Consider the following 111,110-nt stretch of genomic DNA (forward strand, 5'->3'; position numbering starts at 1 on the left):
CGACCAGCGCCGAGCGGCCCGGGTGCAGCGCCGGATGCTCGGCCTTGGCAAAGCGTATCACACGCGGTGCGAACAGCGCTTCCAGGTCGGCCTTGACGTCGAAGTAGTCGACCGCACGGGAAGGCGCACCCCACTGCTCGTCCAGCGCCGGGCCATAGGCGATCGCGCCGACACGCTTGGGCTGGTCGAAACCGGCCACGGACAGCGGGCCATCGACGGCCGCCTCGTTGCGCTTGAAGATGGCGCCGACCTCGAATACGCGCACCCTGCCCGCCTTGCGGTTCAGGTTATAGCGCACGTTGGCCAGCAGGCCGCCGATCAGGGTCGAACGCATGGTGCTCATCTGGCTGGCGATCGGGTTCTGCAGCTTGATCGGGGCCGTGTTGCCCGCGAAGTCCTGCTCCCAGACGCTTTCCACGAAGCTCATGTTCACCACTTCCTGGTAGCCGAGGTCGGCCAGCTGGTGGCGGATCGCGAACAGCGAGCGGGTGTTTTCCGGCTCGATCAGCATCGCGCTCGGTGCGACCGGCGGGTTGGCCGGAATGTTCTCGAAGCCGTACACGCGTGCGACTTCCTCGATCAGGTCTTCCTCGATCTCGATGTCGAAACGGTAGGACGGCGCGGTGACCGCGAACTCGCCCCCCGATTTTTCGTCAACCCGGTGCGTGAACGGCAGGTGCAGGCGCGTGAAGATGTCGGCAACCATCTCGTCGGTAATCGGCACGCCGATGACCTTTTGCGCGCGCGCCGTGCGCAGCACCACCGGCTGGCGCTCCGGCAGCCTGGCGACCTGGTCGTCGATCGGGCCGACTTTCGTCGCATCGGTGCCGCAGATCTGCACGATCAGCGCCGTGATGCGCTCGATGTGTTCGACGGTCGTCGCATAGTCGACGCCACGCTCGAAACGGTGCGCCGCATCGGTCGAGAAATTGTATTTGCGGGCGCGGCCCTGGATGGCGTTCGGCCACCAGAAGGCCGCTTCCAGGTAGATGTCGGTCGTGTCGAGCGTGACGGCGGTGGAATCGCCGCCCATGATGCCGGCCAGCGATTCGATTTCCTTCTCGTCGGCAATCACGCCGACCCAGTCGTCGACCTCGACCGTGTTGCCGTTCAGGAGCTTCAGGGTTTCGCCCTTGCGGCCCCAGCGCACGTCGATGGAACCGTGAATTTTCGACAGGTCGAAGACGTGCGAGGGACGGCCGACTTCCAGCATCACATAGTTCGAAATATCGACGAGGGCCGAGACCGAACGCTGGCCCGAGCGCTCCAGGCGCTGCTTCATCCAGTCGGGCGTTGCCGCTTTCGCGTTCAGGCCGCGGATGACGCGGCCGGTGAAGCGGCCGCACAGGTCGGGGGCCGAAATCTTCACTGGCAGCACTTCTTCCAACGTGACTGGCACCGGCACCGTCGTCGGCAGGTGCAGCGGCGTGCCGGTCAGGGCCGACACTTCGCGTGCCACGCCCAGCACCGACAGGCAGTCCGCCTTGTTCGGGGTGAGCTTGATCGTGAACTTCAGGTCGTCCAGGCCCAGGTAATCGCGGATGCTGGTGCCCACCGGCGCGTCGGCAGGCAGCTCCATCAGGCCGCTGCTCTCTTCCGAAATCTTCAGTTCCCTGGCCGAGCACATCATGCCCTGCGACTCGACGCCGCGCAGTTTGCCGACCTTGATCTCGAAAGGCTTGCCATCGGCGCCAGGCGGCAGGACCGCACCGGCCTGGGCGCAGATCGCCTTCATGCCCGCACGCACGTTCGGCGCGCCGCAGACGATATTCAACAGCGTGCCGGTGCCGACGTCCACCTGGCAGACGTTCAGGCGGTCGGCGTTCGGATGCCTGGCCACTTCGACCACTTCGGCGACGACGACATGGGTGAACGGCGGCGCGACCGGCTCGACTTCTTCGACCTCGAGGCCGGACATCGTCAACAGGTGGGACAGCTCATCCGAACCCATGTTCGGATTGACCATGGAACGGAGCCAGTTTTCGGAGAATTGCATAATCTTTTGCCTTGTATGTTCGAGCTATCTTCGTGCACCGCAGTCCGGGGTGGACGGCTCGTAACGCGGGCATTCAGCCCGCGCTACTCCACGCGGTGATTGTTAGCGTTCGTTGAACGCGTGGACGGCGGAGCCGTCCACCCTGCACTCAATTAAACTGTTTCAAGAAGCGCAGATCACCCTCGTAAAAGAGGCGCAAATCGTTAATACCGTAGCGCAGCATGGTCAGGCGCTCGAGGCCGGAGCCGAACGCGAAGCCGATGAACTTTTCCGGATCGAGTCCGAAGTTGCGCACCACCGTCGGATGCACCTGGCCGGCGCCCGAGACTTCCAGCCAGCGGCCCTTCAAGGGACCCGAGCCGAAAGCAATGTCGATCTCCGCCGACGGTTCCGTGAACGGGAAATAGGACGGGCGGAAGCGCACCTGCAGGTCGTCGGTCTCGAAGAAGGCCTTGACGAAGTTCAGGTAGACGCCCTTGAGGTCGGCGAAGGAAATGTCTTCGCCAATCCACAGGCCTTCGACCTGGTGGAACATCGGCGAGTGGGTGGCGTCGCTGTCGACGCGGTAGGTGCGGCCCGGTGCGATCACCTTGATCGGCGGTGTGTGGGTGCGCGCGTAACGCACCTGCATCGGGCTGGTGTGGGTACGCAGCAGCAGCGGCTTGCCGGTCGAGTCATTGCCCTCGACATAGAAGGTGTCCTGCATCGAACGCGCCGGGTGGTTTTCCGGGCTGTTCAGGGCGGTGAAGTTGGTCCAGTCGGTTTCGATCTCCGGGCCGTCGGCGACGTCGAAGCCGATCGAGCGGAAGATCTGCTCGACGCGCTCCCAGGTACGCATCACCGGGTGGATACCGCCCTTCGCGCGGCCGCGGCCAGGCAGGGTAACGTCGATCGACTCGGCATTCAGGCGCGCTTCCAGCTGGGCATTCGCCAGCGCGTCGCGACGGGCGGTCAATGCGCTTTCGATTTTTTCTTTTGCGGCATTGATCAGGGCGCCCTGCGCCTTGCGCTGCTCCGGGTCGAGCTTGCCGAGGCCCTTCATCAGTTCGGTGACCTGGCCGGTCTTGCCCAGGTATTTCGCTTTCGCGTTTTCGAGCGCGGCCGCATCAGGGGCGGCGCCAAAATCAGCCTGGGCCGATACGACGAGTTCTTCGAGCGAGTTCATATTTTTCTTGTCCTTGATGATGGCAACGTCTCGGAGCCTCGATGAAGCGTAGCGAGCGGCCGCCATGGTGGTCGAGAAGCGCAGCTGTACTCTTGTACAGCGAGCATCGCAGACCGGCAGGGCAACGCGCAGTAGCTTCGTCGAGGCCCCACCACAATCAAAAACGGGGCATAGGTCTGCACCGATGCCCCGCTCTTTTTGCGCTACGTTGCCGCAGCGCTAACTTGCAAACCGGTTGCCTTAGGCAGCCAGCTTGGCCTGGACGGCAGCGACGATCGCGGCGAAAGCCGGCTTGTCGTGCACGGCCATGTCGGCCAGAACCTTACGGTCCAGTTCAATCGCGGCTTTTTTCAGGCCGTTCATGAACACGCTGTAGGTCATGCCGTGCGAACGCGAAGCCGCGTTGATACGGGTGATCCACAGTGCGCGGAAGACGCGCTTCTTGTTACGACGGTCGCGGTAAGCGTACTGGCCAGCGCGCATGACTGCTTGCTTGGCAATACGGAATACCTTGCTGCGACGGCCGCGGTAGCCTTTGGCAAGCGCAAGAACTTTCTTATGACGGGCACGTGCAGTAACCCCACGTTTTACTCGAGGCATATTCGCTCCTTAGTGTGAGATTAAGCAGATGGCATCATGCGGAGAACGCTGGTCACGTCCGACGCATTGATGTTACGGGTGCCGCGCAGCTGACGCTTGTTCTTGGTGGTCTTCTTGGTCAGGATGTGACGCTTGAACGCCATACCCGATTTCACAGTACCGCCCGGACGCACGCGAAAACGCTTCTTCGCGGAGCTTTTGGTTTTCATTTTTGGCATAGTCATCTGCCCTTGCGGACAGCCTCATATGTGACAGGATTGCAGGTGGCAGCAACGCTGCTCTTGGATGCCTACTTTCACTTGTCTTGCAGCGCGCCGTTACACGTCGTGCCAGCACGCTACAACCTGTTTCGAAAAACAGGAACCGCAGATTCTAACACAGGTTGAGGTGCGTAGGGTGGGCACTTGTGCCCACGCGGTGATACGCGCCCTCAAAACCAACGCGCACGATAGCGGAGCCGATACCGATCACCGCGTGGGCACGGAGTGCCCACCCTACGACACCATGCCGTGCCGGCATGGGCCGCCCAAACAAACAAGGCCGGACCAGTGCGGCAGCACACGCTGCCACACCGGTCCAGCCTCTAAATCCGTACAACGAAACCGAAGAATTACTTCTTCTTTTTCGGTGCAATGATCATGATCATCTGGCGACCTTCCATCTTCGGGAACTGCTCGACCTGGCCATACGGCTCGAGGTCACCCTTCAGGCGTTCAAGCATGCGGAAGCCGATGTCCTGGTGGGCCATTTCGCGGCCGCGGAAGCGCAGCGTGATCTTGGTCTTGTCGCCCTCTTCCAGGAACTTGATGAGGTTGCGCAGCTTGATGCTGTAGTCGCCTTCATCGGTGCCCGGACGGAACTTGACTTCCTTGACCTGGATGATCTTCTGCTTCAGCTTGGCTTCGTGGGCCTTCTTCTGCTCGGAGTACTTGAATTTGCCGTAATCCATGAGGCGGCAGACCGGTGGGACCGCGTTTGGCGCGATCTCGACCAGGTCCACATTCTTTTCCTCGGCCAGACGAAATGCCTCGGCCAGGCTCACGATGCCCAGCGGCTCGTTGTCCACCCCGGACAAACGCATTTCCGGGTGCGTGATTTCGCCATTGATGCGATTCGACTTGTCAGTAGCTATGTTGTTTCCTTTTAATGTCTGAATAACCGGCCGGCTTGATTGGCTGGCGAGGCTTATTTGGCCTTGGAGGCCACCTCGCCCACCAGGCGCTCGATCAGGGCATCGACGGACATGACGCCCAGGTCGACATTGCCTCGTGCGCGCACGGCCACGGTGTTTGCTTCACGTTCCTTATCGCCAACAACTAGAATATATGGCAACTTTTGGACGGAATGTTCCCGTATTTTATAGGTAATCTTCTCGTTCCGCAAATCAGCGTGAACACGCAAACCAGCCGCCTTCAGGCGCGCCTCGACCTCACGGACATAGCTCCCCTGGGCGTCAGAAATGTTGAGCACAGCCACTTGCACCGGTGCCAGCCACAGCGGCAGCGCGCCCGCGTAGTTCTCGATCAGGATGCCGATGAAGCGCTCCATCGAGCCGACGATCGCGCGGTGCAGCATCACCGGCACCTTGCGGGTATTGTCTTCCGCGACATATTCCGCACCGAGGCGGCCAGGCATCGAGAAGTCGACCTGCATGGTGCCGACCTGCCATGGACGGCCAAGGCTATCCTTCAGGTGGTACTCGATCTTCGGGCCGTAGAAGGCGCCCTCGCCCGGCAGCTCCGTCCACTCCACGCCGCAGGCGCGCAGGGCCGAACGCAGGGCTTCTTCCGCTTCGTCCCAGATCTCGTCGCTGCCGATGCGGCTGTCGGGGCGCAGGGCGAGTTTCACGTCGATGTTGTTGAAGCCGAAGTCGTCGTAGACCTGCATCGCCTGCGAATGGAAAGCGGTGACTTCCGACTCGATCTGCTCTTCGGTACAGAAGACGTGGCCGTCATCCTGGGTAAAGCCGCGCACGCGCATGATGCCGTGCAGCGCGCCGGAGGACTCGTTGCGGTGGCACTGGCCGAACTCGCCGTAGCGCAACGGCAAGTCGCGGTAGCTCTTCATGCCCGAGTTATAGATCTGTACGTGGCCCGGGCAGTTCATCGGCTTCAATGCATACGAACGGTTCTCCGACTCGGTCGTGAACATGTTTTCGCGGTAGTTATCCCAGTGACCGGTCTTCTGCCACAGGGTGACGTCCAGGATCTGCGGCGCTTTTACCTCGTCGTAGCCATTGGCCTGGTATTTCTGGCGCATGTACTGCTCGACCTGCTGCCAGATCTTCCAGCCTTTCGGATGCCAGAAGATCAGGCCCGGCGCTTCTTCCTGGAAGTGGAACAGGTCCAGCTGCTTGCCGAGCTTGCGGTGGTCGCGCTTTTCGGCTTCCTCCAGCATGTGCAGGTATTGCTCCTGATCTTCCTTCCTGGTCCAGGCGGTGCCGTACACGCGCTGCAGCATCTCGTTGTTCGAGTCGCCGCGCCAGTAGGCGCCAGCCAGCTTCATCAGCTTGAAGACCTTCAGCTTGCCGGTCGAAGGCACGTGCGGGCCGCGGCAGAGGTCGGTAAACTTGCCTTCCGAGTACAGCGAGACATCCTCGTTCGCCGGAATCGAGGCGATGATCTCGGCCTTGTAGTCTTCGCCGATCGATTTGAAGTACGCAACGGCCTCGTCGCGGGGCAGCACCTTGCGGGTGACCGGCTCATCCTTCTTTGCCAGCTCGACCATCTTCTTCTCGATGGCTTGCAGGTCTTCCGGGGTGAAAGGACGCTTGTACGAGAAGTCGTAGTAGAAGCCGTTTTCGATCACCGGGCCGATGGTCACTTGCGCTTCAGGAAACAGTTCCTTGACAGCATAGGCCAGCAGGTGGGCGGTCGAGTGGCGGACCACGTCAATGCCTTCCGGGTCCTTGTCGGTGACGATGGCCAGGTCCGCGTCCTGCTCGATCAGGAAGGAGGTATCGACCACCTTGCCGTTGACCTTGCCGGCCAGGGCGGCCTTGCCCAGGCTTGGCGCGATGGAACTCGCTACCTGGGCAACCGTCATGGGGCCGTCGAACTGACGGCTGGAGCCATCGGGAAGTCGCACGTTAAGCATAGTGATCTCCTGGGGCGCTCGGCGCCGAAATATGAACAAAATTGAAACTGAAATGCAATGGACGAAAAAAAACGCGCACCAGGCGCGTTATTTTCAGTGTGTCGAGCAAAAGAACACCCTACCGCGTCTAGCGATTCCCCCACAACCAGGTTGTAGTTCGCGGTGTCATAACCGTTTGTGCCTTTCTCGCTCTTACTGACGACAACAGCGGAAAACCGAAGTTCCCCGCGCTGTCCGATGTGTTCTGGTGGGCGGTGCAGAATTCGAATCTGCGACCCCTTGGATGTCGACCAAGTATTCTAACCAGCTGAACTAACCGCCCGATGACCTGCATTATAGAGACAGCACCGGCGCCGCGCAAGGGTTGTTCAACATTCAGCATTGGCGCCTCCCTCGGCAAGGCTGCCCACTGCCCCGCCCGGGTTATCCAGTACACTGCGCACTTGCTCATTTTGATCGCTCCAGCAATGCCTTCCGAACACGCCGCGCCCACCTCCGAACACCTGCACGCCCACCTCGACGGCGACGCCAGCCACGGCCACTGCATCGAGGCGCGCAGCCAGAAGGCGCTTGGGGTCGCGCTCGGCCTGACCCTGCTGTTCGCCCTGATCGAAGTGGTGACCGGTTTCATGTCCAATTCCCTGGCCCTGATATCGGATGCCGGCCACATGGTGACCGACGCCGCCGCCCTCGGCCTGGCCCTGCTGGCCCAGCTGATCGCCAAGCGGCCGCCCTCTTCGCGCCATTCCTTCGGCTTCGTGCGCGCCGAGGCGCTGGCCGCGTTCGTCAACAGCCTGGCGATGCTGGCACTGGTTGCCTGGATTGTCTGGGAGGCGGCGCAGCGCCTGGCCCATCCGCAGGCCGTGCAAGGCGGCGTGGTGCTGGCCGTGGCGGCGATCGGCGCATGCATCAATATCCTGGTGGCCTGGGTGCTGTCACGCGACACCCAATCGATCAACACCCGCGCGGCGCTCGTCAACGTCATGGGCGACCTGCTCGGCTCGGTCGCGGCGATTGCCGCCGGCGCCATCATCTATTTCACCGGCTGGGTACGCATCGACCCGATCCTGTCGATCTTCGTGTCCCTGCTGATCCTGAAATCGACCTGGGGCATCCTGCGCGAGTCCTACCATTTCCTGATGGAAGGCGTGCCGCACGGGATCGATTACCTGGAAGTGGGCGCCGACCTGGCCGAGGTCGAAGGCGTGCTGTCGGTGCACGACCTGCACGTCTGGGACATGTCGCCCGGCCACCCTGCCCTGATCGGCCACCTCGAAATCAATGACCTGCGCGAATGGCCCGCAGTCCTGCGCCGCGTGAAAGCCATGCTGCTGGACAAGCACGGCATCGACCATGTGACGCTGCAGCCAGAGGCGCTGGACGGCAAGTCGCTGTAGGAGGAGTGTAAGCCCGCTCTTACCCGGGCTGGGCACGCGCGCCGATAGGACGCCCGCGCGCGATGCTTGACAATCGGGCCATGAACGACATGATCACGCCCATCCTCGATGGGACCGGGCACCACCTCGAAGACCACGTTTTCGACACCCTCGTCATCGGCGGCGGACCGGGCGGGCTGACGGCTGCCATCTACCTGCGCCGCTTCACCCGCAACATCGTCGTCGTCGACAAGGGCAACAGCCGCCTGTGCCTGATCCCCGTCTCGCACAATTACCCGGGCTTTCCCGAGGGCGTGCCCGGCTCGCAGCTGCTCGTCAACCTGACGAACCAGTTGAAGAACTACGGCGGCAGCGTGCAGCATGGCGAAATCACCGATTTGCGCCTGGTCGACGGGGTCTTCATCGGCGACTATCTCGACGACGCCGGCGCGACGCACCAGATCCGCGCGCAAACCGTGCTGCTGGCCACGGGCGTTGCCGACTGCGGCCTGCCCGTGGAGGACTGGAACGAAGCCGTGCATGCCGGCGCCGTGCGCCTGTGTCCGGTGTGCGACGGCTACGACGTGCGCGACAGGCGCATTGCCGTCGTCACCTCGGCCACCAACCCGGTCGGCCATGCCCTTTTCATGCGCACCTTCAGTGCCGACGTCACCCTGTTCGACCGTGGCAAGGAATCGATGCTGACCGACGAGGAGCGCCACCGGATCGAGGTCGCCGGCGTGCGCTACATCGAATCGCCCCTGCTGGGCGTGACCATGAGCCCGGACATGAAGCCGATCCTCAACACGGCTGACGGCGAAAGCCGCGAGTTCGACGTGTTCTACCCGATGCTGGGCGAATCGGCGCGCTCGAAACTGGCCGCTGCGCTGGGCGCGGAGACGGGGGATTGCGACAAGCTCAAGGTGGATGACCATGGACGCACGAATGTGCCGGGGCTGTATGCGATTGGCGACGTGGTGCAGGGCTTGAACCAGATTGCGGTGGCGGCGGGGCAGGCGGCGATTGCGGCGACGGCCATTCACAATGCGTTGCCGTGGGCGTTGAGGCCGAAGGTGGGGTGAGCGCCGCGGCAATTCGAGGGACGGCTAAGCGGTGCGGCGATTCGAGGGTGGTTTGAACGCGTAGGCGGGGAACCCGCCTACGCGTTCAACTGACCTCCGCGCTGCCCCTAGTTTTCGCCCGAAGCCAGCGCAATCCTGCGCCGCAAGCGCTCGGCCGCGGCCGTGTCCCCCGCCGCCTGCGCGCGTTTCAGTTGCACGCCCAGCCAGGTCAGCAAGGGGCGGCGCCATCCCTGTGTCGACGCCGTCGCCGTCGCCGTCTCGATATCGCCTGGCTTGACGCGCCCCGCCTTGAACAGCGCCCCGGCCGCGACCAGCTGCGCCAGCGGATCGTTCACGCCGGCCAGTGTGCCGCTTGCGAGAACCGGCCGGTGCTGCTCCGGCAGCAGGCCGGCATCGAGCCCTTCCCAGCGGCCGCCGATATAGGCCGCATACGCGCGCTGTTGCGGTGTCGCGTCGCTTGCCAGCGCCGCAAAGCCCGGGCACTCATCGAACTCGAGGCTGGCCGCCAGCGCCGCGCAGCGCACCAGCTCGACTTGCGCCACGAGGTCGGCGCGGCCCGTGCTGGTCGTTTCCAGCCGCGCCCGCGCGAATTCGGCCCTGACCGCAGCCGTGTTACCGCGCAGGTAGTCCTCCGTAAAGCCGTCGAGCGCATCCTTCGCGTTCGGCTGCCAGCTGGGTACGGCGGGCTTGCTGGCGCAGGCGGCGAGCAGCACCGTGCACAAAAGCGCAGACATTCTCATGGCAGCTTGATCTCCTCGGTTTTGCCCGCGAACGGCCACTTGCGGTTGATCTCGTCGACCAGCCGGTTCACCTTGCGCAGGCTGGCGTCGACTTCGCCGCGCAGCGCGCCCAGTCCTCGGTGGCCACGCGCGCGTTCGCCCCCACGGCCTGGGCCTCGACCAGCACCGCGTCGACTTTCCTGAGCGTGCCGCGCGCATCCTGCAGCACCCCCCTGCAGCTCGACCACGGCAGCCTGGGCATCGTCGGCGATCCCCTTCTTGCCGTACAGGCGCCGGTCGGTCTTGGCCAGGAGCGCGTCCAGGCGCTCCAGGGTGCCGACGAACTTGCGCGCCTCGTCGTCGCCGAGCACGCCGCTGAGCAAGCCATACTTGCCGGACATGCGGCCGGTGAGCGTCTGCACGTTCTCCAGGCTGCTGCTCATCGACGAGCCCTCGGCAGTCAGGTTTTCCAGGTTGTTCAGCAGCGAACGCGCCGTGGCCACCAGTCCCGGAATCTCGGCCGTGACGTCGCCGCGCAGGACAGGGCGCTGGGCGCCGTCGGGCAGCGGCGGGTCGTCCAGATGCCGGTAAAGGCGCGCAGGCGCGTCTCGCCCACCACGCTGCGCTCGAGGGTGAACACACTGGAAGAGCGCAGCCAGCGCGCGTCGGACTTCGACACGTCGACCACGATCTGCACCTTGCCGTCCCTGGCCAGGTCGACCAGGCGCACGCGCCCGATCGGAAAGCCGGCAAAGGTGAGGTCCATGCCGGGAATGACGCCTTCCGAGTTCTCCGTCACCAGCACCAGCTTCTGGGTCGGCTCGAACACGCCGCGCGCGTACATCACGTACAGCACGAAAGCGACGATGAGCAGGGCAACGACGCCGAGCAGGATCATCGCCTTGGTTTCGACATGGGCCGGCTCGTTGGATGACTCATTGGATGCGTCAAGCGGTGGGGTATCAGGCATGGGCAAGAGGGTTCAAATGTATTTGAGGGCGAGCGAGGAGCCTTCGATCAGCAGCAGCACGAACAACAGGCGCAGCGCGCCCGGCTGCACGCTCGAGGCCAGCCGGCGCGGATAGCGCTGCAGTTCGAGGATGGCGGCGGTCGGGATCACCGCCACGGACCAGCCCGAACAGCACGGTCTTGAGCACGAAGCCGGTGGTCACCACCGGGTCGAACACGCGGCCGACCGTGCGCGTATAGTCGGGCATGCCCCGGGGCGAGAGGCCGTACACGTTCAGGTAGGCCAGCACCAGCACGATGGTCGAACTCACCATTGCCAGGCTCAGGACCGAGAAGGCATTCGCGAACAGCTGCGGCACCAGGTCGCGGCGCAGTCGGCGCAAGGCTTCGGCATTGACCTCGGCCGTGGGCAGGCCGGCCCGCGCCAGGCCCAGCGCCGTGGCATCGAAGGCCATGCCTGACCTCAGCGCCGCGAACAGCGCGGCCGACAGCGGAATCAGTTCCAGCACCAGCACCCGCACCACCATCTCGAGCGCGTAGCGCGACAGCCCGTAGCTGAGCGCCGTCACCAGCACGATGCGGATGATGACGACGCTGATCAGTGCCGACAGCACCGTGAACCAGGGCAGCACCTGCCAGGTGCTGGCATGGATGTAGCGCGCCGTGACGAGGCGGGTGCCGCGGTTGTAGGTCGAAGGAGAGCAGGCGGTGACGATGGCGATCGCGCCGAGGTGGAACATGTACCACCAGCTGCGCAGGTAGCGCACCAGGGCATAGCCCCAGAGGCTGGGGCGGGTGGCGAGGTGGAGGTGGCGGGACATGGTCATATGATACGGTTTTTGCAAGTATGCATCAGTTTGCGTATCAGGTTCGCGCGGCGGTGCGAAGAGGTATTCCGTAGGGTGGAGTCCCGACGCCACGCTGTGCGGCAGCAGCACACCGCCAACGTACCGCGAGGCCACCACGGCGTGAGCGGCTTTCGGCAATGCCGGCGTTCCGGGATCGCATCTGTACGACCGCGTGGGCACGGAGTGCCCACCCTACGAACGCAACGGTCCCGTAGGGTGGGCACTCCGTGCCCACGCGGTACGGCATCGGCGAATCAAAACAGGTATGCCAAAGCCGCCATGCATGCTCACGAGCCTTTGTAGCGTCCAGGAACGCACACGCACGCCCCCATGGAGTCAGGACTCCACCCTACGCCCGCCTCGCCTCCTGCACGCCCGCCACGTCCCCGATCGCCAGCAAGGCCCGTTGCAACTGGCCCGTCGACCCGATCTCCGCCGTGAACACCATGCGCGCCTGGCCTTTCGTGGTCTGCGTGTTCACGCCGGTGACATTGATCTTCTCGCGCAGGAAAGCGTCGGAGATGTCGCGCAGCAGCCCCTGGCGGTCGCCGGCGAGGATGAAGATGTCGACCGGGTAGACCGTCTCGCTGCCCGCCCTGCCCCATTCGGTCTGGATCACCCGTTCCGGCGCCTTGGCGCGCATCTCGGCGAAGTTCTTGCACGACAGGCGGTGGATCGACACGCCCTTGCCGCGCGTGACGAAGCCGACGATCGGATCGGGTGGCGCCGGCTTGCAGCAGCGCGCCAGCATCGTCATCAGCCCCTCGGTGCCGACCACCAGCACACCGGACTTCGCGCCCTGCTCCACGCTCGACGCGCGGCTCTTGTTGACCACCGCGGTGTCGTCCGGCGGCGGCGCTTCGGTCGTCTCGTGCAGCGCCGCTTCCACGTGGCGCAGGCTGAACTTCTCCTTGCCGACCGCGACGAACAGGTCGTCGACCTTGGCAAAGCCCAGTTTATGCGCCAGCGCCTCCAGGTTGACCGCGGTCTTGCCCTCGCGCTGCAGGGATTTTTCCACCAGCAGCCGGCCCTGGGCCAGGGTCTCGGCCAGCTCCATCGCGTGGAACCAGGCGCGGATCTTCGACCGGGTACGGCTGCTGACCGTATAGCCCGGGCTGAGCCAGTCGCGCGAGGGACCGGCACTGCCGGCCGGCCCCTTGGCCGTGATGATTTCGCAGGTCTGGCCGTTCCTCAAAGGGGTATTCAAAGGCACCATGACGCCGTCGATCTTGGCGCCGCGGCAGCGGTGCCCGACTTCGCTGTGCAGGTGGTAGGCAAAGTCGATCGGCGTCGCGCCGACCGGCAGTTCCAGCACGCGCGCCTGCGGCGTCAAGACGAAAATGCGGTCGTCGAGCGTGGCGGCCTTGAGCTTTTCGACCCACTCCTTCTGGTCCTCTTCGCCCGCCACCACGTCGGTGACATCGCTCTTCCAGGCCAGCAGCTGGCGCAGCCAGGCGATCTTCTCGTCGTATTTCTGGCTCTTGAAGTTCGAACCGCCCTCTTCCTTGTAGCGCCAGTGCGCGGCCACGCCGTACTCGGCGAAGCTGTGCATTTCCTGGGTGCGGATCTGCACTTCGAGCGGACGCCCATCCTCGGCCGTGACGACCGTGTGCAGCGAGCGGTAGCCGTTGGGCTTGGGGCGGGCGATGTAGTCGTCGAATTCGGCCGGGATCGGGGTCCAGATGTTGTGCACCAGGCCCAGCACGGTGTAGCAGGTTTTTTCATCGGCGACGATCACGCGGAAGGCGCGCACGTCGTAGAGCGAGGAAAAGTCGAGGTCCTTGCCGCGCATCTTGTTCCAGATGCTGAAGATGTGCTTCGGCCGTCCGCTCACCTCGGCGCGGATGCCGGCGGCGCGCAACTCGTCCTGCAGGCGCGCGATCGAGGACGCGACAAAGCCTTCGCGTGCCATGCGCTTTTCTTCCAGCATCTTCGCGATGCGCTTGTAGGTGTCCGGCTGCATGAAGCGGAAGGCCAGGTCTTCCAGCTCCCACTTCAGCTGCCAGATCCCCAGCCGGTTCGCCAGCGGCGCGTACAGGTCCATCACCTCGCGCCCGTAGTCGTGGGTGACTTCGTCGAAGCGCTTGCTCTCGGCGAAATAGCGCAGCGTCGTCAGGCAGGAGGCCAGGCGCATCAGCACCACGCGCATGTCCGAGGCCATCGCCAGCAGCATCTTGCGCAGGGTCTCGACGTGGGCGGCGGCCTGGCTGGCCGCGTTCTTGCCGCGGCCGACGACGGGCTGGCCGACCGTCAGGTCGCGCAGCTTGACCAGCTGCTGCACGCCGCGCACCAGGCTGGCCACTTCGGCGCCGAACAGGCGCTCGATCGTCTCGACCAGCGGCGGCTCGACCAGCACCAGCTCGAACAGCAGGCCGGCGATGCGGGTCTCGCAGTCGCTGCGCAGGTAGGCCAGCGTGCCGGCCACACCGAGCGAGAACTCGAAGGCATTCTGGCCGGATGCGCAGGTGCGCTCGCCATAGGCCACCGCGGCATAGTCGAGCGCTTCCTGCACGCGCACGCATTCGTCAGGGGCCAGGCCCTGCAGCAACTGGGTGGTGGCGTCGCCGAGTGCGGCGGTGGAAACCATCGATCAGCGCAGTGCGGCGGTGACGACGATCTCCACCAGGCAGGCCGGATTGGCAAGCTTCGCTTCAACCGTGGCGCGCGGCGGCGTGTGGCCCTGCGCCACCCATTCGTCGTAGACAGCGTTCATGCCGGCGAAATGCGCCATGTCGGCGATATAGATCTGCATCATCAGGATGCAGGTCTTGTCGCTGCCGGCTTCGTTCAGGAGGCGGTCGACGTGGCCCAGCACTTCGCGGGTCTGGCCCTCGATGTCCTGGGTGGTGTCCTCGGCGATCTGGCCGGCCAGGTAGATGGTGCCGTTGTGGACGGCGATTTCCGAGAGGCGTTTGCCGACGTGGTGACGTTTGATTTCCATATTCTCTTTCTTGATTCTTGATTCTTGATTCAAACAGGGCTCAGGAGCCCAATAAAAAGTTGCGTGCCAGCGCGATCTGGTCGGCGTGCACGAAAGTAGGCGCATGGCCGACGCCGGGGATCTCCACCAGGCGCGGACGCGGCCCGCGCCGCGTCATCTCCAGCGCCGTTTCGTGCGAGAGCAGGTCCGACAGTTCCCCGCGTACCAGCAGCGTCGGGCAGCGGATCGCATCGTAGGCGCGCCATGGGGCCGCCTGGTCCTGTTCGGCGCGCTCGCGGCTCATGGACTTGAACGGCTCCGCCAGCGCCAGGTCGTAGTGGCGTACCCATTCGCCATTCGGCTCCTGGCGCAGCACGTCGCGCGCCAGCTTGTCCCATTGCGCCTCGTCGTGCGGGCCGAACGAGTTTGACACCTCGCGCACGAAGCGTGCACCGCTGTCGTAGCTCGGGAAGCGCAGGTCCTGGCCGATATAGTCGGCAATGCGCGCCAGCGCGGCGCCATCCAGGGTCGGGCCGATATCGTTGAGTACCAGCCGGGCCACCGGCGTGCCCTCCAGCGAAGCCAGCACCATGCCGATCAGGCCGCCCATCGAGGTGCCGAACCAGTCGACCCGGTCCTCGAAGCCAGCCGTGACACGCGCGACCAGAGTCACCATGTCAGCCACGTATTGCGGCACGCCATACAGCTGCGGGTCGCGCAGGCGCTCCGAGCGCCCGCGCCCGGCGACGTCCGGGCAGACCACGCGATACGTGTCGGACAGGCTTGCCGCCAGCGCGTCGAAGTCGCTTGCTACGCGCGTGACGCCATGCACGCAGACCAGTACGCGCGGGTTGTCCGGGTCGCCCCACTCCTTGTAAGCCATGCGATGCAGGCCGGCGGGCGAGCTGCACTGCACGCTTTTCCATCTCGCATCAAGCATTCCCGCCTCCTCATGACAATTTCTGCACACCGGGTTCGCACAAACTCCGCATTTTAGCCCGTGTGCGTTTCGCCGGCAGGGAGATTAGAATTCTACCAAGTCCGGGCAAAGCACCCGACCACACCACTACCAGAGGAAACAATGAAATCCAGCATGCTCAGCGGCAAAACGGCACTCGTCACCGGTTCGACTTCGGGCATCGGCCTCGGCATGGCGCGCGCGCTCGCCGAACAGGGCGCCAACATCGTCTTCAACGGCTTCGGCGACGCCCAGCAGATCGAGAAGCTCTACACCGACATCGGCCAGGAGTTCGGCGTGCAAACCGCCTACCACAACGCCGATATGTCCCGGCCCGAACAGATCGAGGCGATGATGGCGTTTGCAAGCGAGAAGTTCGGCGGGGTCGACATCCTCGTCAACAACGCCGGCATCCAGCATGTCTCGCCCATCGAGGAATTCCCGGTCGAGAAATGGGATGCCATCATCGCCATCAACCTCACCTCCGCCTTCCACACCACGCGCCTGGCCCTGCCTGGCATGAAGCAGAAGAACTGGGGCCGCATCATCAACCTGGCCTCGGTGCACGGGCTGGTGGGATCAAGCCAGAAGTCGGCCTATGTCGCGGCCAAGCATGGGCTGGTCGGCTTCACCAAGGTCACCGCGCTCGAGACCGCGCAGACCGGCGTCACCTGCAACGCCATCTGCCCGGGCTGGGTGCTGACCCCGCTGGTGCAGAAGCAGGTCGACGACCGCGCCGCGCGCGAAAACCTGTCGAACGACGAAGCCCGGCGCGCGCTGCTGGCGGAAAAGCAGCCGTCGGGCGAATTCGTCACGCCTGACGAACTGGGTGCGCTGGCCGTGTTCTTCTGCTCGCCGGCCGGGGCGCAGGTGCGCGGCGTCGCGTGGAACATGGATGGTGGCTGGGCCGCGCAGTAAGGGATTGACGCTGCTACGGACGCGGACGACAAACCGTCTATACGTAGGGTGGGCTCCGCCCACGCCGTCTTTCGTGTCCGTGCAGACCAGACGATGTGCGTTATCGGCGCTCATCGCATACCGCATGGGTGGTGCTGGCTTCGCGAATCGAAACCGCTTCCGGCGGACGCATCGGTGCCATACCGCGTGGGGTCAAGACCCCACCCTACGGCGCTCGCCGGCCGGGGGCGTCGCCAAGGCCGCGGGTCTGCACATGCGACAATATTGCCCTTTGTCCCGACGGCACCACACATGCACCATTTTGAACAGCGGCGCGACCGCTTCGACCTCTTCGACCGCATGGACAGCCCCGCGGTCAACCTCTGCTTCACCCTCGACCTGCCAGACTACCGCCCCTGGTGCAAGGAGCAGGGCCTGGCGCCCTTCCACGTGCTGCTCTGCGCGGTGCTGCGCTCGGTCTTGAAAATCGAGAACTTCCGCTACCGTGTCTTCGAGGGCGAGGTCATCGCGATCGACCGCCTGATGCCTTCCTTCACCGTCGTGAACCAGCACAAGGACCTCAATTTCGCCCTGTTCGACTGGTCCGACGACCTGCGCGAATTCGTTGCGCGCGGCCGCGCCGCGGGCATCGCGGCGGCGGGCATGACGGCGCTGAACAACAGCTACGCCAGCTTGTCGCCGCGCGCCGTGAAGGACCAGGTCTTCATCACCTGCATCCCCTGGCTGGACTTCAGCTCGATCCAGCACCCGGCCGCATCGCTCGGTTCACCTGACATTCCCTCGATCGCCTGGGGCCGTTTCCGCGACGGGACCAACGGCCGCCTCCAGCTGCCCTTCTCGGTGCAGGCCCACCACGGTTTCGTCGACGGCTTCCACATCCACCAGCTGGCCCAGCAGATCGCCGCGGAGCTGGACGGTTTCATGGCCGGCGGGGCTGCGTCACCGCCCGACTGAGCGCGGGTTCGACCCCGCCCGGCGTGACCGTGGTCGTCCACGACGAAACTCGCGCCGGGCCTGGGGTGGGATCACTCGTCTTGACCAGCATCGCGACGGCATTGCGGGGCGCTATCCGACTCACCGACTCACGCCAGCGCGCCGGCCGCGCGCAGCACCAGCAGGTGGCCGATGACGCCGCGTCCGTTCTCGCTGCGGACGGCTTCTTCAAGGCTTTCCAGCACCACGAAGCCGTTTTGCGCCGCCAGCCCTTCCAGGTAGCCCAGCGCGTGGGCGTAGCGGTTCGAGGGCTGCAGCGCATACTCGCCACCGCCGCTTGCGTCGCCCAGCTTCTCGGTCGAGAAGGCGAACCATCCACCCGGGCGCAGCGCCGCGCGCACTGGGCGAACAAAGCGGCCAGGTCGCCGAAGTAGACCAGCACGTCGGCCGCCATGACCAGGTCGACGTCGCCGTGGCAGCTGTCGAGATAGGCCTGCAGGTCGGCGCAGGCCAGGCTGTCGTACAGGCCCGTCTCGGCGGCACGCGCGAGCATGCGCTCGGACAGGTCGACCCCGGTCAGCGTGCGCGAACGGGGACGCAGGACGGGGCCGCACAGGCCTGTGCCGCAGCCCAAGTCGAGGGTCGCGAGATCGTTTGCATGTACCTGGCGCGCCAGGCCGCACCCAGCAGGCCCGGGGTGCGGTAGCGCAGCACTTCCGTCAGGTGGCGGTCGAAGTGGCCGGCATAGCCATCGAACAGGGCTTTCACGTAGGCCTGCGGCGCACGCACGGGCACGGCCCCGACGCCGAGCGCGGCCAGTTCGAAGGCGATCTCGCTGGCGCCGCCGTCTGCCCCGGCCGCCAAGGCCGCATCTCTCGCCTCCTCGTAGGCCGCGATCGCATCGACGCGCCGTCCCAGCGCCAGCAAGGCATCGGCGCGCTGGCGCCGGTGCGGCCAGTAGCCCGGCCGGCGCGCCAGTGCGGCGTCAAAGGCGTCCAGCGCTTCGCCGTGGCGGCCCAGCTTCTGCAGCGCCAGGCCACGCCCGGCATGCGCCTCGGCCACGCGCGCGTCCAGCGCGATCGCCCTGTCGTAGCCATGCAAGGCCTCGTCGAAACGGCGCAGCGCGAACAGGGCATTGGCGCGTACGCACAGCGCTTCCGGATAAGCCGGCCGTGCGGACAAGGCCAGGTCCGCGCTCGCCAGCGCCGCATCCGCCGCGTCCAGGTCCAGCAGCGCGATGGCGCGGTTGCAAGCCGCTTCCGGGTAGCCCGGACGCAGCACCAGCGCACGCTCGTAGCTGTCGACGGCGTCGGGCAGGCGGCCGAGCTTGCGCAAGGCATTGCCGCGGTTGGCAAAGGCCAGCGCATAGCCGGGCGACAGGCGCAGCGCGGTCTCGTAGCTGGTCAAGGCTTCCCGGGTGCGTCCAAGGTCCTGCAGGGCCGCGCCCAGGTTGCAATGGGCCGTGGCCTGCGCCGGGTTGATCCGCAGCGCGGCCCCGATCAGTTCGACGGCGCGCGCCGGCTCGCCCTGCTGGCGGTGCACGACCCCGAGCAGGTGCAGCGCATCGAACTGGCCTGGCGCCAGCGCCAGCACGCGCTCGTAGCGCCGGCGCGCTTCGATCAGTTGTCCTGCCTGCTGCAGCGCCACCGCATCTTTCAGCAACGCGCTCACCTGCGCCGAATTATCCTGTCCCATCCCATGCCTCGCCGTCGTCAGGCCGCCAGCATAACCCACGCGCATGCGGCAGAGTCCGTTATCATTCCGGCTCCACCATTTTCGGGAAGTCCGCCATGCGCCGCTTGAGCACTACCTTCACTTCCATTGCGCTCGGCGCCCTCGCCTTTGCCGCCAGCCTGGCCGCCGCGGCCGCCGAGCCGCGCACGCTGCTGCTCACCGCCGACGGCGTCTGGACCGGCGAAGGCAAGCCGCACGCCGGCTGGGCGGTGCTGGTGCAGGACGGGCGCGTGAAGGAAGTGGGCCCCGCCGACAAGGTCGCCGCACCGACCGACGCCGAGCGCGTCAACCTGCCGGGCAAGACCCTGATTCCCGGCCTGATCGACCTGCACTCGCACGTGCTGCTGCATCCCTATAACGAAACCACCGGGACGACCGGGTAATCAAGGAACAGGTCGAATACCGCACCCTGCTGGCAGGCAAGCACGCCGCCGACACGCTGCAGGCGGGATTCACCACCCTGCGCGACCTCGGCACCGAAGGCGCCAACTATGCCGACGTCGGCATCAAGCGCGCCATCGAAGGCGGGGTGGTCGCCGGCCCGCGCCTGCTCATCGCCACGAAAGCCATCGTCGCCAGCTACAGCTACGGCCCGGCCGAGCGCAGCTACCGGCCCGACATGGAGATACCCTACGGCGCCCAGCCCGTCACCGGCGCGGTCGAAGCGGTCAAGGCCGTGCGCGAGCAGCCCCCGCGGCGCCGACTGGATCAAGTTCTATGCCGACTACCGCACCGGCGTCGACGGGACCAGCCGCCCCACCTTCACGCTCGAGGAAATGAAGGCGATGGTCGAGGCCGCGCACGTCACCGGGCGCAGGGTGGCGGCCCACGCCAGCACCGACGACGCCATCCGCCTGGCCGTGCTGGCCGGCGCCGACACGATCGAGCACGGCTACGGCGCCAGCGAAGCCACCTTCAAGCTGATGAAGGAGCGCGGCACCGCCTACATCCCGACGCTCACCGCACCGGAAGCCATCGGCGAATACTTCCAGAAGCACGTGCGCGGCGGCGAGCCAACCCCGGCCATGAAGGGAGGCCGCGCGCGCCTTTGCGCTGGCGCGCCGCATCGGCGTCAAGATCGGCAACGGCAGCGATGTCGGCGTCTTTACCCACGGCACCAATGTGCGCGAACTGGAGTGGATGGTGCGCCTCGGCATGAGCCCGTTGGAGGCGCTGCGCGCCGCGACCGTCGTCGCCGCCGATATTCTCGGCAAGGGCAAGGACCTGGAACCAACTGGTGCCGGGCGCGCTGGCCGACGTCGTCGCCGTCGAGGGCGATCCGACGAGCGACATCGCCGCGCTGCGCAAGGTGGGCTTCGTGATGAAAGGTGGCAAGGTGTATCGCCGGCCGTAGGGTGAGCGGCTCCACCCGGCAACCCGCATACCGGCGACGTGAGCGCCGCCCACGCGTTCAACCCACGCTCGCACCGACGCGCCCATTCACCCTGCCCTTGCGAAGCAACTGCGCACCGGCATTGACATACGACATGGCAAATTTGGACGCGCCGGGCCTGCATCAGCAAACCGCATGACCGTTATTCACGGGGTTGGGGATATCCACAATAGATCGCGTGGCGGCTATTTGTGATGATGTCCACACTATCCACCTTCCCATGAAACGCTGTCATGAAAAAGCCTTTCTATAAAATCCTGTACGTACAGGTGCTGTTCGCCATCGCGATGGGCGTACTGCTCGGCGTGCTGTATCCAAAGCTCGGCACGGACATGAAGCCCCTGGGTGACGGCTTCATCAAGCTGATCAAGATGATCATTGCCCCGGTGATCTTCTGTACCGTGGTGGCCGGTATCGCCGGCATGCAGGACATGAAGAAGGTCGGACGGGTGGGCGGCAAGGCGCTGCTCTACTTCGAAGTGGTGTCGACCTTCGCACTGGTGATCGGCCTGCTGGTGGCGAACATCGCCAAGCCGGGCGCGGGTTTCAACGTCGACGTCGCCCACCTCGACACCAAGGCGATTGCCCAGTACACCGAGAAGGCCTCGCACCAGAGCACGGTGGAGTTCGTCCTGAACATCATCCCGAACACCTTCGTCGATGCGTTCGCCAAGGGCGACATCCTGCAGGTGCTCCTGATCGCGATCCTGTTCGGCGTGGCGCTGTCGATGCTGGGCGAGCGCGGCCGTCCGGTGACGAAGCTCATCGACGAGATCTCGCACGTGATCTTCGGCATGGTGAACATCGTCATGAAGCTCGCGCCCATCGGTGCCTTCGGCGCCATGGCCTTCACGATCGGCAAGTACGGCCTGGCCTCCCTGATCCCGCTGGCAAAACTGATGGGTTCGTTCTACCTGACCTGCGCGCTGTTCGTCTGCGTCGTGCTGGGCATCATCGCCAAACTGACCGGCTTCTCGATCTTCAAGTTCATTGCCTACATCAAGGAAGAACTGCTGATCGTGCTCGGCACCAGCTCGTCCGAGTCCGCCCTGCCGGCCCTGATGCGCAAACTCGAAAAGCTCGGCTGCTCCAAATCCGTCGTCGGCCTGGTCGTGCCGACCGGCTACTCCTTCAACCTGGACGGCACCAACATCTACATGACGATGGCCGCCCTGTTCGTGGCCCAGGCCACCAACACCGAGCTGACCCTGATGCAGGAACTGACCATCCTGGCGGTGGCGATGCTGACCTCGAAAGGTGCCTCGGGCATTACCGGCGCCGGCTTCATCACCCTGGCCGCGACCCTGGCCGTGGTGCCGACCATTCCCGTGGCCGGCATGGCGCTGATCCTGGGCATCGACCGCTTCATGAGCGAATGCCGCGCCCTGACCAATTTCGTCGGCAACGGCGTGGCCTCGGTGGTGGTGTCGAAGTGGGAGAACGAGCTGGACAAGGAGCGCATGAACGCCGTCCTGTCGGGCAACTACGTGGACGAAGACGACAAGGGCCTGCGCAGCGTGCACAAGGCAGCTTGAGCCCCGGCTCCCGCGATGGCCGCGCGCAAAGAGCGCAGCGGCCACAAAAAAAACCGCGCATCGAGCGCGGTTTTTTCATGTCCGGGCGCGGTGGCGCCGCACTCAGATGCGCAGGTCGTCCAGGTTCTTGCCGCCCTTGATGGCCTCGGCCACCCACTTCGGCTGGCGGCCGCGGCCGGTCCAGGTCTGGTTCTCGTCAGCCGGATTGCGGTACTGCGCCGCAACCTTCTTGCCGCTGCCGCCCTTGGCTTTTCCGACCGAGCCAGCCAGCAGTTCTTCGACGCTCACGCCCAGGTCCTGGGCGATCGCCAGGATCCGCTCGCGCGCTTCCTTGACTTCCTGGCGCTGGCGCTCCTTGATTTCCTTCTCGATTTCAAATTGCAAGCCCTTGAGCTCGCTCAGGTTGTAACCCGACAGATCCGTCTTCGCCATGTGGTGGTCCTTGGTAATTGAATGGGGTGCGGCTTTCGCCTGTCACAGGCGGATTTTACACCGACACCCCTTGTCCAAGACATAACTGTTGACTTGCGTGCGCGCAGGCCCGCTTATTCCAGTTTATAGACCACGTCGACCGGTTGAATCAGCTTGAGCGCATCCACATTCAGGAAGTCGCGCGCGCCCACGTTCGACGGCTTGCTCCGGTTGTAGCTGAAGTCGGGCCGCACCAGACCCATCGTGGTGCCGACGTTCTTCACGCCGCCCGGGCTGACCCCTGTCACGGCGCCGAGCTTGCGGCGCGCGCCCCTGGCGATGATCTCGGCGCGGCGGCGCGCATCCTGCAGGGCGTCGGCCATCAGGGCGGCTTCGAAAGCGTCGCGCTCGGTGATGTCGAAGGAGGTCGCAAAGCCGTTCAGGTTCGGCTTGACCAGGAGCGGCGCCACCACGGCGCGCCACTTCGACAGGTCGCGCACGATCAGGTGGACGCTCACGCGCAGTTCCTGGGCGGTGTCCTTGCCCGCGGCGTCCATGCCCGGCTCACGCCGCACGTCGCGCGTTTCCAGGTCCGCCAGCGGGACGCCCTGCTCCTGCAGCAGCGCGCGCACCTCGGCGATGCGTGTTTCCACGGTGTCGCGCGCCTGTGCCGGGTCGGCGTCGGAAGCACTGATCATGAAGTCGATTGCCCCGATATTCGGCGTGGTATAGCGCGAGGCTTCCGCGCTGACGTGCACGAAAGGATAGCTCGGCAAGGGCGAGGCCGAAGCGGCGACGGGGAACAGGGCAAGGCTGGCGACGAGGGCGAACTGTTTCAACATGGGTCTCCTGGTGTTTTCTTGCAAGCAAGCATAGGCGCATATAGACATTGTTGTCTACAACTATTTCATCCCTGGCCGGAGGCGTGGAAATCAAGTAGACAGGTCTTTCTAGACAAGATATTCTGGACGCATTGTTCTCAATGACAAGCTTGCAACCAGAAGGATCGATCATGTCCCGCTCTTCCGAACTTCCGAAGCCCACCGCGGCCGAACTCGACCTGCTCCAGGTGCTGTGGCCGCTCGGCTCCGGCACCGCGCGCCAGGTGCACGAGGCGATGCAGAAGACCCGCCCCGAGGTCACCTATGCCACCGTGCTGCGCCTGATGCAGATCATGCACACCAAGGGCCTCTTGACGCGCGACGAGAGCGAACGCTCGCACGTCTACGCGCCTGCCCAGCCCCAGGATTCGCTGCAGACCAACCTGCTCAAGGACCTGATGCAGCGCGCGTTTTCCGGCTCGGCCAAGGCACTGGTGATGGCTGCCTTAAAGAGCGGCATCTCGAAGAAGGAGCGAGCCGAAATCGAGAAGCTCCTGAAGGAGGACGAGGAATGATGATCGAGAGCCTGGTCTCCCACGTCGGCTGGACGCTGCTGCACTTCCTCTGGCAAGGCGCCCTCGTCGGTTGCGCGACCGCGGTGGCCCTGCTTGCGCTGCGCAACGCCCGCCCCGAATCGCGCTACCTCGTTGCCTGCGCCGGCTTGCTGCTGTGCCCGGCATGGCCGACCGCCGAACTGGTGCTGCGCCTGGCCGGCGACAGCGGTGCCGGCGCCGCCATTGTCCCGTTGGGCACGCTCGCCGCCGGCGTCGGCGTGGCCGCGAGCGGCGGTTGGATCGACACCCTGCAGGCCAGCCTGCGCCCCATCGTCGGCGCCTGGCCTGCTGCGCGGTGCTGCTGGGCCTGCGCATGATGCTGGGCCTGGCCTGGGTCGAACGCGCGGCGCGCCGCCAGCAAACCGATGCCCAATGGCAGGCACGCCTGTCCAGCATGGCGGACCAGCTCGGCATCGACCGCAGCGTGCGCCTGCGCATCGTCGACACGCTCGCCAGCCCGGTCACGGCCGGCTGGCTGCGGCCGGTCGTGCTGGTACCGGCCGCCCTTCTCACCGGCATGCCGCCGCAGCTGCTCGAAGCCCTGCTGGCGCACGAGCTGGCCCACGTGCGCCGCTGCGATTACCTGGTGAACCTGGCGCAAACCCTCATCGAAACCATCCTGTTCTATCACCCCGCGGTCTGGTGGATCTCGTCGCGCATCCGCGCCGAGCGCGAGCAGATCGCGGACGATATCGCGGCAAGGCTGCTCGTCGAACCGCGCCGCCTGGCCCTTGCCCTGTCCGAGCTGGAGCGCCTCCAGTTCTCGTCCCACCACCTGGCCCAGGCGGCCAACGGAGGAGATCTCATGTCGCGCATCAAGCGCCTGGTTCGTCCCGATACGCAGGCATTGAACTGGAAGGCCGCGCTGCCTGCCCTCGGCCTGGCGGCAGCCTGCCTGGCCGGCTGCGCGCAAACCTTCGTCGCCAACGCTCCCGATTCGAGTGGCAGCGCCAGTGTTGCGGGCGTCCACGAGGTGGTACGCACGGCTCCCCTCGCCAGATTCGATTCCTGCGCCAAGCCGGAATATCCGCAAGACGCCCCGGCACGCAAGGCCATCGGCACCGTGACCCTCGGGTTCCTCGTCGGCGTTGACGGCAGCGTACGTGACTCGCGCGTGCGCAGGTCGAGCGGCGACGCCGCGCTCGACGAAGCGGCACGCGACGCCATCGCCAAATGCAGCTTTACCCCGGCTGAAGCGGACGGCAAGCCGGTCGAAGAGTGGGGGCATGTCCAGTACGTGTGGTCGCTGAATTGATGAAACCGACAATGAACAGAACGATTTCCCGCCGCCTCCTGCCTGGCGCCGCAATGCTCCTGGCCCTGTCCATGAACGTCACCGCCGCCGAACAGCCCCGGCTCGACGAGGAAACGCGCAAGAGCGTGCTCGCCGCGCTGAGCGCGAAAGTGAGCGCCGAGTACGTCTTCCCCGACAAGGCGAAGCGCGTCGTCGCCCGCCTGAACGAGAAGGAAGGCAGCGGCGCCTACCGCGACCTCAAGGACATCGAGGCGTTTGCCAGGGCGCTGACGGCGGACCTGCGCGAACCAACCCGCGACCTGCACCTGGGCGTGCACTACAGCGCCAACGTCCTGCCAAAGGACGAAGGCGCCACCCCGACGCCCGAGCAGGTCCGCATGTACGTCAACAGCATACGCGCGGAGAACTATGGCGTCAGCAAGGTGGAAAACCTGCCTGGCAATATCGGCTACATCGACCTGCGCTCCTTCGACGGCCTCGAGTACGCCAGGCCCGCGATCGCCGCGGCCATGGCCCTGGTGGCCGATGCGGACGCGCTGATCGTCGACCTGCGGCAGAACGGCGGCGGCGATCCGAATACGGTGGCCTTCATGTCGAGCTACCTGTTCGACAAGCGCACCCACCTGAACGACCTGTACTGGCGCAAGGGCGGACGTACCGAGCAGTTCTGGACCAGCAACAAGGTCCCGGGCAAGAAGTTCGGCGGCAAGCGGCCCGTGTATGTCCTGGCGGGCCATGACACCTTCTCGGCGGCCGAGGAGTTCAGCTACAACCTGCAGCAGCGCAAGCGTGCCACCATTGTCGGCGAAACCACGGGCGGCGGCGCCCACCCCGGCAGCGTGCACCGGCTGCATCCGCACCTGTCCGTGTTCATTCCGGGCGGCCGCGCGATCAACCCGGTCAGCAAGACCAACTGGGAAGGCAGCGGGGTCACGCCCGACGTGCCCGTGGCCGCCGCCGACGCGCCGCGCACGGCCGTGCGCCTGGCGCTGCAGGCGCTGATGAAGTCGCCCAGGAACGAAGAACACGCCCAGCTGCTGCGCAATCGCCTGCAGATGCTGGACAAGACGACTGCGTCGAACGATCGCTGACACGAAAGAACCCATGCGCTTCCTGCTGACCCTTGCCCTGCTGCTGAGCTGCGCCCAGGCCCAGGCGACTTCCCGCTTCACGCTGAGGGCGCCACCCGGCCCCCACCCGGTGGGCTTCCGGCTCGTCGAGCAACAGGATTTTTCCCGTGTCCTTTACGGCAAGCACGATCCAGTCAGCGGCCGCGCGACCGCGGGTCCACCCGGGCGCCCGATCCAGACCCTGGTCTGGTATCCCGCCACGCGCTCGGGCCAGGCCATGCGCTATGACGACTACCTGCAGCTCATCGGCAGTGAAACCGCGTTCGGGCGCAGCCGGGAAGAGCGGCGCAGCCATGCCGACGCCTTCGTGCGCCAGGAATATGTCTCCGAATCAGGCCCTGAACAGGCAGCCCGGGAGTTGGCGGCCCCGGTGCGGGCGCGACGCGATGCCGTGGCGGCAACGGGCAAGCGCTACCCGGTCGTGATCTATGCGCCCAGCATCAGCGCGCCGGCCGCCGAGAACGCCGACCTCTGCGAATTCCTGGCCAGCCACGGCTACATCGTCCTCGCCAGCCCCAGTGTCGGCCTGCATGACCGCGAGATGACGAACGACCTGGCGGGCGCCGAAACCCAGGCGGCCGACATCGCCTTCCTGGTCGCCCATGCCCACGGCTTGCCGGACGCCGATACGGACCGCATCGCCGTCGCCGGCTACAGCTGGGGCGGGCTCGCGAACGTGCTCGCCGCAAGCCGGGACAGCCGCATCAAGGCCCTCGTCAATCTCGACGGCTCGGTGCGCTATTACGCGGACGTGGTGGCAGCTGCCTCCTACCTGAAACCGGAAAACCTGCGTGCCCCCCTGCTCTACGTGGCGGCACGGCCGATGTCGAGCGAGGAGCTGGCGGCCCGCGGCAAGCCGGTCTCCCGCTTCCTGGACGAGGTCAAGCATGCGGACGTCTACAAGCTGACCATGTTCCCGATGGAGCATTTCGCGTTCTCCTCGACCTATCTGCGTTTCGCCAGCGACGCGCGCTTCAACCAATACACCCGGGACGAAGTGATCCGCGCCCATGGCTGGACCCTGGACTACGTGCGGCGCTTCCTCGATGCCTACCTCAAGGACGACGCGCCGGCGCGCGCCTACCTGGCCGCGACGCCGCTTGCCAACGGCCTGCCCGCGCATGCCGCGACGATGGAGCGCCGCCTGGCGACGGCGCCGCCAGCGAGCCGCGAACAGTTCGCCGCGCAGCTGGCGCGCCGGGGCTTCCGCGACGCGCATGCCGCCTACTTGAAGCTGTACGGCAAGGACGCCGGCCTGCTCGAGTCCGAGCTCAATGCCGGGGCTACGCCCTGCTGCGCAGCGGCGACAGCGCGCCCGCGCTCGCCATCTTCGAGCTCGCCACCGAGGTCTACCCGAACAGCGCCAACGCCTTCGACAGCCTGGCCGAGGCCTGCGAACGCAGCGGCGACCAGGCCGGGGCGATCCGCCACTATCGGCGCGCACTGGAACTCGCTCCGGGGAGCGCGAATGCCCGCAAGCGACTCGAGGCGCTCGGCGGCGCGGCGCCCGGCAAAGCAAGCTGAGCGCGGGTCGGCCAATGCAAGCCGGCGCCCCTGGACGCGGGCGCTACCCTTCCGCCAACGACATAGCGGCCGAGCCAGGTATGGTCAAGTGCGGCATTGTCTGGTTTTCATGTTCGCATCGGATTCGCTTGACCCGCCAATCGTCCCGCGTGCCGCTTGCCACTTTTCTTTTGCCAGGTCAGCCATGGTGCTATATTCACGGCATCGCAGCGACAACTCAACTGACCCATGATAATCAAAACGCTCGCCGTGGCAATCCTGTTCCTGTCGACAGCGTCCTCGGCCCACGCTGCTACTTTCGTTCTGGGAGAATCGTGCCAGAACGAGGGAGAGCTGACAGGCTCGGTGTCCGTGATCGAATGGAAAGGCAATATCGAGATCACCGGGACGGTGAAGGGAAAGAAAGTCACCGCCATCGTGCCGCCCGGCGCGATGCAGGATTACGATCTGAATAGCTTGCTGTATGAGTTCAGATACAACATGAAAGACGGCTATACCAGCGCAGTGGAACTGGAATGCAGCGAAGGGAATGTGGTCGATGATTGGACGCTCATCTATACGCCGAAGGAACAGGGCAAATAAGGGCGCCTGGCAAATGCGCAGAAACGCGACCTGTCGTCCCGGTTGATGCGGGAAGCAGTCGTGCCAGGACCGTGAGCATGGCCCGGCCAGCCACAACGACGTGCGCGCAAGCATGCATTCCATCCTCGCCACCAGGAACCCATGCAACACGGTGAAAAACTTAACACCCTCACCCACCTTGCCGGCGCCGTCCTCGCGGCCGCGGCCAGCGCACCGCTGATCGCCCGCGCGCTCGAAGGCAGCGGCGTGGCTGGCGCCGTCAGCACAGCCGTCTACGCCGTGTCGCTGGTGCTGATGTACGCCTGCTCGAGCGCCTACCATTGGGCCAGCGGCTCGCTGAAGGAGCTACTGCGCCGCTTCGACCACCTGAGCATCTACCTCCTGATCGCCGGCAGCTACACGCCCTTCTGCATGCTGCTTCTTGGCGGGCGCGAGGGCTGGATCCTGCTGGCCGTGGTGTGGGGCCTGGCCGTGTTCGGCGTGCTGCAGGAAAGCCGGCCACGCGGCGGTGCGCGGGTGCTGTCGATGCTGATCTACCTGGGGATGGGATGGGCGGCGGCGTTCATCCTGGGAACGCTGCATGCGCGCCTCGGACCGGCCGGCTTCGCCTGGCTGCTCGGCGGCGGCCTTGCCTACACGGCGGGAATCATCTTCTATGTGCTCGATGCGCGCCTGAAGCACGCGCACGGCATCTGGCATTTGTTCGTGCTCGCTGGCAGCGCCGCACACTACGTCACGATCTACCGCTACGTACTGTAGCGGCAGGGTCGGCCGCCCTGGGGTCAGGTCTGACATTCGGACACGGCCTCGAGCCACGCTTGCAAGGAAAAAGCGGCCCGCAGGCCGCCTTCTCGTTCAGCACGTCCAGCCGATCAGACGGCCGACACGTCCAGCTCGGCGCCCGTTGCTTCGAGCACCTGTGCTTTCGTCACGCCCGGCGCCAGTTCCACCAGCTTCAGGCCATTCTCGACGACATCGATCACGCCCAGGTCGGTGATGATGCGGTCGACCACGCCCACGCCGGTCAGCGGCAGGTCGCATTTCTTGAGGATCTTGTGGCTGGTCGAGCCGTCCTTGGCGGTAGCGACGTGTTCCATCACGACGACCACGCGCTTGACGCCGGCGACGAGGTCCATCGCACCGCCCATGCCCTTCACCATTTTGCCCGGGATCATCCAGTTGGCCAGGTCGCCTTTTTCCGACACCTGCATCGCGCCGAGGATGGCCAGGTTGATCTTGCCGCCGCGGATCATGCCGAAGGAGTCGGCCGAGCTGAAGTAGGCGGCGCCCGGCAGCGCGGTCACGGTCTGCTTGCCGGCGTTGATCAGGTCGGCGTCCACCGCGTCGTCCGTCGGGAAGGGGCCGATGCCGAGCAGGCCGTTTTCCGACTGCAGGAACACCTCCATGTCGTTGGGGACGTAGTTCGCCACCAGCGTCGGCAGGCCGATGCCCAGGTTCACATAGAAACCGTCCTGCAGTTCCTTCGCCGCGCGCGCGGCCATTTCATCACGAGTCCATGCCATGTTCTTCTCCGGGTACGCTTAGGATGGACGCACGGTGCGCTGTTCGATGCGCTTTTCCGGCGTCGGATTGTGGACGATGCGGTGCACGAAGATGCTCGGGGTGTGCACCTGGTCCGGATCGATCTCGCCGATCTCGACCAGTTTTTCCACTTCCACGATGCAGACCTTGCCTGCGGTTGCCACGTTCGGATTGAAGTTGCGCGCGGTCTTGCGGAACACGAGGTTGCCGGCCTTGTCGGCCATGTACGCCTTGACCAGGGACACGTCGGGCAGGAGGGCACGTTCCATCACGTAGTGCTCGCCGTCGAATTCGCGCGTTTCCTTGCCCTCGGCGACGATGGTGCCGTAGCCGGTTTTCGTGAAGAAGGCCGGGATGCCGGCGCCGCCGGCGCGCAGCTTCTCGGCCAGCGTGCCCTGCGGGGTGAATTCGAGTTCGAGTTCGCCGGCCAGGAACTGGCGTGCGAATTCCTTGTTCTCGCCGACATAGGAGGCGATCATCTTCTTGATCTGGCGCGTTTCCAGCAGCTGGCCGAGGCCAAAGCCGTCGACGCCTGCGTTGTTGGAAATGGCGGTGAGGTTCTTGACGCCGGAGTCGCGCAGCGCTTCGATCAGCGCTTCCGGAATGCCGCACAGGCCGAAGCCGCCGACGGCAATGGTCTGGCCGTCTTGGACGATACCGGCCAGCGCCGATCTCGCATCAGGATACACTTTGTTCATACCCGTCCCTTTTATGAATGAAGCTGGAAAGCTCTTTGTGTACAGCAGAGTAGAATCGCAGCTTAAAATACGCTGGTATAAAGCACAATACCGTAGAACTACCGGCCGTGAATCGCCCCTGCAACATGCCCAGCTCCAGATGAATCCATCATACGCCATCGATTACGAAATGATTTTCCAGCAGGCGCCGGTCGGCATGTGCATCTCGAGCAATCGCGTGATCCAGTCGAGCAATGCGGCGCTGGCCAGCATGTTCGGCTACGCGCGCGGCCAGCTCGACGGCCAGTCCTTCGCCGTGCTGTATCCGACGATGGACGAATTCCTGCGCACGGGCGACCGCATCGTGCCGATCATGAATGCCAAGGGGCGCTATTCCGACGAGCGCATCATGCGCCGTGGCGATGGGGAACTGTTCTGGTGCCATGTCACCGGGCGCGCGCTCGACGCTGCCGAGCCGCTCGGCGCCGGCGTCTGGACCTTCGAGGACGTGAGCGAAAAGCGTCCCGTCACGGCCGAACTCACCCCGCGCGAACGCGAGATCGCCGCGCTGCTGGTGGAAGGCAAGACCAGCAAGATGATCGCGCGCGAGACCGACCTCAGCCCCCGCACCGTGGAAATGCACCGGGCAAAATTGATGCGCAAGTTCTCGGCATCGACCTCATCGGAACTGGTGCACAAGCTGGTGGGCGTGGCGCGCTGAGACGCGCCTGACAAAACCGCCATTGCGGCGTTGCAGCGTCTCACCGTACAGGCCTGCTGTCTTCGCGGTCCGCCGATGCGGCGCCGCGCCGTGCTTTGAGGCCCCCGGCCTCGAAGCCACTGACGGTTTTGTCAGGCGCTCCAGGTCGCCCGTGGCGTCGGACATGTGCAACATCGGCAATTGACGTTTGCATATTGCGACCAAAGTAACTATCCTGATGCTGCTAGACAACATATGTCCGAATAAAACATCAGGGATTTTCATGAAACAGTTCAACCGGCAACTCGCCGCCCTCCTCGCCAGCGCCTTCCTGGCGGGCGCCGCCATCGCGGCCCCGATCTCGAACACCGACGTCATCAAGCTGCTTGACGCCGGCATGCCGGAAGAAGTCGTCATCGAGGCCATCTACAACGGCGAGGCGCGCTTCGACACCTCGGCCAATGCGCTGATCTCGCTGAAAGCAAAGGGCGCGACGCCCAACGTGCTGCGCGCGATGCTCGACGCCGGCCAGCGCAAGAAAGGCGGCGCCGCGAACACGGCCGCCAAGGCCGCGTCCGGCTACAACCCGGAAGAAGTCACCGTGGTCGTCAACGGCGAAGCGAGCATCATGCAGTACCGCATCGCGCAGCAGCGCAGCGCCGCGCGCGCAATGGGTTTCGCCGGCATGGCCAGCTACGCCACCCTGAGCGGCGAACGCGCCCAGCGCCGCCTGTCGGGCACGCCGGAATTCATCGTCTCGGTGCCGCGCAATGCCCGGGCGAGCGACTACCTGACGCTGGCAAACTTCGCCACCCGCCGCAACGGCACCCGTGAAGTCATGACCGGCGGCGGCTACATGTCCTACACCAGCGGCATCAACAAGAGCCGCGTCGTGCCGATCGTCAGCGAGGCGCTCGCGGACCAGTCGGCCGCGCGCGACGGCTTCGTGCTGTACTCGGTCAAGCCGGCGGCGCCGATGAAATCGGGGGAGTATGCGCTGGTGCTGTACACCGGCGAAATGCGTACCGCCGGCTTCTTCGCGCAAAACGCGAACAGCTACTTCGATTTCGGAGTTGACTGACTCCGGAACCGGAGTAGTTGGAGTGTGCCTGACGCGCGCTGCGTGCGTTCAGGCAGGAAAACCGGCCGTGTCGATCACGGCCGGTTCCACATCCAGGGCATGCGTGCTGCTCAGCACGAGCATCAGCCCTGGCATGACGTGGAACTGGTCGAAGGCGGCTTCGCGCCCCAGCTTGATGTGGGCCTCGTAGCGGCACCACATGCGGTAGAACCCGATTACGCGCGCTTCGCCATCGAGGGCAGCCAGTTCGGCCGCAGCCTCCGCGCCGAACGTCTGTTCGGCCAGCGCAAGGACGTCGCGCGCGGGATCGATGCGTTCGATGTCGAGACCGACCGGCGCGCAGGTGCTGGCCGCGCAGGCAACCCAGCGTCCGCTGTGGGAAATACTGAAGGACATATCGGAGCGCTCGGGAGAGCGCAGCGCCGCGCGCATTGCCGGGCCGCTCGAGCAAGTCCACCGTGCGTGGCGGGACATCGAGCAAGGCGCCGATCGCCGTGCGCAGCAGCACGCGCCCGGCAAGGAACTGGCGGCGCCGCTCGGCGCGCACGAAGCGCGCATGGCGGGCCCGCTCGGCTTCGCCCAGCCAGTCCAGGCTGGACGCGAGCGCGGCCTCGGGCAAGGCCGCGCTGTCGAGCAGCCACAGGAGTGTTTCGCGCGGCACGGCCCTGCCCTGGTTTGCCTGGGGCTTACTTGATCTTGACGAAGTCGCCCTTGAGCGCGACGCCGGTGACCATCTTGCCGTCGTGGCATTCGTACTGGTCGTTGCTCATCACCTCGACGTTCTTGTAGTTGCTGGCGATGTTGATGACGGCGTTCGCACCGAGCTCCTGGGCACGTGCCTGCAGGCGCAGCATGGCCGACAGGAAGGCCCAGTTGCAGGCCTTTTCGGCGCTCTTGCCGAAGGAGTTGGTCTTCTGGCTGGTCTGGTCCGCGCCCAGCTTCTGCAGCACTTTCGGGGTCTTCTGGTTACCGAAGTAGAATTTCACCGAGTCGCCGAGGCGGTTTTGCGCGTCGTTGTCGGCCATGGCGCCTTCGATCGGCAGCATCATCTTGCTGTCGCGGGCCTGGGCCGGCATGCCGGCGGCTGCCGCGGCGGCGGCGATGGCGATACTCAGAACGATTTTTTTCATCTTGTTATTCCCTGGTTTGGTCCTGCTGTTTAAAAATCCGCGTTGCTTGTCAACGCAGGCTTGTTGCACTTCCGGATGGAACCGTTGCGGCGGGCGCAGCTCCTGCCCCGCCTTGCTGCGCCCTAGCGGTGCTTCGCAAAAATCAGCGAGGTATTGATCCCGCCAAAGGCAAAATTGTTCGACATGACGTATTCGCAGTCCAGGCGCCGTCCTTCGCCGCGGATGTAGTCCAGTTCTCCGCATTGCGGGTCGACCTCAATCAGGTTGATGGTCGGGGCGAACCAGCCCTCGCGCATCATCTCGATGCAGAACCATGCTTCCAGCGCGCCGCAGGCGCCCAGGGTGTGGCCCATGTAGCTCTTCAGGGAGCTGATGGGCATGCGTGGGCCGAACACCTTCGACGTGGCCTGGCTCTCGGCGACGTCGCCCTGCTGGGTGGCGGTGCCGTGGGCGTTGACGTAGCCGATGTCGGCGGGCGCAAGGCCGGCGTCCTGCGGAACCATCTCCATCGCCACCTGCATGGTGGCGGCGTTCGGCTGGGTCACGTGGGTGCCGTCGCTGTTGGTGCCGAAGCCCACCAGTTCCGCGTAGATGGTGGCGCCGCGTGCCAGCGCATGCTCGCGCTCTTCCGGGATCAGGGCGCCGGCGCCCTCCCCGATCACCAGGCCGTCGCGTTCGCGGTCGAAGGGACGCGGCGTCGTGTGCGGCGTGTCGTTGCGGGTGCTGGTGGCGAACAGGGTGTCGAACACGGCGGCCTCGGTGGCGCACAGCTCTTCCGCGCCGCCCGCGACCATCGCCACCTGGCGGCCGCTCCGGATCGACTCGTATGCGTAGCCGATGCCCTGGCTGCCCGAGGTGCAGGCCGACGAAGTCGTGATCACGCGCCCGGTGAGGCCGAAGAAGACGCCGATGTTCACCGGCGCCGTGTGCGCCATCATCTTGATGTAGGTCGTGGCATTGATGCCGCGCGTGGTACGTTCCTCGATCATGCGGCCGAAGTCGCCGATCGCGCTGGTGGTGCCGGCCGAGGAGCCGAAGGAGACGCCCATGCGCCCGCTGGTGACCAGGGGGTCGTCCAGCAGGCCGGCATCCTTCAGTGCCAGCTCGGTCGCGCGCGTGGCCAGCAGGGCCACGCGGCCCATGCTGCGCGTGGCCTTGCGGTGGTAGCGGTCCGACAGTTCGAAAGGCGCGGCCGGTGCGCCCAGGCGCGTGTTCAGGCCATCGTAATCGTCCCAGTCGTGCATGTGGACGATGGCATTGCGGTATTCGCCCAGGCGCTGGCGGATGGTGGCCCAGTCGTTGCCGAGGGGGCTGATGCCGGCCATGCCGGTGACGACGACGCGGTGGTTCATGCGAGACCTCCATTCACGGAAATGACCTGGCGCGTGACATAGCCCGCATCCTCGGACAGCAAATAACTGACGGCGGCGGCCACTTCTTCGGGACGGCCGACCCGGCGCAGGGGCACCAGCTTCAAGGCTTCCTCCATCGGCACATCGTCCAGCATGTCGGTTTCGATCAGGCCGGGGGCGACGCAGTTGACGGTGATGCTCCGCTTGGCCAGTTCCAGCGCCAGCGCCTTGGTGGCACCGATGATGCCGGCCTTGGCGGCGCTGTAGTTGACCTGGCCGCGGTTGCCGATCAGGCCGGACACCGAGGCCATGGTGACGATGCGGCCGGGCTTGCGGCGCTGGACCATCGGCATCACGAGCGGGTTTAGTACATTGAAGAAGCCGTCGAGATTCGTGCCCAGCACCTGGTCCCACTCCTCGCCGGTCATCGCCGGGAAGGCGGTGTCGCGCGCCACGCCGGCGTTACACACCACGCCGTAGTAGCAGCCATGTTCCTCGATGTCGGCAGCCAGTGCGGCAGCCGTGGCTTCGCGCTGGCCGATGTCGAACTGGAGCACGCGCGCGCTGCCCCCAAGCTCCGCGATCTGCGACGCGACGGCGTCGGCTTCCTCGCGGCGGCTGCGGCAATGCACGACGACGGCATAGCCCTCGCGCGCCAGGCGCAGCGCGATCGCCTTGCCGATGCCGCGCGACGAGCCGGTAATCAGCACACTGCGCAGGACGCTCTTGTCATTACTACTCATTCGGAACTCCGTTGCAAAAACTCTTCTACGTTATCGGGCTGGAAGACGGTGATGGTGGCGCTGGCCAGCTCGCGCCCCTCGCCCGCTTCGATGATGCGGCAGTCGAACGCGCCCAGGCCGTTTTCGCCCTGCAGCGCGCGCTGCACGTGGATATTCAGTACGGTGCCGACCGGGAAAGCCGGCACCGCGCAGGTGTAGCGGCGGGTACCGAGCAAAAAGCCCACCCGCACCGGCTCGCCGCGCAGTTTGGCCGCGTGGCCTGCATGGGCCGCCACCGCCTGCGCCATGTATTCGACGCCGACCCAGGCGCCGACCGCGGCGCCATCGCTGAACATGGAATTGGCGCGGATGCCCACTTGCGCGTCGAGCGTTTCGGCGTCGGCAGCGAGCAGCTTGTCGAGCAGCGACATGGCGCCGCTGTGCGGCACCAGGGTCTTGATGTCCGGCAGGGTCACGCAGTCCTCCCGAACACCGGGGTCGCGTTCGAGCCGCCGAACGCGAAGGAGTTACTCAGCGCGTAGCGTATCGGACGGCAAGGCGCGTACCTGGCGCCACCGCGTTCAAACGCGGCAGCTCGGGGTCGGCTTCGCCGCTCCACAAGTGCGGCGGCAGCAGGCCTTCTTCGTTATCGTCCTGCATCGCCAGCCAGCAGAAAGCCGCCTCCACCGCACCGGCGGCGCCGAGCGTGTGGCCGGTGAAGGCTTGGTCGAACTGACCGCAACCTCCGTGCCGAACAGGTCGGCCACGGCGCGCGACTCCATCGCGTCGTTCTGGACCGTGGCGGTGCCGTGCAGGTTGATGTAGTCGATGTCGCCAGCGTCGATGCCGGCGCGGCGCAGCGCCTCGCCCATCGAGATGCGCGCGCCGCCGCCCGCCGGGTCCGGTGCCGACATGTGGTGGCCGTCCGAGGACTCGCCCCAACCGAGCAGCGCGACCGCGCTTGGTGCGCGCGTCATCAGGAAGAGCGCGGCGCCCTCGCCCAGGTTGATGCCGTTGCGACCGAGGCCGAGTGGATTGCACTGCGTGCTACTCACCGACTCCAGGGCCGTGAAGCCGGCGACAGTGAAGCCGCACAGCGTGTCGACGCCGCCGGTGACGACCGCGTCGACCAGGCCCATGTTGATCAGGCGCGCGGCACTGGCGAGTGCCTTGGCGCTCGACGAGCAGGCGCTCGAATGCACGTAGCTGGGGCCGGATACGTCCAGTTCGTGCGCCAGGAATGCCGCGGGCGAACCCATCTCCTGCTGCCCATAGTGGAAGCCTTCCGGCAGCTCGCCGCCGGCCTCATGCGCGGCGATCGCGCTTTCGGTGGCACCCACACCGAGGTGCTGGTGCCGACGATGACGCCGACCCGGTCGCTGCCATAGCGCGCGATTGCCGCATCGACCGCTGGACGGATCTGCGCCAGCGCGGCCAGCGCCAGCGCGTTGTTCCGGCTGCGCATGGGCAGCGGCAGGTGGCCGAGGCCCGGCAGGTCCATCTCGACCTGGCCCAGCGGCAGCACGCGGCCCGGCGAGCAGGCGCTTGATAAGCGCAAGCCGGTCTGCGCGTCCTCAAACAGGCGGCGGCGGATCGTCTCGCGGTCGCCGCCGAGCGCGCAGACCAGTGCGCAGTCGTTCAGGTACGGCATCGTCAGTCTCCCGCCGACTCGATGGTCAGCCGGTATTTGTAGCGCAGGTTGTCGAGCACCGCCTTGCCCTTCCAGCGCGGCATGCCGCTGTAGTCGATGGTGGCGACGACTTCGCCCTCGCGGCGCAGCGTGCGGCGCAGGCCCCGGTCCTCGATCTGCCAACCGGCAGGCAGGGCACGGGCGATGTCCGCCGCCGGCCACAGGGTCAGCTGCACGTCTTCCAGCACGTCGGCGGCGCGTACCTGCGAAGGCAGCATCGGATGGCGCCATTCGGTGAGTTCCTTGCCGTCGAACTCCAGGCTCAGCACGCGCATGCCGAGCGCCAGGCCCACCAGCGTGAGCTTGTTCGCGTCCACTTCCGGGGCAGCGTCGAGGTCGTTGTTGCTGCTGCCGCGCTGCACGGTCAGGTGCTGCTGCACGCTGATGGTTTCGCCCAGCGCGGCCGGGGCCAGGCGCAGGCCGAGGCGCGCGGGAACGTCTTCCTTGGTGGCGCAGCCGCACAGCGCAAGCGCTGCCAGCGGCGGCGGCGCCGCCTTTCTTAAGCCAGGACAGGCGAAGCATTCGGTTCTTCCTTGGTAACGATGAAGCACGGGGCGCCCAGCCAGACCAGCGCGGTCCCGGTCAGCATGGTCAGGCCGAAAGCCTGCAGCGCCGGGGTGCCGGAGGAACCGAGCAGCCCGAACGAAAGGATGGTGCTGGCAGCCGACAGGCCGACGGCGAGCCAGGGCGCATCGCTGCCGCGCTCGTGCTCTTCCTGCATGAAGATGCCGTAGTCGACGCCGACGCCCAGCAACAGCATCAGGGCCAGCACGTGGAACAGCTGCAGGCTGTGGCCGGTGAAGCCGAGCAGCGCCAGCGTCAGCGCGCTGGCCGCCGCGGTCGGCGCGAGCACGCGCCAGGTGCGGCCGCGGTAGCGCGGGAACAGCACCGGGAACACGACCACGTAGGCGCCGAGCACGACCCAGCCCATGTAGGCGCGGTAGCGTCCCAGCACCGAGGAGATGCCGCCGACCTTGTCGACCCACTGCACGCCGCTCAAGCCTTCGGCCGCCTGTCCCAGCACGGGGATCGACGGGTAGCGCATGCCGCGCAGCGCGACGATACTGGCATACACGCCTTCGGTCTTGCCCAGCCAGAGGTGGCGCCACGGCTCGCTGGCCGAGGTGCGCATGAAGGCTTCCAGCTCCAGCGGCGCCGCGTTCGCGCGCAGGTGGGCGGCGGTGACCGCGGCCCAGCCGGCGTCCTCGCCGATCTCGCCTGCCAGCATCGACAGCGGGCCATCCTTTGCCAGTAGCCTGGCGTCGATGAGGGCCAGGCGCTCGGCCTGGGTGCGCGCGGACGGCACCCAGTTCGACAGCGCCTGGTAGCCGGCGATATGCTTCTGCGCGATCAGCGGATCCAGGCGGCGCTTCAAGGCCTCTTCGCGCTGCAGCACTTCCTCGCTCGTCGCGCCGCGCACCAGGTAATACTGGACCGGGCTCGGGGCGTCGAGGAGTTTGCTCAGCTTGATCTGGTCGCGCACCAGCTGCGGCGGCGAGGACTGCAGCGAGCGGATGTCGTCGTTGACGGTAAGGCGTGAGCAGCCCAGCACGGTCACGCCGCCAAGTACCGCCACCAGCACCAGCGTCAAGGGCTGGTTTGTGAGGCGCGGCCAGCGCGCCACCAGGCTCTTGTAGCCACGGGCGATCGGGCCGGCTTTCAGGGTCTGCGCGCCGATCAGGGCCGGGAACCAGCAGACCACGGTCAGCCAGGCGAACACCAGGCCCGGGGCCGAGAACACGGCCATGTGGCGCAGGCCCGGGAAGGGCGTGAGTGCCAGGCCCATGTAGCCGATCACGGCGGCCAGCAACGTAAACCCGAGGCCCGGCAGCAGGCGGCGCAGCAGCTGGGCCGAATCCATCTGCGGGTCGGCGCGCAGGCGGTTGCACAGGAAGTAGATGCCGTAATCCTGGGCGACGCCGATCAGGCTGGCGCCGAAGACGAGGGTCAGCAGGTGGATGCGGCCGAACAGCAGCCAGCAGACCGACAGCGCGCCGAGGAAACCGATGGCGATCGCCAGCACGATCAGGCCGATCGGCTTGAAGGTGCGGAAGGTCAGCCAGGTCAGCAGGATAATGCCGATCATCGAACCGACGCCGATGGTGTGCACCTCGCGGCTGGCCTGCTGGCCGGCGGCGGCCGCGTGCAGCACGACGCCGGCCTGGATCACTTCGGCCGATGGCACGGAAGCACGCGCGGCATTCGAAGCCTGGGCCAGCAGCGGCAGCACGGCGTTCTGGGCGCCGAGCGAGAACGCCGATTTTTTCAGGGTATAGGTCAGCAGCACGTACTGGCGGCCCTCGCCTGCCACGAACAGCCGGCCGTCGCGCGGACGCACCGGGGTCTCGCCCGCGCGCTCCTGCACCCAGCCGGCGAACATGCCGAAGGGGTCGTCGCGGAAGGCGCCGAGTTTCGGGCCCGAGAAGGCGCTGTACAGCCGTGCCGGGGGGCCGAGTCGACCCAGAAGCGCGGGGACTCTTTACGCAGCTGGCGTTCCTGCTCCGCGCCCAGCAGCAGGCTGCCGTGGCGCTGCAGGCCGGCCAGCCAGCCGGCCTGGGCGTCGTCGCCCATGGCGTCGAAACTCAGGATCGCGCCGTGCGGCGACAGCACCGCGCGGTAGGCATCGGCCGCACGGCCTGCCTCGTCCCATTCCTTCGCGCCGACCAGCACCACCACGCGCTGTTGGGCACTGTCGACCATGTGGGTGAAGGACTGCTGCAGGACCGGGTCGCGCTCTTCGCTCGGCAGCAGGGCCAGGATGTCGGTGTCGGGCGCCAGGCCCTTGCCGAACCATAGCCAGGCGTTGTGCCCGACCAGCAGGCACACGACCAGTGCCCACAGGAGGGCCAGGCGTCGTTGCGCGTTCACAGCAGCGCCGCCTCTTCAGGCAAGAGCGCGGCCGGGCCGGTCTTGATGTCTTCGAACCTGATATCGGTCTTGTCGCCGCTTTCCTCAAGCATGTGGATGGTGCGCACATAGGCGCCACCGTCGAGCGAAATGGCGCCGATGGCACGGGCCAGCGCGGCGCTTTTCGCTTTCAGGGCGACCTTCCAGCCACCCTCGGCGACGGAACCGTCGACCTCGAACAGGGTTTCCAGCTGGCCGAGGTCGCCGGCCAGCAGCGAGAACAGCACGCCGTTGATCATGCGCACCGTCGGCTCCTGGCTGGCGTCCAGGCGCATGGCCACGCGTTCGCCCTGCATGTGGACGATTTCGTCGCGCTTCAGGCGCAGCGTGTTCGGGAAGGGTTTCAGGGTACGCCACAGCACGCCCTTGCCGGCCACGACGCAGAAGCGCCCGGTCGAGACCAGCGGCCTCTTCATGCCGGCCAGCTGCTTGGTCTGCTCGAAGCGGCCGCACAGCTGCTCGGGCTTGGCAAGCATGGACTGGATTTTCGCGATCGGCGCAGCGGCGGGGGCGGCGGCCTGCGCCGACGCGCAGGCGCCCGCGAACGCGAACGCGGTGGTCAGGCTGACAAGGATACGTTTCATGGTGCTTGCACTCCCAGCTTCTCGAAGAGGATGGACGGCGAGACGAAGCACATCTCGCCGGTGGTGGCGTCGACCGCGACCTGGGTCGTGCTGGCGCGGTTCAGGCGCTTGCCCGTTGCCAGGTCGCTGATCAGGTAGTCGATGCGCAGGCGGTTCTCCCACTCGACGATCTCGGCGCGCAGCAGCAGGCGCTGGCCGAAGACGGCCGCACCCGCGTAGCGCAGGTTCATGTCGATGATCGGCCACATGTAACCCGAGTCGCGCATCTCCTCGTAGTTGTAGCCGATCTTGTCGAGGAGCGCGCAGCGCGCCACCTCGAGGTATTTCACGTAATTGCCGTGCCAGACGATCTGCATCGGATCGAGATCGAAGAACTGCACCTGCATCTCGGTCTCGGCAAACCAGCGCGCCGGCGATTTCGTCTTGCTACCAAGCTTAGGCATACAGGCTCCAGGCCTGGTCGCGGATGCGGCCAAGCAGGTGGTGCAGCTCGGTGTCGAGGCGGCGGTCCTCGCGCACCGGCGCGATGTCCTCACCCAGCAGGTCGAGCATGCGCGCCAGCGGCGCCGGCAGCGCGCGCGAGGAATCCACGCGCAGGCGCAGCCACACGCCCTGGCGCACCGTGATGAGCAAGGCAGCGGCCACCTGCTCCACCAGCTCCATCACGCGCAGGCAATCGCGCGCGGCGATCGTGCCCATGCTGACCTTGTCCTGGTTGTGGCATTCGGTCGAACGGGAGAACACCGAGGCCGGCATCGTCAGCTTCAGCGCTTCCGCGGTCCAGGCCGAGGAGCTGATCTGCAGGGCTTTCAGGCCGTGGTTGATCGCGGCGCGCTCGCCCTCGCCGCCGGACAGGTTCGCCGGCAGGCCGTTATTGTAGCGTGCGTCGACCAGCAGCGCCATCTGGCGGTCCAGCAGGTCGGCCAGGTTGGCCACCGCGTTTTTCATGCTGTCCATCGCGAAGGCGATGTGGCCGCCGTAGAAGTGGCCGCCGTGCAGTACGCGTTCGCCTTCGCCGTCGATGATCGGGTTGTCGTTGGCGCTGTTGAGTTCATTTTCGATCGACTGGCGGAAGAACGGCAGCGCGTCGGTCAGCACGCCGATCACGTGCGGCGCGCAGCGGATCGAGTAGCGGTCCTGCAGGCGCTTGCCGTTGCGTTCCAGCTGGCCTGCGTACTCGAGGTCTTCGCGTAGCCAGCCCGCCACGTTCTGCATGCCGGCGTGCGGCTTGACCGAGAACAGGGTCTCGTCGAAGTGGTGGTCGTTGCCGTCCAGCGCGAACGAAGCCAGCGCGGTGATGCGGGTGGTCAGGCGCGACAGGTAGTCGGCGCGGTCCCAGGCCAGGCAGGCCAGGCCCGTCATGACGGCGGTGCCGTTCATGATCGCCAGGCCCTCTTTCGGGCGCAGGCGAAGGGGCACGATTCCAGCTTCAGCCAGCGCCTGCGCAGCAGGCATTTCGACGCCGTCCTTCAACACTTCGCGCTCGCCGCAGAGCACGGCCGCGAGATGGGACAGCGGGGTCAGGTCGCCGCTGGCGCCGACCGAGCCTTCGCTCGGGATCATCGGCAGGATGCCGGCGTCGAACAGGCGCACGATCTGCTCGAGCAGGCCGACGCTGACGCCGGAAAAACCTTTCGAGAGCGAAGCCAGGCGCGCGCCCATCACCGCACGCGTCTGCGCCGGGGTGAGGAAGGCGCCCAGGCCGACGCCGTGGTAGGTGTACAGGTGGTGCGGCAGTTCCGACACCAGCGACAGCGGCACGTCCACGGTGCAGGAGTCGCCATAGCCGGTGGTCACGCCGTAGATGGCGCCGTCTTCGCGCAGCAGGCGGTCGAGGAAGTCGGCGCCGCGCTGGACCATCGCACGGTAGGAGGGATCCATCGACAGCTCGGGACGGGCGCTGCCGCGTGCGATGTCGACGATGTCCTCGAGCGCCAGGCGCTCGCGGTCGAAGCGCACGGTGCGCTGGGTAGGGGTCAGGTCAGTGAGCTGCATTGGAATGTTCCGAATGAGGGTGATGCCAGAAATCGTAGAAGTTGAACCAGTCCAGCGGGGCGCGTCTGGCATGGTGCTCGAGGCGCGCCGCGTAGTCCTGCGCGAGTTCCGCCAGTGCTTCGTCGCGTCCGCGCCGCGGCAGGACAACCCGCTCGCGCAAACACTCGAAGTGAATCTCATGACGGTCGCCCTGGCGGATGGCGAACATCGTGTACAGCGGGCAGCCCAGCACCGAGGCCAGCACATACGGACCGACCGGGAAGGCGGCGCTCTGCCCGAGGAAAGGGGCCATCGCCACGCGCGGGTTCGGCGACACCGGCACACGGTCGGCGGCCATGACGACGAATTCGCCGCGCTCGATGCGCTCGGACAGCGCCATGGCGGTGGCCGGGGTCATCTCGGTCACCTGCATCAGGTTCATCTGGCTGCGCGGGTCGAGTTTGGCCAGCATGTCGTTGAAGGCTTCGGCATGGCGCGTGTGCACCAGCACCGTGATTTTCAAGCCGGGCGTATCCATCGACATCGCGCGGGAGAGGTCGAAGTTGCCCAGGTGAGAGCACACCAGCAGCGCACCGCGGCCTTCGCGGATGCGCGCGTACAGCGGCTCGACGCCATGCAGGCTGACGCGGCTGCAATCGAACAGGCCGCCCCAGAGCAGCATCTTGTCGAGGATGGTCTCGGCGAAGGAGGCGAAGTGGCGCAGCACGCCGAACAGGCCGGCAGGCGCGCCGACGCGGCGCAGGTAGTCGCTCGACACGCGGCGCGCGCGCGGCTGGGTTGCGACGTACCACAGCAAGACCGGGTACAGCACCACGCGGAAAGGCCAGCGCCCGAACACGCGGCAGACCCAGAACAGCAGGCGCATGCCGGCCACGAAGCTCGCCTCGTTGATGGCGGCCCAGTGGCGCTTGTCGCCGGTGCTGCCCGCCGCGCTGGCAGCACCCGTGGAATTTACTGCCACTTGCGCACCACCAGTTTCGGAATACGCGGCAGCATGCCGAAAAACAGGGCGACGTGCATGCGCGTGATGAGCACGTTGTCGGTCCAGGCCTTGAAGTGCGAGACGCCGTCTTCCGGATAGCCGACCTTGGTCGGCAGGTTCACGACCGACACGCCATCCCAGTACAGGCGCACCAGGATCTCGATATCGAAGTTCATGCGCAGGCCGAGGCGGCGGCGCCTGGCCAGCGCCAGCACCGGCGCCACCGGGTAGACCCGGAAGCCGCACATCGAGTCGCGGATCGCGAGCGACAGCGTGTTGATCCAGACCCAGACGTGGGTCAGGTAGCGGGCGTACAGGCGCAGCGCCGGCACCGACTCGTCGTACACCGGGCAACCGGCGACGACGGCCTGCGGTTTGGCGCGCGCCGCGTCGAGGAAGCGCGGAATGTCGGCAACGGCATGCTGGCCATCGGCGTCGACCTGCAGCACGTGGGTGTACCCATCGCGCGCGGCACGGGCGAAACCGGTCAGCACCGCCCCGCCCTTGCCCCGGTTGACTGCGTGGCGCTCCAGCACCACATCCTGCGGATGCGCCGCCGCCAGCTCGTCGAGCACGGCCGCGCAGGCGCTTGAGCTGCCATCGTCGACCAGGATCACGGGCATGCCGTGCGCGCGCACCTGCTGCAGCACCTTGCCGATCGCGTGCTCGTGGTTGTAGACCGGGATGACGACGCAAGCCTTGAACATGTCAGCCAGCCTTCGAGAAGCGCAGCAGCGAGTGGCAGTAGCCGATGTTGTCGCGCGCGGTCACCAGTTCCAGGCCGGCGGCCTTGGCCAGGCGCACGTAGTCTTCGCTTTCGTAGACCTTGCTGTTGCCGCTGGCGATGTTGTTGAAGTAGGGCGAGGTGTTGATCAGGCAGTAGGAGGCGATGTCGTAGCGCTGGCGGTCCCAGAAGGTGTCCATCACCAGCACCTGGCCGTTCGGCGCCAGGGCCGCGGCCACGCGGCGGAAGATGCTGGCGATGGCCTCTTCCGAGAAGCAGCTCAGGAATTGGCTCATCCAGATCAGGTCCATGCCTTCCGGCAGGGTCGCGGCATGATCGAGCAGGTTGGTCGGGTGCAGGCTGGCGCGCTCGCGCAGGCCCGCTTCCTGCAGCGCCTTCTCGGCCACGGCCAGCTGGCCCGGCAGGTCGACCAGATGCAGCTTCACGCCCGCGTTGGCGCCGAGCGCGGCCAGGGTGAACTTGCCGGTATTGGCGCCGATGTCCATCACGCGCTTCGGTGCGGTGGCGAAGACGTCGGGCATGATGTCCGGGAAGGAGGTATCCGAATAGAAGTGGTCGAAGGCGAACCAGCTCGAACGCGCCGGCTCGGGCAGCTGCGACAGGCCTTCATAGACGGTCGGCCATTCGCCGAACACCTTCAGGCCCAGCGGCTTTTCCGCGTCCAGCGACTGCTCGAACTTGAACATGCCTTCGTAGCAGACATCGTGGGTGAAATCGATGTTGATCTGGGTGATCGGGTCGGTCAGGACGACGAAGCCGGCCTTGTCGAGCGAATAGCGGCCGTCAATGAGGTAGACCACGCCGGCGGACAGGCAGGTTTCGAGCACCATCTTGAGAGCGTAGGCCGTCCATTTCCCGGTGCCGGCCAGTTCGTCGACCGACAGGCCGGTCTCGCCGGCGTCGGCGATCGCCTGCAGCATGCCGCGCTTCCACGCGTAGCGCACGCACTGGAATACGACGGGCCCGAAGGCAATCTTCTGCGCTTCGAAACGGGCTTCGAACGCGCTCTGGCGCTCCGGCGAAAACTTCTTGTTCAACATGCTGATCCAGGTCCTAAACAGAATGAGAGATAAGGATGCGGCCACTCGCATGCGCGCCGGCATCGGAAAAATAACGGAAGTTCAGGCTGCCCTTGGCAGCATCGAACACGAGTTCCAGCTGTACCGGTTGCCCGGGCTTGACCATTTGCTGGAACTTCAGGGCATTGATGCCGCCGAAGGTCCCTGACAGGCCCAGGTGGTGGCGGCCGTAATGCAGCGCCCAGTCCACCTGCACCACACCCGGCAGCACCGGGGCGACGTCGAAGTGACCGTCGAAATACAGCAGGTCGGCGGGCACGGTCAGTTCCAGCAGCGCGCGCGCGCCGGCTTCCTCGAGCACGCGCACCTGCGGAAAGCGCGGGCGCGCTTCCTGGCCCTTTTGTTCGCCCACCTGCGCTCCCAGCAGCGCCAGCAACTGCGCCTGGGTGGTTTTGCCCTGCGCGTTGACCGGCATGCGCTCGAGGTAGCGCCAGCGGCGCGGCAGCGCGACCGCTTCGGTGCACGCGGCGAGCACGCTGCGCAGGCGGGCGTTCATGGCCGCCTTACCTTCCGGGGCGAGCAGCGCGGCGCCCTCTTCGCTGGGCACGACAAAGGCGGCCAGCGACTGGCGCGCGCGCTCCGGACAGGCCAGCACGCGCGCCTCCAGCACCAGCGGCGAGGCTTTCAGGGCTGCTTCCATGGCGTCGAGCGAGACGCGCTTTTCCTCGATCTTGACGATGCGGTCCGCACGGCCGCGCAGGACGAATTGTCCCTGCCCGGCTGGCTCGACACGATCGGCGAGGCGCTGTAGTCCGCCGGCAGGCGTCGACCGCACTTCCAGCAGGCCGTCCTCGCCAGCCTGCCATTGCACGCCGTCGAACGGCGTCCACTCTTCCCGCGCGCTCCCGCTACGCTGGCGCCAGGCCACCCCGCCGGTCTCCGAGCTGCCATAGACCTCGACCGGCGCCTGGCCCAGCAGCGTGCGCGCGTGCAGCGCCGCATCAAGATCGAGCATGCCGCCCGACGAAAACACGGCACGCAGCGCGCGCGCACGCCGGCCCAGTCCAGGTGCGCCGGCAGGCGCTTGATGCGCGGGGCTGGCCAGCAGCAGGCTGTCGCGCAGGCGCAGCGCGGGCACCAGCGTTTCCGGGAACTCGTGGCGCAGCGCCTCGACCGGACGGCCGCAAGCGAGCGGCCACAGCACCCTGAACAGCAGTCCGTAGATGTGCTGGTGCGACACTGTCGAGACGACCGCCGCGCCGGCGATGCGCGCACCGAACTGCGCTTCCAGCACCTCGACTTCCGTGATCAGTTGCACATACTGCTTGCGGATCGGCGCCGGCGCGCCGGTACTGCCCGAGGTGTACACGACCAGCGCGGGATAGTCGGGCGCGGGAGTGGCCCAGGCGCCAGCCCAGTCGTCGCCCGGCAGCGGCAATTGCGGCGCGCAGGCGGACGGAAACTGGCCCCAGAAGGCGCCCACTTCACCCTCGAGCGCAGTGCAGCTTGCCGGCAGCGTATCGGCCACCAGCCAGACTGTTTTGCCCGCAAGCCAGGCGCCGACGAGCGCGGCGCCGAATTCCAGGCTGTCGTCGAGATACAGGGCGACATCGCGGGCCTCGGTGCGCCGGCCGAGGGCCGCCCAGGCGCGCACGCGGCCGAGGAAGTCGCCATGGCGCACGAGCGCGCTCTCGCGCCAGCCAGCCAGGGCCGCTTGCGGGCGCTCCGCGAGTCGGGGAAAACAGATCAAGCATGATTCAGCCGTTTGAAACGCATGCGCAGCAGGAATTCACCGCCGAACATCAGGCCCATCAGCACGTAGGAGACGACGCCCGTGTAGAGCGACCAGACGGCTTCCGGGGAAAACAGGGCGGTGCCCAGGCAGATCGCGCCATTGAAGACGAAGAAAACGCACCAGGCTTGCGTCACGCGGCGGGTGTAGGCCACGCCCGCCGGCGGCAGGTCGGGCTCGCGCAGGCGCGCCAGCCGTTCCACCATCGAAGGACCCGACAGCAGGCTATAGCCGAATGCCGCCAGCAGCGCGCCGTTGACCAGCACCGGATACAGCTTCAGGGGCAGGACCGCGTTGGACGCGACCGCGACACCGGCGAGGGCCAGGCCGCCCGCGGCCGACCAGCGCGCCGCCGCATTGAGCTTCAATGCGGGCAGGCGCGTGGCCACCGTCAGGAGCAGCAGGCCGGCGAGCCAGCGCGGCTCGACGATACCGTGGCCGAACCAGATGGCCAGCGGGTACACCAGCGTCAGGACGGCGGTCAGGACGTTCCACAGCACGACTTCAGGCCGCCTGCTCTTCCGCCAGGCCGGCCAGCGCGTCGACCACGTCGTCGATCGTGCGGATGGTCTTGAACACTTCCGGCTGCAGGCGCTTGCCGGTCATCTGCTTGAGTTTCACCGCGAGGTCGACGGCGTCGATGCTGTCGATATCGAGGTCGGCGTACAGGTTCGAGGACGGGGTCAGTTCGTCGCGGTCGAGTTCGAACATCTCGGCCAGCAGGTCGGCGACCCAGACGAACAGTTCATCGCGGTTCATGTCGTTAATGGCTACCATGGCCTTGTCCTTTATTTCTTGCGGTTGGCTTCGATCATCGCAGCGAGTGCGCGAACCGAAGCGAAATGACGGCGGGTTTCCTGCGATTCTGCCGACAGCGTGATGCCATAACGCTTCTGCAGCGCCACGCCGATCTCGAGTGCGTCGATCGAGTCCAGGCCCAGGCCTTCGACGAACAGCGGTGCTTCGCTGTCGATGTCGGCTGGGGTGATGTCTTCGAGCTGGAGGACATCGATGATCAGTTCTTTCACTTCCTGTTCAAGCATGGTGCTGGCCTTTTTTCATAAAATAGTGTTGCAGGTATTCGGTGAGGCGGCGGGCCGCCACCACGTCGGTGATGCCGGGACCGGTGAAATGTTCGATCGCGATGTCGTCCTTCACTTCGATCCGGAAGTTCGCCTGGCGCGGCGGCACATGCCACCACTTGTCGCCCTTGCCGAGCGTGGCCGGCTCGCAGTCGATCAGCACCGGCGTGACCGCCTGGGTGCCACGCACGGCGATGTTGGCGGCGCCGCGCTTGAGTTCCATGACGCCATCGCGCGGCGTGCGCGTCCCTTCCGGGAACACGATCAGGTTGCCGCCCGCGCGCAGCGATGCGATGCAGTCCTGCACCAGCTCGGGGCCGCGGTCGTTGCAGATATAGCCGGCGGCGCGCACCGGGCCGCGCGTGAACGGGTTGTTCCAGAGGCCGCCCTTGACGATGCAGTCGGCGTTGCGCACGAACGCGATCAGGAACACCGTGTCGATCAGCGTCGGGTGATTCGCGAGAATGAGCTGGCCGGCGCGATCGAGCTTGTCCAGGCCATGCACTTCGTAGCGCAGCACGCCAAGGCCGCGCATCAGGCCAACGAAGGCGCGAAAGGTCAGGCGGATGGTGGCGCGCGCGGCCCGTACCCGCGCTCCCTGCTCGCGCACGCATAGCGCCAGCAGGGGAACACGATCACGCGCAGCACCAACCCGCCCAGTCCGAAGACGGCGAAACTGAGGCCGGTCGCGAGCACGCGCCAGCAAAGGCCCAGCTTCTCAAGCATTGCGGCTCCAGGTCCAGCGCTGCGCGCCCGCGCCGCGTTCCAGACGATCGGCTTCACCCAGCTGGAAGCGCAACACTTCCAGGCCGCCGGGCGTGGCCGAGGGCGCCGCTTCCTGCTCTTCGCGGCGCCAGGACAGGCGCAGCGGACGCTCGCCTGCCGGCACCATGACCCAGGCAAATGCGTACGGCTGCTCGTCGCAGTCCTCGAAAGACGACAGCAGCGCCGGTAGCGGCTCGTCGCAGGCCACCAGCAGCACGCTTGGGGCGCCGTCGGCGAGCAGGCTGCATGCTTCGATGACGGCGTGTTCGACGCTGGCCGAGCCGGCGGCCAGCGCAATGTGGTTGGCACGGTCGGCGCGCGCGATCGAAAACAGGCCGGCGCTGGCGTTATGCACCGCCAGGCCGAAAGCGGTTGGCGAGAGCGGTTCGCCACGCGCCAGGTCCTGCAGGAGGCCGATGGCACGCCCGACTTCGCCGTGGCGCGAGCAGAATACCGTCGGCACGTCGGCTTCCTGTCCGAGACAGTCATACGCGACTTCGAGCGCCATGCGGCCCAGCAGTCCAGCACGACGGCGCAGCATCGCGGGCATGGCCGCAAGCTTCGGCCCTTCTCCAGGTTCGATGCGCCATGGCTGCGCGGCCCACTCGCTCCAGCGCGCAGACGAGGTCACGCCCGGCGCCCAGGCCGCGTGGCGGGCAATCGAGAAAGAGACCTCATTTTTAGACATGGCAGGTAGAGTAGAAAAAGTAGAAATGCAATCGTGCGCGCAGGAAATTGAACCCAAATTATAATCGCTGGTTTTGCCCGGCGGAACATTCGCTGCACTGCAACGGACCGTTTCGCAACAGATAGAGTATTTCGTCTATGCAAAAAAGGCGGAAATCCCGCGTTTTTCCAGTTAATAGCAAATTCGTGTGACATAAGTACACGATGCGGTTGAAATTGATGGATTTGACGAGAACCCTTGCGGCAGCGGGAATAGCCGTCATCGAGACACGCTGAATGGGGGGCGGCGGGCAAAAACCGGATAGTGCCACACCAAAAGACGAAAAATACTCACCGATTGTCACGGCGCAGCATTTCAGCGCAGCCGGCGGGAATCGAATCCGGTAACGAAAAAAGCGCCCCTCAAGGCGCTTTTCCATTTCCCTTCATCGCATTGTCATGACGCTTGCGCGGCAGACGGCAGCAGTTCGCGTATCGCGTCCGGCAGCGGCACCGACTTCTCTGCCGCGAAATCCACCCAGACGATTTTTGCCGCGCCTTGCGCATGCAGCGCGCCGGCCGTGCCATCGGCGCCGACCAGGCGAATCTCGTGCGAGACCTCGAAACTCGAACGGCCGGGCGGCCCCACCCAGGACGTGACTTCGATCTCGGCCGGATACTTCAGTTGTTTGATGAACGCGCATTGGGCATTGACCAGCACCGGGCCGGTAGCCGTCGGATCGGGCAAGGCGCCCACCTGCTCCAGCCAGGCGATACGCGCCGTTTCGATATAGCGGAAATAAACCGTGTTATTGACATGGCCCATCGCGTCCATGTCGCCCCAGCGCACCGGCATGCGCATCGTGTGGACCAACTTCCTGTTACTCATGCTTCGTATTGCACTTCCAATCAATAAATAGAAAAGGCGCCGCTGCCGGCGCCCGCTTCCCATATTCTACGCTGCGGCGATTTACGTTGTCATTGGGCCGTCATGCCGTCGTCGGCGGTAATGATGGCGCCATTGATGAAATGCGCCTCCTCGGCGGCCAGCAAGAGGAGCAGGCCGTCCAGGTCTTCCGGCTTGCCGGGGCGCTTCCGCGGCAGCAGCTCGATCAGTTTCTTGCCCTGCTCGGTCTCGAAATAATCCTCGTTCATTTCGGTCGAAATATAGCCGGGGCAGATGGCATTGACGTTGATGCCGTATTTGCCCCATTCGACCGCCATCGCCTTCGTCATCTGCACCACGCCAGCCTTGCTCATGCAGTACACGCCGATCTGCGGCAGCACGCGCAGGCCCGCGACCGAGGCGATATTCACGATGCGGTGCTGCTTGCGCGGGTCGCCCTTGGCGCGCTGGATCATGCGCTTGGCCGCCTGCTGCGCCACGAAGAAGGCGCCGCGCAGGTTGGTGTCCATGATGTACTGGTAATCGTCCTCGGTCACGTCGAGCAGGCGCTGGGTGTTCTGCACGCCGGAATTGTTGACGAGGATGTCGATGGGGCCGGCTTCGGTCTCGGCATGGGCAATGGCCGACTTGATGCTGTCCAGGCTGGTCACGTCGAGGTTGACGACGTGGGCGGCGCCGCCGTCGGCCTCGATCTCGGCGCGCAGCTCCTTCAGGCGTTCGGTGCGGCGCGAAGCCAGCACCACCGGGCGCCGGCGCCGGCCAGCGCTTTCGCGAAGCGCGCCCCCAGGCCGCTCGAGGCGCCCGTCACCATCGCGATTTTTCCTTCAAAGTTGACTTCGATGCCCACGTTTGCTCCTGTCCTGATGTGCTGCGGCACGGATGGTGATCAAGGCATAATGATGTCACAGATCGCGGGCATTAGATAAACACATCTAATATTGGCCCTAAAATGCCTGCCCAAGTTGCAATCGGCCCCAAAAACCCGCACACTCGTGCTTAAATTTTCCTAACCATACCAAAACCATGACAGACGCAACCAACATCCTCGAACAATACGGCCCGCGCGAAGCAATGGAGTACGACGTTGTCATCGTCGGCGGCGGCCCGGCCGGCCTGTCGGCAGCCATCCGCCTGAAGCAGCTCGCCGCTGAGAAAGGCCAGGAAGTCTCGGTCTGCGTATTGGAAAAAGGCGGTGAAGTCGGCGCCCACATCCTGTCGGGCGCGGTCATGGATCCGATTGCCCTGAACGAATTGTTCCCGAACTGGAAGGAACTGGGCGCGCCGCTCAACACCCCGGTCACCGAAGACCGCATGCTGTTCCTGACCGAGACGAAAGCGCGCACCACGCCGTCGTTCATGATGCCGAAGATGCTGACCAACCACGGCAACTACATCGTCTCGCTGGCGAACGTGGTGCGCTGGCTCGGCCAGCAGGCGGAAAGCCTGGGCGTCGAAGTCTTCCCGGGCTTCCCCGCCGCCGAAATCCTGTACAACGACGATGGTTCGGTCAAGGGTGTCGCGACCGGCAACATGGGTGTCGACCGCGAAGGCAAGCCGACCGATGCCTTCCAGCTCGGCATGGAGCTGCACGCGAAATACACCTTCTTCGCCGAAGGTTCGCGCGGCCACCTCGGCAAGCAGCTGATGGTCAAGTATGACCTGAACAAGGGCAAGGACCCGCAGTCCTACGGCATCGGCATCAAGGAACTGTGGGAAATCGACCCGGCCCTGCACAAGCCGGGCCTGGTCATCCACACCGCCGGCTGGCCGCTGGACAACAGCACCTATGGCGGCTCCTTCATGTACCACCTGGAGAACAACCAGGTGGCCGTCGGCTTCATCGTCGGCCTGGCTTACCAGAACCCCTACCTGTCGCCCTACGAGGAATTCCAGCGCTACAAAACCCACCCGGAGATCCGCAAGTTCTTCGAAGGCGGCAAGCGCATCTCCTACGGCGCGCGCGCAATCACGGCCGGCGGCCTGCAATCCTTGCCGAAGACCGTGTTCCCGGGTGGCGCCCTGATCGGCTGCGATGCCGGCTTCCTCAACACCAGCCGCATCAAGGGCAGCCACGGCGCGATCAAGACCGGCATGCTGGCAGCCGAAGCGGCCTTCGCGGCACTGGGCGCCGGCCGCCAGCACGACGAACTGGCCAGCTACCCGGCCGCTTTCGAGCAGTCCTGGCTGTACAAGGAACTGCACGCCGCGCGCAACTTCAAGCCGTGGATGGGCAAGGGCCTGTACATGGGCACCCTCATGACCGGCATCGACCAGATCGTCTTCCGCGGCAAGGCCCCCTGGACGCTGCGCCACAAGCATGCCGACCACGAGTGCCTGCAACCGGCCTCGAACTTCAAGCCGATCGTGTATCCGAAGCCGGATGGCAAGCTGACTTTCGACCGCCTGTCGTCGGTGTTCATCTCGAACACCAACCATGCCGAAGACCAGCCGGTGCACCTGACGCTGAAGAATGCCAGCATCCCGGTGGACGTCAACCTGGCGAAGTACGCCGGCCCCGAGCAGCGCTACTGCCCGGCGGGCGTGTACGAGTACGTGAAGACGGATGCCGGCCAGGACCGCCTGCAGATCAACGCCCAGAACTGCGTGCACTGCAAGACCTGCGACATCAAGGATCCGACCCAGAACATCGTCTGGGTGACGCCGGAAGGCGGCGGCGGGCCGAATTATCCGAACATGTAAGCGCAAGCTGCATGAGGAACGGGCGCCAATGGCGCCCTTTCTTTTATCCCCCGGGATGCGGGTCCGGTGCGGTACGAAAGAGGCGTGGAGTCAGGACTCCACGCTACGCTTTCCAGCCATGACGACATCGCGGCAGCCCGGTATGGAATGCGTGTATTCCAACAGGCCTGTTCGACATGGAACCTGAAGTAACGGAAGGACCGGAAATCAGCGAAGCGGAACGGGTGAGCCGCTTCGGCTGCGGCGCCCTGCTCGGTTTCTTCATCGGGCTGGTCCTCGTCATCGCGTCGGCGCCGTCCTCGACCGGCTTTGCGGTACTCGCGTTCCTCGTGCCGATGTGCGTGTGCGGCTACCTGGCCTTGAAGTACGGCGATGAGTTCTGGTACAAACTCTTCGACGGGATTTGATCGCACCAGGGTCGCGTCGAACCCGTACTCGCAGGGGCAATACCGTGGCGTGAAGTCCTGGCTTCGCGCGGTACGGTGCCGGAACAGCCGGCGCGGCGATCGGACTGAGCGTGCCTGACAAACGCTTCAGGGCAAGGCGCATCGTCGAGGACAGTACGAGCGTACGGCGAGACGATGCAAGCTCTTACGCCCCAGCCGCGAATCGCGGCTGGTCCGCGCGCGCATCGGCGCGCAGCGCGAACCAGGTCCACAGGCCGCCGCCCAGGTCGGCAAGGCCGAACACGGCCAGCATGGGACTGCCCAGGTCGAGCAAGGCGAAGCAGGTGAGGACGGCGAAGACGACGGCGCGGGTGTAGACCGAGGCTTCGAGGAAGGGCTTGTAGTTGGCCGAGACCCAGGCGTAGACGCCCAGCATGAAGACGGTCAGGCCGACGACACGTACCCAGACATCGGGGCTGGGGGGAATGCCGAAAAGGCTCAGCAGCGTGTTCGGCACGACGACGAGACAGGCGCCGAGGACGAACAGGTAGGCGGCAAAGGCTTTCGCACTGAAGGCGGATCTGGACATGGTTTCCCTGGATGAAGCGGTGCGAGACAAAGGCGGTAAAGGAGCCGATCCGCACACCGTTTCAAATCAGCAACGTTGCAAAGCCTACCATATCCACGCCGCCACCTGTCAATTCCTCCTTTCTGGTTATTGCCTAAATGCACTTGCCAAGAAAGCAAGCAGGCCCGTACACTGTATCCATCGCGCGGTGGCCACGCCTGCCGCCCGCGCACCCTATCGACAACGGACAGCGGCCGAAAGCACATGCAAGGAAAAGCAGACAGGCCGCGCCCGGCGCGTCTCCGCCCCCGATCCTTCCTGCGTCCGATAGCCAGGCTGTACAGCTGGTGGCGCCCTTTCCGGCTTGGCCAGTCCGATCTCGTCGTGATGCCCGATTCGATGGCCATCATCGTGCTCGGCCTTTGTGCACTGTATGTCGTGCCCTGCATGGGCTGGAAGGCCATCCTCGGCTACTGCGCGGCCCTGCTCCTCTCGCCCTTCTTTTTGCTGACGGTGCTGTTGATCCGGGGCGAACAGGTCCGCGTGCTGCGCATGTTCGCCGTCCTTCCCTACTGGATCCACAGCATCCCGGTCGAAGCGCAATTCGAGTTGTACGAGGCCTGGGAGGATCCGGCGCCCACCGGTGTCGCCTTCGGCTCGCTCGCCACGGACTTCCTCCACCTCGGGACGGCTGCATCGGCCGATCCCCTGTACCGGCATGTGAGCGGTCTGCTCGAGCGCGCGGGCTGGCAGCCGACCGCCATGGGCTGGGCACGGCTGGACCCGGACGGCCCCCAGGCAAGCCCCTGACCGACCCTAGCGTACCAGGCAAGGCCGCTTGGCATCGAACTTCCAGCCCGGCACCAGGAACTGCATCGCGGCCGCGTCGTCGCGCGCGCCCAAGCCCATGTTCCTGTAGGCCTGGTGCGCCTTTTCCAGTTCCGCCATGTCGATTTCGATGCCCAGTCCCGGCTTTTCCGGCACCTTCACCATGCCCCCGACGATCCTCAAAGGTTCTTTCGTGAGGCGCTGACCGTCCTGCCAGATCCAGTGGGTGTCGATCGCCGTGACCTTGCCCGGCGCCGCGGCGCCGACGTGGGTGAACATCGCCAGCGAGATGTCGAAGTGGTTGTTCGAGTGCGAGCCCCAGGTCAGGCCGAACATCTGGCACAGCTGGGCCACGCGCACCGAACCCTGCATGGTCCAGAAGTGCGGGTCGGCCAGCGGGATGTCGACCGACTGCAACTGGATCGAATGGGCCATCTGGCGCCAGTCGGTAGCGACCATGTTGGTGGCGGTCGGCAGGCCGGTGGCGCGGCGGAACTCGGCCATCACTTCGCGGCTCGAAAAGCCGTCCTCGGCGCCGCAGGGATCCTCGGCATAGGCCAGGATGCCGTGCTTGTCGCGGCAGACGCGGATCGCGTCCTTTAATAACCATCCGCCGTTCGGGTCGAGCGTGACGCGCGCCCCGGGGAAGCGCTCGTGCAGTGCGACGATGGCGTCCATCTCGGCGTCGGCCGAGAAGACGCCGCCCTTGAGCTTGAAATCGTTGAAGCCATAGCGCGCCTGGGTCGCTTCGGCCAGGCGCACGATGGCTTCCGGCGTCAAGGCTTCCTCGTTACGCAGGCGGAACCAGGCGTCGCCGGCGTCCGGCTCGGCGCGGTAGTCCAGGTCGGTCCTGTTGCGGTCGCCCACGTAGAACAGGTAGCCCAGCATCTCGACCGCGTCGCGCTGCATGCCTTCGCCCAGGAGGCTCGCCACCGGCACGTTCATGAATTGGCCGAGCAGGTCGAGCAGGGCCGATTCCACCGCGGTGACGGCGTGGATCGCGACGCGCAGGTCGAAGGTCTGCTGGCCGCGCCCGCCCGCGTCGCGCTCGGCGAAGGCGGCGCGCATGGCATTGAGCACGTTGTTGTACTCGCCCAGGGTCTTGCCGACGACGAGGGAGCGCGCATCCTCGATGGTCTGGCGGATCTTTTCGCCGCCCGGTACTTCGCCCAGGCCGGTGTTGCCGGCGCTGTCGGTGAGGATCACGATGTTGCGGGTGAACCAGGCGCCATGTGCGCCGGACAGGTTCAGCAGCATGCTGTCGCGGCCGGCGACGGGAACGACGCGCAGGTCGGTGATGGTCGGGGCGCCTGATACGGTCTTGTTCGATTGCGTGGTATGCATGGGTGGACTCGATATAAATGGATTACTTGCAGAGCGATTTGACGAGGGTGACGCGCTTGATATCGCCCACGATGAACAGGTAGCAGAAGATGGCCAGTGCCGCGTTGGCGCCCACGTAGACCAGGGCGCCGGCGAAGGAGCCCGTCCCCTGCACGATGTAGCCGATGACGATGGGCGTCGTGATGCCGGCGGTATTGCCGAAGGTGTTGAACAGGCCTCCCGACAGGCCGCCAGCCTCTTTCGGCGAGGTGTCCGCCACCACCGCCCAGCCCAGCGCACCGATGCCCTTGCCGAAGAAGGCGAGCGACATGACGGCCACGACCAGGGTGTCGGTCTCGATGTAGTTACACGCGATCATGGACATCGACAGCAGCATGCCGGTCACGATCGGCAGCTTGCGTGCGGTCGACAGCGAGTAGCCGGCTTTCGAGAGGCGGTCCGACATCCAGCCTCCTGCGATCCCGCCGAGGAAGCCCGCGATCGCCGGCAGCGAGGCGACGAAGCCGGCCTTCAGGATCGTCATGCCGCGCTCCTGCACCAGGTAGACCGGGAACCAGGTCAGGAAGAAGTAGGTCAGCGTGGTGATGCAATACTGGCCGATGTACACGCCCAGCAGCATGCGGTTGCCGAGCATCTCCTTGATGCAGGAGAGCGTGCCCACGCTGGGCGGCTGGACGCCGCGCCCGGCACCATCGATGTCGACCAGGGCGCCGCCTTCCTGCAGGTAGCGCAGTTCTTCCGCATTGATCGACGGGGGTCCTTGGGCGAGTGAATGGTCCTGAGCCAGATGAAGGCCATGCCGATGCCCAGGCCACCCATCACGTAGAACACGCTCTGCCAGCCGTGGGAGTGCACCAGCCAGCCCATGATGGGCGCGAACAGCACGGTGGCGAAGTACTGGGCCGAATTGAAGATGGCCGAGGCCAGGCCGCGTTCATGCATGGGGAACCAGGCGGAGGTAATGCGGCTGTTGCCCGGGAACGAAGGGGCTTCGGCCGCGCCGACCGCAAAGCGCAGCAGGAAGAGCATCGCTACGGCCGCGCCGCCCGTGAAGAAGCCGACCGCGCCGGTGAATACCGTGAACAGCGACCACAGGAAGATGCTGAAGAAATAGGTGATCTTCGAGCCGAAGCGGTCGAGCAGCCAGCCGCCGGGCAGCTGGGCCAGGACATAGGACCAGGCAAAGGCCGAGAAGACGTAGCCCATCTCGACCGGGGACAGGCCGAGCGCCTTCTTGATTTCGGGCCCGGCGATCGAAATCGTCGCGCGGTCGGCATAGTTGATGGTGGTGACCATGAAGAGGACCGCGAGGATCATCCAGCGCGCCTGCGACGCTTGCTTGCCTGTCGCTGGCGCCGCCATGGCCGGCATTGGTTGCTGTGCTTGTTCCACGTTTGTCTCCTGAAGTTGTTGTTGCCCGCAATGGGAGCGGCTGGCCAGGGCCGGTGGCAGCAGCTGCTGCGCGTTTTCATGTGAATCCATCATGGGCACCCGTCCCCTTGCAAACAAACCAATGCTTGACGTGATCGATCCAGGAATTGAATCGACGCCCTAGAAGCTGTGGCGCATGCCGAGATTTGTCCCGGTGTGGCCGCTGCCGGCCTCGGTGTTGTTGGCGACCGTATAGCCGGCGCCGTTGCGGTTGCGGATATGGCCGTAGGCGGCATACAGGCCGGTGCGTTTCGAGAGCGCGTACAGATAAGCGATGCCCCAACTGCTCGCGTCCTGGTCCAGGGCGCCGCGGTCGTCCTTGTGCATGACCGAGAACATCAATGTGCCGCCCTGGAGCGGTGCGCTCAAGCCCAGCAGCAGTTCGCGGCCATCCGTTGACGCCATCGGCGCCACCCCACCATACGGATTGTTCGGGTTGCCCAGCGGCGCGCTGTTGTGGCCGCGGTCGATACCGTAGCCCGCATGCAGCCTGGCCAACTTCAGGTCGTAGGCAACGGCCAGCAAGGTATTGCAACCGCGTCCTCCGTTTGGCAGGCCGATGGCGTTTTCCGCGTTCTTGCTGTTGTAGGCGAAGCGCAGCACCAGCGGGCCGCCAGCCCAACCGACAGCGCCGCCGAACTGGCGTCCACTGGCGCTGTCGCCCCCCTCCCCCGCGCTGTAGGCCAATTCCACGCTCGCACCGTTGATGACCGGCGAGGCGTAGGTCACCGTATTGCTGGTGCGGACATTGCTGCCGAAATCGGGGAAGAGGTTTTTCGACGTGCCCGCGTAGCCGGTGCCGAAAGGGTCGGCGACCGTTGCCAGCGTGGTGTGCCAGGGCGTGTACTGGCGGCCGAGCGCAAGCTTGCCCAGGCTGCCCTCGACGCCGACAAAGGCCTGGCGGTTGAAGATGGTGCCGGCCGCATCGACGGCGCCGGTGTCGATCTTCGTGCCGGTCTCGAGGGTGAAGAAGGCGGAGAGGCCATCGCCGAGTTGTTCGCTGCCGCGAAAGCCGATGCGCGAGGCCGATGCCGCGCCGCTGGTGATCCTGCTGGTGCTGCCTGTGGCGCCGCCACGCTCGCCCACGAAGGCGGCGTCGGCAATGCCGTAGATGGTGACCTTCGTTTGTGCCTGGACGGCCGTGCTGCCGAGCGCGAGTCCTGCGCCGAGCGCGAGTATGCCTGCCTTCATGCCTGTCTCCATGTCGATGTGGTGCAAGACCTGGTGCGGTCGATGCCGCACTTCATGATCTTCTCCCATGAAAACCATCATAGGCGGGGGACCCATGCGTCAACAAACCAATGGTTGACGTGTCCGATTCAAGGATTGAATCGATGAGTCGATTCGCCGGTGTAACAGACTAATCGGACTCCTTTAGTGCTACGCGAACTTCAACGCGTAGGCATCGCCGTCAGCGATGTTCCGCGACGCGGGAAACTGAGCTTCGATTAGCGGCTGAACCCTTTGAAAAGCTTTCCGTGCGAGTGTGCGGCACGCCACAGGTTGCGCTAGCTCTTGGGTGTCTTTTATCGCATTCAAGGCTGGACATCATTCCAATAAGATAATAATATTGCACTACCGAAATAATGATACAAATGATGCGTAATGTGTTCTTACTAGCGGCAATAGCTGCCGCGCTCGGCGGCTGTGGTCAAGCTCTATTTGACGATGGCATCAAGACCGCCGTACGCGGACGTTTAAAAGACCCCGACTCGGCGAAATGGGGCGAGATCATTCAGTACAAGAATTTCGCTTGTATCAAATACAATGCCAAGAATTCCTACGGCGGGTACGGCGGCAGCTCGTGGGCAGTATTAGAGCGGAACGGTGATTCCTGGGACGTGCGACATATTGACAGGGAATCTTGCGACGAATCGCATCTGGCGCATTTAGCCGAGCCGATCAATGCACCAGCAAAAAAGGCCGTCCTGGAGGCAGTCCTTGCGGCATTCAAGAAGAAACAGCTCATCGATGCTTCGATCACCGACGAGTCCATGCTGCCTCATGGACCGTGTCGAACCCTCATCGGCTCGTTGAGAAGCTACGCTAACGCAGCAATCGACGCAGACAACAAGGAGGAGCGAGCCAACTGGAAGAGCCGATTCGATGCGGAGTTCAAGAAGATCGATAGCATGAAGTGTTCCTAGCACAGCTACCGGAAAGCCAGCTCGATATTAGAGAAATCCGACAGAATGTCCTTATTTGAATGCGGGGCAATGACACCCGCGTTTGCGACGTCGGCTCATATAAAGGATCGTCATTCTATTTAGCGGTATCGTATTTTTTCGCATACCAGCTAACGATCGAGAATATCAGGAAGGTCAGCATCCACATCATCAAATTAAGAGATGGAAAAGCTTCCGAGCTATCGCTCATGCCAGTCATTAGCACGGCAAGTCCGCCTGGGAAAGCAAAGGCACGATGCGCGCCGGCCCCCACCCCGGGGCTCAGGATGACGGACAAGCCAAGATTGAAAACCGACATGCCAACTCTGCCAAAACGGCGTATGCATACCGCCCACAGCAAGGCGTAGAGCATGAGCGAAACCGTCAGCCAGATAATGATGAACAGGACAAATCCCATGATTGCCGTCCAGTGAAGTCAAAGAGGCAGGAACGGTCTTCCGCTTCCGGTCATTGCGAACGCTCGCTGCAGCGCAGCGTATGAGGTTGTTGCCAATAGAACAAGCCACAGTTCCTGCCGGTCCTTCTAGCCGGCCTGGAAACTGGGAACGATCTCGCGCTTGAACAGCCCGAGAATGGGATTGTCGTTATCGCGCCGCCAGGCGCCGACCATGCGCACGGGCTCGGTCTCCACGCGCCGCACGACGATGCCGTCGAAGTGCAGGCGCGTTGCTCCCTCCGCGATCAGGGCCACGCCGATGCCGGCATTGACCAGCGCCAGCATGGTGTGCACCTGGCCGATGTGTTCGACAATGTCGGGTACCACGCCCTCGCGCTCGAAGCGGCTGCTCAGCATTTGATGGAAGGGGCGCGCCTCGTGCGCCGAGTACATCACGAAGGGCTTGCCGTGCAGGTCGGCCAGGGTGGGCTCGAGCGGCCAGTTCGCGGCCTCGGCGGCGGGAATGGCCAGCATCAGCGCTTCGGTGGCGAGCAAGGCCGTGTCGAACTCGCCACCGAGGGCATGCGGGCGCATCAGGCCGAGGTCGAGCTGGCCGGCGTTCAGCGCTTCCACCGGGCGGTACTGACCAGTTCCTTGAGCGTGAGGGGCGACGCCGGCGAGTGCTCGCGCAGGCGCCGCACGACTTCCGGCAGCAGGCTGTAGCCGGCACCGCCCGTGAAACCGATGGCCAGCGTGCCCTGCTCGCCCTTGGCCACGCGCCGTGCCGTGAAGGTCGCTTCGTCGGCCAGGCGCAGGATGCGCGCCGCTTCCGGAAAGAAGGCCTTGCCGGCGGCGGTGAGGCGCACGGTGCGGCTGTTGCGCTCGAGGAGCCGGGCGCCGACATGGTGCTCGAGCAGGCGGATCTGGCGCGACAGCGGGGGCTGCGTCATGTTCAGTCGCTCGGCCGCGCGGCTGAAGTGCAATTCCTCGGCAACGGCGACGAAGCAGCGCAGCTGGCTGAGTTCGAACATGGCGGCTTCCGGCGAGCGTGCGGCTAGCGCCCGGCCTGGTGGGCGCGGTTCAGGCGCTGCTCAAGCAGGCGCTGGACCTGCTCGAACACCAGGCTCAGCGCCCAGTAGATCGCGGCGGCGGCGAGGTAGAGCGGCAGCGGCTGGAAGGTGGTGGCGATCGCTTCCTTGGTGGCCAGCATCAGCTCCGTCATGGTGATGACCGATACCAGCGAGGTGTCCTTGATCAGGCTGATCAGGGTATTGCTCATCGAGGGAACCGCTACCCGCAATGCCTGCGGCAGCACGATATGGGCCAGGGTCTGGCCGTAGCCCAGGCCCAGGCTGAAGCTGGCGCGCCACTGGCCCTGAGAAATGCTGAGGATGGCGCCGCGCAGGCTTTCCGACAGGTAGGCGCCGCTGTTGAGCGACAGCGCCAGCACGCCCGCCGTCACCGGCGTGAATTCGATGCCGATGCTGGGCAGGCCGTAGTAGATGACGAAGATCTGCACCAGCAAGGGCGTTCCGCGCATCAGGCTCACGTACAGGGCAGCCGGCCAACGCAGAAGCGTCCAGGGTGCGATGCGCAGCAGCGCCACCGGCACGCCGATGGCCAGGCCACCCACCATCGCGGCCAGCGCGAACAGCAAGGTGTAGCCGGCACCGGCAAGCATGGTCGGCGCCGCATCCCGCAGCAGGGCAAACAGGTCCATCAGGGCGCGGGGCGGCTGGCGTCGACGCCGAACCAGCGTGTCGACATCGCCTTCAAACTGCCGTCGCGGGCCAGCTCCGCCAGTGCCGCGTCGACCGCCGCCTTGAATTTCGGGCTGCCGCGGCGCATGGCGATGCCCATGCGCTCGACGGCGCCGACGCGCGCGCCGGCCTTGATCGGCAGCTGCGAATTCTTCAGCAGGTAAGACACCATCAGGCTATCGTTGAGGGCGGCGTCGACACGGCCGAAGGCGAGGTCCTGCAAATTTTCAGGCGCGGCCGGGTAGCTGCGCACTTCGATGCCGGGCACGGCGCGGGCCTGCTGCTCGTAGACGCTGCCCTGCCCCACGCCGAGCTTGCGGCCCTTGAGGTCGGCCAGGCTGGCATAGCGGGCATTGTCGTTGCGGCGCACGATCAGTTGCGGCGCCGAATAGGTGTAGGGCTGGGAGAAGTCGAAGGTCTGCTCGCGCTTGGGGTTGATGCCGACCTGGCTGACGATGACGTCGTACTTGCCCGCCGCCAGGCCCGCGAGGATGGCCGACCATTCGGTGGTGACGAACTCCGGCTTCAAGCCGAGCTTCGCGGCAACGGCCTTGGCGACATCGACATCGTAGCCGGCCAGCTGGCCGGTCTTGCCGTCCTTGAAGTTAAACGGCGGATAGGTGCCTTCCATGGCGATGCGCAGGGTGCCGCGCGCCCTCGCTGCGTCCAGCAGGTCGGCAGCCGCGGCTGGAAGACACGCGCCGAGTACCAGCAATGCGGAGAGCATGCCGCGCGCAATGGTACGGCGGCGGGAAACTGGGGAGGAATTCGTGCGCATCGGTATCGCTCGTCTTCGTTGTTGAGCCAACCGCTTTTATAACCGATAAGCCGGCTCGTCGCCGAGCGGGCGCGAGAAAAAATGCTGTAGGGTAGGCAGGTCCCCTCTGCCTGCGCGTCCAACGGCCGCCCGCACCTCGTGCGTCAGTAGGCCGTCCTGCGGCCGCGCGACCCGAAGCGGTGGCCTACCACCAGGGTGGTGCTGGCCACCAGGCTGGACAGGCCAATGATGAGCTGCACCAGCCGGTCTGCCGGCAAGAGCCAATAGGAACCGGGCGGCGGCTCGGCACCAGTGGCGGCCACGATCAGGGGCGCGATCCACGCCGCATCCTCGTCGACGTCGAGCACCACCGCGTCTTCATGGGTCTGCATGTAGATGTTGCCGCCCTCGGCCAGCGTGAAGCAGATGCCCACGCCCGTTTCCTGCGGCTGGATCAGTTCCTGCATCGCCGCGTTGTGCTCGTCGATCCAGAGGTCGACGTCCTGCGGGGTTTCGAGATGGATCCAGGGACGCGGGCGGAAGCGTGGCTGTTCTGCGGGAATGGTCATCGTGAGGAAAAACGGAAAGAGCAAAAGCGAAAGCGTACATGGTACGGTATTTCGCCCTCCTTCGTGCGCGGACTCGAGGCGCGCGACCGGCTCAGGAATCGACCAGGGTGACGATGCGCGGACGGACGATGTCGCCGTCCACCACCAGTTCGGCGGCGGAAACCGGCAGGCTGAAGCGGCGGCGGCCGGCGCTGCCGGGATTAATGTAGAGCACGCCGTCGCGCTCGCGGCAGGAGGGCCGGTGCGAATGGCCGGACACGACCACGCGGATGCCGGCGGCAAGCGGGTCGATGTCGAGTTCCTTCAGGTCGTGGATGGCATACAGCGCGATCGCGCCGACATCGAGCCGCGCGCCGACGGGAATCGCACGCGCCCAGGCCTCGCGGTCATTGTTGCCGCGCACGACAGTCAGTGGCGCCAGTTCGGCCAGGCGCTCGAGGATGGCGGCCGGGCCGATATCGCCGCCGTGGACGATGTGGTCGCAGCCGGCCAGGAAACTGAGCGCCTCCGGGCGCAGCAGGCCGTGGGTATCGGAGATCAGTCCGATGCGCAAGCTTGCCTGCCCGCTGGAGGCTGGAGCGCCTGCCGTGCCGTCACGCGTCGACGGCGCGGTCAATGCCGCCTGGCGCCGGCCATCTTCGCCGTCGTGTAGAGCGAATACAGCGCAGCCAGGCCGACCACCACGTAGATCAGGCGCGAGGCCGCGCTGCCGGGGCCGAAGATGGTGGCCACCATGTCGACCTCGAACAGGCCGACCATGGCCCAGTTCAGGCCGCCAATGATCAGCAGCGCCATCGCCAGGTAATCCAGTGCTGACATGGCCGAGCGGCCTTCGCGCAGGGTAGTGCGTCGATCGGCGCCGGTCCTGCGATCCATCGTGGGTGCATTCATCGTTGCCATGAGCTTCTCCTTGGAAAGATGCGTCGGTGGGCTGGCAACATGCGCTGCCGCCCCGGTCCTTACGACAGCAAAAAGCCATGCAAGTTTGCGATTGGCGTCCCCGGCGCACTGCCCGCGGATCAGCCCTTCCAGGTACGGTTCAGCCCGGTATCGGCATGGATCCAGCCGCCCTTCGGTCCGGAACGGTAATAATACCCCACTCCCCCCTGGCGGAAGCTGCGCACGAGTCCGCCCAGGACTTCTTCTGTCAGGCTGGAAATACGGACATCGGCGGCCTTGCCTTCCATGTGCAGCGACTTGCGCGCGGCCGGCACGCCGGCTTCGATCAGGCGCTTGTTCGATGCCGGGGTGCGGTAGCCGGACAGGATCTCGAGCGGCTGCTCGAGGCCGTAGCGCGCAATGAAAGCCTGGGTGCCCCACAGCATTTCGAGCAGCTTCGGGTCGATCGGCGCGGTCTCGCGGCCGTTGACGTCACGCAGCAGGTGGCACAGTTCCTGGTAGGCCGAATCGATCACTTCACCATCTTTCCAGTACAGCAGCCTGGCGCGCTCGCCGCTGGCGGGACGGGTAAGGGTCAGGGTGCGCGGCTTGACCCAGAAGTCGAGGTCGAGCAGCTGGGCGTCGAACAGGTCGGGGGGCGGTGTCAGGTCGGCGGGCGCGGCCTGGGAGGCCGCATCGGCCTGGCCAGGGACCAACGGGGCCAGGACACCCAGGGCGGACAGGCGCATGCCATGTTGAAGAAAATCTCTGCGGGAAGCCATAGCGAACTCGTCATTTCGGAGGCAGTACTATAGCGCAAGGACTTGCCCGACAAAAGACGTGCGTTGTTGCTTTCTCGCCGCTTTTTGCTGATATCTATCGATTACTGACTGCAATTGCAAAAACGCTTGGAGCGCGGCTCACCCTTGCCAGGCGCGGCATCGAGCTGTTTCCAGAGCAAATTGCATTCGAGCCCGAAGCAGGCCTTGTCCAGGCCGGCATTGGTATAGCCGTGGCGTTCGAAGAAGGTGGCGGCGCTGCCCGGGCTTTGCAGGTGCAGCTTGCCGATGTTCCAGGCGCGCGCCTGTGTTTCCACCGCAGCGAGCAGGGCGCGGCCCACACCAAGGCGCAATGCTTCCGGCTGTACATAACAGAGCGCCAGCTTGCCGGCCTGGGTCAGCAGCGCCATGCCCAGCAGCTCGCCGTCGCGCTCGGCCAGCACCGCGTAGTTCGTCGGCGCGGCGAACCAGGTAGCAACGTTTTCAGGCGTTTTGTTGCCGAGCCAGGCTGCGAGGATGTCGGGACGGCCGCGATGGTCGAGCTCGCAACCCTCCTCGATCGAGCGGCGCAGCAGGCTGCAGGCGGCGGCCGCGTCTTCCGGTGTTGCCTTGCGAATATCGATACCCATGAATCTTGACCCAGTGACCCGTTCAATGCCTTGCTTTACTGGAGCGCGTGGCGCGTCCATGTGCGGACTATACACCGAACATACAGACCCTGCCGTAAGCCATGCATACCGGGCTGTGTAGAGCGTCCGGCGTCTAAGCATATGAAAATTCTGTTCTTCCGTTTTCGTGCCAATATATGGAACATGCAAGCTGTCCACATAGCATTCGAGAAGCGAGCACAACATGCAGAACAAACCATTCCTTCCCCTGCGCCGCTGGGTCCTGGCACTGGCGATGAGCGCCGCCCTCCCCCTGCCCGCCTTCGCGGCCGAGGCTGAGCTGCTCAACGTCTCGTACGACGTCGCGCGCGAACTGTACAAGGACATCAATCCGGCCTTCATCGCTACCTGGAAGCAGAGCACGGGCGAGACGCTGACGATCAAGCAGTCGCACGGCGGCTCGAGCAAGCAGGCGCGCGCCGTGGCCGACGGCCTGGAAGCGTCGGTGGTGACGATGAACCAGGCAAACGACATCGACATGCTGGCCGACCGCGGCCTGGTGGCGCAAGACTGGGCGAAGAAGTTCCCGAACAACGCCGCTCCGTATTACTCGACCATGGTCTTCCTGGTTCGCAAGGGCAACCCGAAAGGCATCAAGGGGTGGGACGACCTGGCCAAGCCGGGCGTGCAGGTCATCATCCCGAACCCGAAGACCGCGGGCAACGGCCGCTACACCTACCTGGCAGCCTGGGGCTCGGTACTGAAGAAAGGCGGCAACGAAGCGCAGGCGCGCGAGCTGGTCACCCGTATCTTCAAGAACGTGCCCATCCTCGACGCCGGCGGGCGCGCCGCCACCACCACCTTCACCCAGCGCGACATCGGCGACGCCCTGGTAACCTTCGAGAACGAAGTGAGCATGGTGCGCGCGGAGTTCGGCGACAAGTTCGAAGTCGTGTACCCGCCGAGTTCGATCCTGGCCGAGTCGCCGGTGGCCGTGGTGGACAAGGTGGTCGATCGCCGCAAGCTGCGTAAACCTGCTACCGCCTACCTGAATTTCCTGTACTCGCCATCGGGCCAGGAAATTGGCGCCAAGCACTTCCTGCGCGTGCGCAATGAAGCCGTCATGAAGAAGTACGCAGCGAACTACAAACCGGTCACCCTGTTCTCGGTGGATGAGCTGTTCGGCGGCTGGCGCAATGCCCAGAAGCGCCACTTCGACGACGGCGGCGAATTCGACAAGATTTACCAGGCAAAGTAAGCCTTTGGTGGCGTCGCCGGCCGGGCGCAGTGTTCGGCGCTTGCGCCCGTCGCCATCGGCGGATTCCCACAGGGCATGGCCCATCCGACAAGCTTCTTGCCAATTGAAAAAGGCCCTGTTACCACGCAGGGCCTTTTTGTCGGTAAATCCGATACAGTCGCGTCGTTTTTGCTTGTGCGCCATGGACAGCTAGAAATGATGATGCTATCGTTCATCACTCGGTAGTTGCCGCAAAGCTAGATTTTGTTAAAGCATGCGCCGCCTCCGGCGCCTGGCCATCCACCCGACTCCCTATTCCGACACCCATGATGAAGAAACTGTTCGCCGCCGTCCTGTTGTCGATCTCCGCTGCTGCCGCATTCGCGGTGCCGTTCGGATCGCAATCGGTGCTGGTGGTAGAAGATGATACCGGCAAAATTTTGCTGGAAAAGAACGCCGGCGCCATCGTGCCCATCGCCTCGCTGACCAAACTGATGACCGCCATGGTCATCCTGGACGCGAAGCAGGACATGAACGAGCTGATCGAAATCGACCGCAGCGATGTCGACACCCTGAAGCACAGCAGCTCGCGCGTGCCGGTCGGTGCCAGCATTCCGCGTGGCGACGTGCTGCAGCTGGCGCTGATGTCATCGGACAACCGTGCCGCCGCCTCGCTGGCCCGCACCTATCCGGGCGGCGTGCAGGCCTTCAAGGCTGCCGTGCGCAACAAGATCGCCGCGCTGGGCATGCACAACACCGCGATCGAAGAGCCGACCGGCCTGTCGCCGAACAACCGTTCGACCGCCGCCGACCTCGTCAAGATGGCCCAGGCCGCCGCGACCTATCCGGAAATCACCGACCGCACCACCGACGCGAAGAACCTGATCAACATCAACAGCCGCGAAGTCGAATTCCGCAACACGAACCGCCTGGTCGGCGCGAACGGCTGGGATATCGGCCTGTCGAAAACCGGCTACACGCGCGAAGCGGGCCGCTGCCTGATCATGAAGATCAAGGCCGCCGGCAAGAACGCGACCATGGTGCTGCTCAACGCCAGCGCCTCGTCGGCACGCATCCTCGATGCGCTGAACGTGCGCCGCTACCTCAGCGGCGAGGAAGCGACGATCGCCCGTGCCAACGCGCCGGTGCGCATGCGTGCCAGCAGCCGCGCCCCGCGCATCAAGGCCGGCAGCGGCCTGCGCGTGAAGAGCAAGACGAGTTCGCGCGGCAGCATCAAGGTCGTCCCGAAGAAAAAGAAGGTCGTCGTGCTGCGCAAGCGCCGCAACTGATGAAGCGGGCCGCCAGGCCCATACAGTGAATCAAGAAGGGATTGCCGCATGCGTGGCAATCCCTTTTTCTTTGGGCCTGTCCTGACGCAGGACTGCCTACTTCAGCATCATTGCGCGACTTCCGGGGTTTTCGCTTAAAATTGCCGGACCACATTCCAGCAAGGCTCAAGCGATGTCCCGAGGTCTGCTCCACGCCACCTTCTGCTGCTGCGCACTGGCGCCGCTACATGCCCACGCCGTCTGGGACTATTCGCTAACGGAGAAACTGGCTATCTACGACGCAGTCGAAAAACATTGCCGTCCGCTCATTCCCGCCGCATTCGAAGGCAAATCCGCCGACAAGGTCCTGCATCTGGATGCGGAGGATCGATCCCGGATAAAAACGGTTCGGCAGTCTCCCGAGTACCGCGAAGTGCTGAGCGGCGCAAGCGATGAATTGTCACAGCAACTTGCCGCAGCCGGCAAGGACGGCGCGGCCAACATCTGCAAAGACCTGATGGACGGAAATTAACGGCGTCGTCAGGTGCTGGACCAGCCTGCCTAGCAGACGCTGCCCGGTCTGTTCATCCCATGTTCAAGGCCTTTCGAGCACATCGCCACCGGATCGCAACATGTAGCCCGGCACCTTCGGTGACTCGAGCCGCCAGTGAAATTTGATGCCGCTATCGGTCCAGACGAAATACAACCAAAGGGTCTTTTCGGGCAGTTTGCCTGACGCGGCTTCACGCCTGGAACGTATTGCTTCGTCGATCACGTCCTGCGGCACGCGGTCCCTGATGATGACCCGTTCGACATGCTCAGGGAGCGCCATGAGTTCTTCCCGCGAGTATTCTCTGTCAGTAATGTATTCCGTCCATTCGAACTCCACCCATTCAGGCAATTGCCGGCCGTCCGGCGCAGCGCCCTCGCTCGCGCCGCCGGTTAGCCAATCCTTAGTCCGACTCAGCCCGCCAGGTCCGGGGAAACGCTGCCCGCCGGGTAACTGCCCTCCTCTGCAATTGACTACAATCCCTTCCTTGAGGGAGGCGAAATGCAGGATCATTCCGGGGCCTTCATCGGCCTCGACACAGCCGGCGCCAAGCATGCTGACGAGTCCTGCAAAAAGTGACTTGATCACGGTACGTCTCATAGATGGGCTCAGTTACACGGTTGAGGATTGGCTGGAACGGCTTAGCCGGAATGGATGCTTTGCCTTCAAGCCAGTCTGCGCTGCCCGACATCCCTTTGAAACTTCAGGGCCTTTCGATCACATCACCACCGGACCGCAACATATACCCGGGTACTTTCGGTGACCTGAGCCGCCAATGGAATTTGATGCCGCTATCGGTCCATACAAAATACAACCAGAGCGTTTTATCCGGCAATTTTCCCGGCCCGGCTTCACGCTTGGCTCGGATCGCTTCGTCGATCACGTCCGGCGGCACGCGGTCCCTGATGATGACCCGTTCGACATGCTCAGGGAGCGCCATGAGTTCTTCCCGCGAGTACTCTCTGCCAGTAAGGTATTCACTCCACTCGAACTCCACCCATTCAGGCAATTGCCGACCGTCCGGTGCCGCCCCTTCAGTCTTCCCGTTGTTTAACCAATCCTTGGTCCGACTCAGCCCGCCAGGTCCGGGGAAACGCTGCCCGCCAGGCAATCGCCCTCCGCTGCAAATAATCGTAATACCTTCCTTCAGGGAAGCAAAATGCAGCACCATCCCGGGGCCTTGATCGTCGTCACAGCCCGCGCCAAGCATGCCGACGAGTCCTGCAAACAGTGATTTGATTACGGTACGTCTCATCAGGGCGCAGTTACACGTTCGAGGATTGGCTGGAGCGGAGTAGCCGAAATCGACGCTCTTGCCTTCAAGGCAATTAGCGCCCTTAGCATTCTTTGGAGACTTCAATGCGTCCCGATCACATCGCCACCGGACCGCAACATATACCCGGGTACTTTCGGTGACCTAAGCCGCCAATGGAATTTGATGCCGCTATCGGTCCATACAAAATACAACCAGAGCGTTTTATCCGGCAATTTCCCCGGCGCTGCTTCACGCTTGGCTCGGATCACTTCGTCGATCACGTCCTGCGGCACGCGGTCACGGATAATGATCCGTTCGACATGCACAGGTAGCGCCATGAGTTCTTCCCGCGAATACTCTTTCTCATCAACGTATTCTTTCCACTCGAACTCCACCCATTCCGGCAATTGCCGGCCGTCCGGTGCCGCGCCCTCCGTCTTCCCGTTGTTTAGCCAATCTTTAGTCCGCCCAATCGCGCCGGGGCCGGGAAAGCGATTTCCCCCAGGAAGATTTCCTCCCCGACAAGCAACTGTAACGCCCTCCTTCAGGGAAGCAAAATGCAGAACCATTCCGGAGCCTTCATCGGCCTCGACACAGCCGGCGCCAAGCATGCTGACGAGTCCTGCGAAAAGTGACTTGATCAGGGTACGTCTCATCAGGGCGCAGTTACACGTTCGAGGATTGGCTGGCACGGCGTAGCCGACATTGACGCTCTTGCCTTCAAGGCAGTTAGCGCCCCGGGCATTCTTTGGAGACTTCAAGGCCTCTCGATCACATCACCACCGGACCGCAACATGTATCCCGGCACTTTCGGCGACTCGAGCCGCCAGTGAAACTTGATGCCGCTATCGGTCCAGACAAAGTACAGCCAGAGGGTTTTGTCCGGCAATTTTCCTGGAGGGGTTTCACGCATGGCTCGGATCACTTCGTCGATCACGTCCTGCGGCACGCGGTCCCTGATGATGACCCGTTCGACATGCTCAGGGAGCGCCATGAGTTCTTCCCGCGAGTACTCTCTGCCAGTAAGGTATTCACTCCACTCGAACTCCACCCATTCAGGCAATTGCCGACCGTCCGGTGCCGCCCCTTCAGTCTTCCCGTTGTTTAACCAATCCTTGGTCCGACTCAGCCCGCCAGGTCCGGGGAAACGCTGCCCGCCAGGCAATCGCCCTCCGCTGCAAATAATCGTAATACCTTCCTTCAGGGAAGCAAAATGCAGCACCATCCCGGGGCCTTGATCGTCGTCACAGCCCGCGCCAAGCATGCCGACGAGTCCTGCAAACAGTGATTTGATTACGGTACGTCTCATCAGGGCGCAGTTACACGTTCGAGGATTGGCTGGAGCGGAGTAGCCGAAATCGACGCTCTTGCCTTCAAGGCAATTAGCGCCCTTAGCATTCTTTGGAGACTTCAATGCGTCCCGATCACATCGCCACCGGACCGCAACACATACCCGGGTACTTTCGGCGATTCGAGCCGCCAGTGAAACTTGATGCCGCCATCGGTCCATACAAAATTCAACCAGAGCGTTTTATCCGGCAATTTCCCCGGCGCTGCTTCACGCCTGGAACGGGTCGCTTCGTCGATCACGTCCTGCGGCACGCGGTCACGGATAATGATCCGTTCGACATGCACAGGTAGCGCCAAGAGTTCTTCCCGCGAATACTCTTTCTCATCAACGTATTCTTTCCACTCGAACTCCACCCATTCCGGCAATTGCCGGCCGTCCGGTGCCGCGCCCTCCGTCTTCCCGTTGTTTAGCCAATCTTTAGTCCGCCCAATCGCGCCGGGGCCAGGAAAGCGGTTCCCCCCGGGAAGATTTCCTCCCCGACAAGCAACTGTAACGCCCTCCTTCAGGGAAGCAAAATGCAGAACCATTCCGGGGCCTTCATCGGCCTCGACACAGCCGGCGCCAAGCATGCTGACGAGTCCTGCAAAAAGTGACTTGATCAGGGTACGTCTCATAAGGGCTCAGTTACACGTTCGAGGATTGGCTGGCGCGGCGTAGCCGACATTGACGCTCTTGCCTTCAGGGCAGTAAGGGCCCTGGGCATTCTTTGGAGACTTCAAGGCCTCTCGATCACATCACCACCGGACCGCAACATGTAGCCCGGCACTTTCGGAGACTCGAGCCGCCAGTGAAACTTGATGCCGCCATCGGTCCAGACAAAGTACAGCCAGAGGGTTTTGTCCGGCAATTTTCCCGGCGGGGCTTCACGCCTGGAACGTATTGCTTCGTCGATCGCGTCTTGCGGCACCCGTGCTTTTATGTTGACGCGTTCGACATGCCGAGGAAGCGCACCCAGTTCTTCCTGTGAATACTCTTTATCGGCAACGTATTCTTTCCACTCGAACTCCACCCATTCCGGTAGCTGCCGGCCGTCCGGTGCCGCGCCCTCTGTCTTCCCCCCGGTTAACCAATCTTTGGTCCGACTAAGCCCGCCCGGCCCAGGGAAATGCTGCCCGCCGGGTAATTGTCCTCCTCTGCAATTGATCACAATCCCTTCCCTAAGGGATGCAAAATGGAGGATCATTCCGGGTCCTTCTTCGGCTTCGACACAACCAGCGCCAAGCATGCTGACGAGTCCTGCAAAAAGTGATTTGATCACGGTACGTCGCATAGGGGGCTTAATTACACGACTGGGGATTGGAAGGAATGACATAGCCAATATTCACGCCCTGGCTTTTGAGCCACTCGCTGTATTTTTTCATATCTACCAAGCCGACTGCCGGCGCACCACTGGGCCCGCACCACACAGGATAGTAATTGACGAAGCCTTTCGTCCATGCCGTATCGTTGCCAATCACTGCCCTGGTTTGTTTGACCTTGGTGCCGTCGCCATAGATGAAATCCCGGTCACCGAAGTTGGGTGCGTTTCCCGGATCATTCTTGTTGCCGCTTTTATCGTGCAGGATCGGGTTTGTCACGGTGCTCCAGCCATTGTCATTAACGACCGAGTCCAGCATTTTTATGCCCTGGTCTTTTGCCTGTTTGATCATCCACATCAGCGTAACATCGGATAGATCGCCGGTACCGTAGCCGCCGCCAATATCGGCATGGCTGCCAATAAACCCCATCTCGATGCGATTGCCGCCGTTGGGCGAAGTCGGTGTATGCAAGATGGAGCGCCCATTAAAGTTTGCCAATCCGCCCCGATGCTCGTTTAAGGCCACCGCATGCGCGGCAAACTTTACCTGCCCCGGCCCGGCTGCCGGCACGGCAAAGTTATACTTGGATTCATTACCATTCAAGTAGCCCAAGTGTGGCACGGTGTCCCATAAGCCCTCAAAACGCAGGCTTATGCAACGCGACTTCCCTGTCGCGCTAACATATTTTCCGTCCTGCAAGCGCCCAGCCAACAGATTCATCCACACCCTGGCTTCCGCTGCGCCACGGCTGAATCCGATCACATCGATATCCAGCGTCGTGGTGCCGCCATCAGTATCGACGAACTTTTCGAGAAAACTAAAGCCCAGTTCGACACGCTGGTCGAAACCATCGCCATTCGCCATGTTGCCTTTGTAAGGCATGTCCTTATTGGTAGTCCCAATGCCAGTGATGTAAAAAGCTGGCCCATTATTACCGACATCATAGGCTTCATAAAACTTGCGCACATTCGAGATCGAATCACCCTTGGCAGCTGGATAACTATTACCAGTCCCATCGAACGCAAACAGGATCAGTCCGCTCGGATCGACATACTTGAGCGGATTTCCGTCCACGTACGCATACGTATTGATCCCGGCCCTCAGTCCCAGCGGATCGGGTGACAGATACCGCCCTTGCCGGGGATCGTAGTAACGGTGGTCGTTGTAATACAGCCCCGTTTCCCCATCCTCGTACTGCCCCGGCAAGCGCAGGTTCATCTCGAACCCGCCGGTCCGTCCTGCCGCCGGAAGCAGCTTGCCAAATGGCGTATAGCCTGCCTGCCACACCGGCTTGCCCGCCTCATCGGTCACCACCTCGGGCGCGCCCAGATGGTTGTGGTGCACGTAAGCAAGCCGCTCGGCGCCGCGGAACAGATGCCCCAGTGCGGTACCGATATCGGCCATCACCTGCCCGATGCCCGAGCGCTCCCCGTCGGCCAGATCCTCCCCACCGGCCGTGTCGATGACCTCGACCGGCGTGTCGCCCAGGTACAGGTACTGGCGCAGCAGCCTGCCCTGGTCATCGAGTTCGGCGACGATGCGCCGGTCCCGGTACAGGAAGTGGCGCTGCAGCTTGCCCGCCGTCTTGGCGATCCGCTCGCCCCGGTGGTTGTAGCGGTAGCTGGCAAGCAGTGTGCCGTTCTGCCTGACCGACAGCAGGCGTCCGTGCGCATCCCAGCCGTACTCGCGGCCGTCGGTCATCAAAGGCTGGCCCGCGGCATCGTACTGGACGGCCGCTCCTTGCGCCGGCTGCGCGCGATTGCCGCCGTCGGCGTAGTTGACCCGCAGCGTGCCGCCTTCGCCGCCGGCCGCGTCTTCCTGCGCGAGCATGCGGTTACCTGCTCCATCGTAGAAGTAGTGCGACGTGCGCACGGTGCCTGCCGCGTCAAGCGTGGCCACGCCCTGCACGCCGCTGGCTGCGGCAATCAGGCGATCCTGCGCGTCATAGGCATAATCGCTGGCCCCTGCCGCGCCCGCGCTGGTGCAGCAGGTTGCCCTGCACATCCCACAGGTAGCGGTAATCGAGCAGCGCGTCCGGCTCGGCGGGTGCGCCCAGCGCACCGAGCACGGACAGGTCCCCGGGCTTGGCCGCGGGGCTGGCAGCCGGCGCCGCGGCATGCGCCGCGCGGATGCCGAGCAGCCGCTCCAGCGACACCCCTGCCAGCGGCGCTGTCGTGCCCGCCACCTGGGCGCCGGCGCCGCTGGCGGGCCGGCGATGCAGTACTTGCGCCAGCATCCCGTTCGGTCCGCGCACCAGGCGCGCCTGCACTCCGTTGCCGTAGGTGTAGCCGGTCATGCCGGCGACCGAGCCGGTCACGTCCTTCACCACGGTCTGCGAGGGCAGCAGCCAGCGCAGCCAGCCCGTCTGGATGCGCTGGCGCTGCAGCTCCACCACCTGTCCCTGCGCATCGCGCCGGTACTCCAGCAGGCTGCCGTCGGGCAGCGTGCTGCTTGCCAGCCGGCCCAGTTCGTCATAGCTGTAGCGGGCGGTGCTGTCGACCCGGCGCCCGCTGTTGAGCACCAGGCTGATGGTGCGCGCCACGATGCGGCCCCGGTCGTCGTAGCGGTAGCTTTCGCGCTGATCGGGGTGCTCGAGGGCGACCAGGCGGCCCCCCGGTATTTCCACTCGGTGGTGACGCTCCCGCCCTGCCCCTTGCCAGACGCCGCGTGCACGACCACCGGCGGACGATGCGCCCGGCCACGTCGTACTGGTAGGTCGCCGTGTTGCCCAGCGCGTCGCGGCCGGCGACCAGCCGCCCGGCCTCGTCGTAACGATTGATGCGCAGCCCGCTGTCGGGGCTGACCACGGCAATCGCTCGGCCAAAGTCGTCGTGCACGGTGCGCGTGGCACCGCCGGTAGGGGCGTGAACCACGGCGGTGTTGCCGTTTGCATCGTACTCGAAGCCGATGGCGGTCGGCTGCAGGCGGGCGAACGCCGTGTTGCTGGCCGGTGTGAGCACGCCCAGCCGTCCTTGCCCGTCGTAGTCGTAACGCGTGGCGCGGCCCAGTGCGTCGACCTCCAGCTCGGGCCGGCCCCGGGCGTCATAGCGCATGCGGCGTACCGCGCCGTCGCCGTCGACGCTGGCGACGACCCGACCGTATTGATCGTACTCGTAGCGCTGGGCGCTGGCGAACGGTCCGCTGCGCGTGCTGCGCGCCAGCACATGCCCCTCGCCGTCGAGCTGGCGCTGCTCCACCACGCCCGGGTGCGACACGCTCCACAGATGGCGCCCGGCGTCGTCGAAACCATGGCGCGCCAGGGCGGTGTAGCCGCGCGGACCTTCCATGCCCACCTCGACCGGATTGCCCAGGGCGTCATAGCGTGTACGCTGCGCGACCCCGCCGATGCGCACTTCGTTCATGCGCCCGCGGCCGTCGTAGCGCAGTGCCGTCGACTTGCCGCCGTCCTCGATCGCGACAATGCGGCCCGCCTCGTCATAGCGGAATTTCGCGACCTCGTTCGCCGGGGCGGTGGTCGACACGATCCGATTGCCGCGCTCGTCCCATTCGAACCGGGTAATGTCGGAATCAAACGGGGTGCCGGTTTTACCGTTGGGGAGCGGACCGTCGATGGCGGCCACCAGGCTGCGACCGTTGATCGTGCGGTAGGTGTAGCGAATGCTGCGGCTGATCGGCTGTGGCCCGGCATTCGGGCCGGAGGCCGGCGCCCAGCCGCTGTCGGTGACCGTCAGCGGCTGGCCGTGCGCGTTGTAGCTGATCCGCGTAATGGCCTCCCTGCCCTCGGCCACGCTGGGGCGCGCGATCAGGGTCGGCTCGTCGAACTGGGCGTATTCGTAACGCACCACCAGCTGCGGCGCACCGGTTCTGCCGCCCACGTAGCGGATCCTGCGCACCGCCACTGGGCGGCTGCGGCTGTCGAGTTCGGTACGCAATGCCTGCACGGGCCGGCCGTTATCGTCGAGCTTGACGGCTTCGACCAGGCGCCCGAGATCGTCGTAGCCATAGCGAATGTTCGGTTCCGTGCATTGGGCACAGCCGGCGCCGCGCACTTCCAGCAGCCGATATGCCCCTGCCAGCACCGCGTAGCGGTAAACCGTCTTCTGTCCGAGGCTGTTGGTCAGGACGGTCTGGCCGGCGCGGCTGAAGTCCAGGCTGACGCGGCCGCTGTTGCCGGCAAGGGTGCTGTCGACCGCCCGGCCATCGGCCGCATAGGTGTAGGTGGACAGGCGTTTGAGATCCTTGCCGTCGCGTACGCTGATCCCGGTGAGCAGCGTCGGATGACGCGCGTCCTCATAGTGGTAATCGCGCCCCTGCAGCTTGTCGGGATAGCGCACCGACACCAAACTGGCCAGCATCAGTGCCTTGTCCACGCCGGCGCCCTCCGGCGAGGGCGCGCCGTGGCCATAGCTGTAGCGGCCCAGGGGACTGTCGATCGACTGCACGCCACGGAAAGCGTCGCCGGCGCGGCCGGCAGCCTTGTCGAGGTAATTCAGGCGCAGCTTGCGTCCTTGCGGATCGGTGACGCTCAGCAGCAGTCCGGCACGGTCGCGCTGCAGCGCGACGAACTCGCCCGTTGGCGCAAGCATCTGAACCAGCTTGCCCGCGCTGTCAAAGCTCAGCCGTGTGCCGTCGTTCTGCTGCCACACGAACTCGTCGCCGCGGCTGCCACGGGTCACCCCGACGGTGCCCTGGGAAGGGTCAAGGCTTGCGCACAGGCTGGGATTGCGTGGGTCGCGGCTGAAGATGCGGCGTGCGCCGTCGGCTTCGATGATCTGGATCGCCGTGGCGCTTGCATGCAGCTCGACTTCATAGGACAGCTTCCAGCCGCGGCCGACCAGGTTGGTCGAACTGCCCAGGCCGCTGAACGCACTGTTGTAGTAGCGCACGATTTCCAGCCCCAGCACCCCCGGCAGTGGCGCCATGTCGACCTCGCGCTGGAATTTATTGCCCGTCATCGTGTTGATCGGGTTGCCCGCTGCAGCGTTGCAGGGGGAACCGCCCACGCCCGGGGAGCACGACGGCGGTGGCGGCGTCGGCGTCGGCAGTGGCGTCGGCGTCGATGGCGGCGTCCCGGGGACGCAGCTCGTGTTCGGCGGGCACGGCGGCTGCCAGATGGGTGACTCCGCCTGGCTGCCACTACCGACGAAGGCCAGCGCCAGCAAGGCGCCACTGATGCGCTTGCGGGCCGTCGGGGGCGCATCGATGGGGCGGACCGGCAGCGTCCGCGCTGCGCTGGCGAACGGATTTCCTGCGCGGACAGGCAGGGCTGGGCGTGTGAACTGGCGTGAACGTATCATGTGAGCTCAACTAGTGGCGCCGTGCCGGCCGGCTCGGCTTTCGAGTGGGATGTACACGAATGACTGGCCGATGCCGCGAATGCGTACTGATCCGTAGCATGCCAACGCGACTATACATCGAGATGTTGTCGCGAATATCACACATTTTCACAGGACGTGAAAACGTCGCCGTCCGACCGATTGGTTGCAGCCGCTTGCTGGAGCCTGCCGGCACGATGTATCGAAAGACAGGACGACGCTCAGGGCCCCGTTACGATTGGGGCGCCATTCGATGCCGGGTTGACCTTGGCCGGAAAACGCCAGGGCGACCTGGAATGGATGACCTCACCATCCAAGGCCGATGCCGCCGGGATTGAGGAGCCGCTCAGCGCCCACGCCCGCGCGTCGGCGCCCCCGGGCAGCCCGCTCGCCAGCGCGGTCACGGCGTTCGGACAGTTCGTTGCGCGCGACCAGCATGCGGCTGCGGTGGTAGCCCTCGTTTTCGAAACGCACGTACTCGTTCGTCGCCACCAGCCATTCGCCATGGCGCGCGGTGCCGGCGATCAGTTCCCCGTCGGCGGCTTCGACCAGGCGCGCATGCACCGCGGCCACGTGGGTTCCAGCCTGCTCGCGCTCGGCCGGGGTCATTGCCGCCAGCACCTCGGGCTGGACGCGCCCTTCCAGCGTGGCCGCAGCCCGGACCTGCTTCATGTAGGCGTTCTGGCAGCCTTCCCAGTCGGCGATCGTGCGGGCGATCGCGCGGATTTCCTGGTTCGTGCGCGATAGGGCGGGCACGGCGGGCGCCTTGCAGGACTGGTACTCCGCGCCGGTGTAGCCCGAGGTCCAGTAAGCGACCTGTGCATCCATCTGTGCATCGCGCGTGCCTGGCGCGGCCGAGGCCAGTCCCGTTGCCACCAACATCACGACTCCCGCCAGCAGTTTCATACATGCCCCGACTTGAATGAATGGAAACCCATCATAACCGGGCAGTGTCAGTCTGGCAACGCTGTGGTATGCCCGGGGAAGCCCACGCCCTGCCGGCGAAAAAAAACCCCGCATTGCGCGGGGTTCTTGCTGGCTGATGCAATGCCGCTCCATGGCGGCTGCGTCCAGGTCTTACAGCGGCTGGGCACCATGCATGTACGCGTCGCCCGACAGTTCGAGCGAACGGCGCAGGAAGGCGCCCACCGTGCGGAGCAGGCGGCTGAAGGTCGTTTCGGCACGGTCGGCCGGGAAGGAAAGGGACAGTGCGTTCATGTGGGCTCCGAAGAAATTGGTTGGCGTTAGCGATTGCTACCACTGTAGCGCCGCCGAAGATATAAATCCAATTTCGAATTCCCATTTCCGAGATAACGCAGCCGCATAATCGGCATCCGTGCCGTCGGCCCAGCCACGGTCGGGTATCACGCCACACTATATCTTTCGGAGGAACCCTTTGACCTGCCTATGGCGACGCAATCGTCACCGTCCGATCAGGCTGCGCAACCCGCTCGCGCGGTGGGTACGCCTGGCAATCGCGTCGCCCAGCGACGCGCCGCTTGGGCTGACCAAAGTGAATTCGGCGCTGGCGCGGGTAATCCCCGTGTAGACGAGTTCGCGCGTGAGCAGGCCATGGCGGTCCTCGGGCAGCACCAGCACCGTGTGGCGAAACTCCGAGCCCTGCGATTTATGCACCGTCATCGCGTAGGCCGTCTCGACGTTGCGCAGGCGCGTGGCCAGCACGCTGCGCACGCGCTCGCCTTCAAGGAAGTAGACACGCAGGGAACCGGGGCGCGCCGGGTCCGACAGGGTCAGTCCGATGTCGCCGTTGAAGACACCTGTGCCGTAGTCGTTGCGCGTCACCATCACCGGCCGCCCGACATACCATTCGCCGGAGCGGCGCAGCAGGCCAGCCGATTCCAGGCTGCCCTCGATCGCCAGGTTCAAGCCATTCACGCCCCAGTCGCCGTCGCGCACCGCGCACAGGATGCGGAAGGACTCGAAGCGCAGCAGCACGGCCCGCACCCAGTCCTCGTGCGCGGCCTGTGTCGAGACGCCTGGACCGGCGCCCAGCAGCGCCAGGTAGCCCTTGTAGCCGTCGAGCGCCAAACTCACCACCGGTGCTGCTGCGCGCCGTCGATCCAGCGCACGGCGGCGTCGCCGGCACGCAGCACGCTTTCCGCGCCGCCGATGTCGCCCGCATTGACCGCCAGCGCCAGCTGGCCGATCGGACCGCCGAAGCGGCGGCTGTGGCGCAGCATCACGGTCTGCTGGGCCAGCGGGCCGCCCCCGCCGAGGAACTCGGACGGCAGCTCTTCTCCGCTGGCTTCACGCACGTACGCGACCGTCTCCTCGCTGTAGCCGCCGGCCTTGGCATCGTGGCAAAGGTCGCCCAGCACCGCGCCCGCTTCCACCGAGGCCAGCTGGTCCTTGTCGCCCAGCAGGATCAGGGTGGCCTGCGGCGGCAGTGCGTCGAGCAGGCAGGCCATCATCTCCAGGTGCACCATCGAGGCTTCGTCGACGATCAGCACGTCGACGTCGAGCGGGTTGCCGGCATGGCGGGCAAAGGCGCGGGTATCGGGCCGTGCGCCCAGCAGGCTGTGCAGGGTGCGTGCGGCGCCGATGCGCCCGGTCAGTTCGACCGGGGGGCAGCTTGTCGCCGACGCGTTCGGCCAGTTCGCCCAGCGCCTTGTCGATCGACTGTTTCAACCGCGCGGCCGCCTTGCCGGTCGGCGCGGCCAGCGCGATGCGCTGCTGGGCCCCGCCTGGCGCGGTCGCGAACAGCAGCGCCAGCAGGCGCGCCACCGTGTAGGTCTTGCCGGTACCGGGGCCGCCGGTGATGATCGCCAGCGAACCGCGCAGCGCGATCGCACAGGCCAGCTTTTTGCCAGTCGGGCTTTTCGGACGCGCGTCCTGATGCGAACAGCAGGTCGAGCCAACCGTGCACCGCTGCCGCGTCGACCGGATGCGCGCGCGCCGCGCGATCGCGGATGCTGCGCGCCACCAGGGTCTCGTCGCGCCAGTAGCGGCGCAGGTAGAGGCGCTCGCCGTCGAACACGAGCGGCTCGCCATAATCCAGTTCGCCGACCGTCCAGACTTCCTCGCAGGCGGAAAACTGCGCCGCCCAGGCCTTGGCGTTCTTCGGCAGCGGCACCACCGTACCGGCCAGGCCCTGCCACTGCTCGCTGCTCCAGCCCAGCAGGCCGGCCACGCCGTCACCGTTTTCCCCGGCGAGATCGGCCAGCTGCAGGCAGCTATGACCCTGCCCTTCGAGCTCGGACAGCACCAGCGCCGCCAGCAGCACGGGCGGCGCCACGGGCCCGAGCGAGGCGACGAAACGCGCAAAGGCGGTCGACAGGCGGCGCAGCTCGCCGGCCTCGGTAAGCCGGGCCGCTTCTTGCCACAAGGCGTCGGCCGACGCCGTCACTGGATTATCGTGTTTCATGGGTGGTCGTGAGCGAGCAGTTGGTCGAGGCCATCGAGCAGTTCGATATCGGGTTCGAGCAGGCAGCAGCCGTGGGTGGCCGGGTTGGCGATCCCGCGCAGGAACAGGAAGATCGCGCCGCCCAGCTGCTGCGCCGGATCGTAGGCGTCGCCCAGGCGGCTCTTGAGCAGCCGGTGCAGCGCCAGCATGTAGATCGCGCCACGGATGTCGTAGCGATGGCCGGCCATGCCCTCTTCCATCGCGCGCTTCGTATAGGCCGCGTCGCCGCTGCCCAGCGCGTTCGACTTGTAGTCCAGCACCCAGTAACGGCCTTCGTACTCGAACACCAGGTCGGCGAAACCCTTGAGCATGCCGTGCAGCGCGCGCTCGGGCAGGGTCGGACGCGGCGTGTTGCCGAGCAGGCGGCGGCGGCACAGGCGGTCGAGCGCGCCCAGCGCCAGTTCGTCGCTGGGGAACCAGAATTCCATTTCCGGCACGGTGTTCTCGATATCGCTCAGGCGCGCACCCAGCGGCGGCAGCGGCGTGCCCACCACCGTGCGCAGCCAGGCAACGGTGTCCTCGCTGCGGTGGCCCCAGCCTGCGCGTTCGCAGCGCTGCGCCAGGCGCGCATCGAAGTTCGGATCATGGATGATGTCGAAGCCTTCCTGGCCGATCCATTCGAGCTGCTCGTGCAGGAAGTTGCCCGGTACCGAGCCGCGCGGGAAACGGTGCCAGGGCGCGTCTTCGACCTTCGGCGGATCGGGCAGCACCTGCGCTTCCTCGAACAGGGTCTCCTCGGCCGCGCGCATCGGCGCGTCTGCTGGGTGTGGCGGGTGATCGACGTGAACGACCCGACCGACCAGTTGCGCTCGAAGTCGGCATCGAAAGGCGCCGGCGCCACCGGGGGCGCATGCTGCTCGGCGCGATCGAGCATCGTGCAGCCGTCCAGTGGGGGAGCGTGTGCAGGGCGATGTCCTGGCAGCCGCCGCGCAGCCGGTCGAGGTGCTCGGCCAGCGCGCTGGCGGGCACCGGGGTGCCGCCGGTCGCCAGGTAGCCCAGTGCCGACTCGTGCAGGAGGTTGCTCTTGGTCGAGCCGCGGTTGCTCAGGGCAGCCACCCCCAGCCACAGGAAGTGGCGCGCGCGCGTCAGGGCCACGTAGAGCAGGCGCAGGTCCTCGTCCAGGCGCGCGCGGTCGACCGCCGCCAGGGCTTCGTCGGACAGGGCCAGGTCAATCTGGCGCTTGCCGTCCTCGTGCGCGAATTCGAAGAAGGACGCCATCTTGCGCTCGGTCTTGCGCGCCGTGACCGCGAAGGGCAGGTAGACCAGCGGGTACTCCAGCCCCTTCGACTTGTGCACCGTGATGACTTTCACCAGCTCGGCGTCGCTTTCCAGGCGCAGCACCAGCTCGTCCCCGCCTTCGCCCAGGCCCTCGATCTGCTCGGCGAACCAGCGGATCAGCGCACCTTCGCCGTCGAGGTGGCGGCTCGCTTCCTGCAGCAGTTCGGCCAGGTGCAGCAGGTTCGTCAGGCGGCGCTCGCCGCCGGCTTCGTCGAGCAGGCGCGCTGGCAGCTCCAGCTCGTGGATGAAGCGGCGCAGCATCGCCAGCACGCCCTGGCGCTGCCAGCAGGCGTGCAGGTTCTTGAGCTGCTCGACGCGCTCTTCCCACGCGGCTTCGTCGGCCGTCAGGCGTGCCAGTTCCTCCAGCGGCAGGCCGGCCGTGCGCGTGGCGAGGGCGGCGCGCACCAGCACGCCGTCGAGCGGATTGGCAACCGCATGCAGCCAGCGCAGCACGTCGCGCGCCTCGTCGCTCTCGACCACCGAGTCCTTGTCGGACAGGTAGACGCTCCTGACCTTGCGCCGCTCCAGTGCACGGCGGATCGCCGCCGCTTCCTTGCGGTCGCGCACGAGGATGGCGATATCGGCCGGTATCAGGCGGGTGAAGCGGGTACCGCCGCCCGCCGCGGGCGCTTCGAAGCCGACCCCTTCGTCGTTGAGCAGGGTAACGATGTGTTCCGCGCAGTGCTGGGCAAGGAAGTCACGGTACTCGTCCGAGCCCAGGTCGTCGCGTTCGGACGCGCACAGGGTCAGCGCCTGGTAGGGGCCGGCCACGCCGACCAGCCGGGCCTTGTGGCCGGCCGCCGCCACCGGCTCGAAGGGCAGCGGGTTGACCTCGCCGCGCCGGAAGCGGAAGGCGCCGGCCGGATGCCCGCCCTGCCCCTTCGTCCCCTCGGCATGGGCGAAGAGCTGGTTGACCGCTTCCACCAGCGCCGCGGTGGACCGGTAGTTGGTGCCGAGCTGGTAGTGGCGCCCCTCGGTGGCGCGCCGCGCCGCCAGATAGCTGTGGATGTCGGCGCCGCGGAAGCCATAGATCGACTGTTTCGGATCGCCGATCAGGAACAGGCCGGTGGCGGCATCGTTGTCCGCCACCCGGTACAGCAGGTCGAAGATGCGGTACTGCTCGGGCGAGGTGTCCTGGAACTCGTCGACCATGGCGATCGGGTACTGCAGCACGATACGACGGCGCAAGGCCTCGCCATTCGGGCCTTCGAGCGCGTCCTTCAGGCGCGCGAGCATGTCGGCAAAACCGAACTGCCGGTTGCGCGCCTTGAGTTCCGCGATGCGGGCGGCGATATGGGTGGCGGCATGGCGCACCAGCGCATGCTTGACCGGTTCCATCGCGTCGAGCCCGGCCTTGAGCGGCGCGGTACCGGCGAAGCAATCGGGCACCGGCACGGCGCAGCCCTTGTTGAAGGCGTCCTCGATGCCCTCGACCGTCAGGCGCGTCCATCCCGTGCCCTTGAGCTTGAGCTCCCTGCTGTCCGGATCGCGCGCCCAGGCACCCGGGGCCGCGAACCATTCGGCCTCGGATTCCGGCTTGAGTTTGCCGGCGCTGAGGCATTTCGGATTGCGCTCGCGCTGCGCCGCGAGCCAGGCCTGCATCTGTTCGACGCGCTCGACCCAGCCCTCTTTCAGGCGGGCCAGCTCGGCGCGCTGCTTGCCGTCGATGCGCGCAAGCACCGCCGCGAGCGGCTCGGTTTCATGTGCGCCGAGCACGGACACGCGCCCCACCCGGGGCGCGCAGCGCATTCTTGAGCGCACCGACATCGCGCCAGCAACCCAGCACCATGGCCAGGGACGTGCTGTTCAGGGGGTAGACATGCTGGCGCCAGTAATCGTGCGCCGCGTCGTCGAACAGCGCGCGCTCGTCGCTGACGAGTTCCTCGTCGAACAGGCTGCCGCTGTCGAAGGCGTGTTCGCGCAGCATGCGCTGGCACCAGGCGTCGATCGTGAAGATCGCCGCTTCGTCCATCGTTTCCGCGGCCAGCATCAGGCGGTGCGCCGCGACCTGGCGCTCGCCCTCGCCGGCATAGCCCTGCGCCAGGCTTTCCGGGAACGGATCGCCCCCTTCGCTTTGTCCGCGGAAGTACGCGGCTGCCTGGACCAGGCGCTCGCGCACGCGGTTCGACAGTTCGCGCGTGGCGGCGCGGGTGAAGGTCATCACCAGGATGTCCGAGGGCAGCAGGGGCTTTGCGAAGGCGGCATCAAAGCCGTGGCCCAGCACCAGGCGCAGGTAGAGGGCCGCGATGGTCCAGGTCTTGCCGGTGCCGGCGCTGGCCTCGATCAGGCGCGAGCCGTGCAGCGGGAAGTCGAGGGGATCAAGTAGCTGGCTCATGCATCCGTTCCTGTTGCATCCGTTCCCGTATGTGACTCGACCTCGACGTGCGCACGCATCCACGCCAGCAGCGGACCATAGACTTCGCGTGCCACGACGCCGCCCGGGTCGGCCGCGCCAAGAGCGGCGAAATCGGGCCACAGGCGCGCCAGGCAGGGCTCGCGCTGGACCTCGCCGGGGAATTTGTACTGGCCCTCGTAGGTCTTGCGCGGGCTGAGCTTTTTCGGCTTGCCCTTGCGCCCATCGGCCGGAGGCGGCTCTTCCGCCGCCAGCTGGACGAGCGCCGTCCTGCAGGCGACCGGCAGCGGCTGGTCCAGGTTGCGGCGCCAGAGCGCGGCGAGCTGCGCGAGCACGGCCAGCGCCTCGCTTTGTTCGATCGGCTGCATCGTCACCAGCGCGTCGCGCGCCACCAGGTAGCCGGTCAGTTCGACACCGGCGGCGCTGGCAGCGAGCTGGCGCAGCCAGGCGTCGATCAGCTTGTCGCCACAGGGCGCGCCTTCCTTGTCCAGCACTTTCGACGAGGTTTGCGCCAGCCAGGCGGTCTGCGCGCCATTGCTGCGCAGGCGGTCGATCCAGTCTTCCAGCGTGACGGCATCGAACGCCAGCTTCAGGGAACCAGCTTCGGCGCCGCATCCGGAAAGTCGGCGCATAGCCGCAGCCAGGCCTCCCGCACCGGCACCAGGTCCTTGACCAGCTGCTCCTGCCAGTGCTGTCCGATCAGCCCGATGGGCAAGGCGCCTTCGCGCGCGAGCCGTTCGGCACGCGCCTGCAGTACCTGGCGCACCGCATCGAGTTCCTCGATCACGCCGCCGTCGTCGAGCAGGCTGTCTTCCAGGCCGTAGCGTTCGAGTCCGTCGAACGCGAACGGCTCCTCGTCCTCGCCGATCACTTCGGTCTCGTTGAACATCACGGCCAGGCGGCGGCGGAAGAAGTAGCGTGCCGGCTGCTTCATGAAGCTGGCCAGTTCGGCCAGGGTCAGGCGGTAGCCCGGCTCGAGTTCATACGGGGGCAAGGCGTCGGCCTCCCTTGCCCGTTCGCCCTGGCCGTGCGCCGCGCGCCATTCGCGCGCGTAGGTGCGCAGCCCACCTTGCTCGAAATAGCGGCGGCTGAAGGGCTGCAGCGCGTGCTCGGTCGTGATGGTGGACAGGTCGAGCTTCCAGCCGGCGCGCAGGTAGTCGCGCAGCTGCGCCACCAGCACCGAGGCAGGCTGCTCGCTGTTGTCGCGCACGTTGCGTCCGACCCAGCTCACGTACAGCCTGTCGCGCGCGGCCAGCAGGGCTTCCAGCATCAGGTAGCGGTCGTCGTCGCGGCGCGAACGGTCGCCCGGGCGGCTCATGCCGGGCAGCGCCAGCAGGTCGAAGTCGGCCTGGGGCGTGCGGCGCGGGAAGTCGCCGTCGTTCATGCCGAGCAGGCAGACGGCGCGGAAAGGCACGGCGCGCATCGGCATCAGGGTGCAGAAGGTGACGCCGCCCGAGACGAACTGGTGGTTCAGGGTCGGCTGGTCGATCTGCGACAGCCAGGCTTCGCGCAGCACCGCAAGCGGCACCGGCTCGTCGAAGCCGCCCGATTCCGTCATCTCGAGCCAGCATTGCAGGGCTTCGTTCAGCTGCGCCAGCGTCAGACGGTCGCCCTCCTCGCGGCCGTCGAAAAAGGCGGCCAGCAGGGACCGTGCCTCGACGCCCCACTCGGCAGGGGTGCGCGCCTCGGCCAGGCGTGCGCGCCAGGCCAGCAGGCACTCGACCAGCTGGGCCAGCGAGCCGGCCAGGGCGGCATCGAGCCCGCCGACCTCGCCATACGGTTCGATATCGCCGAAGCGGGCACCGGCGCCGCTGGCGTAACCGAGCAGCATGCGCCGCACGCCGAAGATCCGGGCATTCTGTTCGCCGGCCGCGCCCAGGCCGAGCCCGGCGCGGTGTTCGCCATCCAGGCCCCAGCGCACGCCGGCGCCGTCGATCCACTGGCCGAGGGTGTGCAGGTCGTCGTCGTGGATACCGAAGCGCGCGGCCAGCGCCGGCACGTCGAGCAGGTCGCGCACCTCGCTCTGGCGGCAGCGCTGCTGCGGCAAACGCAGCAGCCACTCGAGCGCGACCAGCAGCGGATTGACGCTGCGGTCGCGCGTGTCGCCGATCTGGAACGGGATGTGGCGCGGGTCGTTCTTGCGGTGCTGGTCGAAGACGGCGTGGATCGCGGCCGAGAAGGTGTCGATGTCGGGCACCATCACGACGATGTCGCGCGGGCGCAGGCTCGGGTCCGCGGCGAACCACGACAGCAGCTGGTCGTGCAGCACCTCGACTTCGCGCTGGGTGCTGTGGGTGACGTGGAAGGCGATCGAATGGTCGTCCGGCGCCGGCGGCTCCTGCGGATGCTCGTTCAGCGGCAGCAGGTCGCGCACGGCGGCCTGCACCGGGCCAGCAGGGTCTCGCCCGGCCCCTCGGAGAACAGGTCGATGCGCAGGCGGGTGGTGCCGTTTTCGGCATCTTCCGGCCTGACCTCTTCGTTGTCGAATTCGTCGAGCATGCGCACGAAGTCGCGGCCCTGGCGGCCCCAGCTCGCCAGCAACGGGTGGGGTGGGCGTGCAGGGCCTCGATCGGTACGCTGGCCAGGTCGACGCCGTCGCGCGCCGGCTGGCGCTTGTGCGCAGCTTTCAGCAGCTCGCGCCCTTCGATGATGTCGCCCCAGTAGAACTGGCAGGGATTCGGCACGGCCAGCACGGGTGTGGCGCGCCAGCGCGGCGATCGCCTGCAGCGTCTGGTAAGGCAGCGCCGACATCCCGAACAGCACGACGCGGCGCGGCAGGCGCCCGGCGGGCGGGTCGCCGGACAGGATCCTGGTGACGAACACCTCGTGGATCGCGGCGCGCCCGAGGCCGCGCTGCATGGGCGGCACGCTCTCGTGCACGGCACGCCACAGGTGCGCCTGCCAGACCTGGTCCGGCTCGAGCGGTACGGGGTCGCCGCCCGCGCGGCGCAGCTGGTCGCGTCCGATCTCCCAGTCGGTGAGCCAGTCGGCGCGGTACACCCGGTACTGGTCGAACAGGTCGGCCAGGCGCTCGGCCAGTTGCAGGCGCCGTTCCGGGCAGCCGTCGCCGAGGAAGTGCGTGAGCGGCGCAAAGGCCGGCTCGCGCAGCAGCGTGGGCAACAGGCGCATCAGGCGCCAGGTGAGCGGATCCTTGTCGAAGGGCGAGCGTGCCGGAACACGCTCGCGCCCCAGCATTGCGCGATAGGCCTCCCACAGGAAGCGGCCCGGCAAGGCCACGCGGGTGGCGGCGCACACGCCCAGGTCGCGCGCCAGGGCAATCTTGAGCCACTCGGCGAACCCGTTCGACTGCACCAGGATGGTTTCCTGCTCGAGGGGACCGAGGGGATGCGTGCGCAGCCAGTCGAATACGGCGGCGCGCAGCATTTCCATCTGGTTGCCGTGCAAAATCAGCAAGCCGGGGGTGATCGGGGAAGGCATCGGGGGAGGTAGGTGGATCGGTCGTGGTGGTGGAGCTCAGGCGCAACAGGATACTCTTTTTGCCGGCGCGGCGAAAGGCTGGCCTTCGATACCCGCTTCGCTCAGCGCGAGTCCGTGGCGCGCGCACCAAGTTCTGCTGCCACTTGCCGATCGAGCCGCGCAAAGATGCTGCGCAGACGCGCTCCAAGCGCACGCCCCGGGCCAGGGCGCCGCGCTCGTGCTGGCGTTCGAGTTCGGAGCAGACCTCGGCAAAGCCCATCGCCCCGACCGCGCGCGCCGACGATTTCAGGCGGTGCGCGACGGCGCCGGCACGCGCCAGGTCGTTCGAGGCCAGCGCGATGTCGATCTCGGCCATGCCTTCGCGTACGCTGTCGAGGAACATGAAGGCGAACTTGCGCATCTTGTCGGGGTCGTGGCCGAAGGTGGCGGCCAGCACTGGACGTCGAGGAGCGGCATGCCGGCGGCCGTCGGCGGCGCGGCCGGGCTGTCGGCGGGCGGCGTCGGCGCGCTGACGGTGGTGCGAGCGGCGGCCGGTGCCACGGCCGGCACCGGGTCCGGCGTGCTTGCCGCTGCCGATGCCGATGCGGCCACGCCCTGCTCCTGGCGCGTTCCCACCCGTGCCAGCACGCGCAGGATCGTCGTCGCCAGCAGCTCAGGGGCGACCGGCTTGGTCAGGAAGTCGTCCATGCCCGCCTCCATGCAGCGACGCTGGTCCTCGACGCCGGCATTGGCCGTCATGGCGATGACGACGGTGTGGCGCAGGCCCTCGTCGGCCCGGACGCGGCGCGTGGCCTCGAAGCCGTCCATCACCGGCATCTGCACATCCATCAGCACGCAGTCGAAGCGCCGCTCGCGCATGCGCTCGATCGCCTCGCTGCCGTTGCCCGCCACGACGACGCTCGCGCCCACGCCTTGGAGCAGTTCGCACCCGACCTGCTGGCTGAAGACATTGTCCTCGACCAGCAGGATGGTCTTGCCGTCGAGGCGCACGGCCGGCAACCCGGAAGCGCCGCTGCGCCGCGACGGGCGCGCGTCCGGCTCCGGCTTCGGTTCCAGCCTGGACTCGTGCCCGTCCTCGTGCTTGCGCGCAAGGCGGCTCTCCTGCCTGCCGCCTTGCCCCAGCCGCGCCGTGAACCAGAAGGTGCTGCCGCGGCCTGGCTGGCTGTCGACGCCGACTTCGCCGCCCATCAGTTCGGCCAGCTGCTTGCTGATCACCAGGCCCAGTCCGGTGCCGCCGTAGCGCCGCGTGGTCGAAGGGTCGGCCTGGTGGAAAGGCGTGAACAGCTGCGCCACCTCGGCGGGATCGATGCCGATACCGTGGTCCCGCACCTCGAAGCGCACCAGCGTCTCGTGGCCGAAGGCACGCACCGCGCGCACCCGGATGACGATGCTGCCGCGTTCGGAAAACTTGATGGCGTTGCCGAGGAAGTTGAGCAGCACCTGCTCGAGCCTCAGTGGGTCGCCGCGCAGCGGCCGCGCCAGTTCCGGGGCGACGTCGAACTCGAGCCGCAAGCCCCTGGCGGCGGCCGCCTCGCCAAGCTGGGTCTCGAGGTTGCCCATCAGGGCATCGAGCTTGAAGTCAAGCAGCTCGAGCTCCATGCGGCCGGCCTCGATCTTGGAAAAGTCGAGGATGTGGTTGATGATGCCCAGCAGGTGCTGGCCCGAGTGATGGATCTTTTCCAGGTAGTCGCGCTGCTTGGGGTCGAGCGCGCCCTTGAGCGCCAGGTGGGTCATGCCGATGATGCTGTTCATCGGCGTGCGGATCTCGTGGCTCATGTTCGAGAGGAAGTTACTCTTGGCCTGGTTGGCGGCGTCGGCCTGGGCCTTGAGCTGGTGCAGTTCGGTGACGTCGGTCGCCACGCACAGCACGCCGCCGACGCCGCCATCGAGGCGCACCGGCACCTTCACTTCCCACAGCTGGCGCGGTGTGCCGTCGGCCAGCCGCACTTCCACCTGGCTCGCGCGGCGGTGGCCGTCGAACACGGCGCGCTCGCGTTCCCAGGCGGCGTCGGCTGCGCCCAGCGGCATCACCTCGCGGTCGAGGCGGCCGTTGATGCGCTCGGCACTCTCGCCCAGCGCCTGCGCGGTCTTCGCATTCACGTAGCGAAAGCGCCGGTCGCGGTCCTTCATGAAGACGAAGGCGTCGAGGTTGTCGAGCACCGTGTCGAGCAGGGTGCGCTGCTCGATCGCGCCGCGGCGCGACCAGTACAGCGACAGGAACAGGCTGTAGACCAGCAAGGTGGCGAGGAAGCCGCCGATAAAGGCGAGCAGCGGGAAGCGGCGCTCGAAGGGCAGGTAGAACTCTTCCCTGGCCGCGCTGAAATGGGCCTTCCACAGGGTGCCGCCGAAATCGACCGGCAGCACCGTGACGAAGCGCGTGGCCGCGTCCAGCGGGTGCGTGCGCAGGCCCCCGTCGCCGTACAGCAGGCGGTCCGCCGGCGCTGGCGCCAGCGCGGCGGGCGCGCCTGCCTGGCGCGCCGCTCCCGGCGGTGCGGAGAACAGCGACAGCGCGATCGGCGAGGCGGCCTGCCCGGCCAGCGTGCGCTCGACCAGTGCCGGCACCGAGAACGCGATACCGACGCTGCCGACATAGGCGGCGCGGCGCTCGGCGAGCGTGGCCGGGGTGACGCCGCCGCGGTAGACCGGGGCGCGCATGCCCAGCGCGATATGCGGGGTCGGGTTCTCCACCCGCACCGGCTGGCCCGAGGCGCTCATGCCGCCGGAATCGCGGGCGCGTGCCATCGCCTCGGCGACGGCGGGGTTGGCGGTGATGTCGACCCCGAATTTTTCCGGCAGCGCGCTGGGCGGCTCGATGTAGGTGAGGACGGCGTAGCTGGGACGCCGTCCCGGAGGCTGGATCGAAAAGCCGGGATAGCCGCGCGGATCGAGGCTGCGGTCGGCGCGCACGGCCGCTTCGAAAGCGTCGCGCTCGGCATCAGGCACTTCATGGGTGTAGGCGACGGCGTCGAGCGCCGGGTAATTCTCGTGCAGCGCCAGCGCGGAAACATAGCGGTGGAACTGCTGGCGCGTGACCGGCTTATCGCTGGCCGCGAACATCGCCACCAGCGCCCGCGTGACTTCGTTGTACGAGGTGATGACACCGGCCAGTTCGTCCTTGATGGCGCGCGCCTGGTAATCGAAGCGGCGCCGCGCCGATTCCTCGACGGTGCGCCCGGCCGCCATGTGCAGGATGGCGCCGACCAGGAGCGCCAGCCAGACGCCGGCGCCCCACATCACGACACGGGTGGTGCCGCGCATGCCCGCCAGGGCGCCGATGCTGCGTGTGATCGACAGGGCCATCGTTTTTTGCCGTGCAGTAAGAGACGAAAGATTGTTGATAATATACGATATCGGTTCGCCGTTGGGGCGCTCGACAGTAAGGAAGAAAAGATGCGGAAAACGGCGGCGAAAGTACTGCTTGGCCTGGCAGCGGCGGGTGGACTGGCGGATGGCATGGCGGCTGCGCCAGCTGGCACCCAGCCTCTGCCCGACCCGTATGCCTGGCTCGAGGACGTGGGCGGCGAGCGCCCGCTGGCCTGGGTGCGCGAACAGAACGCGCTGGCGGAAAAGGCGCTCGGCGGCCCTGACGGGGAAGCGCTGCGCGCCCGCCTGCAGGCCATCCTCGACGCCAGGGAGCGCATTCCCTACGTCAGCCGCGAGGGCGGGTATCTCTACAATTTCTGGCGCGATGCCGACCATGAACGCGGCATCTGGCGCCGTACCACGCTGGCCGAATACCGCAAGGCGGCGCCGCAGTGGGAAACCGTGATCGACCTCGATGCGCTCGCGCGCGACGAACACGAGAACTGGGTGTGGGCCGGCGCCACCTGCCTCAAGCCGCAAGCGACGCGCTGCCTGGTGTCGCTCTCGCGCGGCGGCGGCGATGCCGCCATCGTGCGTGAATTCGACCTGGAACGGCGCGCCTGGGTCGCCGGCGGCTTCGCCCTGCCCGAAGCCAAGAGCGAGGTCGGCTGGATCGATGCCGACACCCTGTTCGTCGGCACCGACTTCGGCCCGGGTTCGATGACCGGCTCGGGCTACCCGCGCATCGTCAAGGCCTGGAAGCGCGGAACGCCGCTGTCGGCGGCCACGACTGTCTTCGAAGCCCAGGGCGGCGACCTGTCGGCGTCGGCATACAAGGACATGACGCCCGGCTTCGAGCGAGAATTCGTCTCGCGCCAGATCGACTTCTACAGCAGCGAACTGTTCCTGCGCGAGGGCGATCGCCTCGTCAAAGTCGACAAGCCGCTGGACGCGAACGCCTATGCGGTGCGCGATCAGATACTAATGGAGTTGAGATCGACCTGGCAGGTCGGCGGGCGCACCTGGCCGCAGGGCGCGCTGCTGGCGATCGACTTTTCCCGCTTCATGCGCGGCGAACGCGATTTCGAGATGCTGTTCACGCCGACCGCCACCACCTCGCTCGAGGGCGTGACGGTCACGCGCGACGCCCTGCTCCTGACGGTGCTCGACAAGGTCAAGAACCGCCTCGTCGAACTGCGCCATGAGGGTGGCAGCTGGCAGCGGCGCGACGTGGCGGCGCCGGACGTCGGCAGCCTGGGCGTCTGGGCCTTCGACCCGATCGAGTCGAACGACTACTTTTTGACCGTCACCGGTTTCCTGACGCCGACCACGCTTTACCTGGGCAGCGTCGGCAAGGACAGCCGCGAGCGGCTGAAAGCGATGCCAGCCTGGTTCGACGGCGCGCGCCTGGCCGTGTCGCAGTTCGAGGCGAAGTCGAAGGACGGCACGATGGTCCCGTATTTCGTCGTGATGGACCGGCGCGCAAAACGCGACGGCCGCAACCCCACCCTGCTCTATGGCTACGGCGGCTTCGAGGTGTCGCTCACGCCCTCGTACAGCGGCATGGATGGTGCGGGCTGGCTGGAAAGCGGTGGCGTCTACGTGCTGGCGAACATCCGCGGCGGCGGCGAGTTCGGCCCGCGCTGGCACCAGGCCGCGCTCAAAGAACATCGCCAGCGCGCTTTCGACGACTTCCTGGCGGTGGCCAAGGACCTCATCAAGCGCAAGATCACGAGCCCACGCCACCTCGGCATCATGGGCGGCAGCAATGGCGGCCTGCTGGTGGGCGCCGCCATGACCCAGCGGCCGGACCTGTTCAATGCCGTGGTGTGCCAGGTGCCGCTGCTGGACATGCGGCGCTACCACAAGCTGCTGGCCGGCGCCTCGTGGATGGGCGAATACGGCGACCCTGACGACCCGGCCCAATGGGAATTCATCGGCAAGTACTCGCCCTACCAGAACGTTTTCAAGGACAAGCACTACCCGCCAGTGCTGTTCACGTCCTCGACACGCGACGACCGCGTCCACCCCGGCCATGCGCGCAAGATGGCGGCGCTGATGCGCGACCAGGGGCACCAGGTGCTGTACTGGGAAAACACCGAGGGCGGGCACGCCGGCGCAGCCAACAATACCCAGCAGGCGCGTATGTGGGCGCTGACCTATACCTTTCTGCGCAAGCAGTTGAAGTAGCGAATCATCGGCGTGAAACTGCCATGGTGCAACTTCCGTGGCTTTGCCGCCCCCACTATATATAGAAGGACATGAAATCCGTGACCATAGCCCCGCCCGCCGCGCCGGCGCCTCCCCTCGTCGACATGGTGAGGGTACGTCCGCTCGCCAGCAACGAGTGGCCACTCTACCGGACGCTGCGGCTGCGCGCGCTGGCGGACGCGCCGGCCGCCTTCGGCAGCACGCTGGCGGCAGAAGAGGCGCGCGTGGATGCCGACTGGGCCTGGGCCTGGGCCTGGCCGTTACCTCGAACCGGGACCGGCCGCTGGTGGCGGAATACGATGGCAGCGCCGTCGGCCTGGCCTGGGCCACATTCGACGCGGCCGATCCGCTGCTGGTGAACCTGTTCCAGATGTGGGTGGCACCGGAAAGCCGCGGCCACGGCGCGGCGGCCGCCCTGCTGAAGGCCGCGGTGGATTGGGCACGCGCCTCCGGCGCACGCGCCATGCAGCTGGGCGTACTCAGTGAAAACGACACGGCCCGGCGGCTCTACGAGCGCGCCGGATTCCGTGACCATGGCGCGCCCTTCCCGGTGCGGCCGGGCGATGCGCGCATGGAGCAGGCGATGCGGCTGGACCTGGCGCCCGCCAGTTGAGGCCGCGTCCCTGAACACGGCGCTAACCGGCGGCGGGCGGCTGCCGCGTGCCCTCTTCAGCTCGCCAGGCGGTGGTCGAATAGTACTTCGCAGGTCGCTTCGATATCGACGAACAGGGCCACTGCCGTCTCGACGCCGATGACCAGCGGCGGGCCGAGACGCTCGGTGACGATACCGCCACGGCGCAGCAGGCGCTCGATCGCGGTGGTGGTGACCGTGACATAGCGTTCGATGCCGCGTTCATGACCGAAGCGCAAGATGGCGGCAAAGGATTCCATGGTCATTTGCGAGAAGCCGAAATGGTTGCTGCCGCCGGTTTCGATGGCAAAGCGCGACAGCTCCCAGATGTGCTCGTCGCTTGGGGCTTGCTGGCCATGCAACAGTTGCGGGAACGAATCTTTCAGCATGTAGGGGCCCTCGGTCGGCAGCAGGCGCCAGCAGCCGCGCAAGATGCCGCCGCGCGAATCGCGCATCATCATGTAGTGCGGTTCGAGCGCGTCGTAGCCGTCGATTTCCATACCTGACAACACGGGGACCTCCCAGCCGAGCCGGCCCTGGAACACTTTTGCGCGCAGCGCATGCATCTCCCACAAGTCACGCGACTTGAATTCGCGCCGTGCTGCGATGTCGATTTGCAGTGCCATGTTGTTCTCCCTGGTTATTGACGCAAGAAAATATGCGTTGGGCATAAGATTCATGCAATTCGGGCAGGAAAGTAACTAGCAGGTTTGCTAGGTGGCTACAAACGGTTACGGTGGAATACTAGGTTTTTGACCCGCATAACCAGGAGAGACGCCATGCCCAACGACTACATCAGCGAATCCATGCTTGCCCGCCCAGGCTTACAGCCGACCATGATGCCGATGCCGCCGCGCCCGGCGCACGTCGACCTGCGTCAATTCCGCATCAGCAAACGCGAGAGCCAGGAAAAGTTCTGGGGCCGTTTCGGCGTGACTCAATCGAGCGGTAGCCGCTTTGAAACCGGCCTGGCGATCCCGCAGCCAGTCGCGATCCTGTTGAAGCTGTACGTGAACGGTAAGCTCAACGATGGCGATCTTCAGGGGTAAGTAGTCCGAGGGCGATCGCCTTGACGACCGCCTGCTGGCGTGTGTTGACGTTGAACTTCTGACGTACGTTAGCCAGGTGAAAGTTGACGGTCGCTTCCGAACACCGGGTGATCATCGAGATCTCCCACGAGGACTTGCCTGCCATGACCCAGTTGAGCACCTCGAGCTCGCGCCGGGTCAGGCGCGGAACCGCTTCCCCACCCGTCGGCTGCTGCGAAAACGGCAGCGACGAGGCAAAGGCATAATCGCGCATCAGGGACAAGGAGCCCATGTTGCGCGCGACTTCCTGCGAAAATTCATCACCTGGCGCGGCGTCCGATGCCAGGCTGAGCATGCCCACTTCCCCGTTCGGACCATGGATCGGCAGCGTCACCCCGGTCCGGATCCCGTAGCCGGAAGCATCTTCATATAGCGCCCGTCCCTCCTCGGTGGAAAAGGTCTCCGGCTCCCAGATGAAGGGCAAGGTACTGGTCAGGCAATGGCCAACTGTCGGATCGACATAGGCCAGGCGCTCCGCGTCGTAATGATCGCGCCATTCAGTCGAATAATTACTTTGTAGAAAAGCTTGCTCGAACTGGGTATGCCGCGAGTGCACCACTGCGAACAGCACCTGTTCGAAGCCGAGCGAGCGCGCCAGGCCGAACAGGGTCTGACGCCATGAATCGGCATCCTTGGACTGCATCAGCTGCACGAGTTCCGCAGTCTCGACCATAGTGCTCGCTCTTCCATTGAATTCAACTTGTCTATACTAGTGGAAAACAGCCCCACGAGCATGCGTGGTGGCAATTTTATCAAGCTTCAGCAGGGTATGGACATGTATTTGCTGTAGTAAATGCGCAACGAGTCCTGGTTAAGCCCTTTTAAATCGTGCGCGCCGGAAACAAAATTTCAGATACCCTTCCCTGCTGCGATTTAACATTCCCGCAGTGCAAGTTTTATTCTCGCTGCGGCGCTTGACTTGATCCCGCACAAGAGTATCGTTCCATACTTTCCGTTTAACAGTTTCCTGGCGCGAAGCCATTCCGGCGCGCGCACAAGAATATTGCTCCATTTTCCAAAACGAGGATTACAAGTCGATGAACACAATGACCGACATGGCCGAACAGCTGGACGTCAAACTCCTGCTCGCTACGCTGATGGCCCTGAAAAAGGGTGACTTCTCGGTGCGCATGCCTTCGGACTGGACCGGTGTGTCCGGCAAGATCGCCGATACGCTGAACGACATCATCGAAACCAAGTCGAAGATGGTGGAGGCCGTGACCGAAGTGTCGCGCGTCGTCGGCCGCGAGGGCCACCTGACCCAGCGCGCCGACGTGCCGGGCGTGGTCGGCGGCTGGAGCACCCTGATCAGCTCGGTCAATTCCCTGATCGACGACCTGGTGCGTCCGACCACGGAAATGGCGCGCGTCATCGGCGCCGTGGCAAAGGGCGACCTGTCCCAGACCATGGCGCTGGAAGTGGACGGCCACCCCTTGAAGGGCCAGTACCTGCGCGCGGCAACGACCGCGAACACGATGGTGGAACAGCTCTCCTCCTTCTCCTCCGAAGTGACGCGCGTGGCGCGAGAGGTCGGTACCGAGGGTAAACTCGGCGGCCAGGCGCAGGTGAAAGGCGTCGCGGGTACCTGGAAGGACTTGACCGACTCGGTGAACTCGATGGCGGGTAACCTGACTTCCCAGGTGCGTAACATCGCGGAAGTGACGACCGCCGTGGCAAACGGCGACTTGTCGAAGAAAATTACCGTCGACGTGCGCGGCGAGATCCTGCAACTGAAGGACACGATCAACGTCATGGTGGACCAGCTGCGTTCCTTCGCATCCGAGGTGACGCGCGTGGCGCGCGAGGTCGGTACCGAGGGCAAGCTGGGCGGCCAGGCTTACGTGCCGGGCGTGGGCGGTACCTGGAAGGACTTGACCGACAACGTGAACTTCATGGCGTCGAACCTGACGGGCCAGGTGCGTAACATCGCGGCGGTGACGACCGCGGTGGCGAACGGCGACTTGTCCAAAAAGATTACCGTTGACGTGAAGGGCGAGATTCTCGAACTGAAGAACACGATTAACGTCATGGTGGACCAGCTGTCCTCCTTCGCATCCGAGGTGACCCGTGTGGCACGTGAGGTGGGTACCGAGGGCAAGCTGGGCGGCCAGGCGCAGGTGAAGGGCGTCGCGGGCACCTGGAAAGACTTGACCGACTCGGTGAACTCCATGGCGGGTAACCTGACGGGCCAGGTGCGTAACATTGCGGACGTGACCACCGCCGTGGCAAACGGCGACTTGTCCAAGAAGATTACGGTGGACGTGAAGGGCGAGATTCTCGAGCTGAAGAACACGATCAACGTCATGGTCGACCAGCTGAACTCCTTCGCATCCGAGGTGACCCGTGTGGCACGGGAAGTGGGTACCGAGGGCCGCCTGGGCGGCCAGGCGAACGTGCCTGGCGTTGCGGGTACCTGGAAAGACTTGACCGACGGCGTGAACTCGATGGCGGGTAACCTGACCGGCCAGGTGCGTAACATTGCGGACGTGACGACCGCGGTGGCGAACGGCGACCTGTCGAAAAAGATTACCGTGGACGTCAAGGGCGAGATTCTGGAGCTGAAGAACACGATTAACGTCATGGTCGACCAGTTGTCCTCCTTCGCATCCGAGGTTACGCGGGTTGCGCGTGAAGTGGGTACGGAAGGCAAGCTGGGTGGCCAGGCCTATGTGCCGGGCGTGGGCGGTACCTGGAAGGACTTGACCGACAACGTGAACTTCATGGCCTCGAACCTGACAGGCCAGGTGCGTAACATCGCGGCGGTGACGACCGCGGTGGCGCGTGGTGACTTGTCGAAGAAAATTACCGTGGACGTGAAGGGCGAGATTCTCGAACTGAAGGACACGATCAACGTCATGGTCGACCAGCTGTCTTCCTTCGCATCCGAGGTGACCCGTGTGGCACGTGAGGTGGGTACCGAAGGTAAGCTGGGCGGCCAGGCGAACGTGTCGGGTGTCGCGGGTACCTGGAAAGACTTGACCGAGAACGTCAACCAGCTGGCGGCAAACCTGACCAACCAGATGCGCGCGATCGGCGAGGTGGCAACGGCCGTGACCCGTGGTGACTTGTCGCGTTCGATTCAGGTCGAAGCGCGCGGCGAGGTGTCCTACCTGAAGGACAACATCAACGAGATGATTCGTAACCTGAAGGAGACCACGCAGAAGAACGCGCAGCAGGATTGGCTGAAAACCAACCTTGCGCGCTTCACGCGACTCCTGCAGGGCCAGCGCGACCTGGGCGCGGTGACCAAGCTGATCCTGTCGGAGCTCGCTCCGCTGGTCTCGGCGCACCACGGCGTGTTCTACATGATGGATTCGCAGGAGCTTGACGCCCGCCTGCGCATGATCGCGAGCTATGGCTACCGATCCAACCGCAAGCTGCCGACCTCCTTCCTGCCGGGCGAAGGCCTGGTGGGCCAGTGCGCGCTCGAGAAAACCCGCATCTGGCTGACCGACGTCCCGCGCGATTACATCGTGGTCTCGTCGGGCCTGGGTTCGGCGCCGCCGAACAACATCGTCGTGCTGCCGATCCTGTTCGAACAGCAGGTCAAGGCGGTCATCGAGATCGCCTCGCTCGACCGCTTCACCGAAACCCACCTGTCCTTCCTCGACCAGCTGATGGAGTCGATCGGCGTCGTGTTGAACACGATCGAGGCGAACAGCCGTACCGAATCGCTGCTGACCCAGTCGCAGTCGCTGGCGCAGGAACTGCAGCAGACCAACCAGGAGCTGGCCGAAAAGGCGCGCCTGCTGTCCGAGCAGAACATCGAGGTGGAACGCAAGAACCGCGAAGTGGAACAGGCCAAGCTGGCGCTGGAGGAAAAGGCGACCCAGCTGGCCCTGTCCTCGAAGTACAAGTCCGAGTTCCTCGCGAACATGTCGCACGAACTGCGTACGCCTTTGAATTCGCTGCTGATTCTGGCGCAGCAGCTGTCGGATAACCCGGAAGGCAACCTGTCCGGTAAACAGGTGGAATTCGCGAAGACCATCCACGGCTCGGGTTCGGACTTGCTGACCCTGATTAACGACATCCTGGACCTCTCGAAGATCGAGTCCGGTACCGTCACGCTCGACGTGTCGGAGTACCGCTTCGCCACCCTGCGCAACTACGTCGACCGCACCTTCCGCCACATGGCCGAAGCCAAGCACCTCGGCTTCCAGGTCGACCTGGCGGACAACCTGCCGACCGCCGTCATGACCGACACGACGCGCCTGCAGCAGGTCCTGAAGAACCTGCTGTCGAACGCGTTCAAGTTCACCAGCCATGGCCAGGTGTCGCTCAACATCAGCCTCGTCACCAGCGGCTGGACGGCCGATCACCCCCACCTGCTGCATGCGGACGCCGTGCTGGCCTTCTCGGTCAGCGATACCGGCGTCGGCATCCCGCAGGACAAGCTGCAGCTGATTTTTGAAGCCTTCCAGCAGGCCGACGGTTCGACCGCGCGTAAATATGGCGGCACGGGCCTGGGTCTGTCGATTTCGCGCGAACTGGCCCGCCTGCTCGGCGGCGAGATTCGCGTGGAATCGACCGTCAACATCGGTTCGACCTTCACGCTCTACCTGCCGTACAACCGCGCCGGCTTCATCAACTACGAAGCGACGCGCCAGCCGCAGCCGGCCCGCCTGGCCGCGCCTAGCGCGCCTGCGGCAGCACCGGTGATCTACACGGCTGCCCAGGTGGAAGAAAGCGGCGTGGCCACCATCGAGGTACAGGCACCCGGTGCCACCGGCCTCGTGGAATACGCCTCGATGCTGGACGACCGCGGCCTGATCGCCCCGGGCGACCCGTCGGTGCTGATCGTCGAGGACGACGACCGCTTCGCCAAGACCGTGCTGGAATTCGCCCGCGAGAAGAACTTCAAGGGCATCGTCACCCACCGCGGCGACTCGGCGCTGTCGCTCGCCCGCGATTACCTGCCGTCGGCGATCCTGCTCGACATCGACCTGCCGGACATCGACGGCTTCACGGTCCTCGACCGCCTCAAGCGCGACCCGAGCACCCGCCACATCCCGGTGCACGTGGTCTCGGCCCTGCGCGAGCGCGAGCGTGCGCTGCGCCAGGGCGCGATTTCCTTCATCAGCAAGCCGGTGGAACGCGAGGCGCTGCAGGAAGAGTTCACCCGCATCCAGAAGTTCCTGGTCGGCGGCAAGCGTAGCCTGCTGGTGGTCGAGGACGACCTCGCCCAGCGCGAACTGATCGTCAACCTGATCGGCGATAACGACCTGAACATGGTAACCGTGGAGACCGGCAAGGCGGCGATGGAAGCGCTCGAGAGCAAGCACTTCGACTGCATGGTGCTGGACCTGACCCTGCCGGACGTGTCGGGCTTCGACCTGCTCGACCAGATCGGCAAGAAGGAAGCCCTGCGCGACCTGCCGATCGTGATCTACACTGCGCAGGAACTCTCGCGCAAGGAAGTCACGAAGCTCAAGAAGTATGCGAAGACCATCGTGATCAAGGATGCGCGTTCGCCCGAGCGGCTGCTCGACGAAACGGCGCTGTTCCTGCACCGCTCGCACGCATCCCTGCCTGAACTGCAGCGCAAGATGCTGGAAGAGATCCATGCGCTCGACGGCGGCCTCGCGGGCCGCAAGGTCCTGATCGTCGACGACGACCTGCGTAACATCTTTGCGCTGTCGTCCCTGCTGGAGCGCCAGCAGATGCAGGTGCTGTTTGCAGAGAACGGCCGTGACGGCATCGAGGTGCTGGAGAAGGATCCGACCATCGAGATCGTCCTGATGGACATCATGATGCCGGAGATGGACGGCTACGACACGATGCGCGCCATCCGTCGTATTCCGAAGTTCAAGTCGCTGCCGATCATCACCCTCACCGCGAAAGCGATGAAGGGCGACCGCGACAAGTGCATCGCCGCCGGCGCTTCCGACTACATCACCAAGCCGGTCGATGTGGCGCAGCTGCTGTCGCTGATGCGAGTGTGGCTGCATTGACCGCCTTTGCCGCTTTCGCGGCCTCGCTGGCGGTCGAGGAGCTGGAGATCGACTTGCTGCTTGAAGCCCTGTCGCAAAGGCACGGCTTCGATTTCCGCGACTACGACCGGCAGGTGGTGCGAAAAAAGCTGCTGGCGGTAATGGCCGCGCGCGAACTGAAGACCGTGTCGGCACTGCAGGAACGGGTGCTGCACGAGCCGGGCGCCGCGTCGAACGTGCTGCGTGCGCTCTGCGTGGCACCGGCCGCCCTGTTCGACAATCCGGACTGGGCGCGCCAGGCACGGGAAGTGCTCGGCGCCGCGCTGCGGCCGGTTGCCGTGCCGCGGGTCTGGCTGGACCGAGTGCGCCGGCGTGGGCGAAGCCTGGACGCTGGCAATCGTGCTGCACGAGGAAGGACTGCTTGCGCGCACCGAGATCTTCGCCACGGTGGCCAACGACGAGTTGCTGGCCGAGGTGCGTGAAGCGTCGATCGACGCGTTCGCGTTGCCGGCCTTGCAGGAGCAGTATGCCGCCAGCGGCGGTACCGCTGCCCTGTCCGACTATTTCGAGCTCAAGGACGGCCGCGCTGTCCTGCTGCCGCGCCTGCGTTCGCGCATCACCTGGGCGCAGTACAACCTGGTGACCGATGCCTCGTTCAACGAGTTCCAGGCCATCGTCTGCTGCCGCGCCCTGGCCGACTTCGGTCCGATGCTGCGCCAGCGCGTGCTGCGCCTGTTCTTCGAGAGCCTGTCGCGTTTCGGCGTGCTGGCGACCGATCGCGAACTGGCCGCGAGCGACGCCCACGCGGCGGCTTACCAGCCGCTGGGCGATGCGCCGGCCTGGTACAAAAGGGTGGGCTGACGCGCACGAACCGGTGCGTACAATGAAAACGGGCGGCAAGTGCCGCCCGTTTTTTTTCCGAACCCGCGTCCGCAGGTTTATTTGACCATGCGGATCGAGACCGGATAGCGGTAGGTCTCGCCATTGCTGGTCTTGACGGCGGCGACGATGGTCAGCACCAGGTTGGCCATCATGACGACCCAGAACAGGAGGATCCCGATCAGGACGAAGGTCAGGATGAAGCAGGCGAAGTAGGCAATCAGGACGGTGAGCTGGAAGTTCAGGGCTTCGCGCGCGTTGTCGGTCGTGAACTGGTCCTTCTCGTCTTTCTTGACCAGGTAGACGATCAGCGGCGCCAGCCAGCTGAAGAACAGGCCGCCAAGGTGGACCAGGATGGCGAGCGTCTTGTCGCCGCTCTGGACGGCAGGGGTCGTTGCATTTTCCATTGTTACTCTTTTCGAAGACATGGTGGTGGGTCGGCAGGGGCGGCTTGGCACCGTTTCCGACCTGCCATATCCTTGCCTCGACATCGACGGCCGCGATGCAGCCGCCGATTCATGCCGGATTATACGGTTAGTTTTCTTTCGGAAACTAACAGATTGTCACCACCAGATCGCTTTTCAAGGAATGCATGCCGCGCCGGTCACCATCGGGCGGCGTAGCCGCACCGCCTGCGTGGCCGCCGGCGCGCGACCGGGTTACCGCGACCGGGTTACCGCGACCGGGTTACCGCGACCCCATTGCCGAGGGACGCGCCGCGATGCGGTCGCGCCAGGCCTGCAGGTGCGCCATGCCCTCGTCGCCGGGGCGGAATTTCAGCAGGCCGCGGCCGAATTCGAGGGCGCAGAAAGCAGTGATGTCGGCGATCGTGAAGCGCGCGCCGGCGACATATTCCTGGCGCGCCAGGACCCCGTCCAGCCAGCGCGCGGTGATGCGCATCTTGTCGGCCTGGGCGCTGCCGAAGTCCCTGAACTGGGGCTGCTCGAGGGGCGCCAGGGCCGGATGGGTATGGCGCGCGCTGCTGGCTGTCTCCAGCAGCAGGTGCAGCTCCATGCGCCGGTCCGCCATTTCGATGAAGGCGCGCTCTTCGAAGTCGGCACCCATCAGGTTCGGTTCCGGATGCAGGCCTTCGAGGTAGGTGCAGATCGCGCGCGTTTCGCTGAGCACGCGGCCATCGTCGAACTCCAGGGCCGGTACGCGGCCGAGCGGGTTCTTCGCCAGGAAGCGTTCGCTGCGCTGTTCGCCGGCGAGGATATCGACCATTTCGGTATCGATGCCGGTGATGTCCTTTTCCAGGATGAACATGCTCACCCGGCGCGGGTTCGGTGCATGGCTGCTGATGTACAGTTTCATGGGTCTCCTTCGGGTTGGTGTGCTCGGGGTTGCGACTTCCGGATCATAGCGGCAAAACGCCCGCGCGGACGACAGGAAGCTTAACAAGTTGACATGTGCGGTCTTTGGCAGCAGTATCCCGGTCTGCCGATGGCCGCCGGAGCGCCGCCGTCACCGACCACCCTGACGAAAGAATCCCATGCAACGCCGCCTCATCGCTACCGCGCTCGCGCTCGCCTTTGGCCTGTCCGCCCTGCCCGCCTTGTCCACCCCCCACCGCGCCGGCGCCGGCCACTGGCGCCGCCGCCCAGGTCACCACCCAGCTGCCGCGCGGTGTGCGCCCCTGCACTACGATGTCGCGATCACGCCGGATGCAAAAAGCCGCGCGCTTCACGGCGCAGGTCAGGATCATTCTCGAGATCACGGCGCCGACGAACAGCATTACCCTGAACGCCGCCGACCTCGCGTTCGCGTCGGCGACGCTGACGTCAAGCAGGGCGCGTCGCTGACGGCCGCCGTCAGCACCGATGAGAAGGCGCAGACCGCCACCTTCCGCTTCCCGAAGGAGCTGCCGCGCGGACGCTACACGCTGGCGCTCGACTATGCCGGCATCATCGGCAGCCAGGCCGTCGGCCTGTTCTCGCTCGACTACGACACCCCGGGCGGCAAGCGCCGCGCCCTGTTCACCCAGTTCGAAAACTCCGATGCGCGCCGCATGATCCCGTCCTGGGACGAGCCGGCCTACAAGGCGAGCTTCGCGCTGCGGGCGACCGTCCCGGCCGGCGAGATGGCAGTCAGTAACATGCCCGAGCAGGCCCGCACGGCCCTGCCGGACGGCCGCGCCCGGTGCGCTTCGCCCCGACGCCGGCGATGTCGACCTACCTGCTGTTCTTCGCGCTCGGCGACTTCGAGCGCGCCACGACGACAGTCGACGGCACGGAACTGGGTGTCGTCACGCGCCGCGGCTCCCTGCCGCAGGCCGCGTTCGCGCTCGAATCGTCGGGCGCCATCCTGCGCGAATACAACGACTATTTCGGCGTGCGCTATCCGCTGCCCAAGCTCGACAACGTCGCCGGCCCGGGGCGCAGCCAGTTCTTCGGCGCGATGGAGAACTGGGGCGCGATCTTCACCTTCGAATACGCGCTGCTGCTCGACCCGGCCATCTCGACCCAGCGCGACAAACAGGAGATCTTCGCCACCGCCGCCCACGAGATGGCCCACCAGTGGTTCGGCGACCTGGTAACGATGCGCTGGTGGGACGACCTGTGGCTCAACGAAGGCTTCGCGTCGTGGATGGAATCGCGCATGACGGCGCGCCTGCACCCGGAATGGAACACGGCGCTCGACACCGTCAACGGGCGTGACGCTGCCATGCGCCGCGATGCCCTTGCCACCACCCACCCGGTGGTGCAGCATGTGGCCACCGTCGAACAGGCCAGCCAGGCCTTCGACGAAATCACCTACCAGAAGGGCGAGGCGGTGATCCGCATGCTCGAAGCCTATGTCGGCGAGGATGCCTGGCGCCGCGGCGTGCGCGCTTACATGCGCGAACACGCCTACGGCAACACGGCATCGAACGACCTGTGGCGCCAGATCGAACGCGCGGCCGCGCGGCCGGTGACGCAGATCGCCCATGACTTCACGCTGCAGCCCGGCGTGCCGCTGGTGCGCGTGGCTCTACCCGTCTGCAAGGGCGGCAAGATGACAATCGCCCTCGCCCGGGGAAGAATTCTCGCGCGACCAGCCGGGCCGCAAGCCGCTGTCCTGGCACGTGCCGGTGATCGCCGCCGCGGCCGGGACCGGGGAACAGGCGCGCACCGTGCTCGCCGCCGGCAAGGGCAGCCTCACACTGCCCGGCTGCGGCCCGGTCGTGGTGAACGCCGGCCAGAGCGGCTACTACCGCACGCTCTACGCACCCGCTGCGTTTGCCCCGCTGGCGGGACGCTTCGCGACGCTGGCGCCGATCGACCAGATCGGCCTCCTGGCCGATACGGGCGCTCGGTTTCGCCGGCCTGCAGCCCGCGTCGAACTTCCTCGACCTGGCCGCGGCCACGCCGCCGGGCGCCGCACCCCGGTGTGGGCACGCGTCGCCATCGGCTACGACGATCTGCTGGCGATGTACGGCGGCGACAAGGCCGGCAGCGCACGCCTGGCCAGCCACGCGATCGCGCGCCTGGCGCCGGTCATGGCGCAGGTCGGCTGGACTGCCAGCCCGGGCGAGGCGACGTCAACGGCCACCTTGCGCGAGCGCCTGATCGCCACCCTCAGCCACCTGGGCGACCCGGCCACGATCGCCGAGGCACGCCGCCGTTACCGCGCGATGGACAGCGACCCGCAGGCCGTGCCCGGCGCGCTGCGCAAGACCATCCTGGCCGTGGTCGCCGAACACGCGGACGGAGCGACCTGGAACGATCTGCACGCCGCCGCCCGCGCGGAAAAATCGCCGATGGTGAAGGACGCCATGTATATCCTGCTGGCCTCGCCGCGCGATCCGGCCCTGGCCGCACGCGCGCTGGCGCTGGCACTGACCGAGGAACCGGGGGCGACGAACGGAGCGGCGATGATCGATGCGGTGTCGCGCCTGCATCCGGACCTGGCGGTCGACTTCACGCTGGCGAACCTGGAGGCCGTCAACGCGCGCGTGGATGCGAGTTCGCGCAGCCGCTACGTGCCGACGCTGGCCGACGGGTCCGTCCTGCCGGCGACGGCGGACAAGCTGCGGGCCTACGCCGAGGCCCACATCGCACCGCAGGCAAGGCGCGATGCGGAGACGGCGATCGCCGCGATCGGCGACCGTATCAAGGTGCGCCGCGAGCGCCTGCCGGAGATCGACGCCTGGCTGGCGCGCCACGCAGTAAAGCCGCCCGCGGCGAACGCGGGAGCATGCGGCAGCGCGCTGGGGTGCGTGCTCCCGATGCGGGCGACGATGCGATCGCCCGCGCCCTGCCGCCATCGCGGCGCCGGGCCGCCCTTCGTCAGACCGCCATCTCCGCCTGGCGCGCGCCCATCCACTGCTCCAGCCGCGTCGCGCTGCCCGGTGCCGTGAAGGCCCAGCTTGGTGCGCCGCCACAGGATGTCGGCGGCGCCCCTCGCCCACTCGTGCGCCATCAGGTAATCGATCTCGGCCGCGTAAAGGCCGGGCAGCACTTCCTCTCGCAGGTCGGCCAGGCCATTGCAGCGTGCCAGCAGGGTATCGATGCGGGTGCCGTAGGCGCGCGCGTAACGCTCGAGCAGGCGCGGCGGCAGCCAGCGGTAGCGCTGGCCCCGGCGGCTGCGCCAGGCGTCGAATTCGAGTACGCCGCGCTTGTCGGGCCCGGCGCCGAACAGGTCGCCGCCCGGCAGGCAGGCTTGTGCGGTCCAGCCCGGCATTGGGCGGCCTGGTGCCGGGGCGAGCACGCCGGCCAGCAGGTCGACCGCCTCCTCGACCAGCTTGCGGCTGGTGGTGATCTTGCCGCCAAACACCGACAGCAGCGGCGCACCGTCGCGGTCGAGCCCGAGGCGATAGTCGCGCGTGGCGGCAGCGGCGCTGGCGGCGGCATCCTCGACGAGCGGCCGCACGCCCGAATAACTCCACAGCACGTCGGCGGGACTGATGGAACGCGTGAAATAGCGGTTCGCCAGCTGGCACAGGTAGGCGGTTTCCTCATGACTGATGGCGACATTGTCGAGTTCGCCCCGGTAATCGACGTCGGTGGTGCCGATCAGCGTGAACGCTTCCTCATAGGGCAGCGCGAACACGATGCGCCCGTCCGGGTGCTGGAAGATATAGGCATGCGGATGGGCGAACAGGCGCGGCACGACGATGTGGCTGCCCTTGATGAGCCGCAGGGTGCCGGCGGCGGGGACGGCGGTCGCGCCTTCCAGAAACGCGCCGCCCGGGGCCCGGTGGCGTTGACCAGGCAGCGCGCCCTGACCTGCAGGCGCCTGCCCTCGCCTTCCAGCACCACGTTCCAGTGGCTGGCCCCGCGCTGGGGCGGCCCGCAGCGGGTGCGGGTGAGCACGCGCGCTCCGCGCTCGCGCGCATCGAGGGCATTCAGGACCACCAGGCGCGCGTCGTCGACCCAGCCGTCGGAATACATGAAGGCACGCGTGAAGCGCGGCAGCAAGGGAGCGCCGGCGGGATGGCCGCGCAGCGCGATCGCATGCGAACCGGGCAGGAATTCGCGCGGCGCCAGGCGGTCGTAGAGGAAGAGGCCGGCGCGGATCAGCCAGGCCGGGCGCGCTCCTGCCCCCTTCTCGGCGTCGTGCGGCATGATAAAGCGCAGCGGGCGCATGATGTGGGGCGCGCTGCGCAGCAGGGTTTCGCGCTCGAGCAGGGCCTTGCGCACCAGCCTGAACTCGTAGTGCTCCAGGTAGCGCAGGCCGCCGTGGATCAGCTTGCTCGAGGCCGAGGACGTGTGGCTCGCCAGGTCATCCTTCTCGCACAGCAGCACGCGCAAGCCGCGCCCGGCGGCGTCGCGCGCAATGGCCGCACCGTTGATGCCGCCACCGACGACGAGCAGGTCGCAATCGTGGCGCCTGACAGCGCGGTCTCGTGCTTCTTCCAAGGCGTCCTCCTCAAGGTTCGCAACCGATCCAGTGTAGGCGTGCACGCTCGTGCCATCTTCGCATAGATCAAGCGCGGGCCGGCGGGGCGCATCGTCGTTCCCGGATGCATCACCGCCGCCGCCGGCCGGCACGCAGCCGCGGCGCCGGGCCGCTCCTGTGTAAAATGGGGCATGACGACTCCTGCATCTTGCCAACCATGACCCAGCAGCGCGCCTGGGTCCGCATGCCTTCCGGCAGGCGCCTCGACCTGTTGAACCCGACCCCCTTCGACTGGGAAGACGCCGACCTCGCCCTCGGCCTGGCCCGCACCTACCGCTGGGGCGGCCATTCGGCCTGGCCCTTGCCGCTGTCCGTGGCCCAGCATTCGATCAGCGTGATGCTGCTGGGGCGCGCCGCCCCGGGGGGCGGGTCGAGCCCCTGACCGAGCTGCGCGAACTGCTGCACGACGCCGAGGAAGGCCTGCTCGGCTTCGACGCCCTGTCCGTCATCAAGCCCTTCCCGGGCGAGGGTTTCCGCGCGTTGACGAAGCGGCTCGAGCACATGGTCTTCCTGCGCTATGGCTTGCCGTCCTGGACTGCGGCAGACCACGCCCGCCACAAGCGCGCCGACCGCCTGGCCGCCGCCAGCGAGGCGGTGCACGTGGCGGGCTGGTCGCGCGAGGAAGTGCGGCGCACGCTGAAGATCCAGGCGGCGGTGCTGGAAGAAGACCCGTTGGCGGCGGTGTATGGCGGCAGGCCCCGGGAACCCTGGCCGCCGGGGCTGGCCTGCGAGCGCTTCCTGGCCGAGCTGGGCCGTCTGATGCAGCTCGTGGGAGGGTCCGCCGATGGCGCATGAGGACGGCGGCATGGTGCATGAACACGACCTGGCCCGCGCAGCCGCGCTGCTGCGGTCGGCCAAAGCCCTGCTGGTCTGCGCCGGCGCCGGCATGGGAGTCGATTCCGGCCTGCCTGACTTCCGCGGCAACACCGGATTCTGGCAAGCTTATCCGGGGTTGCATGCCGCCGGCATCGCCTTTCACGAGATCGCCAACCCGGCCAGCTTCGCAAGCGACCCGCGGCTCGCCTGGGGTTTCTACGGGCACCGCCGGCACTCTACCGCGCAACGCGGCCGCATGCCGGTTTCGCCATCCTGCGCCGCCTGGGCGCGCGCGTGGACGGCGGCGCCTTTGTCTTCACCAGCAATGTCGACGGCCATTTCGGCCGCGCAGGTTTTTCAAGTGACGGTATCATCGAATGCCACGGCTCGATCCATCACCTGCAATGCACCCTGCCCTGCAGCGACGCCATCTGGCCGGCCGACGAGATCAATCCGGAAGTCGACACGGTGCACTGCCGCCTGCTTTCGCCGCTGCCACGCTGTCCGCAGTGCGGGGCGCTGGCGCGGCCGAATATCCTGATGTTCAACGACAGTGCCTGGATCGAGACGCGTACCGAAGCGCAGTATGCGCGCATGCGGCACTGGCGCAGGCAGGCCTGCGGACTGGTGGTGGTCGAACTCGGTGCGGGCGTCGACATTCCCTCCGTGCGCCGCATGGGCGAAGCCCAGGGAGCGCCGCTCATCCGCATCAACCCGCGCGCGCCGCAGCTGGACGGACATGCCGGCGTCGCGCTGGGGCATGGCGCGCTGGCATCGTTACAAGCGATAGAGAAATTGATTTAACTCAAACTAATCTGCTAAGCCCTTGATTTCATTGGTATTCGTTTGATATCCACAAGAAATGTGGATAAGTGTGTGGACAAGGGCCACTTGACAAGCGGGAAGTGCAGTAATGATGCGGGTTTCAACAAATTGCCCATTCCGAAGGCAAAATTCAAATCCTTGAAAATCAAGGACTTGCACGTGCACTGTTTTGGCACCTGCACTCCGCATCAGCAAATTCCTACAAAGTCCTACAACGGGGGATAAGTCAGCAGATCCGGTTGTCGGGCGCCGCAACCGCATGGCCTTGCGCGGCGCTTGTCTGCGCGCCACTCACTTCCACGCATTGCGGGCCCGGTCGCGTACCAGCATGCGCACGCTGTCGGGCATCGGCAGTGTCGACTTCGCCGTCTCCGCCGTGATCCAGACGCATTCTTCGAAATGCTTGAGCATGGCCGGCGTCACGAAGCGGGTGCGCGCCGCGTACACGTGGCGGTCGCCCATCTGCGCCTGCTGCTTGATGAAGAAGCGGTTCGGCACCACCAGGTGCAGGTGCTCCTTGGCGCGCGTCATCGCCACATACAGCAGGCGCCGTTCCTCCTCGATCTCTTCCGCACTGCCGGTGCTCATGTCGGACGGAATGCAGCCGTCGACCACGTTAAGCACGTGCACCGACTTCCACTCCTGCCCCTTGGCCGAGTGGATCGTCGACAGGATCACGTAGTCCTCATCGAGCAGTGGCGGACCGGCGCGGTCGCTGGTTGCTTCCGGCG

108 protein-coding genes, 1 tRNA gene and 17 pseudogenes (2 of these 126 only partly in view) are annotated in these 111,110 nt (G+C 65.7%); 36 read left to right on the plus strand and 90 right to left on the minus strand.

The window, feature by feature from the left end; translation table 11 throughout:
• From pheT to G4G31_RS18165, 7 genes are all read right to left on the minus strand, one after another.
• On the minus strand, positions 1 to 1,996 hold the 5' portion of the coding sequence (pheT, locus tag G4G31_RS18135) for a phenylalanine--tRNA ligase subunit beta (RefSeq protein WP_182988821.1). 446 nt of this gene lie to the left of the window's left edge; 1,996 of the gene's 2,442 nt are visible here — the first part of the coding sequence; the start codon lies at positions 1,994 to 1,996; its stop codon lies off the left edge, out of view.
• A gap of 148 nt (positions 1,997 to 2,144) precedes the next feature.
• Complete coding sequence (gene pheS / locus G4G31_RS18140; protein ID WP_182988822.1) at positions 2,145 to 3,161, minus strand: phenylalanine--tRNA ligase subunit alpha; 1,017 nt, start codon at positions 3,159 to 3,161, stop codon at positions 2,145 to 2,147.
• A gap of 240 nt (positions 3,162 to 3,401) precedes the next feature.
• The gene (gene rplT, locus G4G31_RS18145; RefSeq protein WP_182988823.1) at positions 3,402 to 3,761 is read right to left on the minus strand and encodes a 50S ribosomal protein L20; all 360 of its coding nucleotides are present in this window, start codon (positions 3,759 to 3,761) and stop codon (positions 3,402 to 3,404) included.
• Positions 3,762 to 3,781: 20 nt separating this feature from the next.
• The gene (rpmI, locus tag G4G31_RS18150; protein WP_057262756.1) at positions 3,782 to 3,979 is read right to left on the minus strand and encodes a 50S ribosomal protein L35; all 198 of its coding nucleotides are present in this window, start codon (positions 3,977 to 3,979) and stop codon (positions 3,782 to 3,784) included.
• A 392-nt stretch (positions 3,980 to 4,371) separates the two neighbouring features.
• Positions 4,372 to 4,842 (minus strand): translation initiation factor IF-3, encoded by a 471-nt coding sequence (gene infC, locus G4G31_RS18155; protein ID WP_229425082.1) that lies wholly within the window; start codon positions 4,840 to 4,842, stop codon positions 4,372 to 4,374.
• Between the two features lie 104 nt (positions 4,843 to 4,946).
• Positions 4,947 to 6,857 (minus strand): threonine--tRNA ligase, encoded by a 1,911-nt coding sequence (gene thrS / locus G4G31_RS18160; RefSeq protein WP_182988824.1) that lies wholly within the window; start codon positions 6,855 to 6,857, stop codon positions 4,947 to 4,949.
• 245 nt (positions 6,858 to 7,102) lie between these two features.
• A tRNA-Val gene (locus G4G31_RS18165) sits at positions 7,103 to 7,179 on the minus strand.
• 145 nt (positions 7,180 to 7,324) lie between these two features.
• Here G4G31_RS18165 and G4G31_RS18170 point away from each other — a divergent pair.
• Together G4G31_RS18170 and G4G31_RS18175 are read left to right on the plus strand one after the other, a co-directional pair.
• Positions 7,325 to 8,254: a cation diffusion facilitator family transporter gene (locus tag G4G31_RS18170; RefSeq protein ID WP_182988825.1), complete on the plus strand. Its 930-nt coding sequence runs from the start codon at positions 7,325 to 7,327 to the stop codon at positions 8,252 to 8,254.
• A gap of 80 nt (positions 8,255 to 8,334) precedes the next feature.
• The gene (locus tag G4G31_RS18175) at positions 8,335 to 9,315 is read left to right on the plus strand and encodes an NAD(P)/FAD-dependent oxidoreductase (protein WP_229425083.1); all 981 of its coding nucleotides are present in this window, start codon (positions 8,335 to 8,337) and stop codon (positions 9,313 to 9,315) included.
• A gap of 107 nt (positions 9,316 to 9,422) precedes the next feature.
• On the opposite strand, the gene G4G31_RS18180 is transcribed toward G4G31_RS18175, so the two are convergent.
• The 6 genes and pseudogenes from G4G31_RS18180 to G4G31_RS18205 all read right to left on the minus strand — a co-directional run bounded on the left by G4G31_RS18180 (position 9,423) and on the right by G4G31_RS18205 (position 15,711).
• On the minus strand, positions 9,423 to 10,049 hold the full coding sequence (locus G4G31_RS18180) for a hypothetical protein (RefSeq protein WP_308621685.1): 627 nt from the start codon (positions 10,047 to 10,049) through the stop codon (positions 9,423 to 9,425).
• Between the two features lie 2 nt (positions 10,050 to 10,051).
• Positions 10,052 to 11,004 (minus strand): annotated as a pseudogene (locus G4G31_RS29375) (MlaD family protein).
• A complete protein-coding gene (locus G4G31_RS18190; protein WP_229425084.1) occupies positions 10,997 to 11,824 on the minus strand; it encodes an ABC transporter permease in 828 nt (275 codons plus the stop codon). Before G4G31_RS18190 ends, G4G31_RS29375 begins: the two are co-directional and overlap by 8 nt.
• A 376-nt stretch (positions 11,825 to 12,200) precedes the next feature.
• Positions 12,201 to 14,438, minus strand: coding sequence for a bifunctional (p)ppGpp synthetase/guanosine-3',5'-bis(diphosphate) 3'-pyrophosphohydrolase (locus tag G4G31_RS18195; RefSeq protein ID WP_182988827.1), 2,238 nt, complete (start codon positions 14,436 to 14,438; stop codon positions 12,201 to 12,203).
• Between the two features lie 3 nt (positions 14,439 to 14,441).
• A complete protein-coding gene (locus G4G31_RS18200; RefSeq protein ID WP_182988828.1) occupies positions 14,442 to 14,792 on the minus strand; it encodes a RidA family protein in 351 nt (116 codons plus the stop codon).
• A 40-nt stretch (positions 14,793 to 14,832) separates the two neighbouring features.
• Positions 14,833 to 15,711: an alpha/beta fold hydrolase gene (locus G4G31_RS18205; RefSeq protein WP_182988829.1), complete on the minus strand. Its 879-nt coding sequence runs from the start codon at positions 15,709 to 15,711 to the stop codon at positions 14,833 to 14,835.
• A 141-nt stretch (positions 15,712 to 15,852) separates the two neighbouring features.
• Between G4G31_RS18205 and G4G31_RS18210 the strand changes: the two genes are divergently transcribed.
• The gene (locus G4G31_RS18210) at positions 15,853 to 16,647 is read left to right on the plus strand and encodes a 3-hydroxybutyrate dehydrogenase (protein ID WP_182988830.1); all 795 of its coding nucleotides are present in this window, start codon (positions 15,853 to 15,855) and stop codon (positions 16,645 to 16,647) included.
• Between the two features lie 291 nt (positions 16,648 to 16,938).
• Positions 16,939 to 17,601 (plus strand): CatA-like O-acetyltransferase, encoded by a 663-nt coding sequence (locus G4G31_RS18215; protein ID WP_182988831.1) that lies wholly within the window; start codon positions 16,939 to 16,941, stop codon positions 17,599 to 17,601.
• A gap of 128 nt (positions 17,602 to 17,729) precedes the next feature.
• Here the strand turns inward: G4G31_RS18215 and G4G31_RS26715 are convergent, their stop codons facing one another.
• The 3 genes and pseudogenes from G4G31_RS26715 to G4G31_RS18225 all read right to left on the minus strand — a co-directional run bounded on the left by G4G31_RS26715 (position 17,730) and on the right by G4G31_RS18225 (position 19,275).
• Complete coding sequence (locus G4G31_RS26715) at positions 17,730 to 17,981, minus strand: hypothetical protein (RefSeq protein ID WP_229425697.1); 252 nt, start codon at positions 17,979 to 17,981, stop codon at positions 17,730 to 17,732.
• A 41-nt stretch (positions 17,982 to 18,022) separates the two neighbouring features.
• A pseudogene (locus G4G31_RS26720) lies at positions 18,023 to 18,214 on the minus strand (class I SAM-dependent methyltransferase); the annotation flags it as partial.
• Positions 18,157 to 19,275 (minus strand): tetratricopeptide repeat protein, encoded by a 1,119-nt coding sequence (locus tag G4G31_RS18225; protein ID WP_182988833.1) that lies wholly within the window; start codon positions 19,273 to 19,275, stop codon positions 18,157 to 18,159. The gene G4G31_RS18225 and the pseudogene G4G31_RS26720, both read right to left, overlap by 58 nt.
• Before the next feature lie 95 nt (positions 19,276 to 19,370).
• On the opposite strand from G4G31_RS18225, the gene G4G31_RS24620 reads away from it, so the two are divergent.
• The gene (locus G4G31_RS24620) at positions 19,371 to 19,697 is read left to right on the plus strand and encodes a hypothetical protein (protein WP_202033645.1); all 327 of its coding nucleotides are present in this window, start codon (positions 19,371 to 19,373) and stop codon (positions 19,695 to 19,697) included.
• Here the strand turns inward: G4G31_RS24620 and G4G31_RS26725 are convergent.
• A complete protein-coding gene (locus G4G31_RS26725; RefSeq protein ID WP_229425698.1) occupies positions 19,667 to 20,026 on the minus strand; it encodes a hypothetical protein in 360 nt (119 codons plus the stop codon). The two genes, G4G31_RS24620 and G4G31_RS26725, sit on opposite strands and share 31 nt — an antisense overlap.
• On the opposite strand from G4G31_RS26725, the gene G4G31_RS24625 reads away from it, so the two are divergent.
• On the plus strand, positions 20,022 to 20,636 hold the full coding sequence (locus G4G31_RS24625; RefSeq protein ID WP_229425632.1) for an amidohydrolase family protein: 615 nt from the start codon (positions 20,022 to 20,024) through the stop codon (positions 20,634 to 20,636). The genes G4G31_RS26725 and G4G31_RS24625 overlap by 5 nt on opposite strands.
• A gap of 304 nt (positions 20,637 to 20,940) precedes the next feature.
• Positions 20,941 to 22,242 (plus strand): dicarboxylate/amino acid:cation symporter, encoded by a 1,302-nt coding sequence (locus G4G31_RS18235; RefSeq protein ID WP_182988834.1) that lies wholly within the window; start codon positions 20,941 to 20,943, stop codon positions 22,240 to 22,242.
• Positions 22,243 to 22,344: 102 nt separating this feature from the next.
• On the opposite strand, the gene G4G31_RS18240 is transcribed toward G4G31_RS18235, so the two are convergent.
• Positions 22,345 to 22,674 (minus strand): H-NS family nucleoid-associated regulatory protein, encoded by a 330-nt coding sequence (locus tag G4G31_RS18240; protein ID WP_182988835.1) that lies wholly within the window; start codon positions 22,672 to 22,674, stop codon positions 22,345 to 22,347.
• Between the two features lie 113 nt (positions 22,675 to 22,787).
• Complete coding sequence (locus tag G4G31_RS18245; protein WP_182988836.1) at positions 22,788 to 23,495, minus strand: SIMPL domain-containing protein; 708 nt, start codon at positions 23,493 to 23,495, stop codon at positions 22,788 to 22,790.
• 170 nt (positions 23,496 to 23,665) lie between these two features.
• Here G4G31_RS18245 and G4G31_RS18250 point away from each other — a divergent pair, with 170 nt between their 5' ends.
• The 8 genes and pseudogenes from G4G31_RS18250 (at position 23,666) to G4G31_RS18275 (ending at position 29,338) form a co-directional block, all read left to right on the plus strand.
• The gene (locus G4G31_RS18250) at positions 23,666 to 24,049 is read left to right on the plus strand and encodes a BlaI/MecI/CopY family transcriptional regulator (protein ID WP_182988837.1); all 384 of its coding nucleotides are present in this window, start codon (positions 23,666 to 23,668) and stop codon (positions 24,047 to 24,049) included.
• Positions 24,046 to 24,405, plus strand: coding sequence for a hypothetical protein (locus G4G31_RS26730; RefSeq protein ID WP_229425085.1), 360 nt, complete (start codon positions 24,046 to 24,048; stop codon positions 24,403 to 24,405). Before G4G31_RS18250 ends, G4G31_RS26730 begins: the two co-directional genes overlap by 4 nt.
• On the plus strand, positions 24,384 to 25,343 hold the full coding sequence (locus G4G31_RS18255; protein ID WP_229425086.1) for a M56 family metallopeptidase: 960 nt from the start codon (positions 24,384 to 24,386) through the stop codon (positions 25,341 to 25,343). The genes G4G31_RS26730 and G4G31_RS18255 overlap by 22 nt, the downstream gene beginning before the upstream one ends.
• An 11-nt stretch (positions 25,344 to 25,354) precedes the next feature.
• Positions 25,355 to 26,434 (plus strand): S41 family peptidase, encoded by a 1,080-nt coding sequence (locus tag G4G31_RS18260; RefSeq protein WP_182988838.1) that lies wholly within the window; start codon positions 25,355 to 25,357, stop codon positions 26,432 to 26,434.
• Between the two features lie 256 nt (positions 26,435 to 26,690).
• Positions 26,691 to 27,230 (plus strand): annotated as a pseudogene (locus tag G4G31_RS29380) (dienelactone hydrolase family protein); the annotation flags it as partial.
• Between the two features lie 623 nt (positions 27,231 to 27,853).
• Positions 27,854 to 27,997 carry a tetratricopeptide repeat protein gene (locus G4G31_RS29385; RefSeq protein ID WP_374011325.1) on the plus strand — a complete coding sequence of 48 codons (144 nt, stop codon included), beginning with the start codon at positions 27,854 to 27,856 and terminating at the stop codon, positions 27,995 to 27,997.
• Positions 27,998 to 28,246: 249 nt separating this feature from the next.
• On the plus strand, positions 28,247 to 28,579 hold the full coding sequence (locus G4G31_RS18270) for a hypothetical protein (RefSeq protein ID WP_182988840.1): 333 nt from the start codon (positions 28,247 to 28,249) through the stop codon (positions 28,577 to 28,579).
• A 141-nt stretch (positions 28,580 to 28,720) separates the two neighbouring features.
• Positions 28,721 to 29,338, plus strand: coding sequence for a hemolysin III family protein (locus G4G31_RS18275; protein ID WP_182988841.1), 618 nt, complete (start codon positions 28,721 to 28,723; stop codon positions 29,336 to 29,338).
• A gap of 113 nt (positions 29,339 to 29,451) precedes the next feature.
• Here the strand turns inward: G4G31_RS18275 and G4G31_RS18280 are convergent, their stop codons facing one another.
• Both G4G31_RS18280 and G4G31_RS18285 read right to left on the minus strand, forming a co-directional pair.
• A complete protein-coding gene (locus G4G31_RS18280; RefSeq protein WP_182988842.1) occupies positions 29,452 to 30,102 on the minus strand; it encodes a 3-oxoacid CoA-transferase subunit B in 651 nt (216 codons plus the stop codon).
• Between the two features lie 18 nt (positions 30,103 to 30,120).
• The gene (locus G4G31_RS18285; RefSeq protein WP_182988843.1) at positions 30,121 to 30,819 is read right to left on the minus strand and encodes a CoA transferase subunit A; all 699 of its coding nucleotides are present in this window, start codon (positions 30,817 to 30,819) and stop codon (positions 30,121 to 30,123) included.
• 139 nt (positions 30,820 to 30,958) lie between these two features.
• On the opposite strand from G4G31_RS18285, the gene G4G31_RS18290 reads away from it, so the two are divergent.
• The gene (locus G4G31_RS18290) at positions 30,959 to 31,519 is read left to right on the plus strand and encodes a PAS and helix-turn-helix domain-containing protein (protein ID WP_182988844.1); all 561 of its coding nucleotides are present in this window, start codon (positions 30,959 to 30,961) and stop codon (positions 31,517 to 31,519) included.
• 262 nt (positions 31,520 to 31,781) lie between these two features.
• Positions 31,782 to 32,579 (plus strand): hypothetical protein, encoded by a 798-nt coding sequence (locus tag G4G31_RS18295; RefSeq protein ID WP_182988845.1) that lies wholly within the window; start codon positions 31,782 to 31,784, stop codon positions 32,577 to 32,579.
• A 48-nt stretch (positions 32,580 to 32,627) separates the two neighbouring features.
• On the opposite strand, the gene G4G31_RS18300 is transcribed toward G4G31_RS18295, so the two are convergent.
• From G4G31_RS18300 to G4G31_RS18410, 24 genes and pseudogenes are all read right to left on the minus strand, one after another.
• On the minus strand, positions 32,628 to 32,975 hold the full coding sequence (locus tag G4G31_RS18300) for a 4'-phosphopantetheinyl transferase superfamily protein (RefSeq protein ID WP_182988846.1): 348 nt from the start codon (positions 32,973 to 32,975) through the stop codon (positions 32,628 to 32,630).
• Between the two features lie 290 nt (positions 32,976 to 33,265).
• Positions 33,266 to 33,709: a heavy metal-binding domain-containing protein gene (locus G4G31_RS18305; RefSeq protein ID WP_182988847.1), complete on the minus strand. Its 444-nt coding sequence runs from the start codon at positions 33,707 to 33,709 to the stop codon at positions 33,266 to 33,268.
• A 122-nt stretch (positions 33,710 to 33,831) separates the two neighbouring features.
• Positions 33,832 to 35,061 carry a beta-ketoacyl-ACP synthase gene (locus tag G4G31_RS18310; protein WP_182988848.1) on the minus strand — a complete coding sequence of 410 codons (1,230 nt, stop codon included), beginning with the start codon at positions 35,059 to 35,061 and terminating at the stop codon, positions 33,832 to 33,834.
• The gene (gene fabG, locus G4G31_RS18315; RefSeq protein ID WP_182988849.1) at positions 35,058 to 35,804 is read right to left on the minus strand and encodes a 3-oxoacyl-ACP reductase FabG; all 747 of its coding nucleotides are present in this window, start codon (positions 35,802 to 35,804) and stop codon (positions 35,058 to 35,060) included. The genes G4G31_RS18310 and fabG overlap by 4 nt, the downstream gene beginning before the upstream one ends.
• Positions 35,801 to 36,259, minus strand: a complete 459-nt coding sequence (locus G4G31_RS18320) for a 3-hydroxylacyl-ACP dehydratase (RefSeq protein ID WP_182988850.1) — start codon at positions 36,257 to 36,259, stop codon at positions 35,801 to 35,803. Before G4G31_RS18320 ends, fabG begins: the two co-directional genes overlap by 4 nt.
• Positions 36,256 to 37,434, minus strand: a pseudogene (locus tag G4G31_RS18325) (beta-ketoacyl-ACP synthase). Before G4G31_RS18325 ends, G4G31_RS18320 begins: the two are co-directional and overlap by 4 nt.
• A gap of 2 nt (positions 37,435 to 37,436) precedes the next feature.
• Positions 37,437 to 38,024: a DUF3261 domain-containing protein gene (locus G4G31_RS18330; protein ID WP_308621695.1), complete on the minus strand. Its 588-nt coding sequence runs from the start codon at positions 38,022 to 38,024 to the stop codon at positions 37,437 to 37,439.
• Positions 37,973 to 39,853 (minus strand): MMPL family transporter, encoded by a 1,881-nt coding sequence (locus G4G31_RS18335; RefSeq protein ID WP_308621697.1) that lies wholly within the window; start codon positions 39,851 to 39,853, stop codon positions 37,973 to 37,975. The genes G4G31_RS18330 and G4G31_RS18335 overlap by 52 nt, the downstream gene beginning before the upstream one ends.
• Positions 39,751 to 40,341 carry a hypothetical protein gene (locus G4G31_RS28580; protein WP_308621699.1) on the minus strand — a complete coding sequence of 197 codons (591 nt, stop codon included), beginning with the start codon at positions 40,339 to 40,341 and terminating at the stop codon, positions 39,751 to 39,753. Before G4G31_RS28580 ends, G4G31_RS18335 begins: the two co-directional genes overlap by 103 nt.
• Complete coding sequence (locus G4G31_RS18340) at positions 40,338 to 40,964, minus strand: outer membrane lipoprotein carrier protein LolA (protein WP_182988851.1); 627 nt, start codon at positions 40,962 to 40,964, stop codon at positions 40,338 to 40,340. The genes G4G31_RS28580 and G4G31_RS18340 overlap by 4 nt, the downstream gene beginning before the upstream one ends.
• A complete protein-coding gene (locus G4G31_RS18345) occupies positions 40,961 to 41,407 on the minus strand; it encodes a thioesterase family protein (RefSeq protein WP_229425087.1) in 447 nt (148 codons plus the stop codon). The genes G4G31_RS18340 and G4G31_RS18345 overlap by 4 nt, the downstream gene beginning before the upstream one ends.
• Positions 41,400 to 42,959, minus strand: a complete 1,560-nt coding sequence (gene hutH, locus G4G31_RS18350) for a histidine ammonia-lyase (protein ID WP_182988852.1) — start codon at positions 42,957 to 42,959, stop codon at positions 41,400 to 41,402. The genes G4G31_RS18345 and hutH overlap by 8 nt, the downstream gene beginning before the upstream one ends.
• The gene (locus G4G31_RS18355; protein WP_182991832.1) at positions 42,946 to 43,824 is read right to left on the minus strand and encodes an acyltransferase; all 879 of its coding nucleotides are present in this window, start codon (positions 43,822 to 43,824) and stop codon (positions 42,946 to 42,948) included. The genes hutH and G4G31_RS18355 overlap by 14 nt, the downstream gene beginning before the upstream one ends.
• 86 nt (positions 43,825 to 43,910) lie before the next feature.
• A complete protein-coding gene (locus tag G4G31_RS18360; RefSeq protein WP_182988853.1) occupies positions 43,911 to 44,648 on the minus strand; it encodes a glycosyltransferase family 2 protein in 738 nt (245 codons plus the stop codon).
• A gap of 1 nt (position 44,649) precedes the next feature.
• Entirely contained in the window at positions 44,650 to 45,726 is a 1,077-nt protein-coding gene (locus G4G31_RS18365) for a cyclopropane-fatty-acyl-phospholipid synthase family protein (RefSeq protein WP_182988854.1), read from the minus strand.
• Positions 45,727 to 45,739: 13 nt separating this feature from the next.
• Complete coding sequence (locus G4G31_RS18370) at positions 45,740 to 47,455, minus strand: AMP-binding protein (protein WP_229425088.1); 1,716 nt, start codon at positions 47,453 to 47,455, stop codon at positions 45,740 to 45,742.
• On the minus strand, positions 47,452 to 47,997 hold the full coding sequence (locus tag G4G31_RS18375; RefSeq protein ID WP_182988855.1) for a hypothetical protein: 546 nt from the start codon (positions 47,995 to 47,997) through the stop codon (positions 47,452 to 47,454). The genes G4G31_RS18370 and G4G31_RS18375 overlap by 4 nt, the downstream gene beginning before the upstream one ends.
• A gap of 4 nt (positions 47,998 to 48,001) precedes the next feature.
• Entirely contained in the window at positions 48,002 to 48,256 is a 255-nt protein-coding gene (locus G4G31_RS18380; RefSeq protein WP_182991833.1) for an acyl carrier protein, read from the minus strand.
• A 29-nt stretch (positions 48,257 to 48,285) separates the two neighbouring features.
• A complete protein-coding gene (locus G4G31_RS18385; protein ID WP_182988856.1) occupies positions 48,286 to 48,540 on the minus strand; it encodes a phosphopantetheine-binding protein in 255 nt (84 codons plus the stop codon).
• A pseudogene (locus G4G31_RS18390) lies at positions 48,533 to 49,305 on the minus strand (lysophospholipid acyltransferase family protein). Before G4G31_RS18390 ends, G4G31_RS18385 begins: the two are co-directional and overlap by 8 nt.
• Complete coding sequence (locus tag G4G31_RS18395; protein ID WP_182988857.1) at positions 49,298 to 50,032, minus strand: beta-ketoacyl synthase chain length factor; 735 nt, start codon at positions 50,030 to 50,032, stop codon at positions 49,298 to 49,300. The pseudogene G4G31_RS18390 and the gene G4G31_RS18395 overlap by 8 nt, the downstream one beginning before the upstream one ends.
• A gap of 58 nt (positions 50,033 to 50,090) precedes the next feature.
• Positions 50,091 to 50,450 carry a hypothetical protein gene (locus G4G31_RS18400; RefSeq protein WP_182988858.1) on the minus strand — a complete coding sequence of 120 codons (360 nt, stop codon included), beginning with the start codon at positions 50,448 to 50,450 and terminating at the stop codon, positions 50,091 to 50,093.
• 17 nt (positions 50,451 to 50,467) lie between these two features.
• Positions 50,468 to 50,899, minus strand: coding sequence for a thioesterase family protein (locus G4G31_RS18405; RefSeq protein ID WP_182988859.1), 432 nt, complete (start codon positions 50,897 to 50,899; stop codon positions 50,468 to 50,470).
• Between the two features lie 89 nt (positions 50,900 to 50,988).
• Positions 50,989 to 51,764: pseudogene (locus tag G4G31_RS18410) on the minus strand (SDR family oxidoreductase).
• Positions 51,765 to 51,940: 176 nt separating this feature from the next.
• Here G4G31_RS18410 and G4G31_RS18415 point away from each other — a divergent pair.
• Entirely contained in the window at positions 51,941 to 53,617 is a 1,677-nt protein-coding gene (locus G4G31_RS18415; RefSeq protein WP_182988860.1) for an electron transfer flavoprotein-ubiquinone oxidoreductase, read from the plus strand.
• Positions 53,618 to 53,793: 176 nt separating this feature from the next.
• The gene (locus tag G4G31_RS18420) at positions 53,794 to 54,024 is read left to right on the plus strand and encodes a hypothetical protein (protein WP_182988861.1); all 231 of its coding nucleotides are present in this window, start codon (positions 53,794 to 53,796) and stop codon (positions 54,022 to 54,024) included.
• A 184-nt stretch (positions 54,025 to 54,208) separates the two neighbouring features.
• Here G4G31_RS18420 and G4G31_RS18425 read toward each other — a convergent pair whose 3' ends face one another.
• Positions 54,209 to 54,592 (minus strand): hypothetical protein, encoded by a 384-nt coding sequence (locus G4G31_RS18425; RefSeq protein WP_182988862.1) that lies wholly within the window; start codon positions 54,590 to 54,592, stop codon positions 54,209 to 54,211.
• A 366-nt stretch (positions 54,593 to 54,958) separates the two neighbouring features.
• Here G4G31_RS18425 and G4G31_RS18430 point away from each other — a divergent pair, with 366 nt between their 5' ends.
• Entirely contained in the window at positions 54,959 to 55,381 is a 423-nt protein-coding gene (locus G4G31_RS18430) for a hypothetical protein (protein WP_182988863.1), read from the plus strand.
• A 6-nt stretch (positions 55,382 to 55,387) separates the two neighbouring features.
• On the opposite strand, the gene gudD is transcribed toward G4G31_RS18430, so the two are convergent.
• The 4 genes from gudD to G4G31_RS18445 form a co-directional block, all read right to left on the minus strand.
• Positions 55,388 to 56,743 (minus strand): glucarate dehydratase, encoded by a 1,356-nt coding sequence (gene gudD / locus G4G31_RS18435; protein ID WP_182988864.1) that lies wholly within the window; start codon positions 56,741 to 56,743, stop codon positions 55,388 to 55,390.
• A 22-nt stretch (positions 56,744 to 56,765) separates the two neighbouring features.
• A complete protein-coding gene (locus tag G4G31_RS29390; RefSeq protein ID WP_374011255.1) occupies positions 56,766 to 57,377 on the minus strand; it encodes an MFS transporter in 612 nt (203 codons plus the stop codon).
• On the minus strand, positions 57,317 to 58,135 hold the full coding sequence (locus G4G31_RS29395; RefSeq protein WP_374011256.1) for an MFS transporter: 819 nt from the start codon (positions 58,133 to 58,135) through the stop codon (positions 57,317 to 57,319). Before G4G31_RS29395 ends, G4G31_RS29390 begins: the two co-directional genes overlap by 61 nt.
• Positions 58,136 to 58,294: 159 nt before the next feature.
• Positions 58,295 to 59,365, minus strand: a complete 1,071-nt coding sequence (locus G4G31_RS18445) for a porin (RefSeq protein WP_182988865.1) — start codon at positions 59,363 to 59,365, stop codon at positions 58,295 to 58,297.
• A 404-nt stretch (positions 59,366 to 59,769) separates the two neighbouring features.
• On the opposite strand from G4G31_RS18445, the gene G4G31_RS18450 reads away from it, so the two are divergent.
• On the plus strand, positions 59,770 to 60,321 hold the full coding sequence (locus G4G31_RS18450; RefSeq protein WP_182988866.1) for a hypothetical protein: 552 nt from the start codon (positions 59,770 to 59,772) through the stop codon (positions 60,319 to 60,321).
• 115 nt (positions 60,322 to 60,436) lie between these two features.
• On the opposite strand, the gene G4G31_RS18455 is transcribed toward G4G31_RS18450, so the two are convergent.
• The 10 genes from G4G31_RS18455 to G4G31_RS18495 all read right to left on the minus strand — a co-directional run bounded on the left by G4G31_RS18455 (position 60,437) and on the right by G4G31_RS18495 (position 66,109).
• A complete protein-coding gene (locus G4G31_RS18455; RefSeq protein WP_182988867.1) occupies positions 60,437 to 60,757 on the minus strand; it encodes a hypothetical protein in 321 nt (106 codons plus the stop codon).
• A gap of 126 nt (positions 60,758 to 60,883) precedes the next feature.
• Positions 60,884 to 61,369 (minus strand): LysR substrate-binding domain-containing protein, encoded by a 486-nt coding sequence (locus tag G4G31_RS26735; RefSeq protein WP_229425090.1) that lies wholly within the window; start codon positions 61,367 to 61,369, stop codon positions 60,884 to 60,886.
• The gene (locus tag G4G31_RS26740; protein WP_229425091.1) at positions 61,357 to 61,767 is read right to left on the minus strand and encodes a LysR family transcriptional regulator; all 411 of its coding nucleotides are present in this window, start codon (positions 61,765 to 61,767) and stop codon (positions 61,357 to 61,359) included. The genes G4G31_RS26735 and G4G31_RS26740 overlap by 13 nt, the downstream gene beginning before the upstream one ends.
• Before the next feature lie 23 nt (positions 61,768 to 61,790).
• The gene (locus tag G4G31_RS18465) at positions 61,791 to 62,456 is read right to left on the minus strand and encodes an amino acid ABC transporter permease (RefSeq protein WP_182988868.1); all 666 of its coding nucleotides are present in this window, start codon (positions 62,454 to 62,456) and stop codon (positions 61,791 to 61,793) included.
• Positions 62,456 to 63,223, minus strand: coding sequence for a cystine ABC transporter substrate-binding protein (locus G4G31_RS18470; RefSeq protein ID WP_374011326.1), 768 nt, complete (start codon positions 63,221 to 63,223; stop codon positions 62,456 to 62,458). Before G4G31_RS18470 ends, G4G31_RS18465 begins: the two co-directional genes overlap by 1 nt.
• A 194-nt stretch (positions 63,224 to 63,417) precedes the next feature.
• Positions 63,418 to 63,822, minus strand: coding sequence for a hypothetical protein (locus G4G31_RS18475; RefSeq protein WP_182988870.1), 405 nt, complete (start codon positions 63,820 to 63,822; stop codon positions 63,418 to 63,420).
• A 91-nt stretch (positions 63,823 to 63,913) separates the two neighbouring features.
• On the minus strand, positions 63,914 to 64,375 hold the full coding sequence (locus tag G4G31_RS18480; RefSeq protein WP_182988871.1) for a metallophosphoesterase family protein: 462 nt from the start codon (positions 64,373 to 64,375) through the stop codon (positions 63,914 to 63,916).
• A 59-nt stretch (positions 64,376 to 64,434) separates the two neighbouring features.
• Entirely contained in the window at positions 64,435 to 64,722 is a 288-nt protein-coding gene (locus tag G4G31_RS18485) for a DUF378 domain-containing protein (RefSeq protein WP_182988872.1), read from the minus strand.
• A 119-nt stretch (positions 64,723 to 64,841) separates the two neighbouring features.
• On the minus strand, positions 64,842 to 65,483 hold the full coding sequence (locus G4G31_RS18490; protein ID WP_182988873.1) for a DUF882 domain-containing protein: 642 nt from the start codon (positions 65,481 to 65,483) through the stop codon (positions 64,842 to 64,844).
• Positions 65,484 to 65,584: 101 nt separating this feature from the next.
• Positions 65,585 to 66,109, minus strand: coding sequence for a GNAT family N-acetyltransferase (locus G4G31_RS18495; protein ID WP_182988874.1), 525 nt, complete (start codon positions 66,107 to 66,109; stop codon positions 65,585 to 65,587).
• A gap of 223 nt (positions 66,110 to 66,332) precedes the next feature.
• Here G4G31_RS18495 and G4G31_RS18500 point away from each other — a divergent pair, with 223 nt between their 5' ends.
• Complete coding sequence (locus tag G4G31_RS18500) at positions 66,333 to 67,346, plus strand: sulfate ABC transporter substrate-binding protein (RefSeq protein WP_182988875.1); 1,014 nt, start codon at positions 66,333 to 66,335, stop codon at positions 67,344 to 67,346.
• Positions 67,347 to 67,560: 214 nt separating this feature from the next.
• Here the strand turns inward: G4G31_RS18500 and G4G31_RS26745 are convergent, their stop codons facing one another.
• Positions 67,561 to 67,830, minus strand: coding sequence for a hypothetical protein (locus G4G31_RS26745; protein ID WP_229425699.1), 270 nt, complete (start codon positions 67,828 to 67,830; stop codon positions 67,561 to 67,563).
• On the opposite strand from G4G31_RS26745, the gene G4G31_RS18505 reads away from it, so the two are divergent.
• Both G4G31_RS18505 and G4G31_RS18510 read left to right on the plus strand, forming a co-directional pair.
• Positions 67,712 to 68,614 carry a serine hydrolase gene (locus G4G31_RS18505; protein ID WP_374011327.1) on the plus strand — a complete coding sequence of 301 codons (903 nt, stop codon included), beginning with the start codon at positions 67,712 to 67,714 and terminating at the stop codon, positions 68,612 to 68,614. The genes G4G31_RS26745 and G4G31_RS18505 overlap by 119 nt on opposite strands.
• Positions 68,615 to 68,786: 172 nt before the next feature.
• Positions 68,787 to 69,125: a hypothetical protein gene (locus tag G4G31_RS18510; RefSeq protein WP_182988877.1), complete on the plus strand. Its 339-nt coding sequence runs from the start codon at positions 68,787 to 68,789 to the stop codon at positions 69,123 to 69,125.
• 63 nt (positions 69,126 to 69,188) lie between these two features.
• Here G4G31_RS18510 and G4G31_RS18515 read toward each other — a convergent pair whose 3' ends face one another.
• The 23 genes and pseudogenes from G4G31_RS18515 to G4G31_RS18585 all read right to left on the minus strand — a co-directional run.
• Entirely contained in the window at positions 69,189 to 69,731 is a 543-nt protein-coding gene (locus G4G31_RS18515; protein WP_182988878.1) for a hypothetical protein, read from the minus strand.
• A gap of 115 nt (positions 69,732 to 69,846) precedes the next feature.
• Positions 69,847 to 70,398, minus strand: a complete 552-nt coding sequence (locus G4G31_RS18520; RefSeq protein WP_182988879.1) for a hypothetical protein — start codon at positions 70,396 to 70,398, stop codon at positions 69,847 to 69,849.
• Positions 70,399 to 70,499: 101 nt separating this feature from the next.
• Positions 70,500 to 71,054 (minus strand): hypothetical protein, encoded by a 555-nt coding sequence (locus G4G31_RS18525; RefSeq protein WP_182988880.1) that lies wholly within the window; start codon positions 71,052 to 71,054, stop codon positions 70,500 to 70,502.
• A gap of 101 nt (positions 71,055 to 71,155) precedes the next feature.
• Positions 71,156 to 71,707, minus strand: coding sequence for a hypothetical protein (locus G4G31_RS18530; RefSeq protein WP_182988881.1), 552 nt, complete (start codon positions 71,705 to 71,707; stop codon positions 71,156 to 71,158).
• A gap of 101 nt (positions 71,708 to 71,808) precedes the next feature.
• Complete coding sequence (locus G4G31_RS18535) at positions 71,809 to 72,363, minus strand: hypothetical protein (protein ID WP_182988882.1); 555 nt, start codon at positions 72,361 to 72,363, stop codon at positions 71,809 to 71,811.
• Between the two features lie 101 nt (positions 72,364 to 72,464).
• Positions 72,465 to 73,007 carry a hypothetical protein gene (locus G4G31_RS18540; protein WP_182988883.1) on the minus strand — a complete coding sequence of 181 codons (543 nt, stop codon included), beginning with the start codon at positions 73,005 to 73,007 and terminating at the stop codon, positions 72,465 to 72,467.
• 19 nt (positions 73,008 to 73,026) lie between these two features.
• Positions 73,027 to 75,051, minus strand: coding sequence for a phospholipase effector Tle1 domain-containing protein (locus G4G31_RS18545; protein WP_182988884.1), 2,025 nt, complete (start codon positions 75,049 to 75,051; stop codon positions 73,027 to 73,029).
• Entirely contained in the window at positions 74,990 to 75,589 is a 600-nt protein-coding gene (locus G4G31_RS18550) for an RHS repeat domain-containing protein (RefSeq protein WP_182988885.1), read from the minus strand. The genes G4G31_RS18545 and G4G31_RS18550 overlap by 62 nt, the downstream gene beginning before the upstream one ends.
• Positions 75,590 to 75,613: 24 nt before the next feature.
• Positions 75,614 to 75,673, minus strand: a pseudogene (locus G4G31_RS29400) (hypothetical protein); the annotation flags it as partial.
• A 94-nt stretch (positions 75,674 to 75,767) separates the two neighbouring features.
• A pseudogene (locus G4G31_RS18555) lies at positions 75,768 to 78,305 on the minus strand (DUF6531 domain-containing protein); the annotation flags it as partial.
• A 324-nt stretch (positions 78,306 to 78,629) separates the two neighbouring features.
• The gene (locus G4G31_RS18560) at positions 78,630 to 79,205 is read right to left on the minus strand and encodes a hypothetical protein (protein WP_182988887.1); all 576 of its coding nucleotides are present in this window, start codon (positions 79,203 to 79,205) and stop codon (positions 78,630 to 78,632) included.
• Positions 79,206 to 79,400: 195 nt separating this feature from the next.
• Positions 79,401 to 79,541, minus strand: coding sequence for a hypothetical protein (locus tag G4G31_RS18565; RefSeq protein WP_182988888.1), 141 nt, complete (start codon positions 79,539 to 79,541; stop codon positions 79,401 to 79,403).
• 204 nt (positions 79,542 to 79,745) lie between these two features.
• Positions 79,746 to 80,378, minus strand: coding sequence for an ATP-binding domain-containing protein (locus tag G4G31_RS28585; protein WP_308621710.1), 633 nt, complete (start codon positions 80,376 to 80,378; stop codon positions 79,746 to 79,748).
• On the minus strand, positions 80,375 to 80,899 hold the full coding sequence (locus G4G31_RS28590) for an AAA family ATPase (RefSeq protein ID WP_308622179.1): 525 nt from the start codon (positions 80,897 to 80,899) through the stop codon (positions 80,375 to 80,377). The genes G4G31_RS28585 and G4G31_RS28590 overlap by 4 nt, the downstream gene beginning before the upstream one ends.
• A gap of 97 nt (positions 80,900 to 80,996) precedes the next feature.
• Positions 80,997 to 81,335, minus strand: a pseudogene (locus G4G31_RS28595) (AAA family ATPase); the annotation flags it as partial.
• Positions 81,336 to 81,357: 22 nt separating this feature from the next.
• Positions 81,358 to 81,708 (minus strand): annotated as a pseudogene (locus tag G4G31_RS29405) (hypothetical protein); the annotation flags it as partial.
• Between the two features lie 621 nt (positions 81,709 to 82,329).
• Positions 82,330 to 84,741, minus strand: a complete 2,412-nt coding sequence (locus G4G31_RS18575) for a UvrD-helicase domain-containing protein (protein WP_374011257.1) — start codon at positions 84,739 to 84,741, stop codon at positions 82,330 to 82,332.
• Positions 84,725 to 85,360, minus strand: coding sequence for a UvrD-helicase domain-containing protein (locus G4G31_RS29410; RefSeq protein WP_374011258.1), 636 nt, complete (start codon positions 85,358 to 85,360; stop codon positions 84,725 to 84,727). The genes G4G31_RS18575 and G4G31_RS29410 overlap by 17 nt, the downstream gene beginning before the upstream one ends.
• Positions 85,357 to 86,010, minus strand: a complete 654-nt coding sequence (locus tag G4G31_RS26750) for a hypothetical protein (protein ID WP_229425092.1) — start codon at positions 86,008 to 86,010, stop codon at positions 85,357 to 85,359. Before G4G31_RS26750 ends, G4G31_RS29410 begins: the two co-directional genes overlap by 4 nt.
• Positions 85,968 to 87,752, minus strand: coding sequence for an exodeoxyribonuclease V subunit gamma (gene recC, locus G4G31_RS27710; protein WP_267873626.1), 1,785 nt, complete (start codon positions 87,750 to 87,752; stop codon positions 85,968 to 85,970). The genes G4G31_RS26750 and recC overlap by 43 nt, the downstream gene beginning before the upstream one ends.
• Positions 87,731 to 88,816, minus strand: a complete 1,086-nt coding sequence (locus G4G31_RS27715) for an exodeoxyribonuclease V subunit gamma (RefSeq protein WP_267873627.1) — start codon at positions 88,814 to 88,816, stop codon at positions 87,731 to 87,733. Before G4G31_RS27715 ends, recC begins: the two co-directional genes overlap by 22 nt.
• Positions 88,817 to 89,093: 277 nt before the next feature.
• Positions 89,094 to 89,216: pseudogene (locus tag G4G31_RS29415) on the minus strand (hypothetical protein); the annotation flags it as partial.
• 293 nt (positions 89,217 to 89,509) lie between these two features.
• Positions 89,510 to 92,116 (minus strand): annotated as a pseudogene (locus tag G4G31_RS18585) (CHASE domain-containing protein); the annotation flags it as partial.
• Between the two features lie 90 nt (positions 92,117 to 92,206).
• On the opposite strand from G4G31_RS18585, the gene G4G31_RS18590 reads away from it, so the two are divergent.
• Together G4G31_RS18590 and G4G31_RS18595 are read left to right on the plus strand one after the other, a co-directional pair.
• Positions 92,207 to 94,309 (plus strand): prolyl oligopeptidase family protein, encoded by a 2,103-nt coding sequence (locus G4G31_RS18590; protein WP_374011259.1) that lies wholly within the window; start codon positions 92,207 to 92,209, stop codon positions 94,307 to 94,309.
• A 157-nt stretch (positions 94,310 to 94,466) separates the two neighbouring features.
• The gene (locus G4G31_RS18595; protein ID WP_229425093.1) at positions 94,467 to 94,943 is read left to right on the plus strand and encodes a GNAT family N-acetyltransferase; all 477 of its coding nucleotides are present in this window, start codon (positions 94,467 to 94,469) and stop codon (positions 94,941 to 94,943) included.
• Positions 94,944 to 94,999: 56 nt separating this feature from the next.
• Here G4G31_RS18595 and G4G31_RS18600 read toward each other — a convergent pair whose 3' ends face one another.
• Positions 95,000 to 95,587 (minus strand): acyl-homoserine-lactone synthase, encoded by a 588-nt coding sequence (locus G4G31_RS18600; RefSeq protein ID WP_182988890.1) that lies wholly within the window; start codon positions 95,585 to 95,587, stop codon positions 95,000 to 95,002.
• 210 nt (positions 95,588 to 95,797) lie between these two features.
• On the opposite strand from G4G31_RS18600, the gene G4G31_RS18605 reads away from it, so the two are divergent.
• The gene (locus tag G4G31_RS18605; protein WP_229425635.1) at positions 95,798 to 96,010 is read left to right on the plus strand and encodes a helix-turn-helix transcriptional regulator; all 213 of its coding nucleotides are present in this window, start codon (positions 95,798 to 95,800) and stop codon (positions 96,008 to 96,010) included.
• Here the strand turns inward: G4G31_RS18605 and G4G31_RS18610 are convergent.
• Entirely contained in the window at positions 95,985 to 96,722 is a 738-nt protein-coding gene (locus tag G4G31_RS18610; protein ID WP_229425094.1) for a LuxR family transcriptional regulator, read from the minus strand. The genes G4G31_RS18605 and G4G31_RS18610 overlap by 26 nt on opposite strands.
• 364 nt (positions 96,723 to 97,086) lie before the next feature.
• Between G4G31_RS18610 and G4G31_RS18615 the strand changes: the two genes are divergently transcribed.
• The 3 genes from G4G31_RS18615 to G4G31_RS26760 are packed head-to-tail and all read left to right on the plus strand — an operon-like array spanning position 97,087 to position 102,840.
• Positions 97,087 to 102,000 carry a response regulator gene (locus G4G31_RS18615; protein ID WP_182988892.1) on the plus strand — a complete coding sequence of 1,638 codons (4,914 nt, stop codon included), beginning with the start codon at positions 97,087 to 97,089 and terminating at the stop codon, positions 101,998 to 102,000.
• Complete coding sequence (locus G4G31_RS26755; protein ID WP_229425095.1) at positions 101,988 to 102,461, plus strand: hypothetical protein; 474 nt, start codon at positions 101,988 to 101,990, stop codon at positions 102,459 to 102,461. The genes G4G31_RS18615 and G4G31_RS26755 overlap by 13 nt, the downstream gene beginning before the upstream one ends.
• The gene (locus G4G31_RS26760) at positions 102,352 to 102,840 is read left to right on the plus strand and encodes a CheR family methyltransferase (RefSeq protein WP_229425096.1); all 489 of its coding nucleotides are present in this window, start codon (positions 102,352 to 102,354) and stop codon (positions 102,838 to 102,840) included. The genes G4G31_RS26755 and G4G31_RS26760 overlap by 110 nt, the downstream gene beginning before the upstream one ends.
• A 77-nt stretch (positions 102,841 to 102,917) precedes the next feature.
• Here the strand turns inward: G4G31_RS26760 and G4G31_RS18625 are convergent, their stop codons facing one another.
• Together G4G31_RS18625 and G4G31_RS18630 are read right to left on the minus strand one after the other, a co-directional pair.
• Complete coding sequence (locus tag G4G31_RS18625) at positions 102,918 to 103,265, minus strand: DUF4870 domain-containing protein (protein WP_202033650.1); 348 nt, start codon at positions 103,263 to 103,265, stop codon at positions 102,918 to 102,920.
• A 280-nt stretch (positions 103,266 to 103,545) separates the two neighbouring features.
• Entirely contained in the window at positions 103,546 to 104,172 is a 627-nt protein-coding gene (locus G4G31_RS18630) for a glutathione S-transferase family protein (protein WP_182988894.1), read from the minus strand.
• Between the two features lie 178 nt (positions 104,173 to 104,350).
• Between G4G31_RS18630 and G4G31_RS29420 the strand changes: the two are divergent.
• The 3 pseudogenes from G4G31_RS29420 to G4G31_RS26775 all read left to right on the plus strand — a co-directional run.
• A pseudogene (locus G4G31_RS29420) lies at positions 104,351 to 104,932 on the plus strand (M1 family peptidase); the annotation flags it as partial.
• Between the two features lie 89 nt (positions 104,933 to 105,021).
• Positions 105,022 to 105,729 (plus strand): annotated as a pseudogene (locus tag G4G31_RS26770) (M1 family metallopeptidase); the annotation flags it as partial.
• Positions 105,730 to 106,024: 295 nt separating this feature from the next.
• Positions 106,025 to 106,879 (plus strand): annotated as a pseudogene (locus tag G4G31_RS26775) (ERAP1-like C-terminal domain-containing protein); the annotation flags it as partial.
• 247 nt (positions 106,880 to 107,126) lie between these two features.
• Here G4G31_RS26775 and glpD read toward each other — a convergent pair.
• Positions 107,127 to 108,698 (minus strand): annotated as a pseudogene (gene glpD, locus G4G31_RS18640) (glycerol-3-phosphate dehydrogenase).
• Positions 108,699 to 108,886: 188 nt separating this feature from the next.
• Here glpD and G4G31_RS29425 point away from each other — a divergent pair.
• The 3 genes and pseudogenes from G4G31_RS29425 (at position 108,887) to G4G31_RS29435 (ending at position 110,358) form a co-directional block, all read left to right on the plus strand.
• The gene (locus G4G31_RS29425) at positions 108,887 to 109,120 is read left to right on the plus strand and encodes a hypothetical protein (RefSeq protein ID WP_374011260.1); all 234 of its coding nucleotides are present in this window, start codon (positions 108,887 to 108,889) and stop codon (positions 109,118 to 109,120) included.
• A 98-nt stretch (positions 109,121 to 109,218) separates the two neighbouring features.
• The gene (locus G4G31_RS29430) at positions 109,219 to 109,533 is read left to right on the plus strand and encodes a hypothetical protein (RefSeq protein WP_374011261.1); all 315 of its coding nucleotides are present in this window, start codon (positions 109,219 to 109,221) and stop codon (positions 109,531 to 109,533) included.
• Between the two features lie 10 nt (positions 109,534 to 109,543).
• Positions 109,544 to 110,358 (plus strand): annotated as a pseudogene (locus tag G4G31_RS29435) (NAD-dependent deacetylase).
• 312 nt (positions 110,359 to 110,670) lie between these two features.
• Here G4G31_RS29435 and G4G31_RS29440 read toward each other — a convergent pair.
• Positions 110,671 to 111,110, minus strand: the 3' portion of a protein-coding gene (locus G4G31_RS29440) for a 3'-5' exonuclease (RefSeq protein ID WP_374011262.1). Its footprint extends 88 nt past the window's final position; 440 of the gene's 528 nt are visible here — the last part of the coding sequence; the start codon falls outside the window, past its right edge; the stop codon is at positions 110,671 to 110,673.

It is taken from the genome of Massilia sp. Se16.2.3, assembly GCF_014171595.1.
Lineage (GTDB): Bacteria > Pseudomonadota > Gammaproteobacteria > Burkholderiales > Burkholderiaceae_D > Telluria.

Bases quoted from the DNA above. Each gene is read 5' to 3' on its own strand.
- pheS (WP_182988822.1), bottom strand. From the start codon at position 3,161: ATGAACTCGCTCGAAGAACTCGTCGTATCGGCCCAGGCTGATTTTGGC.
- rplT (WP_182988823.1), bottom strand. From the start codon at position 3,761: ATGCCTCGAGTAAAACGTGGGGTTACTGCACGTGCCCGTCATAAGAAA.
- rpmI (WP_057262756.1), bottom strand. From the start codon at position 3,979: ATGCCAAAAATGAAAACCAAAAGCTCCGCGAAGAAGCGTTTTCGCGTG.
- infC (WP_229425082.1), bottom strand. From the start codon at position 4,842: ATGCGTTTGTCCGGGGTGGACAACGAGCCGCTGGGCATCGTGAGCCTG.
- thrS (WP_182988824.1), bottom strand. From the start codon at position 6,857: ATGCTTAACGTGCGACTTCCCGATGGCTCCAGCCGTCAGTTCGACGGC.
- G4G31_RS18170 (WP_182988825.1), top strand. From the start codon at position 7,325: ATGCCTTCCGAACACGCCGCGCCCACCTCCGAACACCTGCACGCCCAC.
- G4G31_RS18175 (WP_229425083.1), top strand. From the start codon at position 8,335: ATGAACGACATGATCACGCCCATCCTCGATGGGACCGGGCACCACCTC.
- G4G31_RS18180 (WP_308621685.1), bottom strand. From the start codon at position 10,049: ATGTCTGCGCTTTTGTGCACGGTGCTGCTCGCCGCCTGCGCCAGCAAG.
- G4G31_RS18190 (WP_229425084.1), bottom strand. From the start codon at position 11,824: ATGTCCCGCCACCTCCACCTCGCCACCCGCCCCAGCCTCTGGGGCTAT.
- G4G31_RS18195 (WP_182988827.1), bottom strand. From the start codon at position 14,438: ATGGTTTCCACCGCCGCACTCGGCGACGCCACCACCCAGTTGCTGCAG.
- G4G31_RS18200 (WP_182988828.1), bottom strand. From the start codon at position 14,792: ATGGAAATCAAACGTCACCACGTCGGCAAACGCCTCTCGGAAATCGCC.
- G4G31_RS18205 (WP_182988829.1), bottom strand. From the start codon at position 15,711: ATGCTTGATGCGAGATGGAAAAGCGTGCAGTGCAGCTCGCCCGCCGGC.
- G4G31_RS18210 (WP_182988830.1), top strand. From the start codon at position 15,853: ATGAAATCCAGCATGCTCAGCGGCAAAACGGCACTCGTCACCGGTTCG.
- G4G31_RS18215 (WP_182988831.1), top strand. From the start codon at position 16,939: ATGCACCATTTTGAACAGCGGCGCGACCGCTTCGACCTCTTCGACCGC.
- G4G31_RS18225 (WP_182988833.1), bottom strand. From the start codon at position 19,275: ATGGGACAGGATAATTCGGCGCAGGTGAGCGCGTTGCTGAAAGATGCG.
- G4G31_RS24620 (WP_202033645.1), top strand. From the start codon at position 19,371: ATGCGCCGCTTGAGCACTACCTTCACTTCCATTGCGCTCGGCGCCCTC.
- G4G31_RS18235 (WP_182988834.1), top strand. From the start codon at position 20,941: ATGAAAAAGCCTTTCTATAAAATCCTGTACGTACAGGTGCTGTTCGCC.
- G4G31_RS18240 (WP_182988835.1), bottom strand. From the start codon at position 22,674: ATGGCGAAGACGGATCTGTCGGGTTACAACCTGAGCGAGCTCAAGGGC.
- G4G31_RS18245 (WP_182988836.1), bottom strand. From the start codon at position 23,495: ATGTTGAAACAGTTCGCCCTCGTCGCCAGCCTTGCCCTGTTCCCCGTC.
- G4G31_RS18250 (WP_182988837.1), top strand. From the start codon at position 23,666: ATGTCCCGCTCTTCCGAACTTCCGAAGCCCACCGCGGCCGAACTCGAC.
- G4G31_RS26730 (WP_229425085.1), top strand. From the start codon at position 24,046: ATGATGATCGAGAGCCTGGTCTCCCACGTCGGCTGGACGCTGCTGCAC.
- G4G31_RS18260 (WP_182988838.1), top strand. From the start codon at position 25,355: ATGAACAGAACGATTTCCCGCCGCCTCCTGCCTGGCGCCGCAATGCTC.
- G4G31_RS18275 (WP_182988841.1), top strand. From the start codon at position 28,721: ATGCAACACGGTGAAAAACTTAACACCCTCACCCACCTTGCCGGCGCC.
- G4G31_RS18280 (WP_182988842.1), bottom strand. From the start codon at position 30,102: ATGGCATGGACTCGTGATGAAATGGCCGCGCGCGCGGCGAAGGAACTG.
- G4G31_RS18285 (WP_182988843.1), bottom strand. From the start codon at position 30,819: ATGAACAAAGTGTATCCTGATGCGAGATCGGCGCTGGCCGGTATCGTC.
- G4G31_RS18290 (WP_182988844.1), top strand. From the start codon at position 30,959: ATGAATCCATCATACGCCATCGATTACGAAATGATTTTCCAGCAGGCG.
- G4G31_RS18295 (WP_182988845.1), top strand. From the start codon at position 31,782: ATGAAACAGTTCAACCGGCAACTCGCCGCCCTCCTCGCCAGCGCCTTC.
- G4G31_RS18300 (WP_182988846.1), bottom strand. From the start codon at position 32,975: ATGTCCTTCAGTATTTCCCACAGCGGACGCTGGGTTGCCTGCGCGGCC.
- G4G31_RS18305 (WP_182988847.1), bottom strand. From the start codon at position 33,709: ATGAAAAAAATCGTTCTGAGTATCGCCATCGCCGCCGCCGCGGCAGCC.
- G4G31_RS18310 (WP_182988848.1), bottom strand. From the start codon at position 35,061: ATGAACCACCGCGTCGTCGTCACCGGCATGGCCGGCATCAGCCCCCTC.
- fabG (WP_182988849.1), bottom strand. From the start codon at position 35,804: ATGAGTAGTAATGACAAGAGCGTCCTGCGCAGTGTGCTGATTACCGGC.
- G4G31_RS18335 (WP_308621697.1), bottom strand. From the start codon at position 39,853: ATGTTCGCCGGCTGGGTGCAGGAGCGCGCGGGCGAGACCCCGGTGCGT.
- G4G31_RS18340 (WP_182988851.1), bottom strand. From the start codon at position 40,964: ATGAAACGTATCCTTGTCAGCCTGACCACCGCGTTCGCGTTCGCGGGC.
- G4G31_RS18345 (WP_229425087.1), bottom strand. From the start codon at position 41,407: ATGCCTAAGCTTGGTAGCAAGACGAAATCGCCGGCGCGCTGGTTTGCC.
- hutH (WP_182988852.1), bottom strand. From the start codon at position 42,959: ATGCAGCTCACTGACCTGACCCCTACCCAGCGCACCGTGCGCTTCGAC.
- G4G31_RS18355 (WP_182991832.1), bottom strand. From the start codon at position 43,824: ATGCGCCTGCTGTTCTGGGTCTGCCGCGTGTTCGGGCGCTGGCCTTTC.
- G4G31_RS18360 (WP_182988853.1), bottom strand. From the start codon at position 44,648: ATGTTCAAGGCTTGCGTCGTCATCCCGGTCTACAACCACGAGCACGCG.
- G4G31_RS18365 (WP_182988854.1), bottom strand. From the start codon at position 45,726: ATGTTGAACAAGAAGTTTTCGCCGGAGCGCCAGAGCGCGTTCGAAGCC.
- G4G31_RS18380 (WP_182991833.1), bottom strand. From the start codon at position 48,256: ATGAACCGCGATGAACTGTTCGTCTGGGTCGCCGACCTGCTGGCCGAG.
- G4G31_RS18385 (WP_182988856.1), bottom strand. From the start codon at position 48,540: ATGCTTGAACAGGAAGTGAAAGAACTGATCATCGATGTCCTCCAGCTC.
- G4G31_RS18395 (WP_182988857.1), bottom strand. From the start codon at position 50,032: ATGTCTAAAAATGAGGTCTCTTTCTCGATTGCCCGCCACGCGGCCTGG.
- G4G31_RS18400 (WP_182988858.1), bottom strand. From the start codon at position 50,450: ATGGAAAAGCGCCTTGAGGGGCGCTTTTTTCGTTACCGGATTCGATTC.
- G4G31_RS18405 (WP_182988859.1), bottom strand. From the start codon at position 50,899: ATGAGTAACAGGAAGTTGGTCCACACGATGCGCATGCCGGTGCGCTGG.
- G4G31_RS18415 (WP_182988860.1), top strand. From the start codon at position 51,941: ATGACAGACGCAACCAACATCCTCGAACAATACGGCCCGCGCGAAGCA.
- G4G31_RS18420 (WP_182988861.1), top strand. From the start codon at position 53,794: ATGGAACCTGAAGTAACGGAAGGACCGGAAATCAGCGAAGCGGAACGG.
- G4G31_RS18425 (WP_182988862.1), bottom strand. From the start codon at position 54,592: ATGTCCAGATCCGCCTTCAGTGCGAAAGCCTTTGCCGCCTACCTGTTC.
- G4G31_RS18430 (WP_182988863.1), top strand. From the start codon at position 54,959: ATGCCCGATTCGATGGCCATCATCGTGCTCGGCCTTTGTGCACTGTAT.
- gudD (WP_182988864.1), bottom strand. From the start codon at position 56,743: ATGCATACCACGCAATCGAACAAGACCGTATCAGGCGCCCCGACCATC.
- G4G31_RS29390 (WP_374011255.1), bottom strand. From the start codon at position 57,377: ATGCTCGGCAACCGCATGCTGCTGGGCGTGTACATCGGCCAGTATTGC.
- G4G31_RS18445 (WP_182988865.1), bottom strand. From the start codon at position 59,365: ATGAAGGCAGGCATACTCGCGCTCGGCGCAGGACTCGCGCTCGGCAGC.
- G4G31_RS18450 (WP_182988866.1), top strand. From the start codon at position 59,770: ATGATGCGTAATGTGTTCTTACTAGCGGCAATAGCTGCCGCGCTCGGC.
- G4G31_RS18455 (WP_182988867.1), bottom strand. From the start codon at position 60,757: ATGGGATTTGTCCTGTTCATCATTATCTGGCTGACGGTTTCGCTCATG.
- G4G31_RS26740 (WP_229425091.1), bottom strand. From the start codon at position 61,767: ATGTTCGAACTCAGCCAGCTGCGCTGCTTCGTCGCCGTTGCCGAGGAA.
- G4G31_RS18465 (WP_182988868.1), bottom strand. From the start codon at position 62,456: ATGGACCTGTTTGCCCTGCTGCGGGATGCGGCGCCGACCATGCTTGCC.
- G4G31_RS18470 (WP_374011326.1), bottom strand. From the start codon at position 63,223: ATGCTCTCCGCATTGCTGGTACTCGGCGCGTGTCTTCCAGCCGCGGCT.
- G4G31_RS18475 (WP_182988870.1), bottom strand. From the start codon at position 63,822: ATGACCATTCCCGCAGAACAGCCACGCTTCCGCCCGCGTCCCTGGATC.
- G4G31_RS18485 (WP_182988872.1), bottom strand. From the start codon at position 64,722: ATGGCAACGATGAATGCACCCACGATGGATCGCAGGACCGGCGCCGAT.
- G4G31_RS18490 (WP_182988873.1), bottom strand. From the start codon at position 65,483: ATGGCTTCCCGCAGAGATTTTCTTCAACATGGCATGCGCCTGTCCGCC.
- G4G31_RS18495 (WP_182988874.1), bottom strand. From the start codon at position 66,109: ATGGGTATCGATATTCGCAAGGCAACACCGGAAGACGCGGCCGCCGCC.
- G4G31_RS18500 (WP_182988875.1), top strand. From the start codon at position 66,333: ATGCAGAACAAACCATTCCTTCCCCTGCGCCGCTGGGTCCTGGCACTG.
- G4G31_RS26745 (WP_229425699.1), bottom strand. From the start codon at position 67,830: ATGGCGGTCATCAGTTTGGTCAGCGAGGCGATGGGCACGATGGCGCCG.
- G4G31_RS18510 (WP_182988877.1), top strand. From the start codon at position 68,787: ATGTCCCGAGGTCTGCTCCACGCCACCTTCTGCTGCTGCGCACTGGCG.
- G4G31_RS18520 (WP_182988879.1), bottom strand. From the start codon at position 70,398: ATGAGACGTACCGTAATCAAATCACTGTTTGCAGGACTCGTCGGCATG.
- G4G31_RS18525 (WP_182988880.1), bottom strand. From the start codon at position 71,054: ATGAGACGTACCCTGATCAAGTCACTTTTCGCAGGACTCGTCAGCATG.
- G4G31_RS18530 (WP_182988881.1), bottom strand. From the start codon at position 71,707: ATGAGACGTACCGTAATCAAATCACTGTTTGCAGGACTCGTCGGCATG.
- G4G31_RS18535 (WP_182988882.1), bottom strand. From the start codon at position 72,363: ATGAGACGTACCCTGATCAAGTCACTTTTTGCAGGACTCGTCAGCATG.
- G4G31_RS18545 (WP_182988884.1), bottom strand. From the start codon at position 75,051: ATGTGCAGGGCAACCTGCTGCACCAGCGCGGGCGCGGCAGGGGCCAGC.
- G4G31_RS18560 (WP_182988887.1), bottom strand. From the start codon at position 79,205: ATGTTGGTGGCAACGGGACTGGCCTCGGCCGCGCCAGGCACGCGCGAT.
- G4G31_RS18565 (WP_182988888.1), bottom strand. From the start codon at position 79,541: ATGAACGCACTGTCCCTTTCCTTCCCGGCCGACCGTGCCGAAACGACC.
- G4G31_RS29410 (WP_374011258.1), bottom strand. From the start codon at position 85,360: ATGAGCCAGCTACTTGATCCCCTCGACTTCCCGCTGCACGGCTCGCGC.
- G4G31_RS26750 (WP_229425092.1), bottom strand. From the start codon at position 86,010: ATGCGCCGACTTTCCGGATGCGGCGCCGAAGCTGGTTCCCTGAAGCTG.
- G4G31_RS27715 (WP_267873627.1), bottom strand. From the start codon at position 88,816: ATGCCTTCCCCGATCACCCCCGGCTTGCTGATTTTGCACGGCAACCAG.
- G4G31_RS18590 (WP_374011259.1), top strand. From the start codon at position 92,207: ATGCGGAAAACGGCGGCGAAAGTACTGCTTGGCCTGGCAGCGGCGGGT.
- G4G31_RS18600 (WP_182988890.1), bottom strand. From the start codon at position 95,587: ATGGCACTGCAAATCGACATCGCAGCACGGCGCGAATTCAAGTCGCGT.
- G4G31_RS18605 (WP_229425635.1), top strand. From the start codon at position 95,798: ATGATGCCGATGCCGCCGCGCCCGGCGCACGTCGACCTGCGTCAATTC.
- G4G31_RS18610 (WP_229425094.1), bottom strand. From the start codon at position 96,722: ATGGTCGAGACTGCGGAACTCGTGCAGCTGATGCAGTCCAAGGATGCC.
- G4G31_RS18615 (WP_182988892.1), top strand. From the start codon at position 97,087: ATGAACACAATGACCGACATGGCCGAACAGCTGGACGTCAAACTCCTG.
- G4G31_RS18625 (WP_202033650.1), bottom strand. From the start codon at position 103,265: ATGGAAAATGCAACGACCCCTGCCGTCCAGAGCGGCGACAAGACGCTC.
- G4G31_RS18630 (WP_182988894.1), bottom strand. From the start codon at position 104,172: ATGAAACTGTACATCAGCAGCCATGCACCGAACCCGCGCCGGGTGAGC.